Here is a 113,829-nt window from a genome sequence, read left to right on the forward strand (position 1 = left end):
AAGTCAAAGTCGCCTCGCGGTTTCCAGAAGTGCCAACGTATGGCGAATTTTGTGTGAAATCTACGTCAAATTACTGATTATCCTCATCCAACACTGGATCATGCTCACCGGATTGTGGGAAATACCCCAGCGCAGCCTCACCAAAGGTGTTCAAGCCATTCAGGAACAGGCTTCCCATCTTGCCGCCTGCATCGCTGAGCGACGCAGCTTGATAAAATGCCTCAAGCAACTGGCAAAACTCTTCGCTTCTTCAACCGCTTGCCGACAAAACAAACGGAGGAAAAAACCTAATAATTGGATGAGATTACAGCAAGTTAGGGAATGGAGGGCTTAAAGTTGATGCGTATAGGGAATAGCGGGAAGACCCCCCTCCCTAACCCTCCCCCCGCAAGGGGTGGAGGGGACAAAATCTTCTTTCTTGCTCCCTTCACCCCTTGCGGGGGAAGGGTCGGGGATGGGGGGTAATCTTTAGTGAATGAACTGACCGCCGTTAGCGGAGATGTTCGCACCGGTGATGAAGCCCGCTTTATCGGATGCCAAGAAAGAAACGATTGCCGCCATTTCTTCTGGTGTACCCAAACGGCCTACTGGGATTTGCGCGATGATTTTGTTACGCACGTCTTCTGCGATTGCCATGACCATTTCAGTCGCGATGTAACCCGGTGACAAGGTGTTGATGGTCACGCCCTTGCGTGCCACTTCTTGTGCCAGTGCCATGGTGAAACCGTGTACACCGGCTTTTGCTGCGCTGTAGTTGGTTTGACCAAACTGACCTTTCTGACCGTTGATGGAAGAAATGTTGATGACGCGCCCAAAGCCACGTTCAGCCATTTCGTTCACGAACTGGTGCGTGACATTGAATACGCTATCCAAGTTGGTTTTCATGACCGCAGCCCAATGCGCCGGGGTAATTTTCTTGAAGGTGGCGTCACGGGTAATGCCCGCACAGTTAACGATAATGTCAACCTGACCGAAATCCGCAAGCACGGATTCTTTCAGTTTCGCGCAATCGTCATAGCTGCTGACATCGCAAGGGTAGATGGCAACGTCATAATCTTGTTTAGCTTGCCATGCTTTGGCTTGCTCTTCCGGCTCGAAATAGGTGGTGACAACTTTGTAACCGTCAGCAGCGAACTGCTTGCAAATCGCGTTACCAATACCGCCAGTACCGCCTGTTACCAGTGCAACTTTACTCATAAATCTATACTCCTCAATGTAATGTATTCTGTCTCTTACTCCCTGCCCCCTTTACGGGGGAAGGGCTGGGGAAGGGGGTCTTTAAACCGCTTCAACTGCCATTGCCACACCCTGACCACCACCGATACACAGTGTTGCCAGACCTTTTTTCGCGCCAGTGCGCTTCATGCCGTGCAGCAATGTCACCAGCACGCGAGCGCCGGAAGCACCAATCGGATGACCCAGCGCAATCGCGCCGCCGCTGATGTTAACCTTGCTCAGATCAAAGCCGAGGCTTTCGTTAACCGACATCGCTTGGGCTGCGAAGGCTTCGTTGGCTTCAATCAGGTCGAGATCCGCCACGCTCCAGCCTGCTTTTTCCAAGCACTTGGTAGTAGCAGGGATTGGGCCAGTGCCCATGATTGCCGGATCAACGCCCGCGCTGGAGAAGCTCACAATGCGTGCCATAGGGGTTAAGCCCAGTTCAGCCGCTTTGGATGCTGTCATCACTATCACAGCCGCTGCACCGTCGTTAATACCGGAAGCATTACCCGCTGTGACTGAGCCGTCTTTCTTGAATGCAGGGCGCAATTTGCCAAGGGAAGCCGCTGTTGTGCCAGCGCGGGGGAATTCATCCTTGGCAAACACCAGAGGGTCGCCTTTGCGCTGTGGAATCACCACGGGGATGATTTCATTGTCAAACACGCCTGCGTTTTGTGCCGCTTCGGTTTTTTGCTGTGAACTGGCGGCGAATTCGTCTTGCGCTTCACGGCTGAAACCGTATTGCGCAGCGATGTTTTCCGCTGTGATCCCCATGTGGCAATCGTTAAAAGCGCACCACAAACCGTCTTTGATCATGGTGTCGACCATTTTCCAGTCGCCCATTTTCTGACCGTTGCGTGAATTAGGCAGGACGTGCGCAGAAGCACTCATGGTTTCCTGACCGCCCGCGATTACGATGTCAGCGTCGCCACAAGCAACCGCTTGATACGCCAGATGCACTGCTTTCAGACCGCTGCCGCAAACCTTGTTAATGGTCATGGCGGGAACTTCAACAGGCAAGCCAGCAGACAGCACGGTTTGACGTGCCGGATTTTGACCCACACCAGCGGTCAATACCTGACCCAGAATGACTTCGTTGATTTGCTCAGGTTTCAGGCCAGAACGTTCCAGCAAGCCTTTAATGACGGTTGCACCGAGTTCAGAAGCAGGAATGGCGGATAGTGAGCCACCAAAAGTACCAAGTGCAGTTCTGCCAGCGGCTACGATCACAATATCTTCGCGCATGAAACGTTCTCCTAGGGTATAAAATGTCACAAATTCTGTGGTATATCTGTAGGGTGTCAACAATAAGCCGACAGGTGTGGCTTTGGCAAGTCGTAAAAGTACCACACTGTCAACATTGTTGCGACGCACAAAATAGCATGGTAAGCTCTTGGAAGGCAATATTTTTATACGCGGAGGATGGGTACTGTAATGGCAGATTGGTCGGAAGAAATGATGAAAAACTGGTCTGATGCGCAGCAGCGTTATTGGAATGCGTGGTCGGATCTTTCCAAAATGGGTCAGCCACAAGCTGTGCCGAATTTTGGCGCTGGCTTTGGTTCGGGTTTCGGTGCTGCACCTGCTTGGACACAAGGGCTGGAGCAATGGTGGAAAGCCGTTAGCCCGCACACTGTTCCCGGCGCGTCTACCGATGCCTTCCAGCGTATGGTTGAAATGGGCAAGGTTTACATGAACCTTGCCGAAAATGCTTACAAGGTGCAGCAAACCGGCAGCAATGGCACCGATGCCATGAATGCGTGGATGGATGCCATGGAAACGGGTTTCCGCCAATGCTGTGGTCAGCTCGAAATGGGGAAGTTCACTGCCCATGGTTTTGGGGTAGGGCAAGCGGCTTTGGATAGCTGGCAACGGGTATTGGGCAGCATGGGGATGCAAGCTTTCCAACAAATGGGGGCAGGCGGTTTCCACATGCCGACGTCTGAGAACTGGAGTGAACAGCTCAATAAGGTGCTGGGGACGCCAGCCGTGGGTTATAACCGTGAATCGCAAGAACGTTTGCAAGCCTTGGCAAAATTGGGTGCAAACTACCAAGAAGCGATGGATGACTACTTAAAAGCGTTTGCCAAGCAGGGTATTGAGTCCGTGCAAGCGTTGCGTGAGCGTGTCAATACTTTGCGCAGTGAAGGCAAGAAAATCAATTCCTTGCGTGAACTTTACGATTTGTGGGTGGATGTCAACGAACAGGTTTACGCCAAGTTTGCCATGACAGATGAATACCAAGTGGTTTACGGCGATTTAGTGAATGCGCTGATGGCACTTAAACAAGGCATCAATGCGGAGTTGGACAGTGTGTATGAGTCGGCAAACTTGCCAACCCGTAAAGACTTGAATGCGGCGTTTGAAAAGCAGCAAGAAATGCGCCGCGAAAACCGCACCTTACGCAAGCAGTTACAAGAACTGTCCCGCAAAGTGGATGCGTTAGCTGCCGTACAGAACACCGCTCCGCCCGCCGCGCCTGCCGCACCGAAACCCAAGGCAGCCGCGAAACCCAAAACCCCTAGCGCCAGCACCAAGAACGCCTAACCTGCACTGGATATTCAAGGAGAACGAACATGCCGTTTCAAATGCGTCCAGACGAAATTCTGAACGAAGTAAAAACCTTCAATGAAAAACTCGCGCAGGGTATGACCAATCTGATGGAAGTCGGCGAGATTTCTTCAGGCGTTACCCCGTTTGAAGTCGTTTACACCGAAGACAAGCTCAAATTGCTGCATTACACCGGCACGACTGAGCCGACCAATAAAGTACCGATGCTGATTGTGTACGCGCTGGTAAACCGCCCTTACATGACCGATATTCAGGAAAACCGTTCCACCATCAAAGGTTTGCTGGATGCGGGTCAGGATGTGTATTTAATCGACTGGGGCTACCCGGATGCGTCTGACCGTTACCTGACCATCGACGATTACCTCAACGGTTATCTCGATAATTGTGTGGATGAAATCCGTGCGCGGCATAACGTTGATGCCGTTAACCTGTTAGGGATTTGCCAAGGCGGTGCATTTAGCCTGTGTTACAGCGCCATGCATCCTGAAAAGGTCAAAAATCTGGTCACAATGGTGACGCCAGTCGATTACCAAACGCCGGATAATATGCTGAGCCACTGGGTGCAAAACATCGACATTGACCAACTGGTCGATACCATCGGCAATATCCCCGGCGAAATGCTTAACTGGACATTCCTCAACCTCAAGCCTTACCAGCTAATGGGGCAGAAATACCTCGGCATGGTGGATGTGATGGGTGATAGCCAAACCCTGAAAAACTTCATGCGCATGGAAAAGTGGATTTTCGACAGCCCTGACCAGGCGGGCGAAACTTTCCGCCAATTCATCAAGGATTTCTTCCAGCAAAACAAATTGCTGAAAGGTGAAGTGCAGATCGGCAATTACACGATTGACCTGAAAAACGTAACAGCCCCCGTGCTGAATATCTTTGCTGAACAGGATCATCTGGTTCCGCCTGATGCATCACGCGCGTTGAAGGGTGCTACGGGCAGCAGCGATTACACCGAACTGTCTTTCAAAGGCGGTCATATCGGTATTTACGTCAGTGGCAAAGCGCAAAAAACCATTCCACCCGCGATTGGCGAGTGGTTGACAGCGCGTAGTTAAACGCAAGTTGTAGCGGCAGCGGGTAGGCTTAGGCTTGCCCCGCAGCCAATTCCTGCACGATCAGGTCGATAATGTGCCGCACCGGAATGATGTTTTCGGGGTTGTGCAACAATAAATCACGATTAATTTCCAGCGTGAACGGGTGTTTGCCCTTGAATTGTTCACAAGTGAAACGCCCCAGCGAGTTAATCCCTGAATACGGGTTGTTGCAGCGGATTACGTCACAAAAGTTGAAACCGACATCCAATTCGTGGAAATGGTCTTCAATAATGCTGGACATCAGCTCTAAGATCTTTTTACTCGCATAGCAATTATGGTGTGGCTTGCCGTGCAGGTCGCCACCGTTGCCAAACATGAACAGCGGGCGCAAATTGCCCCGGTCTTTGGAAACACTCGTGCCAATCCCCGGCATGGTGTGGCAGAACAGCACTTGTTTAATCTGTGGATTCGCCAGCAATTCCACCATTTTCCGTTGGTGTGGCATGACATAGCGTTCAATGACCGCTTGCCGCACGGTTTCCGGCATTCCACGTTCGGATTGGTAAATCTTCACGCCTTGGCTGGTATGCGTTTTGACCACACCATCCGCACTGAAATCGTCGTGGCGGCGGTTGGGGTCGGCATGGGCACGCCATAGCCGGAAGCGCAGTACGTGCGGGTTGCTGGGTAAATCAAGGTAGAGTGCGTCGGAAAATTCATCGGCATCTTCGCGGCGGTCGCCGGGCGTGAACTTGGGGTGCAAGTAAGGTTTGACCTCATCCGGGGTCAAGTGACCGCCATGCGGTAATTCCAGTAAAACAGGGCTTTCCCCCTCGATGTATTGGAAGGGTTGGTCAATTTCCATGTGTGCTGCGTCAATTATAAGTGAATCCCCGGCAGCAGCCCGCGCTGTGCCAACGTGTCACGCAGGCTGACATGGGCATCCACGTCATTTTCGGTCACTTGTGCCAAATAAACCCGCGTCTTCTGATCATAACGAGGGTCGTAATACAAACCAACCGGCATGAGGACTTTTTTCTCGATTTCGGGGAGGAATGCGTCCAAAAAGGCCAGCGGATTGCCGGGGTAGCAAAAATAGCCGGTTTCCAGATTGGGGCGCTGGAAATGCGTGAGGAAATGTTCGCGGATAAAGTGGAACGGGGTCGACCCGTTGAGGCGGAAATTGGGGTCGATGAAATACAGTTTGTCGTCGGCGGCTTTGATCACGTCCAGCCCGCACACCCCAAACCAGCCCAGGTTTGCGGCATTGCGGGCAATTTCAACCGCGATGGCTTCGAGTTCGGGGGAGGGATGCCAGCAAAGGTCAATGAAATTGCCTTCGTAGCGGGCGCTGGCGGAAATCCGCTGTTCCGAGCCGCCAATGAAACGGATCGTGCCGTCACGGTCAACGTGCAGATTGAGGTTGTAATTGGCTAAGTAACCGCCGATGAAATGTTCAACCTTGACCCGATGCCCGCCGAAACGTTCTTGCGCGGCTTGCACATCCGCTTCAGTCTGGCAAATCGCCACGCCATCGCCACCGCCGGATGGGGCTGCCAGCTTGATGACGAAGGGCAATTCCCAATGTTCCCGCCAAGTTTTGCCTGCAAAGGTAGCGGCATCATAGACCTCATAGGGGATGCAATGCGAGGAAATGTCTGCCATGCGCCCCTTGTCGTTGAGTTGCACGATCAGTTCCGGGTTTTCCAGATAGTAATGGTCGCTGGCAATCTGGTCGGCGGGGTAGGGGTGTGGCACGACCAGTTTTGATTGCGGGTGGTTGCCGAGGTATTCCAGATAGCTATGCCCGCCTGCGTAACGCACCACCTCGCCCATTTGCTTGCCGAAATGTTCCTGGAAAAAGCCGTGCCACCAAGGGGTCAAATCTTGGCTGAAATCCACCACGCCCTCTTTCACCAGGGTGGTGGCTTCGCCGCCAATGAGCAGGAAACGCGCTGTCTGGCAGGTCAGGTATTGCACCGAACGGCGGTAGTAGTAATGGCATTCGCCCGGCAAGTCATACGCGGCGTAGTAGGGGTAGCGCGGCATGTGGATGCCGTTACTGCCGGTGGCGTAAGCCTCGCTGACGGTGCAGCCTGTATAGCGTTCGAGCATGGTGGTTTACTCCGGGGGCGGCGGTAAACCTATTAATCTAGCAGGTGATTGTTGCTGGCGTATGACAATATTGTGTGGTTTGATGGGAAAATGATGTCATACCTTCTGCTTTTCTTATCGGCACTGTTGGCGGCTACGCTGATTCCCGCGCAATCGGAAGCCTTGCTGGTGAGTTTGATGCTTCAGGGGGAGGCAGTGCTGTGGCTGTTACTGGTGGTGGCGACGTTGGGCAATACGCTGGGATCGGTGATTAACTGGTGGTTGGGGCGTTATCTGGAACATTTTCAGAGTAAACGCTGGTTTCCGGTGAAAGCGGCAAGCTTGGCACGGGCGCAACAGTGGTTTCAGCGTTATGGGTGGGGGGTGTTGTTGTTGAGTTGGTTGCCGGTCATCGGTGATCCGCTGACGGTGGTGGCGGGGGTGATGCGAATGCGCTTGCTGCCGTTTGTGCTGGTGGTGGCAGTGGCGAAAGGAGGGCGGTACGGGGTGTTGGCATGGGCGTTTCTCTTATTCAGATAGCTCGATTGTAACATAGCTAGGTTTTACCACTTATGCTAAGTTACCCCGTTTTTACGATCGTCTACGTAGGAGCGCGGTAACGTGAAATTCAGCGAATATAACTGGAACGCCATGCCGGATAAAGCCGGGCATTTTGGCGTATACGGCGGGCGTTTCGTCGCAGAAACGCTAATGGAACCCATCTACGAACTCGAACAAGCCTACGAAAAGCTTAAAAACGACCCAGCCTTTCAAGCCGAATTCGACCGCGACCTTAAATACTATGTTGGTCGTCCCAGCCCATTGTATCTGGCAGAACGTTGGACACGCGAACTTGGCGGTGCAAAAATTTACCTCAAGCGCGAAGACCTGAACCACACCGGCGCACACAAGATCAACAACACCATCGGTCAAGCCTTGCTCGCCAAATTCATGGGCAAGACGCGCATTATCGCTGAAACTGGCGCGGGTCAGCACGGCGTAGCCTCTGCCACCATCGCCGCCCGCTTAGGTTTGGAATGCATCGTCTACATGGGTGCGGAAGACGTGCAACGCCAAGCCCCCAACGTGTTTCGCATGAAATTGCTGGGCGCAACCGTTGTCCCAGTCACCTCCGGCTCAAAAACCCTCAAAGACGCGCTCAACGAAGCGATGCGCGACTGGGTAACAAACGTCGATGACACCTTTTATATTATCGGCACAGTCGCAGGCCCCCACCCCTATCCCGCAATGGTGCGCGATTTCCAATCCGTGATCGGGCGCGAAGCGCGTGAGCAAATTCTGGAGCAGGAAGGGCGTTTGCCAGATGCGTTGGTGGCTTGTGTCGGCGGTGGTTCTAACGCTATTGGCTTGTTCCACCCCTTCCTCGCGGATGAATCCGTCGCCATTTACGGCGTAGAAGCAGGTGGCGATGGCCTTGCAACCGGCAAACACGCTGCCCCCTTGTGTGCAGGCAAACCGGGTGTATTGCACGGCAACCGCACTTATTTAATGGAAGACACCAACGGGCAAATCATCGAAACCCATTCGATTTCCGCCGGATTGGACTACCCCGGTGTCGGCCCCGAACACGCTTGGTTGAAGGACATCGGTCGTGCCAACTACGTATCAGTGACGGATGCGGAAGCCATGCAAGGTTTCCACGCCTTAACCCGCATAGAAGGCATTATCCCCGCGTTGGAAAGCAGCCACGCGCTGGCTTACGCGATGAAACTTGCGCCTACCATGTCTAAAGACCAAAGCATTATCGTCAACCTTTCCGGGCGTGGCGACAAAGACATCAACACCATTGCACGGCTGGAGGGCATTACGCTATGAGTCGCATCGCCGCTTGTTTCGCTGCCCTCAAAGCGCAGGGCAAAACCGCATTGATTCCTTACGTGACGGCGGGCGACCCGCATCCGTCGATCACCGTGCCGCTGATGCATCGCATGGTGGCAGCCGGTGCAAACATTATCGAACTTGGCGTGCCGTTTTCCGACCCGATGGCGGACGGCCCGACGATCCAGCAAGCGCACGAACGTGCTTTGCTGCACAACACCAGCTTGCACGACATCCTCGGCATGGTGGCAGAATTCCGCCAAACCGATACCACCACCCCAGTGGTGCTAATGGGCTATTTGAACCCGATTGAAATCATGGGTTACGCCGAATTTGCCAAAGCAGCACAAGCAGCAGGTGTGGACGGTGCACTGACAGTAGACTTGCCGCCAGAAGAGGGTATGGGTGTATTGCCTTTGTTCCGTGAACATGGCATTGATCCGATTTTCCTGTTGTCGCCGACCACGCCAGAACGCCGCATAGCGACTGTGGCGCAAGCAGGCGGCGGCTTCATTTACTACGTCTCGCTGAAAGGCGTGACGGGTGCAAGCACGCTGGATGTTGGGCAAGTTGCCGACCATATCGCCAAAATCCGTCAACACACTGACCTGCCATTGGGCGTAGGTTTCGGCATTAAAGATGCGGCAACCGCCGCCGCCGTCGCGAAAACAGCCGATGCCGTGGTAGTCGGTAGTGCCGTGATCAAACAGATCGAAGCGACACCTGACGACCATACTGCTATCATGAATAACATCAGTGACTTGCTGGCTTCCATGCGTACCGCGCTGGATGCTTGAACTTAGGGGTAAACAAAATACATGAGCTGGTTTGAAAAACTGCGTCTGCCATCACGCATCCGTACCGATGTTACTAACACCGAAAAGAAGTCCATTCCAGAAGGGCTGTGGCATCAATGCCCCGCCTGCCAAGCGGTGTTGTACCGGGCGGAATTGGAGCGCAATCTGGATGTTTGTCCTAAGTGCAACCATCACATGCGCCTGTCCGGGCGGCGGCGCTTGGAGGTGTTTCTCGACCCGCAAGGGCGTGAAGAAATTGGTGCGAATGTTGCTCCGACCGATATGTTGAAATTCCGCGATACCAAAAAATACAAGGATCGCTTGATTGCAGCCCAGAAAGAGACGGGTGAGAAAGACGCGCTGATCGTGATGAAAGGCACGGTGTTGGGTGTGCCGTTGGTGGCAGCAGCGTTCGATTTTCGTTTCATGGGCGGTTCGATGGGTTCGGTGGTTGGCGAGCGCTTTGTACGTGGTGCAGAAGCGGCGATGGCGAACAAGATTCCTTATATTTGCTTTGCGGCGAGTGGCGGGGCGCGGATGCAGGAAGCGCTGTTTTCCTTGATGCAAATGTCCAAAACCAGTGCGGTGTTGACGCGCTTGAGTGATAAAGGTGTGCCGTTTATTTCGGTGCTGACTGACCCCACGATGGGAGGTGTGTCGGCGAGTTTTGCGATGTTGGGCGATATTCACATTGGTGAGCCGAAAGCCTTGATCGGCTTTGCGGGGCCGCGTGTGATTGAACAAACGGTGCGTGAAAAACTGCCGGAAGGTTTCCAGCGCAGTGAGTTCCTGCAAGAAAAAGGTGCGATTGACATGATCGTGCATCGCCGGGATATGCGCGAAACGGTTGCTGATTTGGTATCCATTATGCAGCATAAACCTTGCCCGATTAACACCACGGTATTGGATGCTGCTTGAAGACGCTCGATGATTGGTTGCGTTGGCAAGAAACGCAATTCCTGACCGAAATCAAGCTGGGGTTGGAGCGGATTCGTTGCGTTGCCGGGCGTATGGGCTTGCTGCAATTACCCGTGCCACTGCTGACGGTGGGGGGGACGAATGGCAAAGGTTCCACTTGTGCGATGTTGACGCGGATTTTGCTGCTGCAAGGCTATAATGTTGGCACGTACACTTCCCCGCATTTATTGCGCTACAACGAACGCATTGCGTTGAATGGCGTGCCCGTGAGGAATGCGGATATTTGTGCAGCTTTCGCTGCCATTGATAAGGCGCGTGATGACATTGATCTGACCTACTTTGAATTCGGCACACTGGCGGCGGTGTGGTGTTTTTTGCAAGCTAAGGTTGACGTGATTGTGTTGGAAGTCGGGCTGGGCGGGCGTTTGGATGCGTGCAATCTGTGGGATGCCGATGTCGCGGTTATCACCAGCATTGGCATTGATCACGTGGAATGGCTGGGCAGTACCCGCGAAGCCATCGGTTACGAAAAATCCGGCATTATGCGGGCTGGTAAGCCGGTGGTTTGCGGCGACTCGCAGCCACCCGCCAGCATTGCGAGTGAAGCAGCGCGTATCGGGGCGAATTTGTTGCAATTCGGGCAGGATTTCAGCGCAGAGCATGTGCCACAGCCTGCACTGGTGGGGGATGTCCAGCGCCAAAATGCGGCGGTTGTCGTCACCGCCTTACAACAATTAGCGGATAAATTACCCGTTACCCCCGCTGCAATCGCTGAAGGTTTAGCCAGCGTGAGTCTCATGGGGCGGATGCAGCGTATTCTAGCCGAGCCAGTAGTCATTCTTGATGTGGCGCATAATCCCCATGCGGCCAATGAATTAGCGGCATGGTTGAAAAAAAATCCAGTAAACGGCAAAACATTTGCAATTTTTTCTATACTTGCAGATAAGGATATTGCCGGAGTGCTGAAAATCATGGCGGCGCAGGTGGATGAATGGCATGTGGTGGCATTACCGAGCCATCGGGCTATCAGCAATGATGCGTTAGTTGGGCTTATGCGTGCCAACCGTGTGGAGCAGCCTATTGTTACTCACGCTGATTTTCAGATTGCTTGGGATGCTGTACGTTTAAGTACAGAAAAACAAGACAGAGTAGTGGCCTTCGGCTCTTTTCTGGTAGTATCCGGTATGCTAGAAGTAGCCGTTTCCCCGACGGGGCTGGTGAAGCATTAATGGCTAACAATGCCAATCAATAGTTTTTGAGTGTCACAATGTAAAGGAGCAGTGGATTAAATGGATAACAAGGCTACAACCAAACGTATGATTGGCGCAGTCGTGCTGGTACTCGTTGCCGCATTGCTATTGGCATGGTTGCTGAAAGGCAAAAACCGTGACGGTCAGCAAGATCTTGCCATGAATCAATCGGCAGAAACGAAGCCTATTTTAGGGTTTCCTGGAGTGGGTGGTGATGAGCAAAAACCTACAATTGTTGGTGATGACCCCAATGCTGCTGCCCAGCAACAAGGTGCAGGTATTGATGTTACGCAACAACAAGGTACTGGCACGGCTCAACAAGCTGGTGGCACTACGTTGATTCCAGGGGTTGATGTCAAGTTGCCCGAAACTGCGCCGAATACCACGGGTTTTGAGGTGCGCCCAGGGACTGGTGGTGAGGTGCGTGATGTTGTTGATACGGACGGTAAAGTAAAAGACGGCACTGGCAGCATGGGTACTGGTGATGCGAAAGCCGCGACTACTCAGGCTCCGGCAGCTCCTGCCCAGCAAGCAGCAACTACTCCAGCACCTGCGACTGAAACCAAAGCCAGTTCTGCAACGGCTTCTGCTTCTCAGAAAGATAAGCCTGCTGCCAGTGCTGCTGCACCTGAAGTAAAAAAGCCAACGTCTAACGTTGTTCTGGTTAATGAAAAGCCAGTGCCTCGTGCGACTTCTGAAGCAAGTGCTGCTGCTAAGAAAGCTGCCGAAGAAAAAGCGGCTGCTATTAAGAAGGCTGCTGAGGAAAAAGCAGCGGCTATTAAGAAAGCTGCCGAGGAAAAAGCAGCGGCTGATAAGTCTTTAGCGTTGGCGAATGCGGGTGCTGCGACAACAGCGGGGAGTGGTGCTTTCTCTATTCAGGTCTTAGCCAGCTCAGATAAAGCGAAAGCGGATGCAACAGCGTCTCCTCTCAAAGCGGACGGTTACAAGGTATCCGTTTCTACTGCAAATGTGGGGGGTAAGGCTATTTACCGTGTGAATGTAACGGGTTTTGCTGATCGTGCCGCTGCTGAAGCTGCTCAAGCTAAGATGAAGTCTCGTTACAAGCAAAATTCAGCCATTCAAGGCAGTTTTGTGACTAGCAGCAAGTAATCAATCCATGACAGCAGATATTCTGGATATAAGCATTATTGTCTTGATTGTCCTATCGGCTATTATTGGTTTGATTAGGGGGTTTGTCAGGGAAGCTTTTTCCCTGATAACGTGGTTGGCTGCCGCTGCATTTGCCTTTTTTTACTATGAGAAATTGGCGGTGCATGTACCTTTTGAAGGGCAGGGTAAGCTCGGACAAGTCGTTATCGCTTTCGTTATTATTTTTCTCGGTGTGTTGATTGTCGGTTCTATTATTAACCACTTACTCAGCGCGGCGGTTTCTTCCGTCGGTTTGGGAGGAATTGATTATCTGTTGGGTGGTGCTTTCGGTATTGTACGGGGTGGTTTGATTGTTACCTTGTTAGTACTGTTGTTTAGTGCAGTGGGGCATTATTCCAAAGAAGCTTGGTGGGCAGATTCACGGTTGATGCCGTGGTTTGAGGATAGTGCCGAGGCTTTGAAGGAAATGATCCCTAATAAGCTCCCGGAAGAGCTGCCTGGTATTTTTCCGAGTAAGCCGTAGAGGGTTGTCTGAAAAATAGCGGGTGAATCATGCAGCCATGCGCTTAATCGTGCATGGCTGTTTTGTTTTGACGGGGTTAGAATATGACGTTTTCGTTTCACCGGAAGGCTTGTTATGTGCGGAATTATCGGGATTATCGGCCATGAACCTGTTAATCAGGCAATTTATGATGGCCTGACGGTTTTACAACACCGTGGACAGGATGCCGCAGGAATTGTGACCAGTGATGGCAGAAAATTGTATTTACGTCGTGATAACGGTTTGGTGAAAGACGTTTTCAATGAACGTCATATGGCGATGTTACAAGGTAATATGGGGATAGGGCATGTGCGTTACCCAACGGCGGGGTCATCGTCTTCTGCTGAAGCCCAGCCGTTTTATGTGAATAGCCCTTATGGTATTTCTTTGGCGCACAATGGCAATCTCACCAATGCCCATGTGCTGAAGAAAGAATTATACCGGCAAGATCGCCGTCAAATTAATACGGAGTCCGATTCTGAAATTCTGTTGAATGTCTTTGCGCAGGAGTTGCTGCGTCAAGATGCGTTGCATGTACGCCCTGAAGATATTTTTTCAGCAGTCGAAGGTGTGCATCGCCGTTGCAAGGGTGCGTATGCGGTTGTTGCTATGTTGACTCGTGATGGTTTGGTGGGTTTCCGCGACCCGAATGGTATTCGTCCGTTGGTTTACGGGGTACGTGAAACACCGCATGGTAAAGAATTCATGTTAGCCTCCGAAAGTGTGGCATTGGATGTGCAGGGCTACCGTTTAGTGCGCGATATTGAGCCGGGTGAGGCAATTTTCATCCGCCCCGATGGTCAGGTATTTACGCGCCAATGTGCCAAGAACCCGCGTTATAGCACCTGTATCTTTGAATACGTGTACTTTGCCCGCCCTGATTCGATTATCGACAATGTATTCGTGCACAAAGCACGGATGCGCATGGGGCGCAAAATGGCAGAAATGGTGATGCGTGACTGGCCGGATAATGACATTGATGTGGTAATCCCCATTCCTGACACTAGCCGTACCTCTGCGCTGGAAATGGCTTATACCTTGGGTGTGCCGTATCGCGAAGGCTTTATCAAGAACCGCTACATTGGGCGCACCTTTATTATGCCGGGGCAAGCCAAGCGCAAAAAATCGGTACGCCAGAAACTCAACCCCTTAGCCTTAGAATTCAAAGGCAAAAACGTGATGTTGGTGGATGATTCGATTGTGCGTGGTACAACTTCCGGCGAGATTGTGCAAATGGCACGCGACGCAGGGGCGCGAAAAGTGTATTTTGCTTCTGTGTCGCCGCCGATCAAGTTTCCCAATATTTACGGGATTGATATGCCCGCTGCCAAGGAACTTATTGCGCACGGGCGTACCGAAGAGGAAGTAGGGCAAGCGATTGGGGTTGATCGCTTGGTGTATTTACCACTGGAAGATTTGATTGCAGCAGTGAGTAAAGGCAACCCGCGCTTGAAAGATTTTGACTGTTCCGTTTTCACTGGGCATTACGCCACGGGTGAAAACGGTGACTATTTTGCTGAACTAGAGGCTTTACGTAATGACGCAGAACAAACAAAACGCGAAAAAAATATGGCTGCCATTGATATTTGCAACAGTGATTAACAGCGGTTTGGTGATGGCTGAACCCGATAGCTTACCGCTGAATATCCCCGCACCCAGCGCAGATACCGGTGGTAATCAGCGGTTTGCGCCGATTATTGCGGATGTTTCACAGCGTTTCCCGACCTATTCGGCAGCACGTGTGTTAGTTGTCGATGCGACAGCCCAGAAACTGTTTTTGATCGAAAACGGTCAGGCCGTCAGCGAGTGGGTGATTTCCACTGCCACCAATGGTGTGGGGAGTGCGAAGGGAAGCCAGCAAACTCCGTTAGGCGTACACCGTGTGGCACAAAAATTGGGTGATGGTGCGCCGTTAGGAACAATCTTCAAAGCCCGTCAAAACAGTGGGCGTATTGCGCAGATTCTTACCGGTGCGGATGAGCGCAGTACGGCTGATAATGTTACCACCCGCATTTTGTGGTTGGATGGCTTGGAGCCGGGTCTTAATAAAGGCGGTAATGTGGATTCGTATGAACGTTACATTTACATTCACGGCACGGACGAAGAAGGCAGGCTAGGCAACCCCGCCTCACACGGTTGCATTCGGATGCGCAATCAGGATGTGATTGATTTGTTTAACCGGGTGGATGAAGACACTTTGGTGGTGATTACCCAAAAACGCGAGGGATAGGCGTTGATTCAGAACGAATGGGACTTTGAAACGCTGGCAGTGCGTGCCGGTCATGTGCGTACCAACGAAGGTGAGCATTCGGAAGCAATCTTTCCGACTTCCAGCTTTGTGTTCAGCAGTGCAGCGGAAGCTGCTGCGCGTTTCGGTGGTACTGAACCTGGGAATATCTATGCACGTTTCACCAACCCAACGGTGCGCTATTTTCAGGAACGCCTCGCGGCGTTAGAGGGTGGTGAAAGCTGTGTGGCTACTTCGTCGGGCATGTCTGCGATTTTGGCGGTGATGTTGGGGTTGTTGAAGGCAGGAGATCATGTCGTGTGTTCTCGTGCTGTCTTCGGTACAACCACGTTATTGTTACAAAACATCATTGGCAAATTTGGTATCACTTTCAGTTTTGTTGATTTAACAGATATGGCAGCGTGGGAGGCAGCCTTGCAACCGAATACACGCTTGCTGTTTGTTGAAACTCCTGCTAATCCGCTAACGGAGATTGTTGATATTCGTGCCTTAGCGGATTTGGCGCATGGGAATGGTAGTCTGCTGGTGGTCGATAATTGTTTTTGCACACCTGCGTTGCAACGTCCGCTGGCGTTGGGAGCGGATATTGTGGTGCACTCTGCCACTAAGTATTTGGATGGGCAAGGGCGTGCTTTGGGGGGGGCTGTCGTTGGTGATAAGGAGCGCGTAGGTCGGGATATTTTTGGGGTCTTACGTAATGGTGGTGTGACGATGAGTCCCTTTAATGCATGGATATTCCTGAAAGGCATAGAAACACTGGCATTGCGTATGCGAGCACACTGTGATAATGCTATGCAGCTTGCACAATGGCTAGAAAATCACCCTGCTGTTGAACAAGTATATTACCCCGGTTTGGTATCGCACCCACAGCATGTATTGGCGCAGCAACAACAAAGTGGTTTCGGTGGAATTGTGTCATTTGTCGTGAAAGGCGGGCAAGAGGCGGCTTGGAAAGTGATTGACGCAACGCAAATGCTATCGATTACAGCGAATTTGGGAGATACCAAAACCACGATTACGCATCCTGCTACCACAACGCACGGTAGGTTGACGCCAGAGCAAAAAGCGCAAGCAGGTATTGCCGCAGGTTTGGTGCGTCTATCAGTAGGGTTGGAAAGTATCCATGATATTCAGCGTGACCTTAAGCGCGGGCTGGATTTAGCTTAATCGGGTAGGCGGAAGGTGGGGAGTTTAAATTCCCGCCTGACCTCGTTCAGTTCTAAAAAAGTCTCTAATTCTTCAGGAACCAAGCGGAAGCGATAGCCGTTATCACCGGGGTAAGGCTCGGTGTGGTCGCATTTGCCATCCATAATGGCTGCGGGTATTTCCACAAAGGCTTGGCATTCTCGGTCAGGGTCATCTTCCAGAAAATGCTGACAAAATACACAAACGGGGGGGAGTATACAGCTCATGGTTCAGCCTCTTCTTCAGCCGGATCGTCAGGTTTTGCCGTGGGGATACGGTATTTCTCTAACAAAGCATCATGTTCCTTTTCTGCCAGTTGACGATTAATGACTACCTGATAGCCGGTTTCATTTTCCAATACAATGGTTTTTTGTGAGCCATCTTTGACTAAAGATTGAAAATATGTCCAGCTACTGAAGGTTTCACCATTGACGGTACTAAGGGTCATGGGGGCGACATCATGAAAACCAATATTACTCGCCGCAGGAAGCACTTGCACGATTTGCACGGTGTCGGCTTCGATGGGTGGTGCGCCGGTTTCTTCTTCGGTGGCGGGCACACATTCGGGCAGTTTACGGCTGGCTAGGAAGACAAAACCACCAAAAATGAAGTAACGCGCTGAACTTTCCTTGAGGTTTTTTGCTAACGATTTTTTGTTCAATTCGAGGTTTTGGTTAATGCGTTTGCCGCTACGAATAATATCGAGACTCACAATATCATTCAATTGATGCAAGTCGATGTGGCTTTGAAAATTACTGTACTGCTTGCCATTGGTTTGAATAAAGTTGGTTTCGGTGATGGGTTTGCCGTCAATAGCAGTGATGACATCACCGGGCAAGAGTAAGAGGGCGGCATCGCTATTGGCGCAGAGCTGGTTAATCAGAATGCCGTTCTGGTCGGGCGTCAGGCGGTAGTATTGTTTGTGAGTGGGGTTGGTAATGAATTGGTAGTCTACCCATAATTCAGGGATGCCATCGAGTGTGCCGTCGCGAAGGTCTTCGAGTAACTGTTTGATGCGTGCCGTGGGGATCAGGTAGCCGATATTTTGGGTAGTGGTTTTGGCAATTTCCGGGGCAATTTCGGAGACGATACCGATGACTTTGCCAGCTACCAGTGCAGGGCTACCCAGACTGCCACTGTAAATATCGGCATCCACTTGTATCGCTTGAAAGGTGAGGCCGCTGTGGGTGTAGGTTTGGTATTCGATACGCGACACTATACCTGTCGTAATGCTGAGCTTGTTGCCACCTACCGGATAGCCATACAGGCTGACTTTATCTTCCGGCTTGGGTAAATCACCCAATGGTAACGGGGGGTGTTTGTCGAAAAAGGTTTCATCCTTAAGGGTCAACAGCGCAAGGTTTACTTCGTGCGAAATGCTGTCTACTTCAGCTTCAAACGTTTTAGGACTATCGTGGGGGCGAATGCTGATATAAACCGCATTGCCGACCAGTTGTGCGGTGGTGAGGATGCGTTTGCCTTCGACAATAAAGCCAGTGGCAATCCAGCTTTTCGAGGTTGTATTCCAGGGGGAAGCTGTATCGTATTGGCGGGTATGGACGGTGATTTCGACCACTGAGGCCGCAGGGTCTGGCGTGGCTATCGCATCAGCAGGGGAGGTTAGCGGATACACCATGCCGAAGAGGATGAGTAAGGTGTAAAAGAACGGGCGTTTTTTATTCCGTAGTATCTTAATGTTTAACATTTATTGCCCCGCCATTCGTCCTTGAATGGTTGTTATCATACCAGCATTCACGTGAACCTTAGTAGACTCCTGTGGACAGAAAGTGCATACAGGTGCTGATAGGCAACTCATGGGAGTGATCCTTAAAACGTGATGGCAGAACCGTTAATGGTGTAGTGCAAAACACTGGCCAAACCGCGCGGTTCTACGCCTGCGCGTTTGGTTGGCAGGTGATTTTTAGCCGGTAATAAGCTGCATACCTGATCACAGGCGGAACAAATGTATAGTTTCCCTTCAAGTTCTAAATAGTTACTGACCAATTCTTCGAGCGGGGGAAATCCGGGGGCATGGATGCCGTGCGTGTGACCTTCGTAAGCCCAAAAGCTGCCATCCCCAACCAGAAAAACGTGCGAATTCATATCCATGGCGATGGCCGAACAGGCGGCTGAAAATGCGAGGGTGGCGCGTTTGCCCGCATCTTCGTTACCGGTGGTGAGGATGACTACGCAGTGGCGCGGGGCAAGATAATTATCCATGGTGGTTTCTCGCGGTTAAATAAAATCTGGAATTGAATAACCTTAATGGTAGTGGGGTGGCAAGAATGGGCAATGCTACTTTCGTACTACTAAGGTGGCTGGGTCAGTCCAATAGGGTGGTTTATCAGATGCAAGTTTTTGTGTGTGTAGCCTGAATCTGTACTACTAGTGTTAAGAGTGAGCAATCATAGAGCGTTATGCAGTTGAATATGCCGGTGCACCATCCTGTAAAGTACGGGGTGATGGTGGAAGGCTATTATCTAGCAATGAATCAGATAAATTATGTGCCGACGTTTGCGTTGCTACCTTATCTCAAAATATGAAGAAAGGCAGGAAAGATGCACAACAAATTCAAGTGGTGATCTTCCCCTTCCCTCCCACTTCAAAAGTTGTGGCAACCCTTACTGTTGGGTTAACTGCCATGTGCCACCTCCTGTGGTTGCTTTGGTATAGCCCCATGTTCCCGTGAGGGTTTTTCCTTGTTGTTGGCTGGAGAGTTTGCCTTGCCCAAAATAATCATCCCCCCAGCGCCATGTGTATTCGAGATCATTACCCTGCACTTTACCTTCTAGGGTTACGGCACCTAGCCCTACGGTATACGTGCCGGTGACGGTATCACCGTTGCGGGTCAAAACCATTTTGGTATTCAAGCCCACCGCCTTTTCATCTATCCACTCACCTACAAATATGCCACTGAAAATAGCCGCTACTGCCGAATCTTCACCAGGCAACTTCGCTAACTCACCGACCCGGCGGGGTTGCAACATATCCACGCGGGTGGAAAGTCCGATTTTGCGCAGCGCGGCTTGCACCCCCTCATCACCCAGCAGGCAGCTCACGGTGTGTCTCTCTTTCGTTGATAGTGGCGGCGGGCAACTCATGTTGCCTAACTCATCACTGACGGTGGCCAATGCCGCCAAGGTTTGTTTGCGGTTAGTCGAACCTGCGGCAAAACGTGCCGCATTTTGCTTAATATTGCCCGCTATTGCCGCAATGCGCGGTGGGTTTAAGGGATGGGTGCGATTGGCTTGATGTTGGTTGAAATCGCTATCCCCAACAAAAGGCTCTAAATGCGCTAGCACAAAGAAATAGAAACTTGCCCCTGTTGGTGCTTCTCCCATTTGCTGCATGATGCCTAACGCAAAGGCATCGGCATCTTGTTCCAAACGTTTGGATTGGCTCAGTGATGTGGCATCATACCCAGGATGTTGGTGGTAGATATGCCCTAATTCATGCCCCAAAATGAAGACGATCATGCTGCCAAACAATGACTGAAAACGTTCTGCCACTGCCGTTTCATCTAAGGCATTGGCAGGAATACCAAGAGTCTCCAAGGGTGTATGAGCGGTGTTCTGTAACGAGTCAGGCCACTGGTATTTGATCAGGGCAAGGTAATCGCTAACGGGTTGGATGTCATAACCCTTAACGTTTAACCATGCATAAGCCACGGCAATATCCCGTAGAAACCTGATGCTCGAAACGGGCATGACAACCCGCTTACTCTTGGGATCGGAGAAAAAGTTAGCGATGTGTTCGGGGGATTCCAAAGGGAATTCAATGCTGACACCTGACAAACGGGTGCGTTGTTCGGCAGTCAGTATTTTGGGAATATCGTCCACCAATATAGCGCGAATATCGGGGGTGGAGCGTGCGGCAGTCTGTTCCAAGGTTGCCTTGCTATAGAATCCTTGCCAGCGATCTTCCGGTGTTTTCTTAGCCATGACTAACGGTACGATGATAGCGCACGCAGTGGCGGCGGCAACCCAGCTCAGCCATTTCATGATGTACCAGCGCCGTAGATTTCGGCAGGTTCAGTTAGCTCGTCTGGCGGTGGGAGTGTCGCCCCGTTATTGACCCATTGTTCAAACGTTGTGAACGATCCCCAGCGGTCTTGCCAAATGGCCCGCAATATTTTTTGCTTACTGTAATCATGAGCAAGATCCAGTATTTTACGGTCATCTGCATGTAAATCAGGACGCAGTGCTTTCACCCAGTCAACATTCAGGGTGTAAATTTGTGTACGTGCTTCGGTCATCATTCTCGCCTGCTCTGAAGCTGTTCCAGGCGTTCCAGACGCCATTCCACGTATCTCTTGGGTTTTGTTGAAAGCCGTTGTATTGCCAGCGGTATCTTGGGTGGTGCGGGATTCGTGTGATACTAGCTCAATTTTGCTGAGGAGCGATGCACCCACAATCATGGCACCAAATAGCGCGAAAAATACGCCGGGGCCGATACGGCTGAGGTAGATGCTCACGCCTCCCGGTAGGATGACTTTGCCCGAACTGTCTGTCTGTATAGGTAGTTCAATAAATAGACGATAGCCTAGATAAACGGCAAACCCACCAATCAATACACCCAGTATCCGTTCCGCTATCCGTAGGGCAAACTCTTCCATAACATACCTCAGTTAATTAATAAGCGGGGGCAGAAGGTGCATGATAGGAATAGGCTTTTTTGCCTGCACACCACCACACATAATTTTTTACATAACAGGATTCGATGACGCAACTTTCCCCATAATGGGCTTCGCATCCGGCTAAGGCATTGGCGGTGGCTTCGGCTTTGGTGCTGCCGGAATACCACGGACTCCATGTTGCCCATGCAGCGGTAGAAATGGATATGAACACGAGTAAAGTTAAGGTTTTCATGGTAATTCCTCGGTGGTTATTGATCAGGAATATTCACTGATTAGCTTCAATCTAGCCGACTAAGGTTGTTCGTCAATACGACTTTCGTATTACTACTGGAAACCGTCAATCATGGTTTAGCACGTGCTTATCGGGATGCTTGATGATTATGTCCAGTAACACCAAAAATTCAGCAAGGTTCTGCTATTTCCGGCTGCGAACCCTGACTATCAATAAACCCGCTCAATTCTTTTTCCGTCAATGCTTTTGCCTGTACCGTCAGCAATTTTCCCTGTGGGTCATAGAATAAGAATGTGGGTGTGCCGATAAAGTTTTTCTCGGCTGTGGCAAACAAGTATTGATCCATTTCCTGCTTGTCGCTTAGCAGGTTGGGGAATGTCAGGTGCTGTTCCCCAATAAAGGTTTGTGCATCGGCTTTGCCTTGCGTGCCATCCACAGAAATCCCGACAATATCCACCTCCGGGTGGGCGGTTTTGAAATTGACAATGTGTTGAATGCTCAGTTGGCACATGCGGCAATCGGATGCCCAGATTTCAACGACTGTCCATTTGCCCTTGCCAACCAATGTTTGGATATTGGTGGGTTTATCATTCATATCCGTCATGGCATAGGCTGATGCCATCAGGGGTATCAGGCATAGACACAGGACGCTAATCCATTGGTGTTTCATGTTATGCATGGGGGTAATCTCACGGTTTGGTATTCGCTCGTCTCCCTGATGTTAGCTAATGCGTAAAGCAGGGCAATGCTACTTTCGTATTATTCAGTTCGGTTAATAATCGCCTATAAACAGAATAAAGCCCGCCACACCACAGGATTCCGCCATGACAACCCAACCTAACCCTACTCTCCACCTCGAACAAGTCAAGCTGCTTTACCGCAATCTGAATGTGGTGATTCCCGGCAATGTGTTTGTGTTGGTTTGTATCATTTGGGTGGCTTGGTCGGAAGCTGGCACGCTGCAATGGGTGCTGTGGGGGGGCGCTATGCTGTTAATGCTGTTGCGTTACCTCGATGGTCGTCAGTTTCAACGGGCACAAAAGCAGCAGGCTACCGTCGACCCCCGTTATTGGGAAAAACGTTTCAGCATTGCGATGTTTTTAGCAGGGACATTGTGGGGACTGATTTTCCTCAGTTTATTTGTGATCGAAAAACCGGATGTCGCGTTGTTTGTGTTGTGTTTTTATGGCGGTTTGATTGCGTCTGCCAGTGCGACCAGTGCCCCGCGATTTCCCGCTTTTGTTGCTTATGTTTTACCAATGACGCTGTTGCTGATGTTTAGGATACTTCAGGTTGGGGAGTCGCTTTACAACGTGATGGCGTTTGCTTTTCTGATTTTTATTTTGGTGAGTAGCCTTATTTGCCTGACCTACAGCCGTATTATCCGTGAATCTATTTGCCTGCGTTTCGAGAATATGGCGTTGATTACCCATCTTGAAGCCGAAAAAGCCGTTGCCGAAAAAAATCAGCAAATTGCCGAGCAAGCGGTATTCGCCAAAGACAAATTCCTTGCCGCCGCCAGCCACGACCTGCGCCAACCATTGCACGCGCAAGGTTTGTATTTGGATGCGATTGAAACCTACGTCCACCCCAAAGGCGTGGCGCATTTGCAGGCATTGCGCCGCACCAATGATGCGCTTTCCAACCTGTTCAACAGCCTGCTGGATGTGTCGCGTTTGAATGCCGGAATTGTCGAAGTGCAGCTCAATCACACCCGCTTGCTTGAAATTGTGCAGCCTTTGCACGAAGAGTTCAAAACTCATGCGGCTGAAAAAGACCTCAGCCTGCTGTTAGACTGCCCGAATTTGACCGTTTTCACAGACCCCTTGCTGTTGGGGCGTATCTTGCGCAATTTGCTGGCAAACGCGGTGCGTTACACCCAGCGCGGTAGTATCACCCTGACGTGCCAAGCAACGGCTAACGATGCTGTTAGGATTGCGGTGCAGGATACGGGGATCGGCATTCCTGCCAACGAGCAGGCAAATATTTTTGATGAGTATTATCAACTTGATAACCCTGAGCGTGACCGTAGTAAAGGCTTGGGGCTGGGTTTGGCCATCGTCAAAAAACTCGCCGATTTATTGGGTTTAACCTTAACCTGCGAATCCCGCGTCGGCAGTGGTTCAACCTTTGCGCTGGACGTGCCGCAAGGGGATGTCAGCTTGCTGTATCAAATGCCGTCGGTTGCCAGTACGGTGCATGTTGCGGGCGTGCATGTATTGGTGATTGATGACGAACGTGAAATCCTCCACAGCATGGCTTTCTTGTTGAAAAGTTGGGGGTGTTTGACGATCACAGCCGAATCCGCCGCCGAAGCCTTGGAAAAGATTAACCAGACCGGGCTGCAACCGGATTTGATCATGGCGGATTACCGGTTGCGTGAAGGCAAAACCGGCGCGGAGGCGATTACGGCGGTGCGGCAATATTGCCAGCGTGCCATTCCCGCGATGCTGATTACCGGCGATACCAGCGAAGAGCGTTTGCGGGAAGCCAGGGCAAGCGGTTTGTATTTGCTGCACAAGCCGGTTGCGCCGAGTCGCTTGCGCACGGTCATGAATCAATTGTTGAAACAAGCGGCATTCGGCTGAAAACCTTGCACTCTGTCCAAATACTGCCCCCGTTGGTGTTAAGTGTACTAACATTGACAGCAGAGGGATCACTACAATAACACGACGGCAAAGTGGTAACAGCAGGGGTATGTATGCAAACAGCAGTAGTGGTGGAAGATATTGCCGAAACGGGTATCTGGCTCCGGGGTCTTTTGGGTGAAGCGTTTCCGGGGATTCGGGTAACAGTGTGTGGGGATTGCCGCACGGCACGGGCGTGTTTGGCGGAATTGCGCCCGGATTTGGCGTTGGTGGATATTAGCTTGCCTGATGGCAATGGCTTGAGTTTGATTCCGCTGATTTTGCAGGCATCGCCACAGGCTGCGGTGGTGGTGACGAGTATTTTGGATGATCAGGAACACATTCTAAGTGCGTTGCAGACGGGGGCGAGCGGTTATTTGCTCAAGGATTTGCCGGAAGATCAGTTCATCCATAAGTTGCAGGGTATTTTGCGCGGTGATCCGCCGTTGTCGCCGAAAGTGGCGCGGAAGGTGCTGCAATATTTTAACGGGGCAGGGAGTGCTGTGCCGGTTGCGGTTGAGCCGGTGTTGCCGATGGAGGGCTTGTCATCCCGCGAGGTTGAGGTGTTGGTGCTGATTGGCAAAGGCTTGAGCCGCCGTGAAGTGAGTGAATTGCTGCATGTGTCGGATAACACCATTGCGACGCATGTGCGTAATGTTTACCGCAAGCTCAATATCTCCAGTCGGGCAGAGGCGGCGTTGGAAGCCTGTCGGATGGGATTGATCAGCACGGAGTTGTGACATGGTAGTAGCAGATTGGCGGGAAAAACTGGCATTATCACCCGCCAGCGTCATGCTGCTAACGTTGTTATTCATCGTGCTGACCCAAGGTGCGGCGGTTTATACCCTGCTGCAACAGCCTTGGACGGGATTGCGCTTAGAGCCAGATACGGCGTCGGGGTTTGTGCGGGTCGTCGCGGTTGACCCCGGTTCACCGGCGGATGGCAATATTCCGGTCAGCGTAATCCTGACCAGTTTAACCGTGGCAGATGAGAAGATTCCACTGACCTCAAACTTGTTCATGTACGCTTTTCTCCAACAAAACTACCGCACGTATGAAATTTCTCTCAATCATCAAGTCAATATCAATCAGGGTTTGGTTTCAGGTAAGTTATTGACGCTGACTGATCAGAATAACCAGCAATACGTACTTATTCCCCAACGACAAACACCGCTTCATTCAATCCCAGTGTACTTCTGGGTTTTTCTCGCTACCTTTTCGATTATTCCATTATTGAGTGCGTTTGTTTGGAGTTATAAGCCTAATACGCGAGGCGTGGCTTTCTTGTTTTTTGCGGGAGTAGGGTGTTATGGGTTTCATTTTGTTGGAACACTCAATTTTGCCAAAGAGTTTTTCTTTGATAGGCAAATAACAGAATTTTTATTAATTGTAGAATTGGTTTTTCTGAATATTTATATACCGTCCATATTTACATTGATGTCATTGTATCCGCATAAGTTATTTCCTTATAAGTTTTTAGTGGTTTTTTTGGCATTGCATTCCTTTTATTCAGTGAACTTTTATTTTTCTTGGTTTGCATTGCCTGAGTATTATTTGGCTTTGCAGTCTGTTGTACCATTCGGTTTTGGTTTGATTGCAAGTCAAATACAAGTTAAGCGAAGTCTGCATGATCCAATTGAACGCACAGTTTCCAGAATCATACAGTTGTCGATGACTCTGCCCTTTGTCCCCATTATTTTGTTACACATACTGCCGATTGCCTTCGGACAAGAACCTTGGCTTAACAAAAATTTTGCTCAGATTTTAGGAGGAACATCCTTTATCGGACTGGCTATCGGGATTTTGCGGTTTCGTTTGTTTGAGGTGGAATATTGGTGGTTCAAGTCGTGGCTGTGGTTATTGGGCGGTTGCGTGGTGGTGTTGGTCGATCTGCTGCTGATTGGCTTGCTGAATACGCCGCAATTGTATGCGCTGGGCTTGTCGGTAGTGCTGACGGGGTTTTTGTATTTCCCGCTGCGCCAGTGGTTGCTTGGCAAGTGGATGCCGCTGGAAAACCAGAGCTTGCAAGACTTTTTGGCACTATTCAGCACGTCGTTGGCAGCGGCAGATTCGTCCGAAGCGTTTGAGCAGGGTTGGCAAGCATTGCTGCAAGCGCGGTTTGCCCCGCAACACCTGACACGGCAAGTAGCGACCTTGACCCAGCCGCAACTGGAGGGCAACGGTCTGAGCCTGCGCGTGCCTGCGCTCACCAGTGCTGCCGTTTACCAACTGAGTGGCAAGCAAATGGCTTCGCGTTTGTTCAACAAAGCCGACGTGAAAACGGTGACAGCCTTGCTGGACATTGCTCGCATGGCACGCAATGCCAGCGATGCCCGTGAACAAGCAGTACGCGAGGAGCGTGAACGTTTGTTGCACGATTTAAACGCCACAGTCGGTGCAAAGCTGCGGCGTTTGGCGGATGACTTGCCCGAAGCCGAACACCGTGAAGCCACCGAAGACGCCTTGCAAGCACTGGATGCCACCGTAAAACTGTCGCTGCAAGCCGACCCCTTTAGCCTGCAAGCACATTTGCAGGCATGGCAGGTAGAAATCGCACACCGCACCGCTGCCGCCGCCGTGCAACTCGATTGGCAGGTCGACGACGGTTTGCAGCAGGGTGAACTGTCCTCCAAGCAAGCGCTGGAGTTGACACAATTTTTGCGGGAAGCGGTGACGAATGCCCTCAAACACGCGCAACCTTCGCGCTTAACCGTGCGTTTTGCGCGTGAGGCAGGGAGCTTGCAAGTCAGTATCAGCAACGATGGTAAAATTCAGCCACCCGACACTTGGCAAGCCGGAACGGGGATGAGCGGCATGGCAGCGCGGATGCGTACTTTGCACGGCGAATGGCACATCCAACACCTTGCGCCACAAGGTTATGTGCGGCTGGATGCCTTGATACCCCTGCTGAGGTACGAATGATGCAACGCTTGCACCCTTGGCATGTCACGGTATTGACCCTGTTATTGGGAATGTTGGTGGAGGGCGCTGCACTCTTCCTGTTGCTGCATCAGCCTTGGTTGGGGATACGGGTTGCGCCGGATGTTGCTTCCGGTTTTGTGCAGGTCAAAGCGGCCGCGGCAGGTTCACCGGCAGCAGGCGTGGTATCAGCGGGGGTGGTGTTGACCACTATTCAACAGGGACAGGTGCAAGTGCCACTGACTCAAACCTTGTTTCTGCCTGCTTTTTTCAGCAAAACCCATGCGGATTATCAGGCGTATCTGGCGAATCAAACTACCATCCATCGCGTATTAAGCAACGGTAGTCCGGTGGTGTTGCGGGACAATCAGGGGCGTGATTATGCCGTGATGCCTGCACAAACCACGCCGTTATCGGCATTGCCCAGTGGCTTTTGGGTATTTTCGGGTATTTTTATGTTAGTGCCTCTGGTGGGCGCATTTGTGTGGGGATACCGCCGTGGGGAAGTGGCAACACGCGCCTTGTTAATGGGCAGTATCGGGCATTATATTTTCTTCATGCTGGGGACACTTCATCTCAGCAAAGAGCTGGCATTTTCAGGGGGTAGTGCGGAATGGCTGGCATTGCTGGAAGTCATGAGTTTGAATGTTTATATCCTAGCGTTTAATGTGTTATTTGCTAAATACCCGAATCCCGTCATTCAGAATAATCGGGTGTTTTATGTATTGGGGGCAATTTCACTCGTGTTGATCCTGAATTTTCAGTTTGCATGGGTTGATTTACCGATTCACAATTTTTTGTGGCAGTCGTTTCCACCGTTTATGATGGCACTGGTTTTCAGTTATCAGCAGGTGCGCAGTAGTCGGGCTGATCCCATTAACCGTACCATTGCGCGTATTACCCAGTTTTCGATTATTTTCCCCTTCTTGCCTATCATGTTTCTCTACGTGTTGCCGTTATTACTGAACATGCAGCCTTTGGTGAGTCAGGATATGTCACGGGTATTGGGGTCAGTGGTCTTTGTGGGTTTGGGCATTGCGACGTTGCGCTACCGTTTGTTTGAGGTGGAACAGTGGTGGTTCAAGGTGTGGCTGTGGTTGTTGGGCGGCATTTTGGTGGGTGTGATCGACATTGTATTGGTGGGGCTGTTGCACACGTCACACGTTTATTCTTTGGGGTTTGCGGTGATTGTGGCGGGCTTTGTGTATTTCCCGCTACGCCAATGGCTGCTGGGGAAACTGATGCCCTTGGACAGTCAATCAGTGCAGGATTTTTTGCCGACGTTCAGTGCCTTGATGGGCAGTGCAGTGTCGCGTGAGGCATTTGGGCAACGTTGGCAAATGGCGTTGAGTACCCGCTTTCAGCCCTTGCATATCACGCGGCAACCGCAGGCTTTAGCCGCAGCGACCTTGGCGGAAAACGGTCTGCATCTGGATGTGCCTAATTTGTACGGCGATGCGAGTTTGCGTTTGACGGGCAAGCAACAGGGGATGCGGCTGTTCGGTCGGGCTGACCTCAAAACGGTTGCGTCATTGCTGGCGATTGCCCGCATTGCCAGTAACGCCAGCGACACGCGCCAGCAAGCCGTGCTGATGGAGCGAACCCGCATTATGCGCGACCTGCATGACACAGTGGGGGCGAAATTGCTGACGCTTTCCCATACCCTGCCTACGCCGCGTCATCGGCAGGCGGCACAGGAATCCCTGCAAACCTTGCGTGACATTATCAATTTGACGTTGCATAAAGCGCCGTTTTTATTGGGTGAATACTTAGCGGATTGGCGGGCTGAAACGGTTGAGCGCACGGAAGCAGCAGGGGTGCAACTGCATTGGTGGGTAGACCCGGCCTTAGAAGGCTTGGAACTGCGGCCGGGGCAAATGGTGGAATTGTTGCTGTTTGTGCGCGATACCACTAGGCGCTTGCTGCAATCACCCGCTGTGGCCCAGCTTGATGTGCATTGCGAGCGGGTGGGCGACCAGTTAAACCTGAGTGTGAGGGCGGCGGATAACCCGCAGTTAACGGCGACATGTACACTGAATTTCACCTGAACGGGTGAGGTTGTGGCGTAGCGATAGAGCTACACTCGACTGATAAACAGAAGGACTTGCGAGAAAGATAACGGAGGGGGAAGGGAGCATGAAGATGAATATCCTAATCCTTGATGATCATCCTTTATTTGCCGAAGCGATGCGACAGGTGTTATTGCGGCTGGGCAACCATGTGTTTGTCCAGATGGCTGACAGTGTAGGGCGGGCATTGGCGTTTATTGACAGTGGCAAATGCTACGATTTGATTTTACTGGATTTAAAACTGCCGGGGCTGGATGGCTTTGCATTTATGCGGGTATTGCATGAGCGGTTGGTGACCGCACCGCTGATTGTGGTATCGGCCTCAGAAGATCGAGCTAAGGTGCAACAAGTGATGGCGGCAGGGGCGATGGGCTACATCCCAAAATCGTCAGACGCAAAAACGATGCTCAATGTGATCCATCAAGTGATGGCGGGCAACCCGTGTTTTCCGGCAACGTCGGCGGAAGTGATCCATTTTCCGGCACGCGCCACCACTGCACCTGCCAGTGTTGGTATCAGTCACCGCCAGTTTGATATTTTGCAGTTGATGGAAAAAGGTTTGTCCAACAAAGCGATGGCAGATACGTTGGACATTGCCGAATCCACCGTTAAGATTCACGTCTCCAAGCTGATTGCGGCATTAGCTGTCCACAATCGGCTGGCGTGTGTGATGGAGGCGCAGCGCTTGGGAATTCTGTGACTCAGGCAGTAGTGTGGTATTGCTTGCCCAGTTCATGCACGGCATCCACGAGTACGCCCACCTTTTCCGGGTCGATATGCTGGTGAATGCCATGCCCCAGATTGAACACATGCCCAGAACCTTGCCCGTAACCCGCCAATATATCTGCCACTTGCTGACGAATCACTTCCGGTGAGGCATACAATACGCAAGGATCCATATTGCCTTGCAGTGCAACTTTATCGCCCACACGAGCGCGTGCCTCGGCAATATTAATCGTCCAATCCAGCCCCAAACCATCGCAACCCGTCTCCGTCATTGGTTCGAGCCATTGCGCCCCGCCTTTGGTGAACAGGATAACGGGAACTTTGCGCCCGTCGTTTTCACGGGTCACACCATCAACGATTTTCTGCATGTAACGCAGTGAAAATTCGCGGTAAGTAGCGGGTGTCAACGAGCCGCCCCACGTATCAAAGATCATTGCCGCTTGTGCACCGGCTGCAATTTGCGCATTCAGGTACAGGATAATGCTATCCGCGAGCTTGTCCAGCAGCAAGTGCAGGGCTGTGGGGGTGTCATACAACATGCCTTTTATTTTGGCGAATTCCTTGCTGGAACAGCCTTCCACCATGTACGTGGCGAGCGTCCACGGACTGCCGGTGAAACCGATCAGGGGAACACGACCATCGAGTTCGCGGCGGATGGTGCGTACTGCATTCATCACGTACTGCAATTCACCTTCAGGGTCGGGGATGCCGATTTTTTCAATATCTGCCATGCTTTGCACGGGGTTGGTGAAACGCGGGCCTTCGCCTTCCGAGAAATACAAGCCTAAGCCCATTGCATCGGGAACGGTGAGGATGTCAGAAAACAGGATTGCTGCATCCAGCGCGTAACGCTCCAGCGGTTGTAGGGTGACTTCGCAGGCAAGGTCGGCATTTTTGCACAAATCCATGAAACTGCCAGCGCGAGCGCGGGTAGCACGGTATTCAGGCAAATAACGCCCGGCTTGACGCATGATCCAAATGGGCGTGGTATCAACCGGCTGTTTCAGGAGTGCGCGTAAAAAACGGTCGTTTTTGAGTTCGGTCATATCGACACCCCTGAACTAAATGCGTAGAAGATTGGCGGGTGTTAGCCGCCGAGGCGGGTCTTGATGAGTCCGCTCACTTGCCCCATGTCGGTACGGCCTTGCGCTTTGGGTTTCAGCCAAGTCATGACTTTGCCCATATCACGCACAGATGCTGCGCCAGTTTCAGTAACAGCTTGCTGAATGAGATCATCCAATTCGGCAGCACTGAGGGGTTGCGGAAGGTAGGTCTGGATAATGCCCAGTTCATATTCTTCCTGAGTGACCAAATCGGTGCGGCCTGCATCGCTGTATTGGCGGATGGATTCGCGGCGCTGTTTACACATTTTGTCCAACACCACCAACACGGCGGTATCGTCCATCTCAGTGCGCGTATCCACTTCTTGCTGCTTAATCGCAGCGAGAATCAGACGGATAACACCAAGCTGCGCCTTTTCATGCGCACGCATGGCGGTTTTCATGTCTTCGGTGATTTGTGCCTTGAGGCTCATATCAGAACAGACGCACGCGACGGTTTAGGTCACGGGAAATGCGCTTCAGGTTGCGCTTAACAGCCGCAGCACGCATACGCTTGCGTACAGAGGTAGGCTTTTCATAGAATTCACGGGCGCGGACATCAGCTACAACGCCAGCTTTTTCACAGGTGCGCTTGAAACGGCGCAGAGCAACTTCAAAAGGTTCGGTATCACGTACTTTTACACTAGGCATACAAATCTGTCTCAAATCCACAATTGAGTAAAGCGCGAGATTATACCCGCCTGCCAGCTAAATGCAAAACAATAAGTAGACGACGGGTAAAAGTAGTGGGGGCAACCTTGCCCCCACTGTATCGCCTTGTTAATGCTGCTGGTTAGCCAAACAAGTGTCTGGTTTCCTCGCAAGACTTGGAGGAAAGTGCCTGAAGTTGTTTCAAGCCTTCAGTCGTCCCTTCCAGCAGGTGTTTTTCCAAACGCTCTGGCTTCATTTCCAGCATGAGTTTTAGCCCGGCTTCTAAGCTCCCACCATTGGCGAACAAGGCGGCTGACGTCGCCCGGATAGCACCGCCCAATACCACTGCCTCGAACATCTCCGGCGGCGGGCAACTCAGGCAAGGGTCAGGTCGGGGCGGAATCGGGCGGTTAGGCATCGGCAGCAACAGGTAGCGCTCAATCAAGCGTTCCCGCAACTTCAGGTCTAACAGACCCAGCCAGTCGAATACGAATTGTGTGACCCAGCATGAGCCATACAATCCGATTAAGCGTTTGCGGAACACCAGCCCGGCATCCAGCAGATTGACTTTGGGGTGGAATTCTTCAATGCCGGGGTAAGAGTACAGGCTCTCCAGCGTATGGAAGAAGAAGCAATGGCGCGGAATCTCCGGTGGGGCTAACCAGACCGCCAGATTCAGGTAATAGCGCTTGATCTTTTCCCAGTTAGCACCGCCAGCCGCTTCGATTTGGGTGATATTGATATTCATCCAGTGATGCCAAGTGGAATCGGTCGCTACCCGCCCGACATTGGCACGATGACCGTCATACACATTGATCATGGCAAACCGCTTGGCAGGCGAATCCCCTTTTGCGTGCTGCAAGGGCGGGTCAGCTAAGGTTGTTCCGTGCGCAATGACCATCGGCAGGGGTTGTACCCCGCCTGCTGCCGGGTATTCTGCCCCCGTAACCCCAGCCCCGAAATTGTAGTTATTGCCCAAGGTGATAGCCGCTAACCCTACATCGGGTTGTGGCACATGGTCAAACACCACCCCTTCATGGGCATGGTCGGGCATCACATCAATCGGGCCTAAGGTCGGGTGGCACAATACCGGATGCGGGCGTTTACGGATATGCCAAGGGGAAGAAGAGAAGGATAACCACGCCTTCCATTGAATAGGTTGTGGTACTGCATCGCTTTGACGGTCGAATTCAATGGTTTCTGTACCTGCCATTTCTGCGGCATTGGCAGGGCGATTGGTATCAATCCGCAACGCTGTACCAATCGGTGGCACGCCTTGCGCATTCGTCCAGGCCCGCATAGTGCCGACACGCGGAATGCGGTGACACATGGAAGCCCCTAAGTAATCATGGTCGCCAGTGGCAAATACCCCGCCTTTACGGTTATTCATCCAGGTTGTCAACACGGCTAATTCGGCATTGCTGGCAGGTAACGCACCCGGTGCAGTGATATTTGCATCAGAACCGCCGAAATTGTCCGGTTTGAAGCCGAAACACCATACCTCATCATACGCATCAATTACCCGCCCACCGGCAGGTAGCGTGCTGTCAAAGCGGAACCCAAGGTATTTAGCCGCCGTGCCAACGGGACTGGCAACGACGCTAAAGGGTACATTGGAACGTACCCCAACATCGACCTGGAAGTGCATACAACCAACGGATGTGTCACGCAGCAAACGGATCACGCGCTCAATCCCGAAGGCATTTGCCCCCGGTGACAGGCTAATTTCGTTATCCACAACGATTAAAATATTTACCCGGCTACGCAGGTATTTCAGCAAATAATCAGACAATGCCGGGCGGGCAATGTCTATCACATGGTGTAAGTCCATTCGGAAAGCCCTCGCATTAGTGGTGAGAAAGGTGCAGGTTGACCTGCCCTTGCATTATCGGTTGCTTTAGCGAGGTAAAAAATAACGCAAATACGGGGTTTTTCAGGTGGCTTATCCCTAGGTTAAGGGAGGTGTTTGCTACGGCTGTCCCATAAAAAAACCGCCACACAGTTACCCATGTGGCGGTCAAGGTGCAGATTGTTGTATTCCCCAATACACGCTGTTCGTATGAGCAACAATAGCACCTGACTAGCAGAGCGCGAATCCCCCATCCTAGTGAAAGGCATGTCGAGAAAAATACCCAGTATGCGTGATAACCAACCGAGCTACCGAAGGCTTAAACTCAGCTAGACTTAGATGATCAGCCACTACCCAAACCTCACCGCTATGAACAAACCTATCAGCATCATTGTTGTGGAAGACGATCCGTTAGTCCTCAACCGTTTCATGACCCTGTTTACGACTGACCCTGCATTTCGTCTGATTGCGGCGTGTAGCAATGCCACCAGCGCCAGCAGTGTCATTCGCAGTGAACAGGCGGATGTGTTACTCACCGATCTTGGGTTGCCGGACGGTAATGGCTTGGATTTGATTCGTTTAAGCAGCCATTTATACCCGGATACCCACATTATGGTGATCAGCGTATTTGGCGATGAAAAACATGTCATTACCGCGATTGAAGCCGGTGCAACGGGTTATATCCTCAAAGATGATGATTCGATGGAAGTGGTACAGGCTATCCAGCAAATGTGCGCAGGCGGTGCGCCCATCAGCCCGGCGGTTGCCAGCCACCTGCTCAAACGTCTTCGCCCCGAAGCGGATGAAGTCAAACTGACGAAAGCGGAAATAGACATTCTCCGTTTCATTGCCAAGGGTTATACTGCACAGGAAGCCGCCGACCTCAAACACATTTCCTACCACACCGTCACGTCGCATATTAAAAGTATTTACCGCAAGTTACACATTACTACCCGTGCGGAGGCGGTGCACGAGGCGGTGAAGAGGCATTTGCTGTGAATAACTTGGTGCGGTTACGGATTTTCTGGTGGTTGCCGCTTTACCTGTTACTGCTGTATTGGCTTACCTTGCAATTGGATCATTTGGTATTTGCGCCTGATCCACGTTGGCACGCCGCTGTGCGTGTGGATGAGCCGGGAGCAGCACGTACCCAAGGAACTATCCGTATCCCGGATACTGTTCTTACGCTTGATGAGCCGATGTTACTGATCCTCAATGTGAGTCAGAATCTGGTGGTACGTTACCCCGATGGTGATATTGTCGGCACAGGTGGCAGCATGGAAACCCCCATTGCCCGCAATAAACACCGCCCACTCTTGTTTCGTCTGCACCAGCGAGCCATGCTTCCCGGTGATCATTTGCACGTTGAACTGGCAGCACCACGCGGTGCGGCTAGGATGGCTAATGCCTACATCGGCCCTGCTGCTGCCTTAGAAACCGCTTGGCAATACAATAACCTGATGCGTCAGGGGGTCGTCAAAACGGTGGTCATTGTGTTACTGATTACCGCTTTGTTGATTGGCAGCATCTGGCTGTTTTATCCACATCGGAAGGAATACCTGTGGTATGCGCTTGGCTCGGCGCTGTGGGCAGTACACAGTACCAATCACCTAGTTCGTGACATTCCCGTCAGTGATCGCTTATGGGCAGCCTTGATTCCTTTCACCATTGGCTTGAGCATTCTGTCGATCATGACCATGATCTATTACTACATGCCGTTGGGGGCAAAGGGGGAGCGTCAGCATAGCCGCTCACTGCGTTACTTATGGGCAGCTTCATTGCTACTGGCGTTGCCGTTGTTTTTATTGCCTTATGAAGCCGGTACCCAAGCACGCTACCATAGCGTGTGGTACGGCTTCTTGGTCATTCTGTTCGCTTTGGTGTTGGCGTATGTGGTGCAACTGTATTGGGAACAACAAACGACCAAGCGTTTGTTGTTTGTGCTGTGTGGCTTTGCGATGTTGGTCTTTGGTATTCATGATATTTGGGTGTTTGATAATGCAGAACTGACACGCCCGTATTTACTGCATATTGCGGCTTTGTTCACACTGCTGAGCCAGTATTTTTTGTTGGTGCGGCGTTTTGTGCTGAGTTTGCGTGAAACCCAGTATTACGCTCACCATCTGGAGGAATTGGTGGATGAGCGTGAGCAAGCCTTAGCGGCCAATTACCAGAAAATGCGGATGCTGGAGCAGGAAAAAGCGGTGGTGGACGAGCGCGAGCGTATTATGCGTGACATCCATGACGGTTTTGGTGGGCATCTGGTTTCCACCTTGGCGATGTTAGAACAGCCCAATGCGGCATTACCTGCGGTTAAGGAAAACATTCAGGATGCACTTAACGATTTGCGCTTGGTCATTGATTCACTGGATTTCGATTCACAAGACATTACCACGGCCTTGGGGATGTTCCGCAGTCGCAATCGGCGCAAGATCAAGCAGGCTGGGTTTGAATTGCACTGGGCGGTAGAAGATATTGACACCCCAACGGGGTTCGGGGCGGAAAAAACGTTGCAATTATTGCGTATTGTGCAAGAGGCGATTACCAACAGCATCAAACACAGCGGCGGGGATAAGATCACGGTGAGTACCGGGATGGAAGCTGACGGCAGTAGTTTCGTGCAAATTGCTGACAATGGTCGCGGTATTGCCGATACTAACCAACCCGGTAAAGGGTTGGCGAGTATGCGTAAACGCGCAGAGCGTATTGGTGCACAGCTTGTTATTAGTCCTAATCTGGCAGCCTCTGGAACCCGCGTGCGTATTAGCTTGCGGTAGTGACTATGCCGGATTCTCTTCTGCTAAAAACTCACCGTAGATAATCAAGGAATGGTCTTTGATGCGGAAGTTATGCAGCTTGGCGATTTCGCGTTGGCGTTGTTCGATAATTTCATCATAGAATTCTACGACTTTGCCGGTTTTCATGCAGACCATATGATCATGATGTTCTTCTGTGGCCAATTCAAATACGGCTTGCCCGCCCTCAAAGTGATGGCGATTAACAAGCCCAGCCGCTTCAAACTGTGTGAGTACGCGATAAACAGTAGCTAGCCCGATTTCTTCACCATTGCCTAACAGTGATTTATAAATATCTTCTGCACTCAGATGATGTTCTGGTGAGTTGCTTAATAAATCAAGAATTTTGACTCTCGGTTGAGTAATCTTTAATCCAGCACGTTTAATATCCTTTTCTTCCACCCTGCACTCTCCATCGTGAATAGTCTATTATGATGCCCATGTTTACTTTGGACAATGCAAGACTAACATGATAAAGCCTATCGTTTCACTTACCCTTACCAGCGTTTTGTTGTTGGGTGGTTGTAGTTCGTACAAAATGGAAATTCAGCAGGGTAATTATATCACCAGTGAGGAGCTGGCGCTGGTGCAGCCGGGTATGAGTGCTGCGCAAGTACAAGATACACTGGGGACGCCATTACTGGTGGATGATTTCCATAAAGACCGTTGGGATTATGTGTTTTACCTAAAATCACCCGATGGAACTGTACAGCGTAGTAGCTTAACAGTGTTTTTCCAAAATGGTGTGGTGCGTGACATTCGTAATGAGGTGGTACCTGCTCAGGTAAAACCTAAATAAACGCTGGTGTTATAGCCACTGCCGCAAGTAAAAAATGTATTGTCCTTCAGAAGATTTAGAGGGACCTTGCACCATGGCGGCAAAACGTTTGTCATCATGACAGGCTGCGTCAACGGCTTCCTGCGCGGTTGCATACAAGGTAATGCAACTGGCTGGAAATCGGTTGCGGCTGGCTTTGAATTTGGGCATGTAAACCGTGGCGTAGGCCGTTTGTGAAACGCCTTCACCCGAAGGATCAGGGGGAACCATGCCGTGCATTAGCTTTCGCCTTTTTTCATGACTTTACCTTCGGCGGCACGCTGTTTGCGTACTGTTTTAGGGTCAGCAATCAAGGGGCGATAGATTTCGATGCGATCACGTTCACGCAAGATTGTATCCAATTTTGCTAGTTTGCCGAAAATACCTGCTTCCAGTGTTTCAAGATTGAGCTCTGGGTAATGCTGCAAAATACCGGAGGCTTGAATACCCTCACGGATACTGCTGCCTTCTGGCACTTGTGCTTTCATGAGTAATTGCTCATGAGGCAGTGGGTAAACCACTTCAATATGAAGGGTATTAGGCGTTTCCATAAACTTTCTTCGCTCTTTCGACAAAAGAATCCACCAATGTGTTGGCGACTTGGTTGAATATCGGGCCAACGACGAGGCTAATAATCTTGTTGGAAAACTCAAAGTCGAGATCCAGTGAAACTTTACACGCGCCTGCTTTCAACTCATCAAAACGCCAGAAACCGTGTAAGTGTTGAAAAGGTCCGTCAACCAGACGCATTTCAATGGTTTTGTTTTTTTGCAGGCGATTGAGGGTGGTGAACTGCTTGTTCACTGCTCCCTTGGCAATTTCAATACTGGCTTTTACTTGATCGGCATCGCGTTGGTGTTCAACCGCTGTCCTGCACCATGGCAGGAACTGCGGGTAAAGCTTAATGCCATCAACCAGTTGGTACATTTGCGCCGAGCTATACGGTACTAATGCACTACGACTAATGTGTGCCATGTGTAGACTTATTGTGCTGTGGTTGCCGGAGCTGGTGCAGGGGCAGTTGTCGGTGCTGGTGCAGCCGCTGCTGGTGGCGGTGGAGCATCAGCAGGTTCAAAGATGCTGAAACCAGTGGGGACGCTGAAATCAGCATCTACCAGTGCTTCTTTGGATAAATTGCTAAGTTCACTACGCGGCCCTTCGGGAAGTGCCTGAATCCGTAAAGCTAGACCTTCACGGTGTAGGCTGGCAGAACCTTCGGAGGGTGGGGTCATTCCTTGTGCTTTAGCAGATTCAACCGCAATGCCATCCATGTATTCAAACATGGTGACGAGCATTTTGTGATCGGCGGGATCCATACTGCCAGCGCCTGCAATACAGACATCACGTACTGGTTTATCATCCATTTTGACAGTAGAAATAGTGCATTCCATGCCCTGAATAGTTTCTTTGCGCTCGGTTTTTTCTAACTTAATCGCAGGAGCAGGGGCTTTCATGGCTGCTTCGCTTTGCTGGATACGTTCTTCTAAGGCTTTGCGCTGATCTTCTGGCATAGAAGCCATTTGCTTTTTCATTTCTTCTTTGAACTGATTTTGCATTTCGACCACTTTGGTCATGCGTTCGCGGATTTTGTCGGGCGTGGTTTCAATGAATTGTTTGGTTTTGGTGTTGACGGTGTACAGGGTTTTTTTGCTGTCGTCATACAAAGAATAAATGTCGTTACCCACTTCCCCCATACGGACTTTATCGCCGTGAATCTGGATGACTGTTTGGCGTTCTTGGGGGGCAAACCCTGTATCGGTATAGGTTAATTTGGTATCGGCGTGAGCGGTGCCGATGAGGCTAATGGAAAGGGCTGTCATCAGGCAAACTGACAAAGGATTAAGGTGCATTTTCAACTCCATGTTTTTCTGAGCAATCAAGCAGTGCTTGAATCCTCGCTAACGGTAAACTTTCACTGAAACGAACTGTTACATAAGGTTCATTATCCTGCAATGGTTTGTAATGAGTTAATTGCTGCTGCAATACAGCAATATCGGCATCGGAGGCATCATTGCCTGCTTGTTGGCGGCGCGTAATGTTTGCTGCCAGTTGGGCGGGTGTGCCACTAAAATGCAGAATCAGAAATGCCACGTGTTGTTGTGCGGCTAATGTCCGAAAGCGCTGACGTTGCTCGATAGACAGAAAAGTGGCATCAATGACCACTGAGTAGCCGCTTTGCAGGGCAAGCGTTGCCAGTTCCGCTAGGTGTTCATAGGTGCGGATGCTCATGTCATCGCTGTAAAGACCTTGGTTCAACCCTGCGCTAGAATGCTCGGTGGCTTGCATGGCAGCGAGGCGTTTGCGCTCCACATCCGAACGTAATTGGATGTAGCCTAGTTGTTCCACTAAGGGACGGCAGCCCCACGATTTGCCAGAACCGCTTAAGCCATGTGTAATCAACAACGCGGGATGACTTGCTTGAGTATAGGATGCAGCCAAATTCAGGTAGTTAACACAATGTTGTAAGCAATCGGCACGTGCAGCGGTATCTTCAACTTGAGTGAGGCGCAACGCATGGACTTTGGCACGTACCATGGCGCGATAGACCTTGTAAAAACGCAGAATGGATAAAGCTGCATAATCCCCGGTTTCCGTAAGCCAGATATTAAGCAGGCGGTGTGCCCATGCGGGCTTGCCCTTGTCTTCTAAATCCATCAACAAGAATGCGCAGTCACTGGCGGTATCGATCCAGCGTAACGCCTCGCTAAATTCAATACCGTCGAAAAAAGTGATTTCACCGTCAATCAGGGCTATATTCCCCAGATGTAAATCACCGTGACAGGCGCGGATATGGCCTTTTTGTTGACGCTGGGATAAGTGAGCATGGCAACGGGAATATTCCTGTTGTGTCCAATCTTCCAGTAGACTCAAGCATCTTAGAAGTGCGGGGTCAGATAATTGTTGACGCAACAGCGTGAAGTTTTGTTGCATGGGTGTGAGAATATTAGCGGGTTTTCCCCACGGGCTTTCTGCTGGTGCGACCTCTGCTTGCTGATGAAATTGGGCGAGTCGGGTGGCGATGTTGTCCACTTGTTCTACAGCCAACAAACCAGCGGACAGCAAGCGATCCAGTTGTTGAGTGGGATCAAACTGCCGCATTTTGACAGCATATTCGACCACAGTGCCACCGGCATTCAGTGTTGCTGAACCCAATTGGTAAGTGTTGCCTATCTGTACAATGGGGACAACTTCTAGGTAAAGTTGTGGTGCAAGACGGCGGTTAAGGCGTATTTCTTCTTCACAAAAATGTTGCCTGGCTGCCAGTTGCGTAAAGTCTAGAAAACCGAAGTTGACTGGCTTTTTTATCTTGTAGGCGAACTCGCCGGTCAGGAAAATGGTCGAGATGTGGGTGTGAATTACTTGTATATTGTGTGTTGTATGGGGGTAGAATGCGGGGTTACGCATCGCCGCCCACAGAGTGTCGGATGTATGTGAGGACATGCCTTGTCTCTATATATGACCCGAAAATATAAGCATAGCAGGAAAATAGTTTGAGTCAGGAAGTAAAACAGGAATCGGCATTGCGGCGTTTCTTCAGTGGGTTATGGTTTACTATGACACTGTTTGGGCGGGTGTTTCGTATCCTGCTATTGGTCGCCTTGGTGCTCGGTTTGTTATTGGGGATTGTCTACGCCTTGGAGCTGGACGAAAAAGTTCGAGAGCAGTTTGAAGGACGGCGTTGGGAGTTACCGGCGCGGGTGTTTGCGCGGCCTTTAGATCTTTATGAGGGGCAGCAATTATTTGCCGATCACTTAGAGCAAGAACTGAAGCTACTTAATTACCGTTCCGTTGATAAACCTGTTGAAACCGGGCAATACCAGCGGCAAGGCAGTAAGTTTGTGATCAATACCCGTGGTTTCCAGTTTGCGGATGACAAGGAACCTGCGCGTAGTATCAATGTGAGTGTTGCTGACGGCAAGATTTCAACGCTCGCTTATGCTGATGGTAAAAGCCCGCTGGATCTTATGCGCTTGGAGCCGGTATTGATCGGCAATTTCTACCCACGTCAAAATGAAGACCGGGTATTGGTGCGCCAACAAGATGTTCCGCCGCTGTTGCTGAGTGGTTTGGTGGCTGTTGAAGACAAAAAGTTTTACGAGCATCAAGGTGTTAACCCGATGGCGATTGCCCGCGCCTTGGTCGCTAATCTCAAGGCAGGTCACACTGTGCAGGGGGGCAGTACCCTGACCCAGCAGTTGGTAAAAAACTTTTATCTGACCAACGAACGTAGCTGGCATCGTAAGCTCAAGGAGGCCACCATGGCTTTCCTGCTGGAAATGCGCTACACCAAGCAAGATATTATGGAAGCCTACCTGAACGAAATTCATTTGGGGCAAGATGGCGACCGTGCGATCCACGGTTTCGGTTTGGCAGCACAGTTTTACTTCAATCGCCCGGTTTGGGAATTGAAACCTGACCAAATTGCCTTGTTGATTGGTTTGGCGAAGGGGGCGGGCTACTACGACCCCCGTTTGCACCCTGATCGGGCATTGGCGCGGCGTAATCTGGTATTGCAGGTTATGTTCAATGAAAAAGTGATTACCCCCGCCGTGTATCAGGATGCTCTGGCTCAACCGTTGGGTGTCAATGAGAAAAAACCTTCTGGCAATAGCCCATTCCCAGCTTATCTGGATTTGGTGCGTCAACAGTTGCAGCGTGATTACAAGGAAGAGGATGTCCGTAGCCAAGGCTTGATGATCTTTACTGCAATGGAGCCTATTGTGCAGTTAACGGCTGAAACCATCTTGCAAAATCGGGTGCAGCGTTTGGAACGTGCTGAGCGTATTCCGAAGGGTAAACTCAATGGGGCGCTTATTATTAGCAGTGTCCAAGGCGGTGAAGTCATTGCCTTGGTGGGCAGCAGGGATGTCCGTTATGCGGGGTATAATCGTGCTTTAACGGCGCAACGTCAGATTGGTTCCTTGGTCAAGCCCGCCATTTACTTAGCGGCATTGCAGAACGCCAAAAAATACAACCTTGCGACACGTATCAGTGATGGGCCAGTGACGGTGAAACTGGGTTCCAAGAAATTCTGGCAACCGCAAAACTACGACCGCTCCAACATGGGAGCCGTCACCTTGCTTAAAGCCATTACACTGTCACGTAATACCCCGGCAGTAAGGGTTGGGGTGGGGGTTGGTTTGGATAATATTGTGCAAATGCTGCATGATTTGGGGATTGCGAAGGAAATACCGGCTTATCCTTCCATTTTGCTCGGTGCATTGGAAATGGCACCAATTGATGTGCAGCAAATGTACCAAACCTTGGCGTCGGGTGGTTCCTATTCGCCACTGAAAGCGATTCGCAGTGTGATGAATCCGCGTGGTCAGGTGTTGACCCGTTACCCGTTGACTGTCAAGCAAGTAGCCAGCCCGGAAGCCGCCGATTTATTGGCTTATGCCTTACACCGTGTGACCGTTGAAGGAACAGCGAAAGAACTGGCTTCTACGTTGCCTGCTTGGAAAAAAGTGGCAGGTAAAACGGGTACAACCAATGATAAAAAAGATAGCTGGTTTGCAGGCTTTTCGGGTCAGCATGTCGTTACCGTATGGGTGGGGCGTGACGATAACAAGCCTACGAATATGACTGGTGGTACAGGGGCGTTGAAAGTCTGGTCAGACTTGTTCAAGGTCTTGCCGACTAAACCGCTGCAAGTCGCCAGTTCCTCACGTCTGGTCTGGGTTGATGTTGATCAATCTACTGGGTTGCGGTTTAATCCAGCGTGTGGCAAGTCGGTGCGTACCCCCTTTATCAAAGGCACGCAACCCCAGGAAACCAATTATTGTGCACCGCCGCGACCTGTGGAGCCGGTTGTGCCTAGTACGCCTGCGTCGCCTGCTGCTGCACCAGTGCCCGCACCACCTACAGGACGGCCTGACCCCTCCGGTTGGATCGATAATTTGATGCGATGAGAGTAAATATGACCCTGAATCCCCGTTATTCCTTAGCATTTGCGGCTTTGTTAACCATGCTGTTATCTGCTTGTTCACCTAACCCAACTGTGTTGCAAGATCGTGTTTACGGTAGCCGCTCTGTGGTGATTCCGCCTAAGGTGGTGAAGCAGGCTCCTGTTAATGTTCCTGCACCCAGTAAACCTAAGCCTTCTGCATCACCGGTGATTACGCAATCTGCACCGGTGAGCAAACCCGTGATAAGCCATCCACCAACGCCTGTCGTTAAGCCTGAGGATACAAGTGCTGCTGCACCTGAGGTTGTGGAGGTATTAACCCCTAAGGTTTACCCGTCTTCACCTGCGGTCAAAGCCTTAATGAAAGCGGCTGATTCTGAGGTGGCTAAGGGTAATCTCGATAAAGCAGCAGATACCCTTGAGCGTGCTTTGCGCATTGAAGCTGACAATCCAGATTTATGGATGAAATTGGCAACAATCAATGAACGCCAAGGTAATCATGACCAAGCCGTCAATATGCTCAGTAAAGCAAAAGCCTACCAGGAGCAACTCAATTAGTTCGTCAAACACGCTGCCAACGGGACTGGATTTGCCGGATTTATTGGGTGAATCCGGGCCGTTTGCACAACTGATTGATGGTTTTCAAGCCAGACCACAACAGCAGGCGATGCTGCAAGCGGTGCAAACCGTGATGCAAACGCAAGGCACTGCGGTGATTGAAGCCGGTACTGGGGTGGGAAAAACGTTTGCTTACCTTGCGCCTGCGTTATTGTGTGATGAGCGCGTGATCATTTCCACTGGCAGTAAAACCCTGCAAGATCAGCTTTACCACAAAGATTTGCCATTGGTACGCAAGGCGTTGAAAAGTGCGGTCAAGACGGCTTTGCTGAAAGGTCGGGCGAATTATCTGTGCTTACACCGCCTGAAAGCGACCTTGGACGAAGGGCGTTTGCCGGATCGTAAAAGCGTAACGTGGTTGCACCGCATCCGTGATTGGTCGGAATTGACCAGCAAGGGCGATATTGCCGAACTGTCGGCAGTGCCACACGATGCGGAAATCTGGGGGCGTGTTACCTCGAATACCGAGAATTGTTTGGGGGCGGATTGCGGCGATTACCAAGAATGTTATGTGGTGAAGGCGAGGCGGGCGGCGCAAGAAGCGGATATTGTGGTGGTCAATCATCATCTGTTTTTTGCGGATATGGCGCTTAAGGAAGAGGGTTTCGGGGAGTTATTGCCGCTTGCCAATGTCGTGGTATTGGATGAGGCACACCAATTGCCGGAAATCGCTTCAACATTTTTCAGTGATACGTTTAGCAGCCGCCAGTTGCATGACTGGAAGCGTGATACCTTGGTAGAGGTGTTGGCAGATGCTTCGGATATGCCGCAAATCCGCGATCATTTGGATCGTTTGGAAAAGGCAGTGCTGGATTTGCGGCTGGCAATGGATATACCGGGGCAGCGTGCACCGTGGGTACGCATCAGCCAAAAGCCTGCTATCGTCCAGCATCTGCAAGCGCTTCAGGATTGCTTGGTTGATTTGGCGGCATTGCTGGAACATGCGGCGGAACGGAGCAAAGGCTTGCAGTCGTGTTACGAGCGTTTGCTGGAACAACAGGCACGATTGGGGCGCTTGCATAACCCGCCGCCAGATACCGTGCAGTGGTTTGAAACCTTTACCCGTGGCTTTGCGATTACCACGACCCCGTTGGATGTGGCTGTGCCGTTCAAAAAGTGCATGGATGAATTGCCGTGTAGCTGGGTGATGACCTCGGCAACGCTGGCAGTGGGGCAATCGTTTGAGCATTTCAACCAGCGTATGGGGCTGGATACGGCGACGACCTTGCAACTGGATAGCCCGTTTGATTATTGGCATAACTCGCTGCTGTATTTACCGGCAGGCTTGCCTGAACCGCAGGATGCGGGGTTTGTTTCCGCGTTGGTGGAGGCTGCGATTCCGGTGATCAAAGCCTGTGGAGGGCGCACGTTTATGCTATTTACCAGCTATCGGGCGCTGAATGAAGCGGCAGAATTGTTGCAAGACCGTTTTGAATATCCGTTGCTGATCCAGGGCGAGTCGCCGCAACGTGACATGATTGAGCGGTTTCGTGAACTGGGTAATGCGGTCTTACTGGGTACGGCGAGTTTCTGGGAAGGCGTGGATGTGCGCGGTGAAGCCTTGAGTTGCGTGATTATCGACAAGCTGCCGTTTGCTGCCCCCAACGATCCGGTGATGGAGGCGCGGCTGGATAGCATCCGCAAGCGTGGCGGTAATCCGTTTGGTGAATACCAGATTCCGCAGGCGGTGATTACCTTGAAGCAGGGCGTGGGGAGGCTGATTCGTGACCAGCAGGATCGCGGGGTGTTGATGATTTGCGACATTCGCTTACGCACGCGCAGTTACGGAAAGACGTTTTTGGATAGTTTGCCGCGTATGCCGCGTACCCAGAAGCTGGACATCGTGGAACGTTTTTTTGCTGGAAATTTGAATGAAACTACTAGCCCTTGATACTTCAACCGAAGCCTGTTCTGCCGCTGTGTATACCGATGGGTTGACCTTCAGTGAATTTGAATTGACCCCCAAAGCACATACCCAACTGATTTTGCCGATGGTAGAAAAAGTGTTGGCTGCGGCTGGGCTACGTTTGGCGGAATTGGATGCACTTGCGGTCGGGTGTGGGCCAGGGGCATTTACCGGCATCCGTATTGGGGTGGGGGTGGCGCAAGGCTTGGCAATGGCGGCGGAGAAGCCAGTGATTGCGTTGTCTACCTTGGCTGCATTGGCGCAGCAGGCGTATGTGCAACACGGTGCAACGCAAGTATTGGTGGCTTTGGATGCGCGGATGAGCGAGGTGTATTGGGGGCAGTATGTGTTGCAAGATGGTTTGATGCAGTTGCAGGGTGAGGAACGGGTGTGCGCTCCAGTGGATGCGCCATTGCCCGAAACAACAGGTTGGTTTGCGATTGGTCATGGCTGGTCAGCCTATGCAGAGGTGTTGCAAGCACGGTTTGGCAACAAGTTGAGTGGGATAGATGCGGTATCGTTACCTGCTGCGGAATTCATGTTGCCATTGGCTGTGGCTGGTTGGCAAGCGGGCATGGCCGCTGCGCCGGAAGAGGCGCAGCCGGTTTATTTACGTAATAAGATTGCGCTGACTACACAGGAGCGCTTGGTAGCAAAGCCTTAACGGTTTTGTGAGAGTGTTTTGACCCATAATGCTGTGCCACCCGCAACACCCACAGGCATGGCAAAGAAATTTACCACCGGAATCGCGGTCATCAGAGACAGCAGCCAACCAAACCCCAGTGCTTCCCCGCGATTTTTCAGTAATGCGGTCACTTCTTCTTTGAAAAACAGATTGTGGTTGCCCATCGGGTAGTCGGCATATTCAATTGCCAGCATCCATGCACCAAACAGTGTCCATGCAATGGGTGCGACGATATTTACCCCCGGAATCACGGTAATAATTAGCAGTAGCATGAACCATTTACCCATGTACCACAACTTCCCAAGTTCGCTGCGGAAGGTACGCACGATTAGCGCGGGCAGACTTTTGTAGCCCTCGAATTCAGGGACGGGGTGCCCGTTAAGACGTGCTTCTACGCGTTCCGCCAGTACCGAGTTGAACGGTGCGGCAAGAATATTGGCGATGATGGAAAACACGTAAAACACCACAAAGAAAATCAGCACGACGAAGATAGGCCATAGCAACCATTCCAACCAGGTTAACCAACTTGGCAGTAGGCGTGTCATCCAGTAATCCAGTTGTGATGTTGCCAGCCAAATACCGCCGGAAAACAACATGATATTGATTAGTAGTGGCACGACCACAAACGGGCGAATGCCTTGTTGCGTGATGAGTGCTAGCCCGCTGAATACGTAGCCAAAGCCTTTAAATAATCCCGTTATCATTATCTCTCAACCTTATGTGATGCTGTGGTTATACTGTAGCGCATTTACTCAAGCGTTTTAAGTTAAGGAGTTTTAACATGCAGCCATTCATGCAAGCGATGAATTTCCGTCATGCCTGTAAGAAGTTTGACCCGAGTCGCCAGATTCCGGCGGATGAGTTCCAGCAGATTCTGGAGTTCGGACGTTTGTCTCCATCCTCTTTCGGCATGGAACACTGGCATTTCGTGGTGGTGCAAACCCCAAGGTTACGCGAAAAATTGCGCGAAGCTTGTTGGGGGCAGCCGCAAATCACTGAGAGCAGCCATGTGGTGGTAATTTTGGCGAAAACCGCAGCGGTCGAACCGTACAGTGATTATGTGCAGCATTTGTTCGGGCGGCGGGGTTTGCCAACTGAGGCGGAGCAAGCGTATTTGGCGAAATATGCTGCGCATAATGAAAGCGAAATTAAGCCGTATTTGAATACCTTCGCATGGAGTTCTAAGCAGTGCTATATCGCGCTGGCGAATATGATGACGGGGGCGGCGAGCATGGGAATTGATTCTTGCCCGATTGAAGGCTTTTCAAAAGCGGGCGTGGAAGCGTTGTTGGCGGTGGATACCCGTCAGTACGGTGTAGCAGTGGTGGTGGCATTTGGTTATCGTGCAGGTGAGCAGCCAGCGAAGTTGCGCCAGCCATTGGCGGATTTGGTGGAATACCGTTAATCAGTGTTACTCACCGTAAATCGTGACGGTGAGTTTGCGCTGAAAACGCCCGGTACGGTGTTCGTAGAGGTACAAGCCTTGCCAGGTGCCGAGTGCAGATTGCCCACGGGTGATGGGGATGGTGACATCGGTGTTGGTCAACATACAACGGATGTGGGCAGACATATCATCATCGCCTTCGTCGCTGTGACGGTAGGCGGGGTCGCCATCGGGGGCGAGGCGTTTGAGGACGGTTTCGAGGTCGCGGCGCACGTCGGGGTCGGCATTTTCGGTGATGATCAGCGATGCGCTGGTGTGGTGGATGAAGACGTGGCATAGGCCGGTTTTGATACTGCTTTGGCGGATTAGCATGTCGATTTGCGCGGTGATGTTGTATGTGCCGCGTCCGTTGGTGGGTATGGTGAGGGATTGTTGATGGATGGTCACGGGGTATTTACGTCCTTGGAGGTGCTGACGCTCTTTAGGTTATCATGCTGGGCGATTTTTAGGTGATTGGGTTGTGTATCGCCTTTGTCGTAACGATAACCATACAAATCATGGAATATTATCCATAATCATCGAACACCGTCACTTACCATCTGAAAGAAATCTTCGCCAGCGGTGAGCTTGACGAAAATTCAACTACTCAAAAAATTCGAGCAGTTCAACAAGAAGGCTAGCGGCAGGTTGCCCGTACACTCGATTTCTACAATCTGGATGCCATTATCGCCGTCGGCTACCACGTCAATTCCGCCGAAGCCACCCAATTCCGCATTTCTGCGAGTCTGACTTTGACCGGATGGCGAAACAACTGGAAAGCAAGCAGGATGATTGAAATGAGGCAACACGCTATGCAGCGACAAGAGCAAGCCGTTCTGAATCTTGTATAATATCTTTCCATTCATGGGGTAACAATAGAGGCGAAAGTGATGCTGGAAAAGTATTGGATGTGGATCTTCCTGTTTTTGGTGGCTGGTTGCCAAAGTCCTACCGATGTAAAACCTGATGAGGATGCGAATCCCAAAGGCTTCAAAATTGTCAGCCGGGGTTGCGAGGCAGCCGAAGCACAGCAATCTTCTGGTTCGGATTTATCGCTCAAGGCATCGGTTGACCGCAGTGCTTACCGGATTGGCGATACCCTGACGCTTTCGGTGAAACCACAACAGGATGTTTACATTTCCGTGATTGATCAAGGGTCTGGAGCATCACAGGAAACTGGGCAGGTATTGTTTGCTGATGAGCGGGTTACAGGTGGCACAACGCTGGTGTTTCCACCGGAAGGCAAGTCCCTCAAAGTGGAAGGCCCGGTGGGTTCCAATATTTTCCAGATTGTGGCTTCCCGCGAGAAGGGCAAAGTGCGTGAAGGGGCGAATGGTAAAGGGGTTGTCCTGATGTCTACCCCGAAGATTGCAGATGATGACACGGTGACTTGTACCATCCGCTTTGCCATTAGCGGTTAGGGGCGAAAATCGGCACATCAAGTTGTGTCGTTATCAAGTCGCCATCCGCTTCCAGTTTTTTCAGGGCGGCAGTGAAGGCGGCTTCGCTGTTGTATTGGTTGTGGCTGAGATGATCGGGCTTGCCTTCGGGTGTCCAGAGCAGGATGAATTTGTCTGTACCGTTACCAGAGGTGGCTTGCAATTCGAGTGTTTCGCCATTGTATTGCGGGGTGAAGTGCAGCGTGACAGCGCCTTTTTCTGGGAGCAGTTTGGTGACAGTGCCGCTGGCATCCTGATTCCATAGGGTGGCGTAGCCTTGGTGAGAACCGCTAAAGGTCAGGTATAAAGTATCACCGGAATGGATGTTGTCTTTGGGTTCGTAGTCGAGCAGTAGGGCTGGTTTGCTAAAGTCTGACCAGATTTGTTTGAGGTCGTTGTAGCCTCCGGCAGCGGTGAAAATCAGCCCAATAGTGGTAAACAACGCTGCGGTGATCCACTTCCAGCGGTGAATAACGCCCTCGCTACTTATTCTCTCATCCGGTAGGGGATCGACCTCTGCTGCTGGCGATTCTTCTGGCGCATTTTGTTCAGTTTCAGTTGTTCTTGGGCAATATTGTGCAATCGCTCTCAGCAATGTCTGAAAACGTGGGTCGTTGGGGGTGCCTTGCCAGTCTTGCAAATCAGCAGTGTGGATACGTCCGAATGGCATAGGCAGAGTCACGGGTTGGTACAGCACGGGGATGAGAACGTTGCGTTGCAAGGCATAGCTACTTTCTTCCCTGACCCAGAGGGAATCGACCGAGGCAGTTGACCAGACGGTGACGACACAGCGGGCGTTGTCCAATACGTGCTTGATAGCATTCTCGAAGTTTTGACCGGGCAAGAGTTCGGCATCCCACCAGACGGCATAGCCTTGCGCAGTGAGCGCGGCGGCGAGGGTGTCTACCCACGGTTTGTCTTGGCGGCTATAGCTGATGAAAATGTCGTGCATGGTGTGGTTTACAACGTCGTGATTTTAATCACGGTAATAATAAACTAATCTATGCTCTAATTGGTCTGTTAATCAGTACAATGTGGACTGGGTTTGCGCAGGGCAAGCAAATAAAACAGGAGTAATGGGCATGGCGGGGCTGAGACTGGGTTTGGGAATTATCATGGTGCTGCTGGCTGGCATGGTGTGCGCTGATGAGAAGAATGTGCGGCTGGTGGAAGCGCAACAATTGCACAGGGCAACAAGGTTGCGGTGATTGTCGGGGTGAATACCTATGATCAGGAAAGTGGTTTGCGTCCGTTGAAGTATGCGGATGCCGATGCTAATGCGCTGACGACGGTGTTGCAAAAGCATGGTTACGCAGCCAGAACACTGACCAATCAGAAAGCCACCAAATCCTACATCCTCAATGCGATCAAGCAGGCAGGCGAAACGCTGAACCCGCAACAGGGTACGCTGGTCTTCGCTTTTTCCGGGCATGGTTTCGCCCAAGGTGGCAACAACTATCTGGCTTCTTATGGTACGGTGGGTGGCAACCTGTCAGAGTCGGCTTTGTCCATGCAGGAACTGGAACAGGCAGTCCGCGCCACTAAAGCCCGTCGTGCAGTGCTGTTCATTGATGCCTGCCGCGACAATCCGGGGCTGGAAGGCAGCAAGAGTATCGGGCAACCCAGCTTCATCCAGCAGCAAAGCGAAGGCATACAGGTATTGTACGCCACCAAGTTTGGGGAAATCAGTTGGGAACATGACAGCCTTAAACACGGCGTATTCAGCTACTTCCTGCAAAAAGCCCTGAACGGCGAAGCTGCGGACAACCAAGGCGCAATCAGCTTCGACAACCTGAAAAGCTACGTCCAGCAACAAGTTGCCAACTGGACATTTACCAATCTGGCACGAACTCAAAAACCATTCAGCATGGGCGAAAACTACGGAATTTTCATGCTGGCAAGTGGCAGTAACCTGACAACTGCACCGACTCCCACACCAAAACCCGAACCTGTGGCTGTACCCTCGCAGCCAGTCACACGCCCAGAACCTGTACTAGAACAAACGGCAGCAACCAACCTCATTTCAGGGCGCTACATCGACAATGGCGATGGCACAATCACTGACACCAAAACCAAACTGATGTGGAAAAAGTGCAGCGAAGGACAAACGGGCGACAATTGCAGCGGTGAACCAGCAAGCTACAACTGGGATGACGCAATGGCAAAATTCGGCAAAGGCGAATGGCGATTGCCAACTCACGAAGAACTGCGCACACTGGTATATTGCAGTAACGGCACACCGCAGGAAGTCGCTTGGGATGAATCCTGTGATGGTAAGGATAATAACGCAGGGAAATACCAACGCCCGACCATTGATTTACAGGCATTTCCGAATACAGCGAAACGGAATACAGCGAGTGAATATAATAAATCGAAATACTGGTCATCTACCAGACAAGGTAATTATAAATTTTCGCATTGGTATATTGGTTTTGATGAAGGGCGCAAGGGTTTTGTTCCTCCCGTTGGCGGTTGTTCTGTTCGGTTAGTCCGTTTCGGTCAGTGATTATTCGTTATCAGTTGGTAAGGTGTATTGCTTGTGCGGCGGTCATGATTGTTATGTCGCCAATCTGTTTCAGCACCAGCAAGTCAGCATCGCCCGTTATCAGACAGTCTGCTTTGCCCGCTAACGCCACATCCAGAAACGGGTTGTCTTTTTTGTCACGGCACAGCTCCACGGTTTCCCCAATTTCATAGAACAATCCCACCCGGCGCATGTTGCTGAGGAAATTCTGCCGCTTTTCGGTTGAAAAATAGCGGTCAAACTTTTCCCGCCAGATGACCTCCTCCAACTCGGCAAACGTGGTTGACGAGAACAGGAAAAATCCGTTCAGGGTAATATGGTCAACAATTTTTGCGGGCGGGCTGGAGCGGGAAATTAAGCTGCTGATCAAGACATTGGTGTCGCAAACACAGCGTTCAAGGCTTGTCATTCAAGATCGCTTCCAGCACGGATTCCGTCAGACCGCTTTGTTCCGCGTCAGTGCGCAAAGCGTCCAATGAAGCCAACAACTGCTGACGCTCCTGCTGCATGGCTTCTGCCCGCCTGCGAAGTAGAAAAGCTTCACCACCCAGCATTTCAAAATCCCGCATGGACAGGATAACGGCAGTGTCGCGTTTGTTGCGGGTGATTTTGAACGGTTCACCCTGCCAGACTTTATCAAGCACCGTACCGAGTTGGTTACTGGCCTGACGTGCGCCGATGGATTGCATGGTTATTTCTCACTGAGTTGTATTGATAGTAGCTATTGTAGCTACAATAGGGCTTTCGGGCAAATTTGCCAGAGGACGCACCCCGCCACAGTTGGCACGGCAATCGCCTACAATCCCGCCCCACTTTCCGCTATCATACCCTCCTTGATGAACTGCCCATTGGTTTACCCCCATGCTGATCTTCCCCGGTAGCGTTGCCCTCTCCGATTTTCGCCGCAACAAGCTGTTGAGCGCCTTGCAAGCCATTGTCCCCGCGATCACCGCTGTGCAAGCCGAATACGTCCATTTCGTGCGCAATAGCCGCGAACTGCACCCCGACGAACACGCCCAGTTGCAAGCGTTGCTGACCTACGAAGAAGTGCAAGGCAGCCACGCTTTCAGCGGCACATTGCTGCTCGTCACCCCGCGCAAAGGCACGATTTCGCCCTGGTCAAGCAAAGCCAGCGACATCGCCCACAACTGCGGCTTGACGATGGTGGAACGCATCGAACGCGGCATTGCTTACGACATCCAAACCACTGCCGCGCTGTCTGAAGCCGAACGCCTCGCCATAGCCGCACTGTTGCACGACCGCATGACCGAAATGGTGCTGACCGACCTGCAAGATGCCGTCATCCTGTTCAGCGAAGCCGAACCCGCCGCCTTGCGCCACGTCGACATCAGTACCGACCCCCGCGCTGCACTCGCCAAAGCCAACACCGACTGGGGCTTGGCACTCTCTGCGGATGAAATCGACTACCTTGCGGAAAATTACGCCGAACTCCAGCGCAACCCCACCGATGTCGAATTGATGATGTTCGCGCAAGCCAATTCCGAGCATTGCCGCCATAAAATTTTCAACGCCGACTGGATTATCGACGGCAAGGAACAGCCAAAATCGCTGTTTGCCATGATCCGCAACACCCACGCGCACGCGCCCGAAGGCATCCTGTCCGCCTACCATGACAACGCCTCGGTCATCGAAGGCCCGTTAGCAACGCGCTTTTTGACCGACGTAAAAACCGGCGAATACCACTACACCAACGAACCCGTCCACATCCTGATGAAGGTGGAAACCCACAACCACCCCACCGCGATTTCCCCATTTGCGGGTGCTGCCACCGGTTCGGGCGGCGAAATCCGCGACGAAGGTGCAACCGGCAACGGCTCGAAACCCAAGGCTGGCTTGAGCGGCTTCTCGGTATCCAACCTGCGCATTCCCGGCTACGCCCAACCGTGGGAACACGATTTCGGCAAACCCGACCGCATCGTTTCCGCCCTCGACATTATGCTCGAAGGCCCTATCGGTGCTGCCGCGTTCAACAACGAATTCGGTCGCCCCAATATCACCGGCTATTTCCGCACCTTTGAAATGCAAGCCCCCGGAGCGAAGGGTATGGAACTGCGCGGCTACCACAAGCCGATCATGATTGCAGGCGGCATGGGCAATATCCGCGAAAACAATATCAACAAAAACCCGCTGCCCGAAGGTACGCCGATCATCGTTCTCGGTGGCCCTGCGATGCTGATCGGCTTGGGCGGCGGTGCAGCCTCCTCAATGGCAAGCGGCACGAGTGCGGAAAACCTCGACTTTGCCTCCGTCCAACGTGGCAACCCCGAAATGCAACGCCGTTGCCAAGAAGTCATCGACCGCTGCGTGGCCTTGGGCGCAGAAAACCCGATCCTCTCCATCCACGACGTGGGTGCTGGCGGCATTTCCAACGCCATCCCCGAAATCGTCAACGATGCCGGGCGCGGCGGACGCTTTGAACTCCGCGCCGTCCCCAACGCCGAACTTGGCATGGCACCAATGGAAATCTGGAGCAACGAAGCGCAAGAACGCTACGTCCTCGCCATTGCCGAAGACCGCCTCGACACCTTCCGCGCCCTGTGCGAACGTGAACGCGCTGTCTACGCCGTGGTCGGTAACGCCACCGTTGAACAACAATTGCTGGTCGGCGATTCGCTGTTTGACAACAATCCGGTGAATTTGCCGATGAACGTGCTGCTCGGCAAACCGCCAAAAATGCTGCGCGACGTGCATCACCAAACCTTCCACAAGCCAGAAATCGACCTGAGCGGTATTGAGTTGCCGGAAGCAATTGAGCGCGTATTGCGCTTGCCAAGCGTTGCCTCCAAGTCCTTTCTGATCACCATCGGCGACCGCACCGTAACGGGCATGGTGACACGCGATCAAATGGTGGGCGCATGGCAAGTGCCGGTGGCGGATGTGGCGGTCACGTCCAGCGATTACACTACCAACTTCGGCGAAGCGATGGCGATGGGCGAACGCACCCCGATTGCGCTGGTGAATCCGGCAGCGTCTGGGCGCATGGCGATTGGCGAAGCGCTTACCAATATTGCGGCGGCGGACATTGCCAACATTCGCAATATTCGCCTGTCAGCAAACTGGATGGCTGCGGCGGGTTATCACGGCGAAGATGCTGCATTGTTTGATACCGTGAAAGCGGTCGGTGAAGAGCTTTGCCCGCGTTTAGGTTTGGCGATTCCGGTCGGCAAAGATTCCCTGTCGATGAAAACGGTGTGGCAACAAGATGGTGAAAACCGCGAAATGATTGCGCCGCTGTCCTTGATTGTCACCGCGTTTTCACCCGTGCAGGACATCCGCAAAACGCTGACTCCGGCATTGCGCACCGATGTGGGTGACACCGACCTGATTTTGGTGGATCTCGGCAAAGGGCGTAACCGCTTGGCAGCTTCCGCTTTAGCGCAAGTTTACGGGCAAGTCGGGCATCATGCGCCGGACGTGGATAACCCTGACGCGCTCAAAGCGTTTTTCGACACCGTGCAAGATTTGCGCGGCGAAAACCTGATTCTGGCGTATCACGACCGTGCCGATGGCGGCTTGCTGGCAACGCTGGCAGAAATGAGCTTTGCGGGGCATGTGGGCGTGACGGCTTGCATCGGGCAAATCAGTGGTCAGTTACTGCCTGCGTTGTTTAGTGAAGAACTCGGCGCAGTGCTGCAAATTCGCCATTGCGATACTGATGCAGTGTTGGAAGCGTTCCGCGAAGCTGGGCTGGCGCATTGCACCCACGTTATTGGCGAATTGAACGACAGCGACGAACTGGTACTGACCTTTGCGAATAAGGAAGTGTACCGTGCGCCGCGTGCCACGTTGCAGAAAATATGGGCAGAAACCAGCTACCAGATGCAGGCGTTGCGTGACAATGCTGATTGCGCTGCGCAAGAGTTCGAGCGCTTGGATGATGTGCAAGACCCCGGTTTGCCGTTTGTGCCAACCTTTGAGTTGGATGAAGACGTGGCTGCGCCGTATATCCGTACCGGAGTACGTCCAGCGGTTGCGGTATTGCGTGAGCAAGGCGTGAACGGGCAGGTGGAAATGGCTGCGGCGTTTGACCGTGCCGGTTTCAAAGCGGTTGACGTACACATGACCGACATTATCAGTGGTCGGGTGAAGTTGAAAGATTTCAAAGGCTTGGTGGCGTGCGGCGGTTTCTCCTACGGTGACGTGTTGGGGGCAGGTGGCGGCTGGGCGAAAACCATTTTGATGAACCCGCGTGCCAGTGATGAATTTGCAGCGTTTTTTGCGCGGCAAGATTCTTTCGGGCTGGGCGTGTGCAATGGTTGCCAGATGTTCTCGCAATTGCGTGACATGATCCCCGGTGCAGCGCATTGGCCACGTTTCTACCGCAACCGTTCCGAACAGTTCGAGGCGCGTTATTCGGCAGTGGAAGTGTTGGAATCGCCATCATTGTTCCTGCAAGGCATGGCTGGCTCGAAGCTGCCGATTGCAGTGGCGCATGGCGAAGGGCGTGCGGTATTCGACACGGCGACGGCTGAAGGTATGTTGGAGGAAGGGCTGGTCGGCTTGCGTTACGTGGATAATCGCGGCAATGCCACCGAACATTACCCCGAAAACCCGAACGGTTCACCGTTGGGGATTACGGGTGTGACTACGGCGGATGGGCGTTTTACCATCATGATGCCGCACCCCGAACGCTTGTTCCGTGCGGTGCAGCATTCGTGGAAGCCCGATGACATGGGTGAAGATGGTGCGTGGTTGCGGATGTTCCGCAATGCTCGGGTTTGGGTAGGCTAAACGTTAGCCCTATGCAACACCAACGTATTCCCATGACTGTCGATGAATACCACCTGATGGAGCAGCCGTTCGGTTACAAGGTGGAATATTGGGATGATCATGCGGTTATTACGCCGCGTGAAAATCATGTTGTTACCCAGTTAAGGGTGGTGGCACGGGTAGTGTCGCCTGCTTGCCGTTTGGTTGCGCTTGACACTAGCCGACAGCAAGAAATGGCTGAAACTTTCTTTGCCGCTTTCCACGATACGGTTGAGTTTTGTGACTGGAATGAGAGCCATATTCGGGAGTTCGCCGACCGTAGTATTAGCGGTTATTTTGCAGGGAAGCGCGGTGTACCACATCCTGCTTCTGTGATGGCATTGGCTCAGGATGGCAGCATTATTGGGCTGGCGTTATTGCTGACAGACGAGGCGGGCGATGTGTGCTTGGATTTGTTGTGTGTTGTGCCTGCCTACCAACGTCAGAAAATTGCGACCAGCATGGTTGCGACTGCGGTCAATCAATTGTCTGTGTTGGGTGTCGAGACATTGAGCAGTGTTTACCACATTTGCAATGAAAGTAGTCGTGATTGGCATCATCGGTTTGGTTTTGTGGATGTTTACGACCAGATGTATATCCGCTTGAAATATGCTTGGTATCGGAATGAAGTTTGGCGGCGTGACAAGCTGGGGTTGTTCGATGGCTTGGATGCGCTGAAAGCGGAACGGGATTTCTGGTTGGCGCAACTGGATGAGTCATCCAGTTTTGGCTAAAAATTGGGATATATCCACGATTATTAGCCAATTCTTCCTGTATTTACACGCCCAACGCATCCAGTTCATCCAGCAGTTGCAATGCACGCTTGGGATTGCCGCGTAACTTTGCAGCCATGAAGCGTTGTTTGGCTTCTTCTTCAGCCAATACTTGTACCGATAATTCAAACATGAGCTTGTTCAGGCTGATGTCGCGGAATTTGGCGATGCGCTTGAGCTTTTCCGCCATGTCTTCGGGTAAACGGATGGATAACGTTGTCATGCTCTTAATAACCTCAGTATCTGTTCCGGTGTGATGACTTCATAGCCCAAATGCTTGAGTTCAGCGCGGGCAAAGTCGTTCACGTTATTGGTAATAATGTAGGTAGCTCCGGCAGCAATTGCCAATTCCACTACATGGTTGTCGGCTTCATCGGTTAAATTGGGTCGCCACAGGTAGCGTGCATCAACAGGTGTGCAGACTTGGGCAAAGCCATCTAGGAATTCCATCAGAGTCACCGAGGTTTGCTTACAAAGTGCCTGAATATTCTCCCGATTCAGCAAGTCCTGATACTCCATGTAGAGTGCATTGCCAACGCACGGCTGCAATTCACCTTCTAGGCAACGGCGGAGAATCTCCCGGTTTGGCCCTTTACCGCCGATTAATCCGGCAACTAGCACGTTGGTATCGACTACGACTTTGATTGCCATCCAGAATTGCCATCATATATGCACACAGATGCTATTGTGTCATAGAATCGCGCTGGCTTGAAGCACATTTTTTAGGTTGAAGGGGGGCTTGAAAAATTGGAGAATCACCCTGATTTAAGTGCTAATATTAGGTCTGAATTTATCATTAAATTTAGGTGGTTTTTAAATGCCTACGCGAATCCTTGCTGGGACGGTTGCCAGTATTTCCGAGTTCAAGGCTAACCCGATGAAGGTGATGTCTTTCAGCTCAGGTAATGCCGTCGCTGTTTTGAATCATAACGAGCCTGCCTTTTACTGCATTCCGCCAGCCATGTATGAAGCCCTGATGGAGCGTCTGGATGATCTAGAATTGCTTGCCAAAGTCCGCGAACGTGAACACGAACCCAGCATCAATGTGACGTTAAATGAGCTATGAGCTGAGGAATCGCATGTGCCTTCAGCCAGATTGAGTGGTGCGCAGAACATTTACAAGATCAAATTGCGGCAGTTGGGTTATCGCCTTGTTTACCAAGTGGACGATAATATTGTGACCATTACGGTGATTGCTGTGGGCAAGCGAGAGCGGAATGGGGTATATCAAGCTGCGTTGCAACGATTGGATGAATAGGGAAATCGGAGACGACCCCCGATTTCCTTTGATGCCATCAACTAAAATGCATTGTACTGAATATTTGCACACTCTGTGTTAAGCATACTACCATCATAGGTGTTTTTCAGAGTAACGCTTTGGCTGGCTTTATCTATACCGATGATGACATATTCATGTGTTAAACCTATCATTTTAGCGAATCCCCCTGCACTCCCAGTTTTGACAACTTTATTAACATATAGTCCTGAGCATCCTTTGGCGTATGCGGCTGCCATTTTTTGCTGTTTAGCTTGTGCTTCTTTTGCATCTCTGACTTTGGATTCGGCTTCTCGTCTTGCTTCCTGTGCTTTTTCTTCAGCTTGCACTCTGGTATAGCGTGTTTTTAAGCCCCACGGATCTCCAGCTTGCTCATTCATGGATTTTTCTCTGGAATCGTAGGTTTTGCTACAACCTTCGCTTTTTATGCTGACGTTACTGTCCTCAACTTCAGCCGCTCCATTTACGAGTTTACTGGTAACACTGTACTGTTTTGCTGGAGTGCAGCTTTCGACATATTGGATAGTGAGTGATGTGTCATTATTTCCAGTAGACCAAAGATAGGTATGTCCCGGTTTGAGTTCCACTGTCTTAGTTGCCTGTTGTGTGGCGGTTTCTTCCGCTTTAGCGACGCTTTGGCTGTGCAGGCTCAGAATTCCTCCTAGCAGGAGCAGTCCACCCACCACAGCGGCGGCTTGCCCATCTGACATTTCACTTTCACTGGATGATGAACCCGTGCCAGTAATAGTTTTGTCTGCGAAAACGTATGAACTGTTGGCAATAAGCGAGATTGCCAAGCATGTGCTGAGGATATGCTTTTGCATAGGATGATGCTCCTGATGATTATTAAGGAAGTAAATGCCCGGTACATCATCAATTCTACGAATTACGTAGAGAATGCTCAAGTAAAATTTACGAATATCGTAGGATGTCAAAGCATCCTCAATCATTATTCGGTTCTCGTTTGCGTACAGCGCGAATACTTGCGGGTTTACCGCAGGATCGTTTGGGTGTGTTGATTGGGTTGGATGAGGGGTGCAGCAGCGCCCGAATCAGTCGTTACGAAACGGGGACGCATGAACCGCCTTTCGAGACGGCTAAAAGTTTGGCAGCAGCATTGGGTATTCCGGCAGCATATTTCTATTGCGTATCAGACGAACTGGCGGACATCATTCTGGAGAGTCACGACTTGTCCGTTGATGAATTAATCAATGTTCTGGAATGGCTGCGTCATCTGAAGCAAGCAAGACAAGTCGGTAAAACCTGACCTACATCAAACTTATCCACAACCCCACCTTGAATTCCCTCACTTCCCACCCCAGATTTGTCCCATCCGACGCACTCGCGTCCAACCCAAATAATATAGGTAGCCCACATGAGAATGGACAAACTCACCAGCAAGTTCCAACTCGCCCTGCAAGACGCGCAATCGCTCGCGTTAGGGCGCGATCATCAATTCATCGAACCCGCCCACTTAATGATCGCGCTGCTCGATCAGGAAGGCGGTTCCACACGCGGTTTGCTCACCAAAGCCGATGTCAACGCCAACCAATTGCGCTCCAAACTGGGCGAAGCCCTCGACCGGATGCCTACTGTCTCCGGCGGCGATGCAGGCAGCGTCCACGTTTCCAACGACCTCAGCAAACTGCTGAACGTCACCGACAAAATCGCCCAGCAACGCAAAGACCAGTACATTTCTTCAGAACTCTTCATTCTCGCCGGACTGGAAGACAAAGGCACGCTCGGCAATCTTCTGCGTGAATGCGGTGCTACCAAAGGCGCGGTAGAAAAAGCCATCGAAGGGATGCGCGGCGGGCAAACGGTCAACGACCCCAACGCCGAAGACCAACGCCAAGCCCTCGACAAATACACCATCGACCTCACCGAACGCGCCGAACAGGGCAAGATCGACCCCATCATCGGACGTGACGAAGAAATCCGCCGCATGGTGCAAATCCTGCAACGCCGCACTAAAAACAACCCCGTGCTGATCGGCGAACCCGGCGTGGGCAAAACCGCGCTGGTCGAAGGCTTGGCACAACGCATCGTCAACGGCGAAGTCTCCGAAGGCATGAAAGGCAAACGCTTGCTCTCGCTCGACCTCGGCGCATTGCTCGCAGGCAGCAAATACCGTGGCGACTTTGAAGAACGCCTCAAAGCCGTCCTCAACGACATCGCCAAAGCCGAAGGCAATATCATCCTGTTCATCGACGAATTGCACACGATGGTCGGCGCAGGCAAAGCCGACGGCGCAATGGACGCAGGCAATATGCTTAAGCCTGCCCTCGCACGCGGTGAATTGCATTGCTTGGGCGCTACCACGCTCGACGAATACCGCCAATACATCGAAAAAGATGCCGCGCTCGAACGCCGCTTCCAGAAAGTGCTGGTCGATGAACCAACCGTGGAAGACACCATCGCCATCCTGCGCGGCTTGCAGGAAAAGTATGAAGTGCATCACGGCGTGGAAATCACCGACCCTGCGTTGGTCGCTGCCGCCACGCTGTCACACCGCTACATCACCGACCGCCAGTTGCCTGACAAAGCCATCGACCTGATCGACGAAGCTGCGTCGCGCATCCGGGTCGAAATCGACTCCAAACCGGAGGTGATCGACAAGCTCGACCGCCGCCTGATCCAGCTCAAGATCGAACGCGAAGCCTTGAAAAAGGAAAGCGACGACGCCTCCAAAAAGCGCCTCGCCGACTTGCAGGCTGAAATCGACCGTCTGGAAAAAGAATCCGCTGATCTGGAAGAAATCTGGAAAAGCGAAAAAGCCGACGTGCAAGGTACATCCCACATCAAGGAAGCCCTCGACCAAGCGCGGCTCGAATTTGAAACCGCCCGACGTGCGGGCAATTTGCAACGCATGGCGGAACTGCAATACGGGCGCATTCCCGAACTCGAACAGCAGCTTGCCAAAGCGGATGCCAGCGTGGACAGCCATGAGGCCAAAGCCCCCAAGTTACTGAAAACCAGAGTGACGGAAGACGAAATTGCTGACATCGTGTCACGCTGGACAGGTATTCCTGTCAGCAAAATGCTCGAAGGCGAAAAAGACAAGCTGCTGAAAATGGAAGAGGTGCTTGCCAAGCGCGTGATCGGGCAAACCGAAGCGGTAGTCGCGGTTTCCAATGCCATCCGCCGTGCGCGGGCGGGGCTTTCTGACCCGAATCGCCCCAGCGGTTCGTTTCTGTTCTTGGGGCCTACGGGCGTGGGCAAAACGGAACTCACCAAGGCATTGGCGACTTTCCTGTTTGACACCGACGATGCGATGGTGCGGATTGATATGTCCGAATTCATGGAAAAGCATTCCGTTGCCCGCCTGATCGGTGCACCTCCGGGCTATGTCGGCTATGAAGAAGGCGGTTATTTGACCGAAGCGGTGCGCCGCCGCCCGTACTCCGTAATCCTGCTGGACGAGGTGGAAAAAGCCCACCCCGACGTATTCAACGTGCTGCTGCAAGTGCTGGACGATGGGCGTTTGACCGACGGGCAGGGGCGCACCGTGGATTTCCGCAATACCGTCATCATCATGACCTCGAATCTCGGTTCGCACCTCATCCAAGAGATGGCGGGTGAAGCCAACTACGAGCGCATGAAAGCAGCGGTGATGGAAGTCGTCGGTACGCATTTCCGCCCTGAATTCATCAACCGCATTGACGAAACAGTGGTCTTCCATCCGCTGGATCAGTCAGAGATTCGCCAGATTGCCGATATTCAGCTCAACAACTTGCGTAAGCGGTTGGCAGCGCGGGATTTGGGGATTCAGATTACCGATGCAGCATTGGATTTGTTGGCGGAAGCAGGATTTGACCCTGTGTACGGCGCACGTCCGTTGAAGCGGGCGATTCAGCAACAGGTCGAGAATCCGTTGGCACAGCAGATTCTTGGCGGCAAGTTTATGCCGGGGGATACGATTGCGGTGGGGGTGGAAGATGGGCGGCTGACGTTTACAGCGTTGGTTGAAGCGCAGGAAGTGTAACTCTCTTTTGTGCTGAACGGGAAACGCCGTCTTTTGGGACGGCGTTTCTGCTTATCAAGGTTGTGAGCTACAGCTTGCAGGTTCATCGGTATACTGCCAAGACTTTCGTATAATCAATGGTAACCTTCTGCATACAGGTACAATTGATGTGATCATTGCTTGTCCTACGGATTTTTGTGGGTCTAGTGCGTGTTGAAAATCGTGAAGATCTAAGTTCACAAGTTGACGAGATGAATCTGACTTCTTGACCTTTTCAATCCTATCACATTGAAACCAAATAGTTTCCTCACCATGATCACAAGGTGATGAGTCGTGGGTGTCAGTAGTTGCAAAGGGGTTATTATTTCCATGTTTAAATGCAATTACTCGGAGGCGGTACTCCACCCGCTTTGCTAACGGTAAGTATTTGTTATCACACCATCCATCTCTGATGCCTTCGTCGGTTTTTCTCTGTGAGTAATAAATATAAAGCCAGAAAGGTTGTTGGTCATTATGGTTATTCTCGTTATCAATCAACGCATGAGGAGTGAATTTGCAGAATGAAAATGCAAAAAATGGCTTCCCGCTAGTTTGCCATGCTTCAATTACTTTGATTTGAAACCAATCGTTGCAGGGGTGGGCGGGGTAAAGATATTCGCGCATGGGTATTCCTTGAGCAGATTACAGGTGTTGCCATTATGCTGTGAAAATAATCTATTTGTACAGTTTATGATAAGAAAAATTATGCTGGCATTTGTGTTACTGAGCCAATGCTTGATGTCTGGCAACTGGGGACTCACCATCCGCGCCATTGTGATACACGCTATGCCATTTTTCAGGCAAAAACCGATGGCGAAACGGTTACGCTGACACATCTCTACGTGGTTAGTGGACGAGATTTTTTTACCCGCTTCCGTCAGTTTTCCGGCAAGGTGCAAAACCAGAAAATCCAGATTCCGTTACCGCGTGATTTTTTCGGGGACTAAACCAAATACCTCCCACACTTTAGCATCCAGTTCCACCATCAGCTTCTCGGCCTTGGAAGATGGCAAGGTGGCGTAAATGTCTTTGGCAAGTTGGATGAGCATTTTGGACTCTGCCTTATCTGGATTCGGCAGCGGGAATTTCTCGACATATTGAGTGATGAAGCGTCTACGTCCCGCATACAATTTATTATTGAAACGGTGGTCATAGAATGACTCGATAAATGTCGAATTAGCGACTGCCAAAGCAAGCCAGAGCAAATCCGCATCCGCCGGATTTTTGCATTGAAGCCAGTAGCATTCGCCACTAACAATGCCGCCGTCCGTATCCAGCCAGAAAGTGGGTTTTTCGGCAATATCGGGAAATACCAGTTTGGGAGCAGACCATGCCGCGGGGTCTTGAGGAACCCATATTTCATACCATTGCCGTCCCGCTTCGATGACATAGGTACGGGCACTCAAAACGGCTTTATTTGCTTCAAGGTATTGTTGGGCTTTTGGGTATTTTTTAATATCCACCGCTTGGCGTTTACCTTGCCTGATTTCGTGTGGGTAAAGGATTTGTTTGATGTGGTTAGCTTTAACAGGTTTGACCGATTTGAAGGGTTGACCCCAATGACGGGTGATTAGTGGGCATAGTAACTCCGGTACGCCGCTAGGCAGTTGCGCCCAATCATGGCGGATGAATACCTTGTCAGCCGTGGTTTTGACCCCAACCCGAATTTTGCCAATATCCCCAAACGTTCCCCAAGTATGGGACGTTACGGTATCCAACCATGCGTCGGTTGACTGCGATGCAACACGCCAAACCCCTTCCGGGCTGTCGCCATTATCGAGAGTGCCGTGTTTGATGTGAAAACAGCCGCCATTAGGCAGGGATACGATGCTGTTATTAGGGTTTGCGAGTGCTGACAATGCGTCTTCAGCATAGGTTGATGCAGGTTCTGTTGTCGCATAAATGGATGAAAAAGGGATGCTTTTATTATCAGATGCCGACTGTTGCATGGTATTAACCACCAATACCGCTGGCAGAACGGCGGCATCGAACAGTTTCGTATCACCCAAATCCCAAACATGTGTAATATCGAAACAAGACAGCAATGCTTGTCGGACAGACTGCCCAGATTTGGTCGTCATGAAGCGGTTGGAGGTGATAATTCCCGCTGTTCCTTGGGGGGCAAGTACCCTGGAAATGCCTAATAGAAAGGGGTAGTAAAGATCAACACGCCCCGTTAGACCAAACTGGTTTGCTAACAGTTGCGCCTGATCTGCGCCGATGATTTGTGTACGTACGTAAGGGGGATTGGCAATGATTAGATCAAAAGGTTGCAGCGGCATTTTTGTCGAAAATAGGTCTTGTTGCCGTCCCCAGTCAGTAACCAATGCCAAGAAATCACGTTTTTCCAGATTTAATTTAATATCAGGGTATTTGTGTTCCAGCCGCTGGCGGGTTTGGTGCAAGGCTGGCTGATGGGTGTCGAATGCAAATACTTCCACCCGTTGGCGCGTGGTTTCTGGCAATGTGTCTAACATGGCTTCTAGCAAGATGCCGTTGCCAACAGCGGGGTCAAGCAAGCGGATTTTGCCTTGATGAGAGGGAAGGTTAGCCGCTTGCAGTATCTGGGTTGCAACAAAATGGGCGAGCGTGGAGGGTGTGTAGGTCGCCCCTTCCGCTTTTTCAGCAGTAACGCTTGTATAGCGTGGAGCAGAAGCGGGTGTTTTAAAACTAAGCATTACAATTCTACCGAAAAATTAAGGAGTCACTCGAGAGGCATTACAGTCTAATCTACTCTATGAGGCTACCAATAGCTGGATATATGTATTGTTCCTTGGATTAGATGGTAGAGGATGGTTTCTCACCCACTCTCAAAATAATCTGTATCCACTTTCTTCACCTCGTAATACTCGACCACCGATACACCCACATTGTATTCCACCATCAACGCCGCGAGCTTCTCGCCATCAATCAGGATAATGCGTGAGTCAATCGAGCGGGCATATTCCTTAGCCTCACGGGAAAAGTTGGAGGTGGTCATGAAAATCCCTTTCTTCGCCCGCTGCCCCTGCAACGCACCAGCAAATTTCTGGATTTCCGGGCGACCCACCGTCGCTTCCCAACGTTTTGCCTGTATATACAGCACATCCACGCCCAAACGGTCTTCGTTGATAATGCCATCAATGCCACCGTCACCGCTTTTGCCAATGGCGCGACCCGCATCCTGACGGTTGCCGCCGTAGCCCATCTTGATTAGCAAATCGACCACCAGTTTTTCAAAGAAGGTCGGCGAGGCTTCTTTAACCGTTTCCAACACTTCTTGTTCAAGATTGCGGCATAACAAACGGTGTGCAGAGGCGAGGATGTCTTCGGGGGTATCGTCGAAAATGATGTCCGAATCCATGTCCAGCGTTTGTTCGCTCTCGGTTTTAGTGGGGTGACGGCGATTTTTAAATGCTTGGAATTCGGGGAATGCTGCCAGTGTGGCAATACGGATACTGTGCGGATTAGCATCAAGTAATTGCCGTCCACGTTGGGTAATCACAAAACAGCCACGGCGTGGTGAGTACAACGCCCCCGCTTGTTTGAGGTAGGAACGCGCCCACCCCACGCGATTGCCGAACACCGACTGCGTACCACTGGGCAAAATAGCGGTGCGTTCGGCTTCGCTCAGTTTGAATTGTTCGGCAAGAGTGAGCGTCGCATCGCGCAATTTGTGTTCTTGCCCATTGGCAGCCAGTTGCAACAAAGGGCGCATCAAGGTTTGATAATCGGGTATCGGCATGGGTGGCACCAACAAAAACGCCGCTCTGAAATAAGCGGCGTTCGAGTATGACAAAACGTGTCGGGAAAGGCTATGCGCGTTTCACTAAACCAATCACAAACAACAGGATAACCGCACCAATTACTGCCCAAATCAAGGTTCCCAACAATGGGCCAACACCCAGATTAACGGATAACATGCCGCCAATGAATGTGCCGATAACCGAGCCAACTATCCCGACAATGATGTTACCGATTAAGCCAAAACCTGCACCTTTCATAATGATGCCAGCTAACCAGCCTGCGACCGCGCCAATACCCAACATAATCAGAATTTGAGTAATTTCCGCACCCATAAGTAGACTCCTTTTTAAACCGTGGTAAATTTATTTTTTGGCAATTGCCAAAAACAGTATAGGCACTAATTTAAAAATGGGTTATCTAATTGTATTTATTAGGACTATTAACGGTAGTGTTCACAGGATGAATGATAAGTTTACAGCGTGTGATGAGGTCATTAAGATGCCGCGTGCATTCATTTGCCGGTAAAGAAAGAGGTGTTGGCATGAGGCGTTTTGGATTGATGTTATGGCTGGCGGTGCAGGCAATGTTGGTGTCTGTCAGCGTGGATGCGGCTCCCGTCTTGGATGTACAAAATAGTTTGGTACTTCCCCCGCACACGGTGAACGGGGTCAAAATCAGTGAACTGTCTGGGTTGGCTTGGGATCAGGATGAGCAATTGCTCTATGCCATTTCTGACAAAGGCGCGGTTTTTCATTTTCGTCTTGATTTGCAAGGTAATCGCCTACAAGCAGCTAATGCGGTGTATGCAGCAAACCTTGTGGATAAGGAGGGTGAGCGTATCAAAAAAGGTCGCGGCGATTCCGAAGGCTTAACCCTGATGAATGCCAATAATGGCAAACGCGGTGATTCGCAATTGGTGATTGCGTTTGAGGGTGTACCACGCCTGATTCGGTTTACCCCGCAAGGCCGAGCCATCAATAACATCACCTTACCGGCGGTTCTGGACGATAGGCGTAACTATCGACACGGCAATCACGCGCTGGAGTCTGTTACGTTTCATCCGCGCTATGGCTTTATCACTGCCCCCGAAATGCCGCTTAGAGGTGAACCGCGCAATTTACATACGCTGTATTCTACCAAGGGGCAACAATGGTCATTTACGGCGTATCCTGCCAAAAACAGTGCGATCAGTGGGCTAGAAGTCTTGCCTGATGGTAATTTATTGGTAATGGAACGGGCATGGTCAGGATTTTTGAACCCCTTGGTCGTTAGTTTACGTTATCTGGACTTCAAGCAGTGCGCTAAAGATCCGGTATGTACACTGCAAGACTTGAAGGTTTTTTCCAACCATCTGCTGGTTGATAATTACGAAGGGCTAACCCATATTCAGGGCAATCAATATCTGATGGTCGGTGATGACGGCAATGAAGATTTTCTGCCGACGACGCTGACCTTGTTTACCCTTGATCTGGGGAAATAAGTAAATGAACAAAAGTCGTTCGCTGATGGTGTTTCTGTGGCTGTTGTTGGCAGTACTGTTGTTATGGGTGGCACAACCGGTGTGGATTCCCTGGTTGCAGGAGCCTTCGGGAGTAGTTCCCCGCCCGGTAATGGCACGTGGTGATTTGGCTGAAAATGAGCAAGCTACGATTGAGATTTTCGAGCGTAACAGCCCTTCGGTGGTTTATATCACGACAGTGGAGCGTGTGCTGAATGTGTGGAGTCGCAATGTGCGTGAAATTCCCCAAGGTACAGGAACCGGGTTTGTATGGGATAACACCGGACATATTGTAACCAATTACCATGTGGTGGAAGGTCATGATTCAGCCAAAATCCGCTTTGCTGATCAGCGGGTGTTTGAAGCGGCTGTGGTGGGGGTTAGCCCAGAGCATGATTTAGCCGTGTTGCGTTTGCAGGATATGGCAGATGCGCCACCACCGGTGCAAATTGGCAGTAGCAGTGACTTGCGGGTCGGGCAACACGTATTGGCGATTGGCAACCCATTTGGTCTCGACCATACCCTGACTGCTGGAATTATTTCAGCGTTACGTCGTTCTATTGATGGCGAGGAAGGGGGCAGTATGGATGGCTTGATTCAAACCGATGCTGCCATTAATCCCGGCAATTCGGGGGGGCCGTTGCTGGATAGTGCTGGGCGCTTGATTGGGGTGAATGTGGCGATTTATAGTCCATCCGGTGCGTCGGCTGGGATCGGTTTTGCGATTCCGGTGGATGTGGTGAATCGTGTGGTTCCCCGCTTGGTGAAAGAGGGGCGTTATACCCGACCCGTCTTGGGCGTGGCGTTGGATGACAGCATCAGTGAACGGATTAATGCTAAGTTGAATACAACTGGCGTTTTGGTGTTACAGGTGCAACCGAATACACCAGCGGCACAGGCGGGTATTCGAGGTACGCAATTGACTGTGCAAGATGAGCTAATTTTGGGGGATATTATTCAAGCTATTGATGGTAAAGCCATCGGTAATATCAATGAATTAAATAGCCTGCTGGATAACTATTCCCACAACAGCAAAGTACGGATTAGCTTACTGCGCCAAGGGCAGCAGCTTGAGGTGGATGTGGTGTTGTCATTGTTTCGTTAATGTTGGGGGGGCAAAGGCTGCGTAGAGCGCAGCCTTTGACATTTCAGGTAATATCAAGCTTCGTGATACAGCTTTCCGCCCATTTTTACGAATTCCACCGCTTTTTCCTGCATACCTTTTTGCTGTGCGGCGTAATCACGTACATCCTGCGTAATTTTCATTGAGCAGAAATGCGGGCCGCACATCGAACAGAAATGCGCCACTTTTGCAGAATCCTTCGGTAAGGTTTCATCGTGGTATTCACGCGCCCGATCCGGGTCTAGCCCCAGATTGAATTGGTCTTCCCAACGAAACTCAAAACGCGCTTTCGACATGGCGTTATCACGGACTTGTGCGCCCGGCCAACCTTTCGCCAGATCCGCCGCGTGCGCCGCAATTTTGTAGGTAATAATGCCGACGCGCACATCTTCCTTGTTCGGTAAACCCAAATGCTCTTTCGGGGTGACGTAGCACAACATTGCGCAACCGTACCAGCCGATATTTGCTGCACCAATTCCTGAGGTGATGTGGTCGTAACCAGGTGCGATGTCTGTAACCAGCGGCCCTAAGGTATAAAACGGTGCTTCAAAGCAATCCCGCAATTCCTTATCCATATTTTCTTTGACCATGTGCAACGGCACGTGACCGGGGCCTTCAATCATCACTTGTACATCGTGTTGCCACGCGATTTTGGTCAATTCGCCCAAGGTTTCGAGTTCAGCAAATTGCGCCGCGTCATTAGCATCCGCCGCAGAACCGGGGCGCAAGCCGTCACCCAGCGAGAAGCTCACGTCATAAGCTTTCATGATCTCGCAAATGTCTTCAAAATGGGTGTATAGGAAGTTTTCCTTGTGATGTGCCAAGCACCATTTCGCCATGATTGAACCACCGCGTGACACAATGCCAGTGAGGCGTTCCGCCGTCATTGGCACATACGCCAAACGCACACCTGCGTGGATGGTGAAATAATCCACGCCTTGTTCGGCTTGTTCAATGAGGGTGTCGCGGAAAATTTCCCATGTCAGCTCTTCAGCTTTGCCATTCACTTTTTCGAGTGCTTGGTAAATAGGAACTGTGCCGATAGGCATCGGCGCATTGCGCAGAATCCATTCACGGGTTTCGTGGATGTTTTTACCAGTGGATAAATCCATTAGGGTGTCGCCGCCCCAGCGTGCTGACCATGCCATTTTTTCGACTTCTTCTTCGATGGAGGAGGAAACTGCTGAGTTGCCGATATTGGTGTTGATTTTGACGCGGAAATTGCGCCCAATAATCATCGGTTCGAGTTCGGGGTGGTTGATATTGGCGGGGATAATCGCCCGGCCTTCCGCCACTTCTTTGCGCACGAATTCGGGGGTGACTTCCGCAGGCAAGTTTGCACCCCATGCTTGTCCACCGTGCTGGCGTAGCAATTTGCGGTAACGCGGGTCGGCTCGCAGTTCTTGTAAGCGCAGGTTTTCGCGGATGGCGACGTATTCCATCTCCGGTGTGATAATGCCTTGGCGGGCATAATGCATTTGCGAGACGTTTTTGCCTGCTTTAGCACGACGTGGGGCGCGAATGTGTGCAAAGCGCAGGTGTGCGAGTTTCGGGTCGTTTTGGCGAGTTAAACCGTATTCGGAAGTGGGGCCATTGAGTTGTTCGGTGTCATCGCGTTCCAAAATCCAGTTCAGGCGCACATCGGGGATGCCTTCCATTAGGTTGATGGTGACAGCCGGGTCGGTGAACGGGCCTGAGGTGTCGTAGACTGGAATCGGCGGATTTTCTTCCGCACCAAAGCTGGCGGCGGTTGAGTCTTGGTCAATTTCACGCATTCCCACGCGGATGTCGGCGCGTGAACCCTGCACGTAAACTTTACGGGAATTGGGGAAGGGTTTTGTCACTTCGCTGGATAGTTCAGCGGTTTTTTTTAGGAAAGCTGCGGGTATTGCGCTCATCATTCTTTGCTCCATGAAGGTTCGGGTAAAAACTCCACGGCAAGCGCTGGAGCCTCCCTACACCGGTATGATCCGTATCAGGTTCCAAGGGTATAATCTCAGCCTGTCAAGGCACCCCCGGCTCATCAGGCTGCACTGTAACAGATTCGTGGCTAATCAGGTATAACCCGACAAATTGTCGCAGGAATAACACACTTGATCGGTACTTTGCGTTTTCTAAATTTGTATTTTAGCAAAGTCTTATATTATGCTGCGACTTTTAGAGTGTTATGTAGGAGCTTATGCATGAACGATTTAGTAGCACGCACTTATTGTGCAGTGCCATCGGAAGTGCTCAAGGCGCTATTGTTTACGGGGATCGCAGGGGTTATTTTCCTGAGCATCGCGCGGCTGATGGGAGTGGAAATACCGTCTGCTTTGATTGTTGGACTGATTGGTTTTTTCTTTGTGGGGGCTATTTTAGCATCACATGGCTTGTCTATTTTACGTAAACCAGGACTCGTCTTGTTAGTGGGAACCGTGTCTATTGTCGCTGCTGTCCAGTTACAAGATGCTATATTGAATATTATCTGAGCACGCCTTATGCCTCGGCAATCCATTATTGTTGCCGAGGAACAGATGGGCTATGCCACATGATCACGCATGACCAATACATCACACTGTGTTGCTTTGACAACGGCATTAGCGGTTGAACCTAGAAACCCTAAAAATCCTTTCTTACCACTGTGAGCAATAACAATTAAGTCAATGTTTTTGTGTTGGGCAAACTCAAGAATGGTATCAGTCGCAAAGCCTTCTTTGATGGCTGGCTCAACACTCAACGGCAAGTTCAGTTGCTGAATGAGTGATTGCATTTGTTTTTCAGCATTTTCCCGTTGTTGATTGCGTAGTTCTTCATTCAACATCAGGCTGGTAGACTCACCAAAAGGTTCTATACCTAGCGGCACATCTTCGAGAACATGCAGCAGTGTCAATCGAGCATCGTACATTTCAGCTAACTCCCGTGCGCGTTGAACCACGTTGATACTGGAGTTTGAAAAATCAATGGGAGCAAGTAGGTGTTGATAGCGGTACATACTGAAACTCTCCTTTTTTGCTTCTATGCCTATTTATGATTTTAGTCTAGTTGAGAGCATATAGTGAGAGTTTGAGCTATACCTGTATTCTCTGATTTAGGTGTTGAAGGAGTATCTGTGTCCAAGTGGTTCGTGAATTGTGTGACTGATCTTCTCATCGCCTTTATTTTGGCAACGTTGTTGCTGTTTTATACTGCGGTGACTCACCCTGAGTTTTTCCCGCAACGTTTTTTCCACTATTGGGCGGTTGCGAAGCCTGAGTCGGTATCTACGGTTCCTGCACAGATTTCTGTGGTCACACAGGTGCAACCTTAATGCTTATCTGTTATGTTGCGCCCCAGAGCTGATCGGGCAATCGCTGTTTCCTGTGCAAGCAGGGGGTGGAGGAAAGTCCGGGCTCCATAGGGTAGAACGCCAGGTAACGCCTGGGCAGCGTGAGCTGACGGAAAGTGCAACAGAAAGTAAACCGCCTTTGAGTCCGCTTAAAGGTAAGGGTGAAAGGGTGCGGTAAGAGCGCACCGCATCGCTGGCAACAGTCGATGGCACGGCAAACCCCGTTCGGAGCAAGACCAAATAGGGATGCATTGGTGTGACCCGCACTGCATCCGGGTAGGTTGCTAGAGGTGTACGGCGACGTACATCCCAGATGAATGATTGTCCATGACAGAACCCGGCTTACAGATCAGCTCTATCTTTCTTTTTATTACGGCTATTTGATTCAAACATTAAAATAAAATAATGGCTCGTCATGCCTTAATTTATCACATTAGGGACCCAGTGTAATTTATTAAAAATAAATGGGTTTTCTCATTAGTGCCTTTGGCATTTGTTTTGTTTTTACCCCTCATTATCTTATTTAAAGTGATTTTTACGTGATTTTATTGACAGGGCTGTGATGTCTGCCTATATTCCTTCGTAAGTGGAAGAAAGTGGGGTAAAGTGGATTAATTTCCCATTTTGAGTGGAATCAGACAGCATGTTTCGTGGCATTTCTAGTATATCGATTGATCCAAAAGGCAGGTTCGCTATGCCTGCTAAGTATCGTGAAGATATTGTAGAAAATGCGGGTGGTCAGATCGTTATTACAGTTGATCACACGGATAAGTGCTTACTGGTTTACCCTATGGATCAGTGGCTTAAAGTAGAGAAAACCCTGATGTCATTACCCAATATGAATCGGCGGGTACGCAATATGCAACGCCTGATTTTAGGACACGCGGCTGAATTAGACCTTGATGCACAAGGGCGAGTGTTATTGCCGATTCCCTTGCGTGAGTATGCAGCTCTCGACAAGAGAGCTGTATTGGTTGGTCAGGCTAATAAACTTGAACTGTGGGATGCTGATATTTGGGATGCGGCTCGTGAGTCTTGGTTGCAGGAAGCGCAAGAAGATAGCGAAGCGAGTGAAATCCTGAATCAGGTTTCTATGTAATATCGACAAAAGGTGGTTGATTCTGTGTTGAAACACGACACGGTGCTATTGCAGGAAGCCGTAATGGCATTAAATGTCCAGGAATCAGGCTGTTATGTCGATGGTACGTATGGTCGAGGCGGTCATTCTGCCTTGATTTTGGAGAGTTTGGGTGCAAACGGACGTTTGATCGTCATTGATAAGGATCCTGTCGCGGTTGAGTACGCACATCAGCGTCATGCGAATGACCCTCGTGTATTTGTCTGGCATGGTTCTTTTCGTGATTTTCCTCAAGCGTTACACGTTGCTGGTGTTACTGAAAAAATTCAGGGTGTTTTATTGGATTTGGGGGTGTCTTCCCCGCAATTGGATGATGCAGAACGTGGTTTCAGTTTTATGCGAGAAGGGCAACTGGATATGCGGATGGATACTTCCAGAGGTGAAAGTGCTGCTCAGTGGTTAAATCATGCGGATGAATCGGAAATAGCGGATGTATTATGGCGTTACGGTGAGGAGCGTTTTTCTCGCCAAATTGCCAAGGAAATTGTCCGTGTCCGTGTACACAGTCCAATAGAAACCACTATACAGCTGGCTGACTTAATTGCCAATGTAGTACGTAAGCGTGAGCCAGGTAAAAACCCTGCGACCCGCAGTTTTCAAGCGATACGCATTAAAGTCAATCAGGAATTGGATGATGTTGAGGCATGTTTACAACAAGCTGTTGAGTGGCTCGCTCCCGCTGGACGTTTGGTTGTCATCAGTTTTCATTCGTTGGAAGATCGTATTGTCAAACATTTTCTGCGTGATGTTTGTTCTGTACCTAGCTTGCCGAAGGGGTTACCCGTAATACCAGTCTTTATCCAACCGCCGATGAGAATGATTGGTAAGGCACAGCGTCCATCAGATACAGAAGTGCAGGGGAATGTACGTTCCCGTAGTGCAATTATGCGGGTGGGAGAGCGTGTGGCATGAATCGAGGGGGCCTGCTGAGCGTGGCACTGTTATATGTGCTGGTCATCGCGATGGCGTTATTGATCGTTGTTAATCGTCATCACTCGCGCCAATTATTTGCTGAGTTACAAAAGCTGGAAAAAGAACGCGACGAACTGAGTGCTGATTGGAGTCGTTTAAAGTTAGAGCAAAGCACCTTGTTGAATCAAGTACATGTGGAAACCCGTTCTAAACAGGTATTGAATATGCAGAAACCCTCCGCTGACAACATCAAGGTTATACGCGAGTGAAGCGCAAAGTATTGAAGTCACCTGTGTTTCAGGGAAGACGTTTGTTCTTGATGTTAACCTTGTTAGTGGTAATCGGTATTTTAATGTTGCGGGCAGCATGGTTGGAAATATTCCAACAGGAATGGCTGCAACAGCAAGCAGACAAGCGTCAAATGCGCGTGGTTACGGTTCCTGCTTATCGGGGGATGATTACGGATCGTAATGGTGATCCTATGGCAATTAGTTCGCCCGTTTCCTCGCTGTGGTGCAATCCACAAGAATTATTGCAAGCAAGGGAAGCCTTGCGCAACGAATATGAGTTATCCCGTCAAGTGTCGGAGGCAACTGCTGGGGATACTGCTGCTGAGGAGAGTGAGGCTCAGGCATTGGCTTCGACTCGCTTTGCCCGCTTGGAGTCTGGTTTCCGTCAAATTGAAAAAGAACTGGGCATGGAAGAGGGTAGTTTGCCCGCCAAGTTAAAGGAAGCTAGTAGTAAGCAATTCTTCTATCTCGGTCGACAATTACCGTTAGAGGTGGCAGATGCCATCCTGGATCTGGATTTGCCGGGTGTTGCCGCGACGCGAGAATATCGCCGTTATTATCCATTAGCAGAAACGGCGGGTCATGTGGTGGGTATGACCAATGTGGACGGTAATGGCATTGAGGGTATTGAAAAAGCGCAAAATGACATTTTAGCAGGTAAAAATGGTCAGACGCGGGTAGTGCGTGACGCTAAAGGCAAGCTGGTTGAGAGCGTTATTAGTATGGAGGAAATGCAGCCTGGGCAGAATGTGCAATTGAGTATTGACCGCCGTATTCAATACCTTGCCTATAAAGAATTGAAAACCCAGGTGTCGCTATTGAATGCCAAAGCAGGTTCATTGATCGTGCTGGATGCGCATACCGGTGAAATTTTGGCGATGGCTAATGTGCCTTCCTTTAACCCGAACAACCGCAAAGAGTTGGAGCCGTATCTGTATCGTAACCGTGCGGTTACGGATAAATCCGAACCTGGTTCAACTATTAAGCCTTTAACGATTGCTGCGGCCTTAGAGGCACGAGTTTTGGGGGCTGATGTTGAAATTAATACGTCACCCGGGCAAATCAACTTTGGTAAATACAGCGTCAAGGATCCGAAAGATTATGGTTCTATCACGTTGTCAACGTTATTAGCTAAATCCAGTAACGTGGGTGCTAGTCGGGTGGCGTTGCTGATGGCTGCGCGTGATCAGTGGATGTTCCTCAATCGCGTGGGGTTTGGGCGTGTGCCGAATGCTGGTTTTTCAGGTGAAACAGCGGGGCAACTAACGGATTATACCAAGTGGGGTAAAGTTGATCGTGCTTCACATGGTTATGGATATGGCTTGTCTGCCAGTTTGTTGCAAACTACCCACGCTTATGCGCCATTTGCGGCTAATGGCGTGTTTATGCCAGCTTCCATTTATAAGCTCGATAAGCCCGGCTTAGGTCAACAGGTGATGAGTCCTGATACTGCCAGTGCCGTGTTGCGCATGATGGAAGCGGTGGTGCAAAAAGGCGGAACAGGTGAGAAAGCTATGGTAGATGGCTACCGTATTGCTGGTAAAACAGGTACCGCTTATAAATATATCGACGGCAAATACCAAAATGACCGCTATTTGACCAGTTTTATTGGGGTTGCACCGGCTAGCCGTCCACGTTTAGTGGTCGCTGTTCAGATTGATGAACCTCAGATTGATGATAGTGGCGGCCGTGCTGCAGCACCCGTTTTTTCCAAAGTCATGGCAGAATCACTACGCTTGCTTGATGTGCCTCCAGATAACCTGCCTAGTGAGCATCCGCCGATGCCGCAACCTGTAGCACCAGCCAATGTGGGAGGTGCTACATGAGCCATTCTGTATCCCTCCGCGCTTTATTAACCGGTTTGGTTGAATCCGTACCGGATATCGAGATTACGGGATTGACTTTGGATAATCGCCAAGTTCAACCCGGCATGGCGTTTGTGGCTTTGCGTGGCACGCGCCAACATGGTTTGGATTATGCTGAAGCGGCTGTCCGTGCTGGGGCGAGTGTCGTGCTTTACGAGCCGGAAATAGGTTTACAGCCACCAGTTTTGTCGGTTGACGCGGTGTCTGTCCCTGCTTTGAGGGAACATTTAGGGACACTCGCCGACCGTTTTAATGCGAATCCCAGTGCCGGGTTGTTCATGGTGGGGGTGACTGGTACTGATGGTAAAACGTCAGTAAGCCATTTCGTTGCCGAAGCATTGAATACTGACCCTGTGCAGCCAACAGCAGTTATTGGAACGTTAGGCATTGGTGTGCCGGGAGCTTTACAGCCTGCAACACATACCACGCCTGATGCGCTCACGGTTCACCACTTGTTACGCCGTTTGCATGACGATGGTTTTACTGCTGTTGCGATGGAAGTGTCTTCGCACGCGCTGGATCAGGGGCGGGTCAATGGTATCCGCTTTAATGTGGCGGTTTTGACCAACTTGACCCGCGATCATCTGGATTATCACGGCACTGTGGAAGCTTATGCTGAAGCTAAGCGTAAATTGTTTCATTGGCCGGATTTGCAAGCGGTCGTGTTGAATCTGGATGATGCTTTTGGGCAACGCTTAGCAGCCGAGTTATCCGAAAAACAGGTGCGTGTCATCGGTTATGGCGTGGGCAATGCGGCTGATTATCCGACGGGAACCTTGGTTGCAACAGAACCTGTATTTGATCACAGCGGGATCCGTGCCAAGGTGTCGAACGGGCAGGAAGCGGGGGTATTGCAAGCACCGGTGTTAGGGCAATTCAACTTGCATAACGTGCTGGCAGCTTTGGGGGTCTTGTTGGCAAAAGGCTTAGCATTGTCGGATGCTTTGCAACGCTTGCAACACGTACAGGTTGTGCCGGGGCGCATGGAGCGGGTCGGTGCAGATGCAGGCAGACTGGTGGTGGTGGACTACGCACATACACCCGGCGCATTGCAGCAGGTATTAACGGCGGTGCGGGTGCATACCCGTGGGCGTTTGCTGTGTGTGTTTGGCTGTGGCGGCGACCGTGATCGCGGAAAACGACCATTAATGGCAAAAATAGCCGAATCTGATGCTGACGTGGTGATCGTAACCGACGATAATCCGCGCTCTGAAAATCCGCAGCAGATATTTGAGGACATTATGCAAGGCTTCCACAATAAAACGGGCGTGACCTTTGAGCACGACCGTACTAAAGCGATTCGCCTCGCCATTGGGCAAGCACAGCCCGGCGATACCGTATTGATTGCAGGCAAAGGCCATGAAACCGTACAGATTTTAGCGCATGGCACGGTGCCATTTGATGACCGCATTCAAGCAGCACTGGCGTTGCAGGAGTGTGGCGCATGACGTGGTTGAGTCTTGCTGAGATTGCTGAACTGACGGGTGGAACGCTGCATGGTCAGAATGTGGCGATTGAGCGTGTGGAGCGCGACTCACGGCAAGTGCAAAGCGGTGATTTATTCCTTGCTCTGAGGGGGGAGCGGTTTGATGCCCACGACTTTGTGCCACAGGTGGCAGGCAAAGTCAGTGGTGCATTGGTTTCCCGCTTAATCGACGCTGCTATTCCTCAGGTAGTAGTGGACGATGTGCGCTTGGCATTGGGAAGCTTAGCGGCGGCATGGCGACAAACGTTTACTCTGCCTTTGATCGGGTTGACCGGTAGCAATGGCAAAACCACCGTAAAAGAAATGCTGACAGCTATCTTGTCATTACAGGGTGACACTTTAGCGACGGCGGGTAATCTCAATAATGATATTGGAATGCCGCTGACGTTATTGGGTTTGCGCCAGCAACACGCGTTTGCTGTGATTGAAATGGGCATGAGCCATTTTGGTGAAATTGATTATTTGGCTCGTATCGCCCGCCCGGATGTTGCCATTATTAACAATGCCGGTGCTGCCCATTTGGAGGGTGTCGGTGATCTTGCCGGTGTGGCACGCGCTAAAGGTGAAATTTTCAATGGTTTGTCAGCAAACGGTGTTGCCATTCTGAATGCCGATGATGCGTATGTGGATTATTGGCTCGGTCTGAATACCGGTAGGCGGATAATGACCTTTGGTCTGAATAACCCAGCGGATGTGCAGGGCAGTGTCGCTGGCAATCAGTTGCACATTACCGCTAACGGGAAAGCGGTCGCCGTTAGTTTGCCGTTATTGGGGCGGCATAATCAGATGAATGCATTGGCAGCGGCGACTGCGGCACTGGCGTTGGGCGTGTCATTGGATACCGTGCAGCGTGGTTTGGAATCCTTGCAAGCGGTCAAGGGGCGCTTATGCCCGAAAGCGGGTGCGCATGGCGGTTTGGTGATTGACGATACGTACAATGCCAATCCGAGTTCTACAGCGGCGGCAGTGGCGGTATTGGCAGGAATGCAGGGCAGAAGGGTGTTGGTCTTGGGGGATATGGGCGAATTGGGCGCGAATGGAGTGGCATTACATGCCGGTATTGGTCAGCAGGCGGCGCAAGCCGGAATTGATGCTTTGTATACTTTAGGCACGTTGAGTGCGCACGCGAGTGCAGCGTTTGGTAAGGCAGGCTATGCTTTTAGTGAACTGGATGCGTTACTGGATGCGTTACAGGCGGCATTGCAGCCGGATACAACGCTGTTGGTGAAAGGTTCGCGTTCGGCACGGATGGAACGGGTGGTGGATGCATTGACAGTCGCGGCTGTCCAGGAGGTCGCGTAATGTTGGTTTGGTTGTTTGATTTCCTGAGTGATTTTTACCGTGGTTTTAATGTATTTCAATATTTAACCTTGCGGGCTATTTTGGGTTTATTGACGGCGTTGTTCATTGCATTGTGGACAGGGCCGCGCATGATTCGGGCGCTGACTCGCTTAAAAATTGGGCAATATATTCGTGAAGATGGCCCCCAGCACCAAATGAAGGCGGGTACGCCCACCATGGGCGGGGTGATGATTATTCTGGCTATTGGCGTTGCCACCTTGTTGTGGGCGGATTTGAGCAATCATTATGTGTGGGTGGTATTGCTGGTAACGCTGGGGTTTGGTTTGGTAGGTGGTTTGGATGATTACATCAAACTCAAGCAGCGTCGTAATTTGGGCTTGACCGCTAAGCAAAAATACGTGGGCTTGAGCTTGATTGGGTTTGCCGCCGCCTTTTATTTGTTTTTCACCGCAGCGACTCCGGTGGAAACGACGTTTTTCTTGCCGGTATTCAAAGATGCACATTGGCAGATGGGCTGGTTATTCATTCCTTGGGTGTATTTGGTGGTGGTGGGTTCGAGTAATGCGGTGAACCTGACTGATGGTTTGGATGGCTTGGCGATTATGCCGACCATTATGGTGGCTGGTGGTTTGGCAATTTTTGCTTATGTGAGCGGACATGCCACGATTTCACAGTATTTGGGAGTGCCACGGATTCCCGGTGCAGGTGAGTTAGTGGTGTTCTGTGCGGCAATATTCGGTGCTGGTTTGGGTTTCTTGTGGTTTAACACGTACCCCGCGCAAGTGTTCATGGGCGATGTCGGCGCATTGGCACTGGGGGCGGCACTTGGCATCGTCGCGGTGGTGGTGCGTCAGGAAATCGTTTTGGCAATTATGGGCGGAATTTTTGTGTTAGAAACCCTCTCGGTTATTATGCAAGTAGGCTATTTTAAAGCGACGAGTGGCAAGCGGATTTTCCGCATGGCTCCTTTGCACCACCATTATGAGAAAAAAGGTTGGCCCGAACCACGGGTCATTGTCCGTTTTTGGATTGTTACCGTAATTCTAGTGATGATCGGTTTGGCAACCTTGAAGATTCGTTAAGGCAATGAGTGACGCTGGTATGACAATGCAAATGCACAATTGGGATACGCTGGTGGTTGGCTTAGGCCAGACCGGGTTATCGGTTGCGCGGCATTTGCAGGCGCGTGGGGTGGCGTTTGCGGTGGTGGATAGCCGTGCTAATCCGCCGGGTAAGGCTGAGTTGCTGGCAGAGTTTCCACAAACGCCTTACCACTTTGGGGCATTTGCTGAGGCCGCTGCTTGGTTTGCCAGTGCAACTACCTTGGTGGTCAGCCCCGGTATTGCGATTGCGACCCCGGAAATCCATGCCGCTGGTGAACGCGGTGCGGCAATCATTGGTGACATTGAGTTGTTTGTGCGCGAAGCCCCAGCTCCCGTGATTGCGATTACCGGCTCTAACGGCAAAAGCAGTGTTACCACGCTGGTGGATTTAATGGCGCAAAAAGCCGGAATGAAGTCTTACGCAGGCGGCAATCTGGGCTACGCTGCGCTGGATTTGCTGGCACAGCCGACGCCGGATTTGTATGTGATGGAACTTTCCAGCTTTCAATTGGAAACCACCCAGTCGCTACGCGCCGTTTCAGCCGTGGTATTAAATGTCAGCGAAGATCACATGGACAGATACCCCAGCTTTGCTGATTATGCCGCCGCCAAGCAAGTTGCGTACCAACATTGTGGATGTGCGGTAGTAAATCGTGACGATGCGGTGGTAATGGCGATGCTGGCAGACTTGACGGACGCTGAGCGCAGTCGAAGCGTCAGTTTTGGCTTGGATATTCCGACAGACGGTCAATACGGTCTGCGTGAACACGCGGGTAAACGCTGGTTAGCCAAGGGTGAAACCCTGTTGCTGGTGGTGGATGAATTGAAATTGCCGGGTGAGCACAATTACGCGAATGCACTGGCAGCGTTGGCGTTGGGCGAGGCAGCCGGTATTCCGCTAGACGGTATGTTGGCGGCTTTGCGTGAGTTCAGCGGCTTGGCACATCGCACCCAGTGGGTTCGCGAACGCGCTGGGGTGAATTGGTATAACGATTCCAAAGGCACGAATGTTGGCGCGACGCTGGCGGCCTTAGCAGGTTTGCCCGGCAAAACCGTGTTGATTGCGGGTGGGCAGGGCAAAGGGGCAGATTTTTCGCCCTTGCGTGCGGTGGCAATGGCAAAAGCACGGGCGCTGGTGTTGATTGGTGAGGATCGCAATAAAATTGCTGATGTGGTGGAAGGTTACGCCCCGTATGTGTTTGCGCATGATATGGCGGATGCTGTGGCTATTGCAGCAGCGTTGGCGCAAGCGGGGGATAACGTGCTGCTGTCACCGGCTTGTGCGAGTTTTGATATGTTCAAAAGCTATGTGCATCGCGGTGACGTGTTTACTGCGGAAGTCAGGAGCTTGCCATGATTAAACTGCCTAGCTTGATGCTGGATACCCCGACCGACAATTTTTGGTCACGTTATGTGGATCGTGATTTGCTGATTGCGTTGCTGGCTATCATCGGTATCGGGATTGTAATGTTGGCATCGGCGTCGTTATGGGTGGCAGAAAAACAGTACAACGACCCGTATTTTTACCTGCAACGCCAAGCGTTCTATCTGGCGATTGGGGTGGTGTTGGCGCTGGGGATGTATCAAATTCGGGTGGATTTCTGGCAGCAATTAGGGGTGCGTCTATTGCCGCTGGTGCTAGTGTTGTTGGTGTTGGTGCTGATCCCCGGTATTGGCAAGGAAGTGAATGGTAGTCGGCGTTGGCTAAATCTGGGTTTCATGGCGATACAGGTGTCGGAGCTGGCGAAACTGATTATGTTGCTGTACCTGTCAGGTTACTTGATTCGCCACGGGAAAAGCTTGGCAACGTCGCCGTCTTATCAGCCCTTATTGATTCCTTTGGTGGTGTTGGGGGTCACGGGTGGTTTGTTATTGCTGGAGCCGGATTTTGGGTCGACGATTGTTATTTTCGTCACGGGTTTGTCGTTGCTGTTTTTGGGGGGGGTGCCGCTGCAACGGCTGGGTATCCTGATTGGTGGCGCGATTTTGGTAATGATTCCGGTGTCGATGATGGGCTATCGCGGTGCGCGTTGGGATGCCTTGATGAACCCGTGGGCGCACGAAGCCGACAAGGGGTATCAGACGGTTCATGCGCTGATGGCGATTGGTGACGGAGGTTGGTTTGGCAACGGCTTGGGTGGCGGTATCCAGAAGTTGTTTTACCTGCCGGAAGCGCACAACGATTTTATTTTCTCAATATTGGCGGAAGAGTTCGGCTTTATCGGCATGTTGGTGGTGCTGAGTTTGTACGGTTGGCTGGTGTTACGTGCGTTTGTGATCGGCTTTCAGGCAGATAAAGCGGGTAAGCATTTTGGTGCGTATGTGGCTTATGGGATCGGGTTTTGGATGGGGTTTCAGGTCATCCTGCATATTGGGGTGAATTTGGCGGTATTGCCCCCTAAAGGTTTGACCTTGCCGTTGATGAGTTATGGCGGGAGCAGTTTATTGGTCACGTTGATGGCAATGGCTTTATTGATGCGGGTGCATCGTGAAACCCAGTTGGTGCAGTTTGGTTTACCAGAAGTGCGTGCGCCCAAACCACCCAAAGCGCGAGCGATTCGGAGGACTACCCGTGGCGAGTAAACAGCAGCGTCCGATTATGATTACCGCAGGTGGCACGGGTGGGCATGTTTACCCCGGTCTGGCGGTGGCGCGTGCCTTGATCGCCCAAGGGATTCCCGTGGTGTGGATGGGAACACGCAAAGGATTGGAAGCACGCGTGATTCCCGAAGCCGGTATCGAGATGGCGTGGTTGGATGTCAGTGCCTTGCGTGGCAAAGGCTTGCGGGCATTGTTGTTAGCGCCAGTGAATCTGGTGCGGGCGTTGTGGCAGGCGCTGCAAATCGTGCGCAAACATCAGCCCGCTGCGGTATTAGGCATGGGCGGATTTGTGGCAGGTCCCGGTGGCTTGATGGCGGCGTTGCTGGGCAAGCCGGTAGTGATTCATGAGCAGAATGCCGTCGCAGGTTTAACCAATAAGCTGTTATCCCGCGTTAGTCGGCGGGTGTTGGAAGGTTTCCCTGGCACGTTTACTGCGAGCCAAAAGGTGATGGCAACCGGCAATCCGGTGCGTTTGGACATTGCCAGTTTGCCCGTCCCGCTGGAGCGCTTGGTTGATCGTGACGATGAGCCGGTACACGTATTAGTGGTCGGTGGCAGTCTGGGGGCGCAAGCGCTGAACCAGATGATTCCACAAGCGTTGGCGCAATTGGATGCGGCAATTCGCCCGGTAGTACGTCACCAAGCTGGCGTGAAAAACATTGACGATGCTCGCCACCAATACGCTGCCGCCGGTGTTGAAGCAGACGTGATGCCGTTCATTGAGGACATGGCGGAAGCGTATGCATGGGCGGATTTGGTGATTTGCCGTGCCGGTGCGCTCACCATTGCCGAATTGGCAGCGGCAGGTGTGGCGGCAGTGTTAGTGCCTTACCCACACGCGGTGGATGATCACCAGACCGCGAACGGCAATTACTTGGCGGAAAACGGCGCGGCATTATTGATTCAGCAGCGCGATTTAACCCCAGAAAAACTCGCGGGCGTATTAAAAGAGTTGTGTACGGATCGCGCCCGTTTACGGCAAATGAGCATCGCGTCGCGCACCTTGGCGAAGCCTCATGCAACGGCACAAGTGGCGGCGATTTGTGCCGCTTACGCCGGTTATGATTTCGATAATTCAGCAGGAAAACAACAATGAAAATAGGCAATGACGATCTGGCTCGCAAACGCATTAATCGGCTGCATTTCATCGGTATCGGTGGTGCGGGGATGGGCGGTATTGCTGAGGTGGTCGCCAATTTGGGCTATCAGGTATCCGGTTCGGATGTGGCAGAGGGCGCGATGACCCGCCGCCTGCAATCGTTGGGGATTACGGTTTACAAAGGTCATGCAGCGGAAAACGTTGCGGGTGCGGACGTAATCGTGGTATCGACCGCGATCGATGCGGCTAACCCTGAAATCGTGGCGGCGCGTGAAAAACGTTTGCCGATTGTGCGCCGTGCGGAAATGTTGGCGGAACTGATGCGTTTCCGGCAGGGCATTGCGGTGGCAGGTACGCACGGTAAAACCACGACGACCAGTCTGACCACGAGTTTGCTGGTGGAAGGTGGGATGGATCCGACCTACGTGATCGGTGGCAAGCTGAACAGTTCCGCGAGTAATTCCAAACTCGGCACGGGTGAATATCTGGTGGCGGAGGCGGATGAAAGCGATGCGTCATTCCTGCATCTGCAACCGATGATTGCGGTGGTCACGAATATCGACGAAGACCACATGTCGACGTATGGCAACGATTTCAATAAGTTGAAGCAAACGTTTGTGGAGTTTTTGCACCACTTGCCGTTCTACGGGCTGGCGGTGTTGTGTGTGGATGATGAATACGTGCGTGAAATCATGCCGGACGTTAGGCGACCGATTGTCACCTACGGCATTGATCAGGAAGCGGATGTGCGGGCGACGAATCTGCGCTTTGAGGGTACACAAAGCTATTTCACGGTGCATTGCGTCAAAGGTAATCGCACCTTGGACATCGTGCTGAATTTGCCGGGGCGTCATAACGTCTTGAATGCACTGGCGGCGATTGCGATTGCGGCGGAATTGGATGTGTCGGATCAAGCCATTATGGATGGTTTGCGCAAATTTGACGGGGTGGGGCGGCGTTTCCAGCAATACGGTGACATTACTTTCGCGCCGGGTAAGCAGGCAACCTTGGTCGATGATTACGGGCATCACCCGCGTGAAATGAAAGCGACACTGGAGGCAGTGCGCAATGCCTGGCCGACGCGGCGTTTGGTGCAGGTGTTTCAACCGCACCGTTACACCCGTACCCGCGATTTGTTTGAAGATTTTGCGCAAGTGTTGTCGGAAACCGATGTGCTGGTGTTGATGGATGTGTACCCCGCCAGCGAACAGCCGATTCCGGGTGCGGATGGGCGGGCGTTGGCACGGGCGATTCGTATCCGTGGCAAGGTTGACCCGATTTTTGTGACTGACGTGGAAGATGTACCGGGCGTGTTAAAGCATGTATTGCAGGATGGCGATGTGATTCTGACCCAAGGCGCGGGTAGCGTGGGCGCATTAGCCGCGAGCTTGCCCGAAAAACTGATGCTGAAGCCGGAGGGTGGTGCATGAGTCAGAACCTAGCCGCTAAATTCGGCAAAGTCGCGGTGTTATACGGTGGTTGGGCAGCCGAACGCCCGATTTCGCTGAAAAGTGGTGCGGCAGTGCTGGCAGGCTTGCAAGCCAGTGGCGTGGATGCGCACGGTATTGATGTTGACCGTAACATTATTAAGACGCTTCAAGACGGTGGCTTTGATCGGGTATTTAATATTCTGCACGGCGCGGGCGGCGAAGATGGCGTGTTGCAAGGTGCGCTGGAAATTTTGGGTCTGCCTTACACCGGTTGTGGGGTAATGGCTGCGGCGATCAGCATGGATAAGCTCATGACCAAGCGGGTGTGGGCAGGTGCGGGGTTGCCGACGCCAGCGTATCGGGTGCTGACGGCGGCTACCGATTTTGAGGCAGTGGTTGCCGAGCTAGGCTTGCCCTTGATGGTGAAACCGGCGACGGAAGGTTCCAGCATTGGGATGAGCAAAGTGAAAGCGGCGGCGGATTTGGCGGGTGCTTATCACAAAGCCGCTGAATGCAGCGCGGTGGTGATTGCTGAGCAGTGGATAACCGGTGCGGAATATACCGCCGGAATCGTTGCTGGCGAATCATTGCCGCTGATTCGCTTGGAAGTGCCGGGTGAGTTTTACGATTACGAGGCGAAATATGTCTCGGATGATACCCATTATTTTTGCCCCTGTGGTTTAGATGCCGCAGAAGAAAGCGCCATGCAAGTGCTGGCACAGCAAGCCTTTGCAGCGGTTGGCGGGCGTGGCTGGGGTCGGGTTGACCTGATGCGGGATGCCCAAGGCAAAGCATGGCTGATCGAAGTCAATACAAACCCCGGTATGACGGATCACAGTTTGGTGCCAATGGGCGCTCGCGCGATTGGAATGGATTTTAACGCGCTGGTTGTGCGCATTTTGGAGACGACATTGTAATGGCAACACCACGCCGCAACACGGTTAAACGGACTCGCACAAGTTTCAGTTTCACTGAGATTTCACCGGGTCTGTTGAGGTTAGTGGCGGTGTTGGTGTTAGGGCTAATGCTGTTAGCGGGAGTGCTGGGAGTAAGAGCCATGCTCAATAACCCAGAAAACCTGCCCATTAGTCGGATTGATCTACAAGGCGAGAGGAAGTTCATCAAAGATGCAGAGTTACAGGCGGTTATTGGAAAATACCAACAGACCAACCTATACCTGCTTGATGTGAATGCATTAGAGACTGATTTGAAAACACTACCTTGGGTACGGGCTGTTACCTTGCGTAAAGCGTGGCCTGATCAGTTGATTGTGGGGATTGAGGAACAGCATCCTGTCGCCTTGTGGGGGCGTGAGCGCTTAATGAATAAGTACGGTGAATTATTTGCCGCTGATTTGTCTTCTATACGTGGCTTGTTGCCGACCTTGTACAGTCCTGAAGATAAAGGGCGTGAAATCGCTGAACGTTATTTGCAGGTCAAGGAATGGCTGAAAGATTTGCCATTGGAAATTTCGGAGTTGACCGAAGATGAAAGCGGTTCATGGCGCTTAAAGATTAAAGATGGCCCAGAAATTATGATTGGTAGCGAAGATCAAGAACGCCGGATACAACGGTTCAGGGTTGGTTTCCAGCAAGAGTTAGCCAAAAAACTAGCGAATGTACGGCGAGTAGATTTGCGTTATACCAATGGTTTTGCAGTGGAATGGAAAAAATCCCCAGTCGGCTCGCGGGATTCAACGAACGGAGTCGCAGGAGTGAGTGATGTCAAAAAAAGATCATAACGTGATTGTAGCGCTGGATCTGGGAACCTCGAAAGTGGTTGCTTTGGTTGGTGAAATCAATGACGCTGGACGTTTGGAGATTATTGGTATCGGTTCATACCCATCACGGGGGATGAAAAAAGGTGTGGTGGTCAATATTGAATCCACCATTCAGTCGATTCAGCGTGCAGTGGAAGAAGCCGAATTGATGGCGGGTATCCAAATCCGCTCCGTATATGTGGGTATTGCCGGTAGTCATGTTCGTAGCCTGAACTCCCATGGCATTGTGGCTATTAAGGATAAAGAAGTCACCGTAAGCGATGTTGAGCGGGTGATGGATGCGGCGCGTGCAGTGGCTGTCCCTGCTGACCAACGGATTTTGCATGTGTTGCCGCAGGAATATGTGATCGACCAGCAAGAAGGTATTCGTGAACCGATTGGTATGTCCGGGGTGCGTTTGGAGGCACGGGTGCATCTGGTGACGGCAGCGCATAGTGCGGCACAGAATTTAGTCAAATGTGTGGAGCGTTGCGGTTTACACGTTGAAGACATCATTCTGGAACAAGTTGCCTCCAGCTATGCGGTGTTGGAAGAAGATGAAAAAGAACTGGGTGTATGCCTCGTTGACATCGGTGGCGGGACTAGCGACATTGCGGTGTTCATGAATGGTTCAATTCATCACACTGCCGTCATTCCTATTGCGGGTGATCAAGTCACCAATGACATTGCGGTAGCGGTCAGAACCCCGACGCAACACGCAGAAGAGATTAAGATTAAACACGGTCGGGCTTTACGCCAGCTTGTCGATGAGGATGAGTTGATTGAAGTGCCGGGCGTTGGGGAACGTGAGCCACGTAGTCTGTCAGTGCAGGCATTGGCGTCCGTGATCGAACCCCGTTATGAAGAATTGTTTTCACTCGTGCTTCAGGAATTGCGTCGTAGCGGTTATGAAGAACGAATTGGTGCAGGTATCGTGCTGACAGGCGGCTCTTCCAAAATGCGGGGAGTACGCGAGTTAGCTGAAGAAGTGTTCCATATGCCGGTTAGGATTGGAATGCCTCGGAATATCGGTGGCTTGCGTGGTGAAGTCGAAAATCCTATCCATTCCACTGGGGTAGGGCTACTGCTGTACGGGATGGCACAGCAGGCATATGGCACCAAGCGCACTTATCCTACTCCCGGCGTTATGTCGACGGAAGATGGCTGGTGGGATCGCTTGAAAAGCTGGTTTAACGGTAATTTTTAACAGTCGGAGAGTACGGGCATGTTTGAATTAATGGATAGTGCAGCCAAAGGTGCTGCAATCAAAGTAATTGGTGTCGGCGGCGGCGGTGGCAATGCGGTCAAGCACATGCTGGCATCCGGTATCGAAGGTGTTGAATACATTTGTGCGAATACTGATTCCCAAGCATTAGCTGGGATTGGCGTCAAAAGTGTCCTGCAATTGGGTACTTCCTTGACCAAAGGTCTGGGTGCGGGCGCAAACCCTGAAATTGGGCGCGAAGCTGCCATCGAAGACCGTGAACGCATCAAAGAATTGGTGAGCGGTACGGATATGTTGTTCATCACTGCTGGTATGGGTGGTGGTACAGGGACAGGTGCTGCGCCAGTCATTGCTGAAATTGCACGTGACATGGGAATTTTGACCGTTGCGGTGGTGACCCGTCCCTTCTTGATGGAAGGTTCACGTCGCAAGAAGTCTGCGGATGCAGGTATTACCGAGTTGCACAAGCATGTTGACTCCCTGATTACCATTCCTAACCAGAAATTGCTGACTTCATTGGGTAAGAACGTCTCTTTGCTATCCGCTTTTGAAGCAGCGAATGATGTGTTGCTGAAAGCAGTACAAGGTATTGCGGAACTCATCACTAATCCGGGGTTGATCAACGTTGACTTTGCTGACGTGCGTGCAGTCATGATGAACGGCGGTGTTACCATGATGGGGTCAGGCGAAGCACAAGGTGAAGACCGTGCTTCCAAAGCGGCGCAAATGGCAATTTCCAGCCCACTGTTGGAAGACATCCGTTTGGATGGCTCTCACGGTATTCTGGTTAGCATTAGTGGTGGTTTGGATATGACCATGCACGAGTTTGAAGAAGTGGGGTCTGTCGTGGGGCAGTTTGCCGCAGATGATGCCAATGTGATCATAGGTACAACATTGAATCCGGAGTTGGGCGACAAGATTCGTGTCACGATCGTTGCAACGGGGTTGGAAGAAGGCGGTTTGACAGCAGCACGCCCGGCCTTGTCAGTGGTTGGTCAACAACCTGCAAGAGGTGTAGACCGTCATGCTCAACAGCAGGCAGCGGTAAACGAGCAGCGCAATCGTGTGCGTGAGCTACCGCCTGTGGTACTAGCGCAGGATGTGCCTGGCGTCCGTGGTTCTTATGGTGCGGTTCGCGATACCCCAACATATATCCGTAATGGCAGCGAAAGTAGCTTAGACATTCCTGCTTTTCTGCGTAAGCAAGCTGATTAATAATTATACTGTTTCGTTGGACAGTCGACATGCCCGTCGATGCATTGGAGCAAATGCTCCAATGCCAATGGGGGTGTCAATGGTTTGTTATTTGAGAAGATAATGTTTACGTAAGTCGATTTTGGGCAATTTCGTGTATTTGAGGAAACTTGTTCAGACTCTAATAAGTCAAATCGACTAGAATTCGCGGATTCTAAAAAATAACACGCCAACAACGAAAGGGAGTATACCTTGTTAAGGCAACGGACATTGAAAGCAACGGTATCGACTATCGGTATCGGCTTACACTCTGGTAAAAAAGTCTCCATGACTTTACGCCCAGCATCTTCCAATACTGGCATTGTGTTTCGCCGGGTTGATATGAATCCGCCCGCGCTGATTGAGCTTCACCCTGAGCGGGTGGGTGAGACCATGCTTTGCACCGCTTTGATTGCTGACGATGCAAAAGTCGCTACGGTCGAGCATTTGTTATCCGCATTGGCAGGTTTAGGAATAGATAATCTCTATGTGGATTTAGATGCCGCAGAAATTCCTATCATGGATGGCAGTGCGGCTCCTTTTCTATACCTACTGTTGTCTACAGGTATTGAAGAACTCAAAGCGCCTAAGCGTTTTATCCGTATCAAAAAGCCGCTTGAAGCTAGCCGAAGTAATGCTTGGGCGAAATTACTACCGTATGCTGGTTTTAAAGCCAGCTTTGAAATTGAATTTGATCACCCTGCTGTTAGTTCTACCGCGCAAGCTTTGGAAATCGACTTTTCTCGGCAAGCTTATGCGAGTGAGATTGCCCGTGCCCGTACCTTTGGGTTTATGCGTGACGTAGAAATGCTGCGTTCCCGTAATCTGGGTTTAGGTGGTAGTCTGGAAAACGCCATTGTACTGGATGAGTTTCGTGTACTGAATCAGGATGGCCTGCGTTATCGCGATGAGTTTATCCGTCACAAAATCCTTGATGCGATTGGTGACTTGTATACATTAGGGCATGGCATCATTGGTTATTATCAGGGGCATAAATCAGGTCATGCTATCAATAACTTACTGGTACGTGAGTTACTTCAGCAGCAGGATGCTTGGGAAATGGTTACGCTGGACGAAAAACAAAGAGAACAAGCCATTTTTGCGGATAACTATGCCTTCGGCGGGATTTGAACTATCAAGGTCGTGAGTGGCTAGCTGTTTGTGCAAGTTGCTGGACGGCGGCTCGAAGTTCTTTATCATCAATACCTTGGGCGATGCTTTGCATGATAATTGAAGCATTGTTTGAGAGTCTAAAATTGCCTGTCTTTTGCTCAACACTTGCAAGATGTAAGCCGATCACCTTAATATCAATGCCGCGAATGTTAGTGTTTAAGCATTTGCTTAAATGTTTGCTGAGTAAGTGCTGCTGAAAGCGGGCTTGCGTAGCAAAATGAGGGTCGTCGGTTAGGAGTGTTATACGTTGGTTTTTTAACAAAGGCCAAAAGTGGTTTTCTACAGGAACAGAAAAGAAGCACGCAATTTCTGCCGTGAGTTGGTCAAGCTGATACAATTTCTCATCAAACCCCTTGCTAATCAGTTGATTAATTTTTTTCATCATGGTTGTGCTCCCCGAAATCCACAATCTTCTACTATAAACGCTATAGTCGCATTTTTTTAGCTAGTGAGGAATCCAAGAGATTTACTATCATGCAGGTAATCTGTCTTAGTGATGACGGCACACGCCGTAGATCGTTTATGTTACACCCCTGGAAACACCTGATTATCCCCGCAGGCATCGTTGCTTTGCTGGTGGTAGGGCTTTCCGTTAACCAAATGCTGGGTCTTTACCAACTCGATGCTACGCCGCCGAATGCTGAAGTGTCTGAAAATGATGCGAGCAAACTGTTATCTGCTCTGGAGCAGCAAATTTCTACGGTTGACCAGATTAAGAAAGCCTACGCTAACTATACTGTCGATGTGGATACATTATCGGTGCGTTTAGGTACATTGGAAGCAGAAATCGCACGTTTGAATGCTTTGGCAAAACGTGTTGCGAATAAAGCCAAACTTGATCCCCAGGAATTCTCGCTGGATACCAAACCTGCGCGAGGCGGTCTCGCTAGTGAAGAGCCTGAGGTTGTTATTCCCAAATTATCATCCAATGAATTTTTAGCCTCGTTTGAGCTGGTTGAAAATAATCTGGATCGCCAAAAAGGTATGTTGGCGACCTTAGACCAGATTCTTGAGGGTATTAATGTGCAAGCAGAGGTCTCTCCTAGTGGTAGGCCAGTACGCAGTGGTTACATCTCTTCTGAGTTTGGTTTCCGGCGCGACCCTTTTAATGGTCGCCAGAAAATGCACAAAGGGGTTGATTATGCAGGGCCACACGGTACAGAAATTTATGCTGTAGGTGGGGGGGTGGTTTCTTTCTCCGGGAATCGCAATGACGGTTATGGCAATGTTGTCGAAGTTGACCATGGTGATGGCTTAATTAGCCGCTATGCCCATTTGAGTACCACTAAGGTTGCCGAAGGCGAAGTGGTAAAAAAAGGTGATAATGTGGCATGGATGGGGAGCACGGGGCGTTCCACGGGTTCCCACTTGCATCTGGAGGTTTTAAAGAATGGTGAGCAGGTTAACCCGCGTGAATACCTTGGACACGAAGAATAATTCACCGTACAGCCAGTTAAACCGTATATAATGTGATACAAACCGTCCGGTGTAATGCTGTGTCTGCATGGCGTTCACCGGACTTTCTGTTTGGAAAGGATACAAGAGAGTAAACGTATGCTGGGTTCTGTAGCCAAAAAGATTTTTGGCAGCCGCAATGACCGTCTGGTCAAGTCTTATTCCAAAGCCGTCAAGAAAATCAATGCGTTGGAAGAACAGTACAAAGCGTTGTCTGATGCCCAATTAGCGGCAAAAACCACTGAATTCCGCAACCGTTTGCAACAGGATGAAGCTCTCGCTAGTTTATTGCCTGAAGCATTTGCTGTTGTCCGCGAAGCCAGCCAACGGGTGTTGGGGATGCGTCATTATGACGTGCAGATGATCGGTGGTATGGTTTTGAATGACGGCAAAATTGCTGAAATGAAAACCGGTGAAGGTAAAACCTTGGTGGCAACGTTAGCTGCTTACCTGAATGCTTTGCCGGGTAATGGGATGCATGTCATCACTGTCAATGATTACCTTGCACAGCGTGATGCCGTACAAATGTCGCGTTTGTACGGTTTCTTAGGGCTGACGACCGGGGTTATTATCAATGGTTTGAGTTCTGAGCAACGTCGTGAGGCGTATGCTGCTGATATTACTTACGGCACTAACAACGAATTTGGTTTTGACTACTTACGCGATAACATGGCCTTCCGTAAGGAAGACCGAGTGCAGCGTGATCTGTATTACGCGATTGTGGATGAGGTCGACTCCATCCTGATTGATGAGGCGCGTACCCCGCTGATTATTTCCGGGCCTAGCCATGATGCGTCCCAACTGTATATGGCAATCGACCAGCTCATCCCGATGTTGGAAAAGCAACAGGAAGAAAATGGCCCCGGCGATTATTCCGTCGATGAAAAAGCCCGCCAGGTCTATATGACGGAAGTAGGTCAAGAACGCGCGGAACAATTGCTATGGCAAGCAGGGGTATTACCTGAGGGTCAAGGTTTGTATGACACAGTAAGCATCAGTGTGTTGCATCACCTGAATGCCGCTTTGCGTGCTCATGCCTTGTTCCAGCGTAATGTTGATTACATTGTGCGCGATGGCAAAATCGTCATTGTCGATGAGTTTACCGGTCGTACAATGCCGGGACGTCGCTGGTCGGAAGGGTTGCATCAAGCGATTGAGGCCAAAGAAAAAGTCGAGATTCAGGCTGAAAACCAAACACTGGCGTCGATTACGTTCCAGAATTATTTCCGTTTGTATGAAAAGCTCTCTGGTATGACGGGGACGGCTGATACGGAAGCGTTCGAGTTGCAACAGATCTATGGTTTGGAAGTTGTGGTTATCCCGACGCATCGTCCCATGCAGCGAATTGATTCCAACGATTTGATTTACCTGACGGCGGAAGAGAAATACGAAGCCATCATCAAGGAAATCGAAACCGAAGTTGCTAAAGGCAGACCAGTTTTGGTGGGTACAGCGTCGATTGAGACGTCGGAGTTAGTGTCCAACAAGCTGAAAGAATTGCGAATTCCGCATGAAGTCCTCAATGCTAAGCAGCATGAACGTGAAGCCCATATTATTGCTAATGCGGGTCGCCCCGGTGCGGTGACGATTGCCACTAACATGGCAGGTCGTGGTACAGATATTGTCCTCGGCGGTAGCATGGATGAAGAACTCAAACAGTTGGGTGAAAATCCCAATCCTGAAGCCGTTGGTAAAATCAAAGCCTTGTGGCAGAAGCGTCATGATGCGGTAGTGGCCTCCGGTGGTTTGCATATCCTCGGTACTGAACGCCATGAATCTCGCCGTATTGATAACCAGTTGCGTGGTCGTGCCGGTCGTCAAGGTGACCCCGGTTCTTCACGCTTCTTCCTGTCGTTGGAAGATAACCTGATGCGTATTTTTGCCTCCGAGCGGGTGAAAAGCATGATGCAGCGTTTGGGGATGGAGAAAGGGCAGGCGATTGAAGCAGGTCTGGTATCCAAATCCATCGAAAATGCCCAACGTAAGGTAGAAGCTCACAACTACGACATTCGTAAACATTTGTTGGAGTACGATGACGTTGCCAATGATCAGCGTAAGGTAGTGTATTCCCAACGCAATGATTTGCTGGAAGTGGATGATATTAAGGATACTATTGATGCTATCCGTGAAGATGTCGTCGATGCAATGTTTGCGACACATATTCCACCCGGCAGTATTGATGAGCAATGGGATGTTGATGGTCTTTACAAGCAGCTTTATACCGATTTCGGGGTGGATTTGCCGCTCAAGCAATGGCTAGCCACAGAGAAAAACTTGCATGAAGAAAGTCTGCGTGACCGTGTTCAGGAGCAGGTTGCTGCCGTGCTTCAGCAGAAGGAAACCATGATTGGTGCGCCCAATATGCGTCGTTTGGAACGTGATGTGATGCTGCATGTCCTAGATGGTGAGTGGAAAGAGCATCTGGCAGCCATGGATTATTTGCGTCAAAGTGTGGGCTTGCGTGGTTATGCGCAGAAAAACCCTAAGCAGGAATACAAGCGTGAAGCGTTTGAAATGTTTGAGCAATTGCTGGAACGTATCAAGCACGATGTGGTGGCTTTCCTCATGCGTATCCAGTTACAAGAGCCGCAGCAAGCAATGGCTGAGCTAGAAACGCATGAACCTCAGCCGATGGCATTTTCTCACCCTGATGCAGGTAATGCTTTCGAGGATGAGGAGGTGGTGGATGCCGTAGTGGGTAGTAACACGGGTAATCCCTATGAGCGTGATGGCCTGAAAGTAGGGCGTAATGACCCTTGTCCGTGTGGTTCTGGTAAGAAATACAAAAATTGTCACGGTCAATTGGTTTGATTTTATCCCGGAGTAGGTAACATGGCAGTCAACTTACATGCACCTGATACTTTATTGCCCATTGCTGGTGTGCGTTTAGCATCGGTTAATGCCGGTATTCGCTACAAAAATCGTAACGATGTGTTATTGATTGAGTTGGAACCAGGTAGCCATACAGCGGCAGTGTTCACACGTAATGCGTTTTGTGCAGCACCTGTGCATGTTTGCCGCCATAACTTACAGCATTCTAATCCACGCTATTTGTTGATTAATGCGGGCAATGCGAATGCAGGTACGGGTGAGCTGGGTATGCAGGCTGCCCGTGAAAGTTGTGAGCAAGTGGCACAGCAGGGTGCATGTTGGGCGGAGCAAGTTCTGCCTTTCTCAACTGGTGTGATTGGTCAGCAATTGCCAGTGGATAAAATAACCACTGCTTTGCCAGAAGCCTTTGCTAAATTGGATGCAGGCGGTTGGATGGAAGCCTCGCGTACTATTATGACTACGGATACGGTAGCGAAAGCGCTAAGCCGCCAAGTGGAAATCTTTGGTGAAACCGTGACAATCACGGGGATTGCGAAAGGTGCGGGGATGATTCACCCCAATATGGCAACCATGTTGGCGTATGTTGCTACCGATGCCTTGGTTGAAAAAGACATTCTACAAAATCTGTTGAATGATGTAGTGGAAGAAACTTTCAACTGCATCACTGTTGATGGCGATACTTCAACTAATGATTCTTTGATTGTCATGGCAACTGGCAGTTCAGGTATTTATGTAGGGGGTGATGGTTTGCCTGCATTCCGTCAAGCCCTATTGGAGGTTTGTCTGTATTTAGCCCAAGCGATTGTGCGTGATGGTGAAGGTGCAACCAAGTTCATCAGCATTGATGTGCAAGGTGCTGCAACGCGTGCCGAAGCCCGTGTCGTTGGCAATACCGTGGCATTATCCCCATTGGTGAAAACCGCATTGTTTGCCAGTGACCCGAACTGGGGGCGTATTCTTGCCGCAGTAGGACGTAGTTATGTTGATGCGTTGGATGTAAGCCGTATTAGCATTTGGTTAGGTAAAACCCTGTTGATCGAAAACGGTGAGCCAGCCGCTACCTACCGTGAAGAATTGGGCGCAGCAGAAACCAAGCGCGATGAAATCGATATTCGTATCCATTTAGGGCGTGGCGAAGCCACTGCGACGACGTGGACATGTGATTTTTCTTACGATTACGTCAAAATCAATGCCGAATACCGCAGTTGACTATTTGCATGTTGTCGCAGCGGTTATCCGTGATGCAACGGGCAATATCTTATTAGCACAACGCCCTGCCAATAAACATCAGGGCGGTAAGTGGGAGTTTCCCGGTGGCAAAGTCGAATCCGGTGAAACGCCACAGCAAGCACTAAGCCGTGAAGTGCACGAAGAACTCGGCATTAGCGTGGAGGATGCAGCGCCCTTGATCAAGGTTCGTTATGTTTATCCTGAACGTGCAGTATTACTGGATGTGTGGGAGGTAACGGCTTTTAGTGGCGAGGCGCATGGGCGAGAAGGGCAGCCTGTCGCATGGTTTCACGTTGATCAATTGTCAGCACTTGAATTTCCTCCCGCTAATGCACCGATTGTTAACGCGGCACGTTTGCCTGCTCATTGTCTGATTACGCCAGAGCCACAAGATTCCACTAAGTTTTTGCAACAGTTAGTGCAACGTTTACAGGCTGGTGTGCGTCTGATTGTTTTTCGTGCGAAAACATTGGATGCAGCAGGCTACGTGGCCTTAGCTCATGAAGTGATTCGTTTGGGGCATTCGTTTGGTGCAACGATTATGCTGAACTCCCCCCCTGAGATGCTGGTGCAGGCAGATGGTTTACATCTGACGAGCCGTCAGCTCTTTACTGAGAGCGCAGCGAGTATCAGGGATACCTTATTGCCGGGGCAATGGTTATCAGCTTCTTGCCATAGCGTAGCGGAGTTGCAACAGGTAGCCATGCTTGGTGCGGACTTTGCTTTCCTCTCGCCCGTCTTACCAACGTTATCGCATCCGGGAGAAGAGCATTTAGGTTGGGAGGTATTCGCTGCTATGGTGGATCAGGTGAATATTCCTGTATACGCTCTTGGTGGTATGGATGCTCATCATGTGTCAACAGCACGGCATTACGGAGGACAGGGTATTGCTGCCATCCGTCGTTTGTGGGATGTGTAGTCTAAGTGTTTCAAGCATTGAGGTCTGGAATTAACTGACTATTGATGCGTGAAATCATATCTTTTAACAGTAGCTTGCGTTTTTTTAAACGTGAAATCCTGATTTGGTCACTGTGAGGTTCTTGCAATAATGTTGCAATAACCTCATCCAGTTCCCGGTGTTCTTGGGTGAGTTCCGCGAGTTTCCGGTGAAGTGCTTCCGTGTCTTGCAGCATAATGGTTCTACTTAGTCAAAATACGGCGTTTTTCCTTGTAACGGATAACGACTTGTTTGTCAGTTTTGGGTTTGTCGCTCTGTTGTGCGTAATCGGGTTTTTCCCAACTACCAATTTCATAAGAACCCCCTTGATCACGGCGGGGTGCAGGGGTACCCCCGGTGTAGCCACCTTCGCGTTTACGTTGTGCACCACCGTTTAAGCGACCATAAGGACCTTTGCGTTGCTGGCGATCAGCAGCGTTGGCTGAGGCTGGTTCTTGAGCTGGTGTAGGGCGGTTGTCTCGGCGACTACTTTGTTGCTGGTTTGGGTTACGTCCGCTACCTTGAGCTTGATGTGAGGAGCGGTTTTGGTTTGATCCAGAACGGCCTTGTTGTTGGCGTCCGCGTTCGCCTTGGTTACCATTAGTGCTATTATGTTGGCGTTGCCCATTACTGTTGCTGCGATTACTTCTGGGGACTCGCACTGAGGGGGTAAAGCCTGATGTATGTTCCAGCGGGGCAAGACCAGGCAGGGTGCATTGTTCGATAGAGTCGCCGAGGAATGTTTCAATTAACTTCAGATTCTCGCGTTCGCGAGGTAATACCACAGCAATAACCGCTTCTTCCCGTTCTGGGCTGAGACCTTGTAGCCGAGCCTCATAATCTTCGACTTTGTGAGGTAACTCAAAGTTGATGATGTGTTCCCCCCCTTGGAAGTGTGGGTGGAGGCCATCTTGGTCAGCGTAAATCAGAATGGGTGCTGAGACGCCATTGCGTTCTTCTGCGGGTAAATCGGAGGCGACCTCGGCAGTATGTCCGTGATTTGCAAGGCTTTCTGCTAAGGCTTTCGCTACTTTTGTGGTCATTGTAAAAATACAGGTGGGTTCACCTGAAAACTCATCCAATAAATGATCCATCAGCGCAATTTTGTGCGTGTAATCATCCGCTAAATGGACAACTTGTGGAATTTGTAGCAATGGGTTACGGTCATCATCCACTTCAAGTTCTTCGGCTCCAGCCAGTACAGCACGAGCATAGCCAGCAATATCATTTTCTGGGCGTACAAAGGCAATAACGGGGCAGGCGGTGGTACGTTCCGAGAGAATCTTATTAACGAGGCCATGCAAACCTTTGTGATAAATGGCGCTAAGGTCGTCAATCACTAACATCTCTAATTTGGAAAAGTCTGCTTTGTTGTTATCAACCAGATCATTCAGACGACCGGGGGTGGCAATCATTAAGTCAAGTGGTCGGCGTAACAAGCGCATTTGCGGCTGATACGGACGTCCACTAACAATGAAGCCTGAGCGAATCTGTTGCTCATCCCCCATCAAGCGTTTGATGGTGTAGTTAATCTGATTGACCCTATCCCGTCGCGAGGTAAGGATCAAAACACGGGTATGCCGTTGATCTTCAATCGGGTTGGTCAACACGTAGTTGATGGCTGGGATCAGGAATGCTCCGGTTTTACCGGAGGCCGATTGCGTCCAAACAATGACACTTTTGTTTTGTGCCACAAGGGGAATCAACTGTTTTTGTAGTTCAGTCGGATTCTCGTAACCGGCAGCTTCGATTTTTGCTGCAAATTCTGGATGTAAGCCTAATTCTGAAAAAGACAAGATAGATACTCCCCGTCTGTGGATGTGGGTGAGAGTAATAAATAAGTAAATATTATCAAACTGGAGAGAAATATTAGCAATATAATGCTTTCAGCGACTGCCCGTACCTTTATTTGTAACGTTTGCATGGCCCGAACCGAATAATAAATTATTATATCTGTTGTTGGGAGTCAACAAATTATGCACGTTATTGTTGCGAATTTACATCACAATGTCTATCGCTTTCTCCAATCTGGCAATAGCGACCACTTTCATCCCCTCAATAGGGTGACGTGGCTTATTTCCTTTCGCTACGATGGCCTGTTTAAAACCGTGTTTAGCAGCCTCACGCAAACGCTCCTCACCGTTTGGAACTGGGCGAATCTCGCCAGCCAGCCCAACTTCTCCAAAAACTACCAGATCAGCAGGCAGAGGACGGTTGCGAAAACTTGAGAGAGCCGCCAACAACAATGATAAATCAGCAGCGGTTTCTGAAATCTTAACACCACCGACAACATTTATGAATACGTCTTGGTCAAACATTGAAATTCCGGCGTGGCGATGTAGCACGGCAAGTAGCATGGCAAGGCGGTTTTGTTCTAAGCCCAAGGTGACACGGCGGGGCACAGCACCGTGACTTTGGTCAACCAGTGCCTGCACTTCCACCATCAGTGGACGTGTACCTTCGCGAGTCACCATGATGACACTGCCGGATACGGGTTCTTCGTGGCGTGAAAGAAAAATGGCGGAAGGGTTGCTGACGCCTTTCAAGCCTTGTTCTGTCATGGCAAATACGCCAAGTTCGTTGACTGCGCCAAAACGGTTTTTGACGGCGCGAATAATGCGGTAGCGTCCGCCTGGGTCGCCTTCAAAATAGAGTACGGTGTCAACCATGTGTTCGAGAACCCGCGGCCCTGCGAGTGTGCCCTCCTTTGTGACGTGACCGACGAGAAACATAGCGGTATTCGTTTGTTTGGCAAAACGCACCAGTTTGGCGGCAGATTCACGAATTTGGCTGACTGAACCGGGAGCTGCTTGCAAACTATCGGTGAACACAGTTTGAATGGAGTCGATAACCATCAGATGTGGTTTTTCTTGCGATACGAGGCTTAGGATGTTTTCTACACAGGTTTCTGTCAGTAAACGCAGGTGGTCGCTGGGTAGACCTAAACGGCGGGCGCGCAGCCCCACTTGTTGCAAGGATTCTTCGCCAGTGACGTATAGACTTTTTAGTTCAGGCAAGGTTGCAAGCGTTTGCAGCAGGATCGTGGACTTACCAATGCCGGGATCACCACCGATCAGGACAACTGAGCCTGTCATTAAACCGCCACCCAGTACGCGATCCAGTTCGGGTTGATGTGTAAGAATGCGTGGTGCTTCACTTAAACTGACTTCGTTTAAGGAGCGAATGACTGCTTGTTCCCCTGCATATCCGCCTGCACGGTTGTTTTGTGTGTTTTTACTAGCAGGAAAACTTAGCATTTCTTCTAACGTGTTCCACGCGCCACAGTCGCTGCATTGTCCGCTCCATTTGTTGTGTAGGCCGCCGCAAGCCGTACAATGGTATTGAAGTTTGGCCTTACTCATCGCTGTCTGCTGTTTTACGTTGAATTTTAGGGTGAATGATCAAGGTTTTGACTGCATTGTTCCGAGTTTTGCGAATTTCCAAGGGGTAATCGTCGATTAGCATAGTCATCCCCGGTACGGGAATAGATTCAAGGTATTCCAAAATGAGGCCGTTAATGGTGTTGGCTTCTTCTGAGGTGAAGTTGCTACCTAACTCGCGGTTAATGTCGCGGATAGGGATGCTGCCATCCACCCAGTAACAGCCATCTTCCATGCGTCGAATTTCACGGGATTGACTACTTGGTACGGTTGAGAATTCACCGACAATTTCTTCCAGAATGTCCTCTAGGGCGACTAAGCCACGAATTTCACCATATTCGTCGACCACTAGTGCAATGCGACGGTTTTCTGTTTTGAAGTTCAGTAATTGCTGCGTCAGCGCTGTGCTTTCAGGGATGTAGTAGGCGGGGCGAATACTGGCTTCGAAGCGTTCCCTATCCAAATGCCCGTCACGGAATAGCGGCAAGAGTTTGCGCAAGTGTACGAAGCCGATGACATTATCAAGGCTTTCACGGTAAACCAACAAGCGCGTGAAATTGCTGTTGATAATCTGCTCTTCTAGTTCATTCCAATCGTCGTCCAGATCCAATCCGACCAGTTGGCTGCGGGGAATCATGATGTCCTCCACCGTGGTACTTTCCATATCCATGACCCGCAACAGCATATCAAGGTGTGTTTGGGGGATGTGAGTTCCGGCTGAACTGACTACTGTGCGTAACTCCTCATGGCTGAGCGCGACACGACTGGTTTCATCGCTGGTTGCCCCGAATAGTTTTAATAAGCTGTTAGTAATGAGATTCAGTAGAAAAATGAAAGGCCACATGATTTTCATCATGGCTGAGTAAATACGTGATGCAATAAATGCAATTGGCTCTGGGTGCATCGCAGCAAGAGTTTTCGGGGTGATTTCACCGAAAATCAGCAGGAGGAAGGTCAAAATGCCGGTTGCAATGGCCAGCCCGGCATCACCAAATAAACGCAAGCCTAGCAAGGTCGCCAATTGGGTAATCAGAATATTGACGAAGTTATTACCGAGCAAAATCAAGCTAATTAAGCGGTCAGGGCGATTCAACAGCTTTTGAGCTAAAACTGCTCCAGTATGCCCTTTTTCAGCTTGATGCTTGAGTTTGTAACGATTAAGGGACATTAATGCTGTTTCAGAGCCAGAGAAGAAGGCAGACAGTAGAAACAGAATAAATAGAGCGAAGAACAGAATGCCTAATGGTATCTCATTAATATTCATGGTTATTTTACTAGGAACTCCAGCACGAATTTGCTACCAAAAAAAGCCAGCATTAAAATGAAAAAGCCACTGAGTGTCCAGCGAATAGCGATACGCCCCCGCCAGCCGTATTGCCAATGTCCAATGAGTAGCGTGGTGAAGATTATCCAAGCCACCATAGACAAAATGGTTTTGTGAGCCAAGTGTTGTGCAAACAGGTTATCGACATACAAAGCACCGCTCAATAAACCAAATGACAGCAAAATGACGCCCAGCACTATCAGTTTGAACAATAGTGCTTCCATATCCAGCAAGGGAGGCAGAGTACGCACCAAGCCACCCGGTTGGTGATTGTGCAGGTGGCGATTTTGCAGAGCAAGCAGTAGCGCCTGTAAAGCAGCTAAAGTCAAGATGCTATAAGCCAATAAGGAAGTAAAAATGTGCACCCCTAAACCATTGTTCAAGTTAATCACTGCTGTTTGAGTGGGATTCAATAATGGCAGCAACATCGCGCTTAAGGTAAATGGCACCACTAAAATTCCTAATGTTTCCAATGGACGTTTTAGCATGGTGAAAAACAGTAGTAAATTACACAACCACATGACGATAGAACTAGCAGAGGCAAAGCTAATCGATACCCCATCTGCTTGCCCAATGTGATGTAATATGCTTCCGCCATGCAATAGTAACGCAATGACCCACAGCACAACCAATACACCGCGATGTTTAGGTGAGCGGGTTTGCAAGCGATCCCTCAAGCGTACCCCTATCAGTAGCCAAGTCGTCACCCATGCTAGAGTCGCGAACAGGTTAAGTATTATTGTCATTACTCAAATAGATTTCGTATGTTAAGTCATCAATTTTCAGGAATACGTTCTTGTTTCGGGAACGCATTCACTGTTGCTTTAATGCTATGATAGCAACTTGTGCCTGAATGGGACTAGCAAGAAGTCAAAATCATGTTCGAGAATTTAAGTGAACGTCTTTCGCAGACGGTAAAAAAACTACGCGGTCAAGCTCGTTTGACCGATGAAAATATTAAAGATGCCCTGCGTGATGTGCGAATGGCACTGTTGGAAGCGGATGTGGCGCTGCCGGTGGTGCGTGAATTCACCAATCGGGTGCGTGAACGGGCGATTGGGCAAGAGGTATTGGAAAGTCTTAGCCCCGGTCAAGCCTTGATTAAAGTGGTCAACGACGAGTTAGTTGATCTCATGGGCAAGGCGAATGAAAGCTTGTCTTTGAACGCTCAGCCCCCCGCAGTCATTTTGATGGCAGGTCTACAGGGTGCTGGTAAAACCACGACAGTTGGTAAATTAACGCGTTTCTTGAAAGAGCGTCAGAATAAGTCCGTGATGGTGGCGAGTTGCGATGTTTACCGTCCTGCTGCGATTAAACAGCTTGAAACCATCGCAGGGCAAACGGGCGGGGTTTTCTTTCCCAGTGAGGTAGCGCAAAAGCCAGTTGAGATTGCTAAAGCCGCAATAGCACAAGCGAAGCTTAAGTATATGGATGTGCTGATCATTGACACCGCAGGGCGCTTGCACGTTGATGCGGATATGATGGCAGAAATCCAAGCGATTCATGCGGCTGTGAACCCGGTTGAAACTCTGTTCGTCGTGGATAGTATGACGGGGCAGGATGCCGCTAATACTGCCAAAGCATTTGGTGATGCCTTGCCGTTGACGGGGGTGGTGTTAACGAAGGCGGATGGGGATGCACGGGGTGGTGCGGCCTTATCGGTGCGGTACATCACGGGCAAACCGATTAAGTTCATCGGGATGGGCGAAAAGCTGGATGCTTTGGAGCCTTTCCATCCAGAACGTATGGCCTCGCGTATTTTGGGTATGGGCGATGTGCTAAGTTTGATCGAAGAAGCCCAGCGTCAGGTTGACCATAAGAAAGCGGCACAATTGGCCAAAAAGCTTAACAAAGGTAAATCTTTCGATTTTGAAGATTTGCGTGACCAAATGTTACAAATGCAAAAAATGGGTGGTATGGCTGGCTTGATGGATAAATTGCCGGGCATGGGGAATTTACCCGCTAACGTTAAAGATCAGGCTAATGATAAAGAAGTGCGTCGTATGATCGCGATCATTAATTCGATGACGTTGGAGGAGCGGCGCAACCCTGATATCATCAAGGCTTCGCGCAAACGTAGAATCGCAGCTGGTTGTGGGTTACAGGTGCAAGATGTTAACCGTTTGCTTAAGCAGCACTTGCAGATGAGTAAAATGATGAAGCAGTTTTCAAAAGGTGGTTTGCGCAAGCTGATGGGGGGTATGAAAGGAAAGTTACCGATGGGAGGGGGGGGATTTCCTCCTATGGGAGGCTTTCCAGGGTAGCTATATTAGGTTTTTTTGATATTTCTGACGACCATTAGGAAAATTTACGCTAAGATGGGTTTGCCTAGTGAATTGTCTGGTTGTATGATGCGCAGCATCCAGAAAATTCATGGCCTGGATTAAGACCTATGTTAGCATCAACTCTGGTGTTGCAAGGTTTCCCTTTCCGAATCAACTGTTTAGAGAGTTTTATATTATGAAAATCAAATCTCAAGTGGCTATCGCTGGTCTGTTGTTCGCTGGTTTGCTGACAACAGGTTGCCAACAAATGGGTCAACAAACTTCTCAGCAGGCAGCTCCTGAAGCACCTGCTGTTGTTGCTCCTGCTGCACCTGTTGCTCCTGTGCGTCAAGCTCCAGCTCCAGTAGTTCCTAAAGTTAAAGCTAAAGGCAACTATAAAGGTCCAGTTGTTATGGATCCTGCTTCTCAAGGTGCAATGCAGCAATATCAGAAGTAATCTGGCATTTAGCATAAAAGCGCTATTCCTTTTGTTAGGCTAGCATCGGAAAAGCCTCTTGTATTTTCAAGAGGCTTTTTTTTATTGGCAAATAACATAATATCTTATTCTTTAATAAAATATTTTTTGTTTGAACCTTTCTGATGTTTGATGCAACCTACCAAGAGGGCTTAAAAATTAGCCCTAATGAATTAACACTTGTGGGAATCTAATAGTTCTGACAGTTTTTTGTGGTAATTCATGCTAAATTCATCCATGTGTGTGGTAAAGAAACCCCTTGAGTTTTACTGCACAGTATGTGCTTTCCTTAAACAATCTAAAGAGACCAAGACGATGAAAATCAAATCTCAACTGACACTTGCAGCTATGTTTGCTGCTGCTATGTTTGCAACTGGTTGCCAACAAATGAGCCAACAGACTGCACAGCAAGCAGCCCCTGCTACAACTGAAACGCCAGCCGCAACTACTACGCCAGCCGCTGGTGAACACTGCCATGACGAAGCGCCTTCTTGCGCTAACAAGTGCCACAGCCATCCCGGTGCTACCCCTGGCCACAAGCACGTTTATGGTTGTGTTGCTGGTCAAGGCCAGCGTCCTGTGGTTCCTAAAGTAAAGGCTAAAGGTAACTATAAAGGCGCAGTTTCCATGGATCAATCTTCCAAAGCTGTCATGCAGCAATACCAGAAGTAATCCATGATTGTAGCTGATGCAGGACATCAGTAATTGGTATGATGTGAAACTGCCTGATTACAGTGTGATCAGGCAGTTTTTTATTGAAATTCTTGATAAGTCGAACTACTCTAGTATCCTTCGGGAACTTATGGGCACATTTCCTATCCTAACTATGCATGGGGATAGCCTGTCGGGCGTCTGTTTATTTAGTGTTCTTCTTATGAACCATATCAAGTTGTAAACTTCATGAAAAAAGCGTTGATTCTGGCATGGTTGCTAGCAGTGGTTTCATTTGTACCTTCGTTTGCTGTCGCAGCAGTATGGCCTAGTGAAAATGTGTGGGATGATGTTTGGGAGGAGCGTTATCACCAGTGGGTACGCACAGCGTGGAAAGATGATATTTTCATGGATCCTGCGAAACCAATTTATTATAAATTTGAAAATGATTGTGCTGATGCGGTGTACGCTATGCGTCTCATCTTCGCGTTCGAGCACCGTTTACCTTTTGTCGTGGGCAACCGTGACAAGGCTGGACGCACGATTAGTAACGATCTGTCTACGTGGGATAATTTGTCGCCTGATCAACGTGTCCGCCGGTTTATGGATTATGTCGCTGACATGACCAGTACCGTGTCATTGCGTAATGATACTTACCCAATTGCTTTACATGATATTAAGCCCGGCGATATTTACGTGGCACCCGGTGTGCATTCTTATCAAATTGTGGATGTGACTGACGCAGGTATCGCTGAAGTTATGGCTTCTACCACACCTAAACAAGCACGTTATTTACTGCGTACCCCATCTTTTCCGTTTTATGTGCCGGAAGATAAGCAGTTCGGCGATGGCTATCGTCGCTTTAAGCAACCACAAAATATTATGAAATCAGCTATGCAACAGCCGGGCTATAGTGAAGAGCAGTTCCATCTGGCTGCCGAAGTTGCTTATGATTACGTAAAATATACCGATGTTATCGCAGGCAAACTGGCAAAACGCCCGGAAACGTCTGATGAAAAAACGCAGCGTTTACTATTAGCGTTATGTATGTATGCGAATGATCGTGCAGTTTATGTCTATGATGCATTGTGGTACTTGCAAAAAATTCGGGGTGAGGGGAGGCGTTGTATGAATGCCCGTGAGTATGATGATCATTCAACACCGGGGCGTGATAAGCGTCTAGTCTTATTCTTTAGTTCCATCCGCCATCATTTAGATCGTGTTGGTCGTTTTGACCCGCGTTCTCAACCTGCACGCTGGGCAAAAGCGGTTTTCGCTAATGATCAGCCGCCACCGCAAGAATTAAAAAGCCTCAATGATTTTTGCATGGTACAGATGACATTGGGAGAAGAGTATTACATGACACTGCGTGAGTTGCGTCAAAATGTGGAAGCTGGAAGCTTGGTTTCTGATCCACATGCACCTTTGCCTTTCCGTTGGGGAGTAGTAAAAGAGCCTTACCGTGCAGATTGCCCTACTTATTAAGGTTAGGTGTTCTTTTATCGGGCTAAACTGGCGTTCTATTTGGTATTGTTATAAAAATTATTAGAATTATTGATTGTTTCGGTGGGTCTGTTTATTGGGGATATCAGGATCAGGAGTGGGGTAAATGAGTAGTGTTTTTGATATGCCGAGCTTGTCAAAATGGGGAGTGCCTGTCATTTTGACAGGTGTACTGATGCTGGCTGGGTGCTCAGTACAGCAAGCATCCCCTGATGTGAAGCGTTCTGCCTCGGCTCGGAGCAATGTGGCAACACCAGAGCGCTTGTCGTATGCTGCGCTGGATCGCTTGCGGCATCGTGTTGTTTATGATGGACGTTATATTCCGATTAGTTACCCGAATGGCGATGTCCCTGCTAATGTGGGGGTATGTACCGATACGGTTATTCGCTCTTATCGCAAGTTAGGTGTTGATCTTCAGCGTTTAGTGCATGAGGATATGGCTCGTAATTTTTACGCTTATCCTAATTTGCCAAAGTGGGGTTTGAGTCGGCCTGATCCTAATATTGATCATCGTCGGGTTCATAATCTGAAGGCTTTTTTCCAGCGCCACGGGGCAAATGTGCCAGTGACCGGCAGTCCGGCAGACTATCGTCCTGGTGATTTGGTTACGTGGAGTTTGGGCGGTGATCAAGAGCATATTGGAATTGTGGTCAACCGCAAGTCACCTACTGACCCACGACGCCATTTAGTTGTGCACAATATTGCTGAAGGCGAAAAAATTGAAGATGTACTGTTTACTATGCCAATCACGGGGCATTACCGTTATTTTCCCGGTAATACAGGGTTAAAATACGTTTCTACTCAGTAGATGTCATTGATAGAATAGTACCTTACACTGAAGCCCCCTATTGCTTGGGGGCTTTTTTGTGGGTAAGTAGTTAATCAATACTTCACTTTTTCTGAAATTAACGTAGAATTGCGCGTTTACTTCGGGCAGCACCGGTTGCTTCGTATTAACTGAATTTTGTAAGGTCTTCAAATGGTCAATATTCGTCTGGCTAGAGGTGGTGCGAAAAAGCATCCATTTTACCATATTGTTGTGAGCGACAAGCGTAAGCCGCGTGACAGTGGTTACATTGAACGTATCGGCTACTTCAACCCTGTTGCTCGTGGTCAAGAGATTCGTCTGCACATTGAACAAGATCGTGTAGCTTACTGGGTAGCATGTGGCGCACAGCCTACTGAGCGTGTTGCCAAGCTTCTGAAAGAAGCTACAGAAACGGTGGCGGCGTAAATCATTATGTCCCAACCGGACATTGTGACACTTGGTAAGATTTCTGCTGCGTTTGGCATTAAAGGTTGGGTCAAAGTATTTTCACACACACACCACTTGGATGGGATTCTAGGCTATAAACCTTGGTTCTTGAAAGTGGCTGGTGAGTGGCAGCCTTGCAAATTGCTCAATGGGCAAATTCAGGGTAAAGGTATTGTTGCCCAACTTGATGGTGTTGTTGATCGTACCCAAGCTGAAAAGTTAATAGGTTGTGAGATTGGTGTGCCGCGTAGCTGCTTACATCCGTTAGATACCGGTGAATACTACTGGGCTGATTTAATTGGCATGGAAGTTGTAACTATTGATGGTGTGTTATTAGGTACGGTTGATCATTTGTTTGAAACGGGTGCTAATGATGTTTTAGTGGTACAAGGTGAGCGGGAACGTTTACTTCCTTGGGTGCTGGATACATTTATTAAGTCGGTTTCACTGAATGAAAAGCGTATTGTGGTAGACTGGGATCCTGATTTTTAATGCCCATGCGGTTTGACGTTATCACCTTGTTTCCTGAGCTGGTTGAAGCGGTTATTAATAGCGGCGTTACTGGTCGAGCAGCATCGCGGGGAATTATTTCCCTGAAGCAATGGAATCCGCGTAATTATGCAACGGATGTACACCGCACGGTAGATGATCGTCCTTACGGCGGTGGGCCGGGTATGGTGATGAAGGGTGATTGTCTGTTGCGAGCAATCCGTGATGCCCGTCAAAGCAATTCGGGTAAAGTGATTTATTTAAGTCCGCAAGGCGTTACACTTAACCAAAGATTAGTCAATGAGTTAGCAGTGGAGCCGGGATTAATTTTGCTCTGTGGTCGCTATGAAGGGATAGATGAGCGGGTCATTACCTTAGAAGTGGATATGGAATGCTCAATTGGTGACTATGTTCTCAGTGGTGGCGAGTTGGGTGCAATGGTCTTGATTGATGCAGTGACTCGCTTATTGCCAGGTAGCTTGGGGCATAATGAGTCAGCCGCTCAGGACTCCTTTTTTGATGGATTGTTGGACTGCCCTCACTATACCCGACCAGAAGAACTGGAAGGGATGGCGTTACCCGCAGTACTTAAAAGTGGCAATCACGCCTTGATTGCCCGTTGGCGCAAGAAGCAAGCGCTGGGAAAAACATGGCGACGCAGGCCGGAATTGTTAGAAGCACGACAGTTAACCGACAGTGAGCGTGTGTTGCTGAACGAGTATATAAATGAGTTTGAAAAGCAGTAAAGAACTGCATTAGAGGATTATCATGAACACGATTATTCAACAACTTGAACAAGAGCAAATGACCAAGGTAATCCCGGATTTTAACCCCGGTGATACCGTTATTGTTAATGTGCGCGTCAAAGAAGGCGATAAAGAACGCCAACAGGCTTATGAAGGTGTGGTGATTGCGAAGAAAAATCGTGGTCTGAACTCCGCGTTCACTGTTCGCAAAATGTCTTATGGTGAAGGTGTTGAACGTGTTTTTCAAACATACAGCAGCAGCATTGCCAGCATCGTAGTGAAGCGTAGCGGTGATGTTCGCCGTGCTAAATTGTACTATCTGCGTGGCCTTACTGGTAAGTCAGCTCGTATCAAAGAAAAACTCTGAGTTGCTTTTGCATCTCGTTTGCAGAGCCGACAGACTCCATCAGTACTGTCGGCTTTGTTGCGTCTATCGTATTTATCGTTTGATTTGTCAACAGGTCGTTTCGTCGCTGAATACTGTACATCGTTACTGTCTGCACCTACTATCGACATTGGATAATAGTTTATAAAATAAATACGCTATAGTAGGTGGGGGCTTTTGTGGCCAATTTCGTTGATTTTTCGTCTAACATTGCCCTTTTAGGAGCGTTACTTGCCATTGGTGTGGTAGCGGTTTTGGTATGGTGGTGGTTATCTGCTCGCCGTCAGTTTGACCGACAATTGCGTTTGGCACAGCAAAATATGTTGGTGTCCTCCCTGTCTGATGTTCAGGAATCGGCGGTTTTGGTTGATAGCAATGGCTTGGTTGATTTTGTCAATCCTGCGGCTGAAAAAATCCTGAATTACAAACTTCGTAGTGCACGAGGCAAGCACTACGGTGAGTTATTTACTTTAATTGACCCTTTAACACGTAACCCTGTCAGTTGGTTGGATATCGCTAAGCGCAATGACCGTCCCTTATTGCGTTATGCATTGCTGAATACAGCAGGGTTGAACGATGTGCAAGTGACTTATACGGTGCAGCCCGTATTATTTGAGGATACTGATAAGCCTTGTTATTTGCTATTAGTACGTGATCAGACCGAATTACATGCGATGCAACTGCGTTTGGATCACGTTGAAATGCATGATCAGCAAACGTTGCTGTTGAATCGTAAAAGCTTTGAATTACGTTTAAAAGTAGCGATTGATCAGGTGCGTCAACACGGTGTTAAACATTCGTTTTGTTTGATTTCGATGGATCAATTCAAACTGGTGAACGATGCGATGGGGCATAATGCCGGGGATGTGTTGATTGAGCGCATTTCACGGATGTTGAAAGAGGAGATTGACGCTCGCCGAGATATTTTGGCGCGTTTAGGCGGTGATGAATTTGGGATTTTGTTTCAAGAAATTGAGCCATCGGTTGCCATTCGAGCGGCTGAGCAAATTCGCATAAAACTTGAACAATATGCCTTTGATTGGAACAAGATGCGCCAAAAAGTGACGGCGAGTATTGCATTTGTGCCACTTTATAAAGGTCTGAAAACGCCGAATCGTATCTTGGCGGAAGCGGATGCAGCGTGTAGGGTTGCCAAGGCTAAAGGTGGTAATCGCATCCATATTTACAAGCCAAATGATCAGGAAGTAACCAAGCATCGAGGTAATATGGTCTGGCTTGGTCGGTTGAAAAAAGCCATTGATGCCAGTAATTTTCGCTTGGTTGCACAGCCTATCCACCCCCTGAATCCGGGAGAATTCAAGAAACCATTTTGTCACTATGAAGTGTTGATACGCTTGTATGATGAAAGCAACCAACCGGTGTCACCGGATGAGTTTATTCCTGCTGCCGAATATTATTCGATGATGCCGCGTTTGGATCGTTGGGTGGTGCGTAAACTGTTACAAACGTTACGTGAAATTACTCAGCAAGTGCCTCGCCCCATTTTTGCGGTGAATTTATCAGGGCAGAGTTTAGATGAGCAGGATTTCCTGAGATTTGTACTGGATGAAATTCAAGAAGCTGGGATTAGCCCCGCTATGTTGTGTTTTGAGATTACTGAGCGGGTCGCTATTCATAATCTTGAGTTAGCACAACATTTTATTCAAACCCTGAAGGGCTTGGGGTGCAGTTTCTCTCTCGATGATTTTGGTACAGGGGTCAGTTCCTTTGGTTATCTGAAGTCGTTGCCGGTAGATTATCTGAAAATTGATGGCAGTTTTATCAAGGATATTATTAACGATGACGTGGCACACGCGATGGTGCATTCGGTCAATCAAGTCGGGCATTTGATGGGGTTGAAAGTGATTGCGGAGTATGTCGAAAACGATCGGGTCATACAGATTCTACGAGAGATTGGTGTAGACTACGGGCAAGGTTATGGCATTTCTAAACCGATTCCGATCGAAGAAGCTGTGCGCAATCACATGAGTTAAGGTTTATACACACGCATGAAAATTCATATTTTGGGTATCTGTGGCACGTTCATGGGCGGTATTGCCCTGTTGGCACGGGAACAGGGGCATGAAGTCACCGGTTCCGATACTAACATCTACCCGCCGATGAGCACGATGTTGGCGGAGCAGGGTGTGGCGATTATCCAAGGTTTCCAGCCACACGATTTACCTGCTGATGCGGATACGCTGGTAGTGGGCAATGTTATGCGCCGTGGTTTGGATATTGTTGAGCATATGTTGGATCACAACCTGCCGTACACGTCTGGTCCTCAGTGGTTAGGTGAACAAATTCTGCGGGAACGTTGGGTGTTGGCGGTGGCAGGCACTCACGGCAAAACCACGACCGCGAGTATGTTGGCGTGGATTTTGGAATATGCTGGTTTGAATCCGGGGTTTCTGATTGGTGGTGTGCCGCAAAATTTTGGCGTATCTGCGCGTTTGGGCGATTCACCGTTTTTTGTGGTGGAAGCCGACGAATACGATACCGCTTTTTTTGATAAGCGTTCTAAGTTTGTGCACTACCATCCGCGTACTGTGGTTCTGAATAATCTGGAATACGATCACGCCGACATTTTTCCCGATGTACAGGCGATTAAAACCCAGTTTCACCATTTGATGCGTACTGTGCCGGGTAGTGGTTTGGCGGTGGTAAATGGGCAAGATGCTAACCTGAAAAATACCTTGGCAATGGGGTGCTGGACACCGGTAGAAACCTTTGCCGATGGTGATTGGCAAGCGGAGTATTTACAAGCGGATGGCAGTGAGTTTCGTGTCCTCTACCACGGTGTGGAACAGGGTATGGTGCATTGGACGTTATTGGGCGAACACAATGTTAACAATGCGTTAGCGGCGATTGCAGCGGCGCGTCATGCCGGTGTTCCGGCAGAACATGCGATTGCGGGCTTGGCGGAGTTCCAAGGGGTGAAACGGCGGATGCAAGTGCGGGGTACGGTGCGTGATGTCACCGTATACGATGACTTTGCGCATCACCCGACGGCGATTACCACCACACTGGCAGGTTTGCGGGCAAAAGTGGGTAAGGCACGCATTATTGCGTTGCTGGAGCCCCGCTCTAATACCATGAGATTGGGGATACACAAAGTGCAATTGGCTAAATCCTTGCAAGCTGCTGATGCTGTGTTTCTCTACCAGCCTCAAGGTTTAGGGTGGGATCTGGCGGATGTCGTGGCAGACATCGGTGCAAAAGCGCAGTTATTTCAGGGTATTGATGCGCTGGCAGCTACTGTGGCGGATAGTGCGCAAGCGGGAGACCATGTTCTGGTTATGAGTAATGGCGGTTTCGGTGGGATTCATGACAAGCTGTTAGCACGATTGGCGAATTGAGATGGTCGGTACTTGAAAACCATTACTTTGATTATGACCGGCGCATCCGGTGCGCAATACGGTTTGCGTTTGTTGGAATTTCTGTTGCAACACGGTTATCGGGTATTTCTGCTCTTGTCTCGCCCTGCACAAGTGGTGGTCAATATGGAAACAGAACACCGTTTACCAGGGCGTGCAGGCGACATTCAAACCTATTTCACGAATTTGTATGGCGCACCGCCGGGGCAACTACAAGTATTCGAGCGTGAACAATGGGCTGCACCGATTGCCAGCGGCAGCGGTGTGGCGGATGCGACGGTAGTTTGCCCCTGTACCACTGGTACACTTTCTGCGATTGCTTGCGGAAGTAGCCGTAATTTGATCGAACGCGCCGCTGATGTGTGTTTGAAAGAACGCAAAAAACTGATTTTAGTGGTGCGCGAAACCCCGTTTTCTGAGATTCATCTGGAAAACATGCTGAAACTGGCGCGGATGGGGGTTATTATCATGCCCGCCAATCCGGGCTTTTACCAACGCCCGACATCCGTGCAGGAACTGGTTGATTTCATGGTGGCGCGGGTACTGGATCACTTAGGCATTCCTCATCAGTTATTGCCCCGCTGGGGTGAAACGCCGTTGGAATAGTCCACTTTTTACTTTTATACACAGGAGCTATGCCATGGCAACCATGGAAATGACCGCACAAGATTTTGAAGAGACTATCACCACCAA

Annotated in this window: 115 protein-coding genes, 1 other RNA gene and 1 riboswitch (1 of these 117 only partly in view); of the genes, 73 read left to right on the plus strand and 43 right to left on the minus strand. The window is 50.4% G+C overall.

Annotated features, from left to right (window positions below; genetic code table 11):
• Positions 1-70: 70 nt before the first annotated feature.
• The 3 genes from BLV87_RS19360 to BLV87_RS10290 all read right to left on the minus strand — a co-directional run bounded on the left by BLV87_RS19360 (position 71) and on the right by BLV87_RS10290 (position 2,463).
• Positions 71-229, minus strand: a complete 159-nt coding sequence (locus tag BLV87_RS19360) for a hypothetical protein (RefSeq protein ID WP_175517813.1) — start codon at positions 227-229, stop codon at positions 71-73.
• A 239-nt stretch (positions 230-468) separates the two neighbouring features.
• On the minus strand, positions 469-1,197 hold the full coding sequence (phbB, locus tag BLV87_RS10285) for an acetoacetyl-CoA reductase (protein ID WP_093068364.1): 729 nt from the start codon (positions 1,195-1,197) through the stop codon (positions 469-471).
• Positions 1,198-1,278: 81 nt separating this feature from the next.
• Complete coding sequence (locus tag BLV87_RS10290) at positions 1,279-2,463, minus strand: acetyl-CoA C-acetyltransferase (protein WP_093068367.1); 1,185 nt, start codon at positions 2,461-2,463, stop codon at positions 1,279-1,281.
• Between the two features lie 189 nt (positions 2,464-2,652).
• Between BLV87_RS10290 and phaE the strand changes: the two genes are divergently transcribed.
• Both phaE and BLV87_RS10300 read left to right on the plus strand, forming a co-directional pair.
• A complete protein-coding gene (phaE, locus tag BLV87_RS10295; RefSeq protein ID WP_175517908.1) occupies positions 2,653-3,765 on the plus strand; it encodes a class III poly(R)-hydroxyalkanoic acid synthase subunit PhaE in 1,113 nt (370 codons plus the stop codon).
• Between the two features lie 29 nt (positions 3,766-3,794).
• Entirely contained in the window at positions 3,795-4,856 is a 1,062-nt protein-coding gene (locus tag BLV87_RS10300; RefSeq protein ID WP_093068373.1) for a class III poly(R)-hydroxyalkanoic acid synthase subunit PhaC, read from the plus strand.
• 28 nt (positions 4,857-4,884) lie between these two features.
• Here BLV87_RS10300 and BLV87_RS10305 read toward each other — a convergent pair whose 3' ends face one another.
• Positions 4,885-5,700 carry an N-formylglutamate amidohydrolase gene (locus tag BLV87_RS10305; protein ID WP_093068375.1) on the minus strand — a complete coding sequence of 272 codons (816 nt, stop codon included), beginning with the start codon at positions 5,698-5,700 and terminating at the stop codon, positions 4,885-4,887.
• Positions 5,701-5,714: 14 nt separating this feature from the next.
• Entirely contained in the window at positions 5,715-6,950 is a 1,236-nt protein-coding gene (locus BLV87_RS10310; RefSeq protein ID WP_093068378.1) for an ATP-grasp domain-containing protein, read from the minus strand.
• 93 nt (positions 6,951-7,043) lie between these two features.
• Here BLV87_RS10310 and BLV87_RS10315 point away from each other — a divergent pair, with 93 nt between their 5' ends.
• The 10 genes from BLV87_RS10315 to BLV87_RS10360 all read left to right on the plus strand — a co-directional run bounded on the left by BLV87_RS10315 (position 7,044) and on the right by BLV87_RS10360 (position 16,799).
• Positions 7,044-7,469, plus strand: a complete 426-nt coding sequence (locus BLV87_RS10315; RefSeq protein WP_093068681.1) for a YqaA family protein — start codon at positions 7,044-7,046, stop codon at positions 7,467-7,469.
• Positions 7,470-7,580: 111 nt separating this feature from the next.
• Entirely contained in the window at positions 7,581-8,765 is a 1,185-nt protein-coding gene (trpB, locus tag BLV87_RS10320; protein WP_175517910.1) for a tryptophan synthase subunit beta, read from the plus strand.
• The gene (trpA, locus tag BLV87_RS10325; RefSeq protein ID WP_093068385.1) at positions 8,762-9,565 is read left to right on the plus strand and encodes a tryptophan synthase subunit alpha; all 804 of its coding nucleotides are present in this window, start codon (positions 8,762-8,764) and stop codon (positions 9,563-9,565) included. Before trpB ends, trpA begins: the two co-directional genes overlap by 4 nt.
• A 21-nt stretch (positions 9,566-9,586) precedes the next feature.
• Positions 9,587-10,483: an acetyl-CoA carboxylase, carboxyltransferase subunit beta gene (accD, locus tag BLV87_RS10330; protein ID WP_093068388.1), complete on the plus strand. Its 897-nt coding sequence runs from the start codon at positions 9,587-9,589 to the stop codon at positions 10,481-10,483.
• Positions 10,480-11,712, plus strand: coding sequence for a bifunctional tetrahydrofolate synthase/dihydrofolate synthase (folC, locus tag BLV87_RS10335; protein ID WP_093068390.1), 1,233 nt, complete (start codon positions 10,480-10,482; stop codon positions 11,710-11,712). The genes accD and folC overlap by 4 nt, the downstream gene beginning before the upstream one ends.
• Before the next feature lie 60 nt (positions 11,713-11,772).
• The gene (locus BLV87_RS10340) at positions 11,773-12,843 is read left to right on the plus strand and encodes an SPOR domain-containing protein (RefSeq protein WP_093068393.1); all 1,071 of its coding nucleotides are present in this window, start codon (positions 11,773-11,775) and stop codon (positions 12,841-12,843) included.
• A gap of 7 nt (positions 12,844-12,850) precedes the next feature.
• A complete protein-coding gene (locus BLV87_RS10345; RefSeq protein WP_093068396.1) occupies positions 12,851-13,366 on the plus strand; it encodes a CvpA family protein in 516 nt (171 codons plus the stop codon).
• A gap of 114 nt (positions 13,367-13,480) precedes the next feature.
• Complete coding sequence (purF, locus tag BLV87_RS10350; RefSeq protein ID WP_093068398.1) at positions 13,481-14,986, plus strand: amidophosphoribosyltransferase; 1,506 nt, start codon at positions 13,481-13,483, stop codon at positions 14,984-14,986.
• A gap of 13 nt (positions 14,987-14,999) precedes the next feature.
• Positions 15,000-15,614, plus strand: coding sequence for a L,D-transpeptidase (locus tag BLV87_RS10355; RefSeq protein ID WP_093068683.1), 615 nt, complete (start codon positions 15,000-15,002; stop codon positions 15,612-15,614).
• A gap of 6 nt (positions 15,615-15,620) precedes the next feature.
• Positions 15,621-16,799: an O-succinylhomoserine sulfhydrylase gene (locus tag BLV87_RS10360; RefSeq protein WP_217629981.1), complete on the plus strand. Its 1,179-nt coding sequence runs from the start codon at positions 15,621-15,623 to the stop codon at positions 16,797-16,799.
• Here the strand turns inward: BLV87_RS10360 and BLV87_RS10365 are convergent.
• The 7 genes from BLV87_RS10365 to BLV87_RS10395 form a co-directional block, all read right to left on the minus strand.
• Positions 16,796-17,044 (minus strand): hypothetical protein, encoded by a 249-nt coding sequence (locus BLV87_RS10365; protein WP_093068403.1) that lies wholly within the window; start codon positions 17,042-17,044, stop codon positions 16,796-16,798. The two genes, BLV87_RS10360 and BLV87_RS10365, sit on opposite strands and share 4 nt — an antisense overlap.
• The gene (locus tag BLV87_RS10370) at positions 17,041-18,522 is read right to left on the minus strand and encodes a S1C family serine protease (protein ID WP_093068406.1); all 1,482 of its coding nucleotides are present in this window, start codon (positions 18,520-18,522) and stop codon (positions 17,041-17,043) included. The genes BLV87_RS10365 and BLV87_RS10370 overlap by 4 nt, the downstream gene beginning before the upstream one ends.
• A 122-nt stretch (positions 18,523-18,644) precedes the next feature.
• Positions 18,645-19,037: a DsrE family protein gene (locus tag BLV87_RS10375; RefSeq protein ID WP_093068409.1), complete on the minus strand. Its 393-nt coding sequence runs from the start codon at positions 19,035-19,037 to the stop codon at positions 18,645-18,647.
• 401 nt (positions 19,038-19,438) lie between these two features.
• Positions 19,439-20,818, minus strand: a complete 1,380-nt coding sequence (locus BLV87_RS10380; RefSeq protein WP_093068412.1) for a M48 family metalloprotease — start codon at positions 20,816-20,818, stop codon at positions 19,439-19,441.
• Entirely contained in the window at positions 20,815-21,432 is a 618-nt protein-coding gene (locus tag BLV87_RS10385; RefSeq protein WP_093068415.1) for a hypothetical protein, read from the minus strand. Before BLV87_RS10385 ends, BLV87_RS10380 begins: the two co-directional genes overlap by 4 nt.
• A gap of 16 nt (positions 21,433-21,448) precedes the next feature.
• A complete protein-coding gene (locus tag BLV87_RS10390) occupies positions 21,449-21,685 on the minus strand; it encodes a hypothetical protein (RefSeq protein ID WP_093068418.1) in 237 nt (78 codons plus the stop codon).
• Between the two features lie 169 nt (positions 21,686-21,854).
• The gene (locus BLV87_RS10395) at positions 21,855-22,307 is read right to left on the minus strand and encodes a TlpA family protein disulfide reductase (protein ID WP_245706991.1); all 453 of its coding nucleotides are present in this window, start codon (positions 22,305-22,307) and stop codon (positions 21,855-21,857) included.
• A gap of 202 nt (positions 22,308-22,509) precedes the next feature.
• Here BLV87_RS10395 and BLV87_RS10400 point away from each other — a divergent pair, with 202 nt between their 5' ends.
• The 5 genes from BLV87_RS10400 (at position 22,510) to BLV87_RS10420 (ending at position 30,000) form a co-directional block, all read left to right on the plus strand.
• Entirely contained in the window at positions 22,510-24,273 is a 1,764-nt protein-coding gene (locus BLV87_RS10400; protein ID WP_093068424.1) for an ATP-binding response regulator, read from the plus strand.
• A 113-nt stretch (positions 24,274-24,386) separates the two neighbouring features.
• The gene (locus BLV87_RS10405; RefSeq protein ID WP_093068426.1) at positions 24,387-25,052 is read left to right on the plus strand and encodes a response regulator transcription factor; all 666 of its coding nucleotides are present in this window, start codon (positions 24,387-24,389) and stop codon (positions 25,050-25,052) included.
• Position 25,053: 1 nt separating this feature from the next.
• Entirely contained in the window at positions 25,054-27,234 is a 2,181-nt protein-coding gene (locus tag BLV87_RS10410) for a sensor histidine kinase (RefSeq protein ID WP_093068429.1), read from the plus strand.
• The gene (locus BLV87_RS10415; protein ID WP_139282158.1) at positions 27,231-29,279 is read left to right on the plus strand and encodes a sensor histidine kinase; all 2,049 of its coding nucleotides are present in this window, start codon (positions 27,231-27,233) and stop codon (positions 29,277-29,279) included. The genes BLV87_RS10410 and BLV87_RS10415 overlap by 4 nt, the downstream gene beginning before the upstream one ends.
• Before the next feature lie 94 nt (positions 29,280-29,373).
• On the plus strand, positions 29,374-30,000 hold the full coding sequence (locus tag BLV87_RS10420; RefSeq protein WP_093068435.1) for a response regulator: 627 nt from the start codon (positions 29,374-29,376) through the stop codon (positions 29,998-30,000).
• Between the two features lies 1 nt (position 30,001).
• On the opposite strand, the gene hemE is transcribed toward BLV87_RS10420, so the two are convergent.
• The 4 genes from hemE to BLV87_RS10440 form a co-directional block, all read right to left on the minus strand.
• Positions 30,002-31,072, minus strand: a complete 1,071-nt coding sequence (hemE, locus tag BLV87_RS10425) for a uroporphyrinogen decarboxylase (protein ID WP_093068438.1) — start codon at positions 31,070-31,072, stop codon at positions 30,002-30,004.
• Positions 31,073-31,113: 41 nt separating this feature from the next.
• Positions 31,114-31,560: a GatB/YqeY domain-containing protein gene (locus tag BLV87_RS10430; RefSeq protein WP_093068441.1), complete on the minus strand. Its 447-nt coding sequence runs from the start codon at positions 31,558-31,560 to the stop codon at positions 31,114-31,116.
• 1 nt (position 31,561) lies between these two features.
• The gene (gene rpsU / locus BLV87_RS10435) at positions 31,562-31,777 is read right to left on the minus strand and encodes a 30S ribosomal protein S21 (protein WP_093068446.1); all 216 of its coding nucleotides are present in this window, start codon (positions 31,775-31,777) and stop codon (positions 31,562-31,564) included.
• A gap of 142 nt (positions 31,778-31,919) precedes the next feature.
• On the minus strand, positions 31,920-33,608 hold the full coding sequence (locus BLV87_RS10440; RefSeq protein ID WP_093068449.1) for a hypothetical protein: 1,689 nt from the start codon (positions 33,606-33,608) through the stop codon (positions 31,920-31,922).
• A 357-nt stretch (positions 33,609-33,965) separates the two neighbouring features.
• Between BLV87_RS10440 and BLV87_RS10445 the strand changes: the two genes are divergently transcribed.
• Both BLV87_RS10445 and BLV87_RS10450 read left to right on the plus strand, forming a co-directional pair.
• The gene (locus BLV87_RS10445) at positions 33,966-34,625 is read left to right on the plus strand and encodes a response regulator (RefSeq protein WP_093068452.1); all 660 of its coding nucleotides are present in this window, start codon (positions 33,966-33,968) and stop codon (positions 34,623-34,625) included.
• The gene (locus BLV87_RS10450) at positions 34,622-36,403 is read left to right on the plus strand and encodes a sensor histidine kinase (protein WP_093068455.1); all 1,782 of its coding nucleotides are present in this window, start codon (positions 34,622-34,624) and stop codon (positions 36,401-36,403) included. Before BLV87_RS10445 ends, BLV87_RS10450 begins: the two co-directional genes overlap by 4 nt.
• Positions 36,404-36,406: 3 nt before the next feature.
• Here the strand turns inward: BLV87_RS10450 and fur are convergent, their stop codons facing one another.
• Positions 36,407-36,823: a ferric iron uptake transcriptional regulator gene (gene fur, locus BLV87_RS10455; RefSeq protein ID WP_093068458.1), complete on the minus strand. Its 417-nt coding sequence runs from the start codon at positions 36,821-36,823 to the stop codon at positions 36,407-36,409.
• A 67-nt stretch (positions 36,824-36,890) separates the two neighbouring features.
• Here fur and BLV87_RS10460 point away from each other — a divergent pair, with 67 nt between their 5' ends.
• On the plus strand, positions 36,891-37,220 hold the full coding sequence (locus BLV87_RS10460; RefSeq protein ID WP_093068461.1) for an outer membrane protein assembly factor BamE: 330 nt from the start codon (positions 36,891-36,893) through the stop codon (positions 37,218-37,220).
• Between the two features lie 9 nt (positions 37,221-37,229).
• Here BLV87_RS10460 and BLV87_RS10465 read toward each other — a convergent pair whose 3' ends face one another.
• Genes BLV87_RS10465 through BLV87_RS10485 form a run of 5 tightly spaced genes read right to left on the minus strand, consistent with a single transcriptional unit; the run spans position 37,230 to position 40,679 of the window.
• The gene (locus BLV87_RS10465) at positions 37,230-37,478 is read right to left on the minus strand and encodes a hypothetical protein (protein ID WP_093068464.1); all 249 of its coding nucleotides are present in this window, start codon (positions 37,476-37,478) and stop codon (positions 37,230-37,232) included.
• On the minus strand, positions 37,478-37,789 hold the full coding sequence (locus BLV87_RS10470) for an RnfH family protein (protein WP_093068466.1): 312 nt from the start codon (positions 37,787-37,789) through the stop codon (positions 37,478-37,480). The genes BLV87_RS10465 and BLV87_RS10470 overlap by 1 nt, the downstream gene beginning before the upstream one ends.
• Complete coding sequence (locus tag BLV87_RS10475; protein WP_093068469.1) at positions 37,776-38,213, minus strand: type II toxin-antitoxin system RatA family toxin; 438 nt, start codon at positions 38,211-38,213, stop codon at positions 37,776-37,778. Before BLV87_RS10475 ends, BLV87_RS10470 begins: the two co-directional genes overlap by 14 nt.
• An 8-nt stretch (positions 38,214-38,221) precedes the next feature.
• Positions 38,222-39,088: a hypothetical protein gene (locus BLV87_RS10480; RefSeq protein ID WP_093068472.1), complete on the minus strand. Its 867-nt coding sequence runs from the start codon at positions 39,086-39,088 to the stop codon at positions 38,222-38,224.
• Positions 39,078-40,679, minus strand: coding sequence for a bifunctional aminoglycoside phosphotransferase/ATP-binding protein (locus BLV87_RS10485; protein ID WP_093068474.1), 1,602 nt, complete (start codon positions 40,677-40,679; stop codon positions 39,078-39,080). The genes BLV87_RS10480 and BLV87_RS10485 overlap by 11 nt, the downstream gene beginning before the upstream one ends.
• A 50-nt stretch (positions 40,680-40,729) precedes the next feature.
• Here BLV87_RS10485 and mrcB point away from each other — a divergent pair, with 50 nt between their 5' ends.
• Genes mrcB through tsaB form a run of 4 tightly spaced genes read left to right on the plus strand, consistent with a single transcriptional unit; the run spans position 40,730 to position 46,334 of the window.
• A complete protein-coding gene (gene mrcB / locus BLV87_RS10490) occupies positions 40,730-43,150 on the plus strand; it encodes a penicillin-binding protein 1B (protein WP_093068477.1) in 2,421 nt (806 codons plus the stop codon).
• 8 nt (positions 43,151-43,158) lie between these two features.
• Positions 43,159-43,704 carry a tetratricopeptide repeat protein gene (locus BLV87_RS10495; RefSeq protein WP_175517909.1) on the plus strand — a complete coding sequence of 182 codons (546 nt, stop codon included), beginning with the start codon at positions 43,159-43,161 and terminating at the stop codon, positions 43,702-43,704.
• A 31-nt stretch (positions 43,705-43,735) separates the two neighbouring features.
• A complete protein-coding gene (yoaA, locus tag BLV87_RS10500; protein ID WP_217629978.1) occupies positions 43,736-45,655 on the plus strand; it encodes a DNA repair helicase YoaA in 1,920 nt (639 codons plus the stop codon).
• Entirely contained in the window at positions 45,636-46,334 is a 699-nt protein-coding gene (gene tsaB, locus BLV87_RS10505; protein ID WP_093068485.1) for a tRNA (adenosine(37)-N6)-threonylcarbamoyltransferase complex dimerization subunit type 1 TsaB, read from the plus strand. Before yoaA ends, tsaB begins: the two co-directional genes overlap by 20 nt.
• Here tsaB and cysZ read toward each other — a convergent pair.
• Positions 46,331-47,059 carry a sulfate transporter CysZ gene (gene cysZ / locus BLV87_RS10510; protein ID WP_093068488.1) on the minus strand — a complete coding sequence of 243 codons (729 nt, stop codon included), beginning with the start codon at positions 47,057-47,059 and terminating at the stop codon, positions 46,331-46,333. The two genes, tsaB and cysZ, sit on opposite strands and share 4 nt — an antisense overlap.
• Positions 47,060-47,136: 77 nt before the next feature.
• Here cysZ and BLV87_RS10515 point away from each other — a divergent pair, with 77 nt between their 5' ends.
• Entirely contained in the window at positions 47,137-47,760 is a 624-nt protein-coding gene (locus BLV87_RS10515; RefSeq protein WP_093068490.1) for an NAD(P)H-dependent oxidoreductase, read from the plus strand.
• Positions 47,761-47,766: 6 nt separating this feature from the next.
• Here BLV87_RS10515 and BLV87_RS10520 read toward each other — a convergent pair whose 3' ends face one another.
• Together BLV87_RS10520 and BLV87_RS20035 are read right to left on the minus strand one after the other, a co-directional pair.
• Positions 47,767-48,186, minus strand: a complete 420-nt coding sequence (locus BLV87_RS10520; protein ID WP_093068493.1) for a secondary thiamine-phosphate synthase enzyme YjbQ — start codon at positions 48,184-48,186, stop codon at positions 47,767-47,769.
• A gap of 191 nt (positions 48,187-48,377) precedes the next feature.
• A complete protein-coding gene (locus BLV87_RS20035; RefSeq protein WP_342719460.1) occupies positions 48,378-48,644 on the minus strand; it encodes a hypothetical protein in 267 nt (88 codons plus the stop codon).
• Between the two features lie 24 nt (positions 48,645-48,668).
• Here BLV87_RS20035 and BLV87_RS10530 point away from each other — a divergent pair, with 24 nt between their 5' ends.
• Positions 48,669-49,199 (plus strand): DUF4384 domain-containing protein, encoded by a 531-nt coding sequence (locus BLV87_RS10530; RefSeq protein ID WP_093068496.1) that lies wholly within the window; start codon positions 48,669-48,671, stop codon positions 49,197-49,199.
• On the opposite strand, the gene BLV87_RS10535 is transcribed toward BLV87_RS10530, so the two are convergent.
• The gene (locus BLV87_RS10535) at positions 49,189-50,169 is read right to left on the minus strand and encodes a TIR domain-containing protein (protein ID WP_093068499.1); all 981 of its coding nucleotides are present in this window, start codon (positions 50,167-50,169) and stop codon (positions 49,189-49,191) included. The two genes, BLV87_RS10530 and BLV87_RS10535, sit on opposite strands and share 11 nt — an antisense overlap.
• A 130-nt stretch (positions 50,170-50,299) precedes the next feature.
• Between BLV87_RS10535 and BLV87_RS19975 the strand changes: the two genes are divergently transcribed.
• Both BLV87_RS19975 and BLV87_RS10540 read left to right on the plus strand, forming a co-directional pair.
• The gene (locus BLV87_RS19975) at positions 50,300-50,425 is read left to right on the plus strand and encodes a hypothetical protein (RefSeq protein WP_281241318.1); all 126 of its coding nucleotides are present in this window, start codon (positions 50,300-50,302) and stop codon (positions 50,423-50,425) included.
• 8 nt (positions 50,426-50,433) lie between these two features.
• Positions 50,434-51,723, plus strand: a complete 1,290-nt coding sequence (locus tag BLV87_RS10540; protein WP_139282159.1) for an Lcl domain-containing protein — start codon at positions 50,434-50,436, stop codon at positions 51,721-51,723.
• Between the two features lie 10 nt (positions 51,724-51,733).
• Here BLV87_RS10540 and BLV87_RS10545 read toward each other — a convergent pair whose 3' ends face one another.
• Positions 51,734-52,150, minus strand: a complete 417-nt coding sequence (locus BLV87_RS10545; RefSeq protein ID WP_093068504.1) for a putative toxin-antitoxin system toxin component, PIN family — start codon at positions 52,148-52,150, stop codon at positions 51,734-51,736.
• On the minus strand, positions 52,137-52,430 hold the full coding sequence (locus BLV87_RS10550; protein WP_093068507.1) for a type II toxin-antitoxin system Phd/YefM family antitoxin: 294 nt from the start codon (positions 52,428-52,430) through the stop codon (positions 52,137-52,139). The genes BLV87_RS10545 and BLV87_RS10550 overlap by 14 nt, the downstream gene beginning before the upstream one ends.
• Before the next feature lie 172 nt (positions 52,431-52,602).
• On the opposite strand from BLV87_RS10550, the gene purL reads away from it, so the two are divergent.
• Together purL and BLV87_RS10560 are read left to right on the plus strand one after the other, a co-directional pair.
• Entirely contained in the window at positions 52,603-56,493 is a 3,891-nt protein-coding gene (gene purL / locus BLV87_RS10555; protein ID WP_093068511.1) for a phosphoribosylformylglycinamidine synthase, read from the plus strand.
• 11 nt (positions 56,494-56,504) lie between these two features.
• Positions 56,505-57,245, plus strand: coding sequence for a GNAT family N-acetyltransferase (locus tag BLV87_RS10560; protein ID WP_093068514.1), 741 nt, complete (start codon positions 56,505-56,507; stop codon positions 57,243-57,245).
• A 43-nt stretch (positions 57,246-57,288) separates the two neighbouring features.
• Here the strand turns inward: BLV87_RS10560 and BLV87_RS10565 are convergent, their stop codons facing one another.
• Together BLV87_RS10565 and BLV87_RS10570 are read right to left on the minus strand one after the other, a co-directional pair.
• Positions 57,289-57,507 (minus strand): ribbon-helix-helix domain-containing protein, encoded by a 219-nt coding sequence (locus BLV87_RS10565; RefSeq protein WP_093068517.1) that lies wholly within the window; start codon positions 57,505-57,507, stop codon positions 57,289-57,291.
• Complete coding sequence (locus BLV87_RS10570) at positions 57,504-57,935, minus strand: putative toxin-antitoxin system toxin component, PIN family (RefSeq protein ID WP_093068519.1); 432 nt, start codon at positions 57,933-57,935, stop codon at positions 57,504-57,506. The genes BLV87_RS10565 and BLV87_RS10570 overlap by 4 nt, the downstream gene beginning before the upstream one ends.
• Before the next feature lie 166 nt (positions 57,936-58,101).
• Between BLV87_RS10570 and BLV87_RS10575 the strand changes: the two genes are divergently transcribed.
• The gene (locus BLV87_RS10575) at positions 58,102-58,350 is read left to right on the plus strand and encodes a type II toxin-antitoxin system Phd/YefM family antitoxin (RefSeq protein ID WP_093068522.1); all 249 of its coding nucleotides are present in this window, start codon (positions 58,102-58,104) and stop codon (positions 58,348-58,350) included.
• A gap of 15 nt (positions 58,351-58,365) precedes the next feature.
• Positions 58,366-58,542: a type II toxin-antitoxin system RelE family toxin gene (locus BLV87_RS10580; protein ID WP_093068525.1), complete on the plus strand. Its 177-nt coding sequence runs from the start codon at positions 58,366-58,368 to the stop codon at positions 58,540-58,542.
• 41 nt (positions 58,543-58,583) lie between these two features.
• Here the strand turns inward: BLV87_RS10580 and BLV87_RS10585 are convergent, their stop codons facing one another.
• A complete protein-coding gene (locus tag BLV87_RS10585) occupies positions 58,584-59,510 on the minus strand; it encodes a hypothetical protein (protein ID WP_139282160.1) in 927 nt (308 codons plus the stop codon).
• 14 nt (positions 59,511-59,524) lie between these two features.
• Here BLV87_RS10585 and BLV87_RS10590 point away from each other — a divergent pair, with 14 nt between their 5' ends.
• Together BLV87_RS10590 and clpB are read left to right on the plus strand one after the other, a co-directional pair.
• Positions 59,525-59,827: a helix-turn-helix domain-containing protein gene (locus tag BLV87_RS10590; protein ID WP_217629979.1), complete on the plus strand. Its 303-nt coding sequence runs from the start codon at positions 59,525-59,527 to the stop codon at positions 59,825-59,827.
• A gap of 108 nt (positions 59,828-59,935) precedes the next feature.
• The gene (clpB, locus tag BLV87_RS10595; RefSeq protein ID WP_093068532.1) at positions 59,936-62,545 is read left to right on the plus strand and encodes an ATP-dependent chaperone ClpB; all 2,610 of its coding nucleotides are present in this window, start codon (positions 59,936-59,938) and stop codon (positions 62,543-62,545) included.
• 54 nt (positions 62,546-62,599) lie between these two features.
• Here clpB and BLV87_RS10600 read toward each other — a convergent pair whose 3' ends face one another.
• Entirely contained in the window at positions 62,600-63,187 is a 588-nt protein-coding gene (locus BLV87_RS10600) for a hypothetical protein (protein WP_093068535.1), read from the minus strand.
• A gap of 107 nt (positions 63,188-63,294) precedes the next feature.
• Between BLV87_RS10600 and BLV87_RS10605 the strand changes: the two genes are divergently transcribed.
• Complete coding sequence (locus BLV87_RS10605) at positions 63,295-63,510, plus strand: hypothetical protein (protein ID WP_093068538.1); 216 nt, start codon at positions 63,295-63,297, stop codon at positions 63,508-63,510.
• On the opposite strand, the gene BLV87_RS10610 is transcribed toward BLV87_RS10605, so the two are convergent.
• The 3 genes from BLV87_RS10610 to BLV87_RS10620 form a co-directional block, all read right to left on the minus strand.
• Complete coding sequence (locus BLV87_RS10610; RefSeq protein WP_093068541.1) at positions 63,484-65,241, minus strand: Eco57I restriction-modification methylase domain-containing protein; 1,758 nt, start codon at positions 65,239-65,241, stop codon at positions 63,484-63,486. The two genes, BLV87_RS10605 and BLV87_RS10610, sit on opposite strands and share 27 nt — an antisense overlap.
• Before the next feature lie 122 nt (positions 65,242-65,363).
• Complete coding sequence (locus tag BLV87_RS10615; RefSeq protein WP_093068544.1) at positions 65,364-66,287, minus strand: restriction endonuclease; 924 nt, start codon at positions 66,285-66,287, stop codon at positions 65,364-65,366.
• A 70-nt stretch (positions 66,288-66,357) separates the two neighbouring features.
• Positions 66,358-66,621: a GlsB/YeaQ/YmgE family stress response membrane protein gene (locus BLV87_RS10620; RefSeq protein ID WP_093068546.1), complete on the minus strand. Its 264-nt coding sequence runs from the start codon at positions 66,619-66,621 to the stop codon at positions 66,358-66,360.
• 209 nt (positions 66,622-66,830) lie between these two features.
• Here BLV87_RS10620 and BLV87_RS10625 point away from each other — a divergent pair, with 209 nt between their 5' ends.
• Together BLV87_RS10625 and BLV87_RS10630 are read left to right on the plus strand one after the other, a co-directional pair.
• Complete coding sequence (locus BLV87_RS10625; RefSeq protein ID WP_245706992.1) at positions 66,831-67,769, plus strand: esterase-like activity of phytase family protein; 939 nt, start codon at positions 66,831-66,833, stop codon at positions 67,767-67,769.
• A 4-nt stretch (positions 67,770-67,773) separates the two neighbouring features.
• Positions 67,774-68,892 (plus strand): S1C family serine protease, encoded by a 1,119-nt coding sequence (locus tag BLV87_RS10630; RefSeq protein ID WP_093068549.1) that lies wholly within the window; start codon positions 67,774-67,776, stop codon positions 68,890-68,892.
• Positions 68,893-68,945: 53 nt separating this feature from the next.
• Here the strand turns inward: BLV87_RS10630 and thiC are convergent, their stop codons facing one another.
• The gene (gene thiC / locus BLV87_RS10635) at positions 68,946-70,808 is read right to left on the minus strand and encodes a phosphomethylpyrimidine synthase ThiC (protein WP_093068686.1); all 1,863 of its coding nucleotides are present in this window, start codon (positions 70,806-70,808) and stop codon (positions 68,946-68,948) included.
• Positions 70,809-70,845: 37 nt separating this feature from the next.
• Positions 70,846-70,937, minus strand: a riboswitch (TPP riboswitch).
• A 156-nt stretch (positions 70,938-71,093) separates the two neighbouring features.
• Between thiC and BLV87_RS10640 the strand changes: the two genes are divergently transcribed.
• On the plus strand, positions 71,094-71,381 hold the full coding sequence (locus tag BLV87_RS10640; RefSeq protein WP_093068552.1) for a hypothetical protein: 288 nt from the start codon (positions 71,094-71,096) through the stop codon (positions 71,379-71,381).
• A 50-nt stretch (positions 71,382-71,431) separates the two neighbouring features.
• On the opposite strand, the gene BLV87_RS10645 is transcribed toward BLV87_RS10640, so the two are convergent.
• Positions 71,432-71,884: a universal stress protein gene (locus BLV87_RS10645; RefSeq protein ID WP_093068555.1), complete on the minus strand. Its 453-nt coding sequence runs from the start codon at positions 71,882-71,884 to the stop codon at positions 71,432-71,434.
• A gap of 117 nt (positions 71,885-72,001) precedes the next feature.
• Between BLV87_RS10645 and BLV87_RS10650 the strand changes: the two genes are divergently transcribed.
• The 18 genes from BLV87_RS10650 (at position 72,002) to lpxC (ending at position 90,791) form a co-directional block, all read left to right on the plus strand.
• The gene (locus BLV87_RS10650) at positions 72,002-72,199 is read left to right on the plus strand and encodes a hypothetical protein (protein ID WP_093068557.1); all 198 of its coding nucleotides are present in this window, start codon (positions 72,002-72,004) and stop codon (positions 72,197-72,199) included.
• Positions 72,200-72,223: 24 nt separating this feature from the next.
• Positions 72,224-72,578, plus strand: an RNA gene (gene rnpB, locus BLV87_RS10655) — RNase P RNA component class A.
• A 282-nt stretch (positions 72,579-72,860) separates the two neighbouring features.
• Positions 72,861-73,316, plus strand: coding sequence for a division/cell wall cluster transcriptional repressor MraZ (mraZ, locus tag BLV87_RS10660; protein ID WP_093068559.1), 456 nt, complete (start codon positions 72,861-72,863; stop codon positions 73,314-73,316).
• Positions 73,317-73,340: 24 nt separating this feature from the next.
• The gene (rsmH, locus tag BLV87_RS10665) at positions 73,341-74,267 is read left to right on the plus strand and encodes a 16S rRNA (cytosine(1402)-N(4))-methyltransferase RsmH (protein WP_425441552.1); all 927 of its coding nucleotides are present in this window, start codon (positions 73,341-73,343) and stop codon (positions 74,265-74,267) included.
• On the plus strand, positions 74,264-74,536 hold the full coding sequence (gene ftsL / locus BLV87_RS10670) for a cell division protein FtsL (RefSeq protein WP_093068565.1): 273 nt from the start codon (positions 74,264-74,266) through the stop codon (positions 74,534-74,536). The genes rsmH and ftsL overlap by 4 nt, the downstream gene beginning before the upstream one ends.
• Positions 74,537-74,586: 50 nt before the next feature.
• Positions 74,587-76,383 (plus strand): peptidoglycan D,D-transpeptidase FtsI family protein, encoded by a 1,797-nt coding sequence (locus BLV87_RS10675; protein WP_093068688.1) that lies wholly within the window; start codon positions 74,587-74,589, stop codon positions 76,381-76,383.
• Positions 76,380-77,870 carry a UDP-N-acetylmuramoyl-L-alanyl-D-glutamate--2,6-diaminopimelate ligase gene (locus tag BLV87_RS10680; RefSeq protein WP_093068567.1) on the plus strand — a complete coding sequence of 497 codons (1,491 nt, stop codon included), beginning with the start codon at positions 76,380-76,382 and terminating at the stop codon, positions 77,868-77,870. Before BLV87_RS10675 ends, BLV87_RS10680 begins: the two co-directional genes overlap by 4 nt.
• A complete protein-coding gene (locus BLV87_RS10685) occupies positions 77,867-79,210 on the plus strand; it encodes a UDP-N-acetylmuramoyl-tripeptide--D-alanyl-D-alanine ligase (protein ID WP_093068569.1) in 1,344 nt (447 codons plus the stop codon). The genes BLV87_RS10680 and BLV87_RS10685 overlap by 4 nt, the downstream gene beginning before the upstream one ends.
• Entirely contained in the window at positions 79,210-80,292 is a 1,083-nt protein-coding gene (gene mraY / locus BLV87_RS10690; protein ID WP_093068571.1) for a phospho-N-acetylmuramoyl-pentapeptide-transferase, read from the plus strand. The genes BLV87_RS10685 and mraY overlap by 1 nt, the downstream gene beginning before the upstream one ends.
• 25 nt (positions 80,293-80,317) lie before the next feature.
• Positions 80,318-81,670, plus strand: coding sequence for a UDP-N-acetylmuramoyl-L-alanine--D-glutamate ligase (gene murD / locus BLV87_RS10695; protein WP_425441553.1), 1,353 nt, complete (start codon positions 80,318-80,320; stop codon positions 81,668-81,670).
• The gene (ftsW, locus tag BLV87_RS10700) at positions 81,667-82,896 is read left to right on the plus strand and encodes a putative lipid II flippase FtsW (RefSeq protein ID WP_093068574.1); all 1,230 of its coding nucleotides are present in this window, start codon (positions 81,667-81,669) and stop codon (positions 82,894-82,896) included. Before murD ends, ftsW begins: the two co-directional genes overlap by 4 nt.
• Positions 82,886-84,010, plus strand: a complete 1,125-nt coding sequence (murG, locus tag BLV87_RS10705) for an undecaprenyldiphospho-muramoylpentapeptide beta-N-acetylglucosaminyltransferase (RefSeq protein ID WP_093068576.1) — start codon at positions 82,886-82,888, stop codon at positions 84,008-84,010. The genes ftsW and murG overlap by 11 nt, the downstream gene beginning before the upstream one ends.
• A complete protein-coding gene (gene murC / locus BLV87_RS10710) occupies positions 84,007-85,443 on the plus strand; it encodes a UDP-N-acetylmuramate--L-alanine ligase (protein WP_093068578.1) in 1,437 nt (478 codons plus the stop codon). The genes murG and murC overlap by 4 nt, the downstream gene beginning before the upstream one ends.
• Positions 85,440-86,360, plus strand: coding sequence for a D-alanine--D-alanine ligase (locus BLV87_RS10715; RefSeq protein ID WP_093068580.1), 921 nt, complete (start codon positions 85,440-85,442; stop codon positions 86,358-86,360). Before murC ends, BLV87_RS10715 begins: the two co-directional genes overlap by 4 nt.
• Positions 86,360-87,184 carry a cell division protein FtsQ/DivIB gene (locus BLV87_RS10720; RefSeq protein WP_093068582.1) on the plus strand — a complete coding sequence of 275 codons (825 nt, stop codon included), beginning with the start codon at positions 86,360-86,362 and terminating at the stop codon, positions 87,182-87,184. The genes BLV87_RS10715 and BLV87_RS10720 overlap by 1 nt, the downstream gene beginning before the upstream one ends.
• Positions 87,165-88,409, plus strand: a complete 1,245-nt coding sequence (ftsA, locus tag BLV87_RS10725; RefSeq protein WP_093068584.1) for a cell division protein FtsA — start codon at positions 87,165-87,167, stop codon at positions 88,407-88,409. Before BLV87_RS10720 ends, ftsA begins: the two co-directional genes overlap by 20 nt.
• Positions 88,410-88,427: 18 nt before the next feature.
• Positions 88,428-89,642 (plus strand): cell division protein FtsZ, encoded by a 1,215-nt coding sequence (ftsZ, locus tag BLV87_RS10730; protein WP_093068586.1) that lies wholly within the window; start codon positions 88,428-88,430, stop codon positions 89,640-89,642.
• A 231-nt stretch (positions 89,643-89,873) separates the two neighbouring features.
• The gene (gene lpxC, locus BLV87_RS10735) at positions 89,874-90,791 is read left to right on the plus strand and encodes a UDP-3-O-acyl-N-acetylglucosamine deacetylase (protein ID WP_093068588.1); all 918 of its coding nucleotides are present in this window, start codon (positions 89,874-89,876) and stop codon (positions 90,789-90,791) included.
• A 4-nt stretch (positions 90,792-90,795) separates the two neighbouring features.
• On the opposite strand, the gene BLV87_RS10740 is transcribed toward lpxC, so the two are convergent.
• Entirely contained in the window at positions 90,796-91,218 is a 423-nt protein-coding gene (locus BLV87_RS10740; RefSeq protein ID WP_093068589.1) for a hypothetical protein, read from the minus strand.
• An 89-nt stretch (positions 91,219-91,307) separates the two neighbouring features.
• Between BLV87_RS10740 and BLV87_RS10745 the strand changes: the two genes are divergently transcribed.
• The 4 genes from BLV87_RS10745 (at position 91,308) to BLV87_RS10760 (ending at position 97,269) form a co-directional block, all read left to right on the plus strand.
• The gene (locus BLV87_RS10745) at positions 91,308-92,270 is read left to right on the plus strand and encodes a peptidoglycan DD-metalloendopeptidase family protein (protein WP_093068591.1); all 963 of its coding nucleotides are present in this window, start codon (positions 91,308-91,310) and stop codon (positions 92,268-92,270) included.
• A 117-nt stretch (positions 92,271-92,387) separates the two neighbouring features.
• On the plus strand, positions 92,388-95,099 hold the full coding sequence (gene secA / locus BLV87_RS10750; RefSeq protein WP_093068593.1) for a preprotein translocase subunit SecA: 2,712 nt from the start codon (positions 92,388-92,390) through the stop codon (positions 95,097-95,099).
• A 21-nt stretch (positions 95,100-95,120) separates the two neighbouring features.
• Positions 95,121-96,329: a bifunctional glutamate N-acetyltransferase/amino-acid acetyltransferase ArgJ gene (gene argJ / locus BLV87_RS10755; RefSeq protein ID WP_093068594.1), complete on the plus strand. Its 1,209-nt coding sequence runs from the start codon at positions 95,121-95,123 to the stop codon at positions 96,327-96,329.
• The gene (locus tag BLV87_RS10760; protein WP_093068596.1) at positions 96,310-97,269 is read left to right on the plus strand and encodes a Nudix family hydrolase; all 960 of its coding nucleotides are present in this window, start codon (positions 96,310-96,312) and stop codon (positions 97,267-97,269) included. Before argJ ends, BLV87_RS10760 begins: the two co-directional genes overlap by 20 nt.
• Positions 97,270-97,279: 10 nt before the next feature.
• Here the strand turns inward: BLV87_RS10760 and BLV87_RS10765 are convergent, their stop codons facing one another.
• The 5 genes from BLV87_RS10765 to BLV87_RS10785 form a co-directional block, all read right to left on the minus strand.
• A complete protein-coding gene (locus BLV87_RS10765; protein WP_093068598.1) occupies positions 97,280-97,483 on the minus strand; it encodes a YdcH family protein in 204 nt (67 codons plus the stop codon).
• 7 nt (positions 97,484-97,490) lie between these two features.
• Complete coding sequence (locus BLV87_RS10770; protein ID WP_093068599.1) at positions 97,491-99,083, minus strand: DEAD/DEAH box helicase; 1,593 nt, start codon at positions 99,081-99,083, stop codon at positions 97,491-97,493.
• 201 nt (positions 99,084-99,284) lie between these two features.
• On the minus strand, positions 99,285-100,649 hold the full coding sequence (gene radA, locus BLV87_RS10775; RefSeq protein WP_093068601.1) for a DNA repair protein RadA: 1,365 nt from the start codon (positions 100,647-100,649) through the stop codon (positions 99,285-99,287).
• A complete protein-coding gene (locus tag BLV87_RS10780) occupies positions 100,642-101,931 on the minus strand; it encodes an HlyC/CorC family transporter (protein ID WP_093068602.1) in 1,290 nt (429 codons plus the stop codon). The genes radA and BLV87_RS10780 overlap by 8 nt, the downstream gene beginning before the upstream one ends.
• Positions 101,932-101,933: 2 nt before the next feature.
• On the minus strand, positions 101,934-102,737 hold the full coding sequence (locus BLV87_RS10785; protein WP_093068604.1) for a cytochrome C assembly family protein: 804 nt from the start codon (positions 102,735-102,737) through the stop codon (positions 101,934-101,936).
• Between the two features lie 132 nt (positions 102,738-102,869).
• Between BLV87_RS10785 and ffh the strand changes: the two genes are divergently transcribed.
• From ffh to trxA, 13 genes are all read left to right on the plus strand, one after another.
• Positions 102,870-104,255, plus strand: coding sequence for a signal recognition particle protein (gene ffh, locus BLV87_RS10790; RefSeq protein WP_093068605.1), 1,386 nt, complete (start codon positions 102,870-102,872; stop codon positions 104,253-104,255).
• A gap of 109 nt (positions 104,256-104,364) precedes the next feature.
• Positions 104,365-104,712, plus strand: a complete 348-nt coding sequence (locus BLV87_RS19365) for a hypothetical protein (RefSeq protein ID WP_093068607.1) — start codon at positions 104,365-104,367, stop codon at positions 104,710-104,712.
• A 333-nt stretch (positions 104,713-105,045) separates the two neighbouring features.
• A complete protein-coding gene (locus BLV87_RS10800) occupies positions 105,046-105,402 on the plus strand; it encodes a hypothetical protein (protein ID WP_093068609.1) in 357 nt (118 codons plus the stop codon).
• A gap of 228 nt (positions 105,403-105,630) precedes the next feature.
• Positions 105,631-106,866 (plus strand): hypothetical protein, encoded by a 1,236-nt coding sequence (locus BLV87_RS10810; RefSeq protein WP_093068612.1) that lies wholly within the window; start codon positions 105,631-105,633, stop codon positions 106,864-106,866.
• Positions 106,867-106,990: 124 nt separating this feature from the next.
• The gene (locus BLV87_RS10815; protein ID WP_217629980.1) at positions 106,991-107,692 is read left to right on the plus strand and encodes a DUF1287 domain-containing protein; all 702 of its coding nucleotides are present in this window, start codon (positions 106,991-106,993) and stop codon (positions 107,690-107,692) included.
• Positions 107,693-107,863: 171 nt separating this feature from the next.
• Positions 107,864-108,118 (plus strand): 30S ribosomal protein S16, encoded by a 255-nt coding sequence (rpsP, locus tag BLV87_RS10820; protein WP_093068613.1) that lies wholly within the window; start codon positions 107,864-107,866, stop codon positions 108,116-108,118.
• A gap of 6 nt (positions 108,119-108,124) precedes the next feature.
• On the plus strand, positions 108,125-108,631 hold the full coding sequence (gene rimM / locus BLV87_RS10825) for a ribosome maturation factor RimM (protein ID WP_093068615.1): 507 nt from the start codon (positions 108,125-108,127) through the stop codon (positions 108,629-108,631).
• A 5-nt stretch (positions 108,632-108,636) separates the two neighbouring features.
• A complete protein-coding gene (gene trmD, locus BLV87_RS10830; protein ID WP_093068691.1) occupies positions 108,637-109,374 on the plus strand; it encodes a tRNA (guanosine(37)-N1)-methyltransferase TrmD in 738 nt (245 codons plus the stop codon).
• Between the two features lie 22 nt (positions 109,375-109,396).
• Complete coding sequence (rplS, locus tag BLV87_RS10835) at positions 109,397-109,741, plus strand: 50S ribosomal protein L19 (protein ID WP_093068617.1); 345 nt, start codon at positions 109,397-109,399, stop codon at positions 109,739-109,741.
• Positions 109,742-109,938: 197 nt separating this feature from the next.
• A complete protein-coding gene (locus BLV87_RS10840) occupies positions 109,939-111,753 on the plus strand; it encodes a putative bifunctional diguanylate cyclase/phosphodiesterase (RefSeq protein WP_245706994.1) in 1,815 nt (604 codons plus the stop codon).
• Between the two features lie 15 nt (positions 111,754-111,768).
• Positions 111,769-113,118 (plus strand): UDP-N-acetylmuramate:L-alanyl-gamma-D-glutamyl-meso-diaminopimelate ligase, encoded by a 1,350-nt coding sequence (gene mpl / locus BLV87_RS10845; RefSeq protein ID WP_093068620.1) that lies wholly within the window; start codon positions 111,769-111,771, stop codon positions 113,116-113,118.
• 12 nt (positions 113,119-113,130) lie between these two features.
• Positions 113,131-113,742: a UbiX family flavin prenyltransferase gene (locus BLV87_RS10850; protein ID WP_093068622.1), complete on the plus strand. Its 612-nt coding sequence runs from the start codon at positions 113,131-113,133 to the stop codon at positions 113,740-113,742.
• 34 nt (positions 113,743-113,776) lie between these two features.
• A protein-coding gene (trxA, locus tag BLV87_RS10855) for a thioredoxin (RefSeq protein WP_093068624.1) crosses the window boundary here: on the plus strand, positions 113,777-113,829 show its beginning. 310 nt of this gene lie beyond the right edge of the window; 53 of the gene's 363 nt are visible here — the first part of the coding sequence; it begins with the start codon at positions 113,777-113,779; its stop codon lies off the right edge, out of view.

This window comes from Thiothrix caldifontis, assembly GCF_900107695.1.
GTDB lineage: Bacteria > Pseudomonadota > Gammaproteobacteria > Thiotrichales > Thiotrichaceae > Thiothrix > Thiothrix caldifontis.

Excerpts from the sequence above, each read along its gene's own strand:
- phbB (WP_093068364.1), bottom strand. The coding sequence starts at position 1,197 with ATGAGTAAAGTTGCACTGGTAACAGGCGGTACTGGCGGTATTGGTAAC.
- BLV87_RS10290 (WP_093068367.1), bottom strand. The coding sequence starts at position 2,463 with ATGCGCGAAGATATTGTGATCGTAGCCGCTGGCAGAACTGCACTTGGT.
- phaE (WP_175517908.1), top strand. The coding sequence starts at position 2,653 with ATGGCAGATTGGTCGGAAGAAATGATGAAAAACTGGTCTGATGCGCAG.
- BLV87_RS10300 (WP_093068373.1), top strand. The coding sequence starts at position 3,795 with ATGCCGTTTCAAATGCGTCCAGACGAAATTCTGAACGAAGTAAAAACC.
- BLV87_RS10305 (WP_093068375.1), bottom strand. The coding sequence starts at position 5,700 with ATGGAAATTGACCAACCCTTCCAATACATCGAGGGGGAAAGCCCTGTT.
- BLV87_RS10310 (WP_093068378.1), bottom strand. The coding sequence starts at position 6,950 with ATGCTCGAACGCTATACAGGCTGCACCGTCAGCGAGGCTTACGCCACC.
- BLV87_RS10315 (WP_093068681.1), top strand. The coding sequence starts at position 7,044 with ATGTCATACCTTCTGCTTTTCTTATCGGCACTGTTGGCGGCTACGCTG.
- trpB (WP_175517910.1), top strand. The coding sequence starts at position 7,581 with ATGCCGGATAAAGCCGGGCATTTTGGCGTATACGGCGGGCGTTTCGTC.
- trpA (WP_093068385.1), top strand. The coding sequence starts at position 8,762 with ATGAGTCGCATCGCCGCTTGTTTCGCTGCCCTCAAAGCGCAGGGCAAA.
- accD (WP_093068388.1), top strand. The coding sequence starts at position 9,587 with ATGAGCTGGTTTGAAAAACTGCGTCTGCCATCACGCATCCGTACCGAT.
- BLV87_RS10340 (WP_093068393.1), top strand. The coding sequence starts at position 11,773 with ATGGATAACAAGGCTACAACCAAACGTATGATTGGCGCAGTCGTGCTG.
- BLV87_RS10345 (WP_093068396.1), top strand. The coding sequence starts at position 12,851 with ATGACAGCAGATATTCTGGATATAAGCATTATTGTCTTGATTGTCCTA.
- purF (WP_093068398.1), top strand. The coding sequence starts at position 13,481 with ATGTGCGGAATTATCGGGATTATCGGCCATGAACCTGTTAATCAGGCA.
- BLV87_RS10355 (WP_093068683.1), top strand. The coding sequence starts at position 15,000 with ATGGCTGAACCCGATAGCTTACCGCTGAATATCCCCGCACCCAGCGCA.
- BLV87_RS10365 (WP_093068403.1), bottom strand. The coding sequence starts at position 17,044 with ATGAGCTGTATACTCCCCCCCGTTTGTGTATTTTGTCAGCATTTTCTG.
- BLV87_RS10370 (WP_093068406.1), bottom strand. The coding sequence starts at position 18,522 with ATGTTAAACATTAAGATACTACGGAATAAAAAACGCCCGTTCTTTTAC.
- BLV87_RS10375 (WP_093068409.1), bottom strand. The coding sequence starts at position 19,037 with ATGGATAATTATCTTGCCCCGCGCCACTGCGTAGTCATCCTCACCACC.
- BLV87_RS10380 (WP_093068412.1), bottom strand. The coding sequence starts at position 20,818 with ATGAAATGGCTGAGCTGGGTTGCCGCCGCCACTGCGTGCGCTATCATC.
- BLV87_RS10385 (WP_093068415.1), bottom strand. The coding sequence starts at position 21,432 with ATGGAAGAGTTTGCCCTACGGATAGCGGAACGGATACTGGGTGTATTG.
- BLV87_RS10390 (WP_093068418.1), bottom strand. The coding sequence starts at position 21,685 with ATGAAAACCTTAACTTTACTCGTGTTCATATCCATTTCTACCGCTGCA.
- BLV87_RS10395 (WP_245706991.1), bottom strand. The coding sequence starts at position 22,307 with ATGGCATCAGCCTATGCCATGACGGATATGAATGATAAACCCACCAAT.
- BLV87_RS10400 (WP_093068424.1), top strand. The coding sequence starts at position 22,510 with ATGACAACCCAACCTAACCCTACTCTCCACCTCGAACAAGTCAAGCTG.
- BLV87_RS10405 (WP_093068426.1), top strand. The coding sequence starts at position 24,387 with ATGCAAACAGCAGTAGTGGTGGAAGATATTGCCGAAACGGGTATCTGG.
- BLV87_RS10410 (WP_093068429.1), top strand. The coding sequence starts at position 25,054 with ATGGTAGTAGCAGATTGGCGGGAAAAACTGGCATTATCACCCGCCAGC.
- BLV87_RS10415 (WP_139282158.1), top strand. The coding sequence starts at position 27,231 with ATGATGCAACGCTTGCACCCTTGGCATGTCACGGTATTGACCCTGTTA.
- BLV87_RS10420 (WP_093068435.1), top strand. The coding sequence starts at position 29,374 with ATGAATATCCTAATCCTTGATGATCATCCTTTATTTGCCGAAGCGATG.
- hemE (WP_093068438.1), bottom strand. The coding sequence starts at position 31,072 with ATGACCGAACTCAAAAACGACCGTTTTTTACGCGCACTCCTGAAACAG.
- BLV87_RS10430 (WP_093068441.1), bottom strand. The coding sequence starts at position 31,560 with ATGAGCCTCAAGGCACAAATCACCGAAGACATGAAAACCGCCATGCGT.
- rpsU (WP_093068446.1), bottom strand. The coding sequence starts at position 31,777 with ATGCCTAGTGTAAAAGTACGTGATACCGAACCTTTTGAAGTTGCTCTG.
- BLV87_RS10440 (WP_093068449.1), bottom strand. The coding sequence starts at position 33,608 with ATGGACTTACACCATGTGATAGACATTGCCCGCCCGGCATTGTCTGAT.
- BLV87_RS10445 (WP_093068452.1), top strand. The coding sequence starts at position 33,966 with ATGATCAGCCACTACCCAAACCTCACCGCTATGAACAAACCTATCAGC.
- BLV87_RS10460 (WP_093068461.1), top strand. The coding sequence starts at position 36,891 with ATGATAAAGCCTATCGTTTCACTTACCCTTACCAGCGTTTTGTTGTTG.
- BLV87_RS10465 (WP_093068464.1), bottom strand. The coding sequence starts at position 37,478 with ATGCACGGCATGGTTCCCCCTGATCCTTCGGGTGAAGGCGTTTCACAA.
- BLV87_RS10470 (WP_093068466.1), bottom strand. The coding sequence starts at position 37,789 with ATGGAAACGCCTAATACCCTTCATATTGAAGTGGTTTACCCACTGCCT.
- BLV87_RS10475 (WP_093068469.1), bottom strand. The coding sequence starts at position 38,213 with ATGGCACACATTAGTCGTAGTGCATTAGTACCGTATAGCTCGGCGCAA.
- BLV87_RS10480 (WP_093068472.1), bottom strand. The coding sequence starts at position 39,088 with ATGCACCTTAATCCTTTGTCAGTTTGCCTGATGACAGCCCTTTCCATT.
- BLV87_RS10485 (WP_093068474.1), bottom strand. The coding sequence starts at position 40,679 with ATGTCCTCACATACATCCGACACTCTGTGGGCGGCGATGCGTAACCCC.
- BLV87_RS10495 (WP_175517909.1), top strand. The coding sequence starts at position 43,159 with ATGACCCTGAATCCCCGTTATTCCTTAGCATTTGCGGCTTTGTTAACC.
- tsaB (WP_093068485.1), top strand. The coding sequence starts at position 45,636 with ATGAAACTACTAGCCCTTGATACTTCAACCGAAGCCTGTTCTGCCGCT.
- cysZ (WP_093068488.1), bottom strand. The coding sequence starts at position 47,059 with ATGATAACGGGATTATTTAAAGGCTTTGGCTACGTATTCAGCGGGCTA.
- BLV87_RS10515 (WP_093068490.1), top strand. The coding sequence starts at position 47,137 with ATGCAGCCATTCATGCAAGCGATGAATTTCCGTCATGCCTGTAAGAAG.
- BLV87_RS20035 (WP_342719460.1), bottom strand. The coding sequence starts at position 48,644 with ATGAATGGAAAGATATTATACAAGATTCAGAACGGCTTGCTCTTGTCG.
- BLV87_RS10530 (WP_093068496.1), top strand. The coding sequence starts at position 48,669 with ATGCTGGAAAAGTATTGGATGTGGATCTTCCTGTTTTTGGTGGCTGGT.
- BLV87_RS10535 (WP_093068499.1), bottom strand. The coding sequence starts at position 50,169 with ATGCACGACATTTTCATCAGCTATAGCCGCCAAGACAAACCGTGGGTA.
- BLV87_RS19975 (WP_281241318.1), top strand. The coding sequence starts at position 50,300 with ATGGCGGGGCTGAGACTGGGTTTGGGAATTATCATGGTGCTGCTGGCT.
- BLV87_RS10545 (WP_093068504.1), bottom strand. The coding sequence starts at position 52,150 with ATGACAAGCCTTGAACGCTGTGTTTGCGACACCAATGTCTTGATCAGC.
- BLV87_RS10550 (WP_093068507.1), bottom strand. The coding sequence starts at position 52,430 with ATGCAATCCATCGGCGCACGTCAGGCCAGTAACCAACTCGGTACGGTG.
- purL (WP_093068511.1), top strand. The coding sequence starts at position 52,603 with ATGCTGATCTTCCCCGGTAGCGTTGCCCTCTCCGATTTTCGCCGCAAC.
- BLV87_RS10560 (WP_093068514.1), top strand. The coding sequence starts at position 56,505 with ATGCAACACCAACGTATTCCCATGACTGTCGATGAATACCACCTGATG.
- BLV87_RS10565 (WP_093068517.1), bottom strand. The coding sequence starts at position 57,507 with ATGACAACGTTATCCATCCGTTTACCCGAAGACATGGCGGAAAAGCTC.
- BLV87_RS10570 (WP_093068519.1), bottom strand. The coding sequence starts at position 57,935 with ATGGCAATCAAAGTCGTAGTCGATACCAACGTGCTAGTTGCCGGATTA.
- BLV87_RS10575 (WP_093068522.1), top strand. The coding sequence starts at position 58,102 with ATGCCTACGCGAATCCTTGCTGGGACGGTTGCCAGTATTTCCGAGTTC.
- BLV87_RS10585 (WP_139282160.1), bottom strand. The coding sequence starts at position 59,510 with ATGATTGAGGATGCTTTGACATCCTACGATATTCGTAAATTTTACTTG.
- clpB (WP_093068532.1), top strand. The coding sequence starts at position 59,936 with ATGAGAATGGACAAACTCACCAGCAAGTTCCAACTCGCCCTGCAAGAC.
- BLV87_RS10600 (WP_093068535.1), bottom strand. The coding sequence starts at position 63,187 with ATGCGCGAATATCTTTACCCCGCCCACCCCTGCAACGATTGGTTTCAA.
- BLV87_RS10605 (WP_093068538.1), top strand. The coding sequence starts at position 63,295 with ATGCTTGATGTCTGGCAACTGGGGACTCACCATCCGCGCCATTGTGAT.
- BLV87_RS10610 (WP_093068541.1), bottom strand. The coding sequence starts at position 65,241 with ATGCTTAGTTTTAAAACACCCGCTTCTGCTCCACGCTATACAAGCGTT.
- BLV87_RS10615 (WP_093068544.1), bottom strand. The coding sequence starts at position 66,287 with ATGCCGATACCCGATTATCAAACCTTGATGCGCCCTTTGTTGCAACTG.
- BLV87_RS10620 (WP_093068546.1), bottom strand. The coding sequence starts at position 66,621 with ATGGGTGCGGAAATTACTCAAATTCTGATTATGTTGGGTATTGGCGCG.
- BLV87_RS10625 (WP_245706992.1), top strand. The coding sequence starts at position 66,831 with ATGAGGCGTTTTGGATTGATGTTATGGCTGGCGGTGCAGGCAATGTTG.
- BLV87_RS10630 (WP_093068549.1), top strand. The coding sequence starts at position 67,774 with ATGAACAAAAGTCGTTCGCTGATGGTGTTTCTGTGGCTGTTGTTGGCA.
- thiC (WP_093068686.1), bottom strand. The coding sequence starts at position 70,808 with ATGAGCGCAATACCCGCAGCTTTCCTAAAAAAAACCGCTGAACTATCC.
- BLV87_RS10640 (WP_093068552.1), top strand. The coding sequence starts at position 71,094 with ATGAACGATTTAGTAGCACGCACTTATTGTGCAGTGCCATCGGAAGTG.
- BLV87_RS10645 (WP_093068555.1), bottom strand. The coding sequence starts at position 71,884 with ATGTACCGCTATCAACACCTACTTGCTCCCATTGATTTTTCAAACTCC.
- mraZ (WP_093068559.1), top strand. The coding sequence starts at position 72,861 with ATGTTTCGTGGCATTTCTAGTATATCGATTGATCCAAAAGGCAGGTTC.
- ftsL (WP_093068565.1), top strand. The coding sequence starts at position 74,264 with ATGAATCGAGGGGGCCTGCTGAGCGTGGCACTGTTATATGTGCTGGTC.
- BLV87_RS10675 (WP_093068688.1), top strand. The coding sequence starts at position 74,587 with ATGTTAACCTTGTTAGTGGTAATCGGTATTTTAATGTTGCGGGCAGCA.
- BLV87_RS10680 (WP_093068567.1), top strand. The coding sequence starts at position 76,380 with ATGAGCCATTCTGTATCCCTCCGCGCTTTATTAACCGGTTTGGTTGAA.
- BLV87_RS10685 (WP_093068569.1), top strand. The coding sequence starts at position 77,867 with ATGACGTGGTTGAGTCTTGCTGAGATTGCTGAACTGACGGGTGGAACG.
- mraY (WP_093068571.1), top strand. The coding sequence starts at position 79,210 with ATGTTGGTTTGGTTGTTTGATTTCCTGAGTGATTTTTACCGTGGTTTT.
- murD (WP_425441553.1), top strand. The coding sequence starts at position 80,318 with ATGCAAATGCACAATTGGGATACGCTGGTGGTTGGCTTAGGCCAGACC.
- ftsW (WP_093068574.1), top strand. The coding sequence starts at position 81,667 with ATGATTAAACTGCCTAGCTTGATGCTGGATACCCCGACCGACAATTTT.
- murC (WP_093068578.1), top strand. The coding sequence starts at position 84,007 with ATGAAAATAGGCAATGACGATCTGGCTCGCAAACGCATTAATCGGCTG.
- BLV87_RS10715 (WP_093068580.1), top strand. The coding sequence starts at position 85,440 with ATGAGTCAGAACCTAGCCGCTAAATTCGGCAAAGTCGCGGTGTTATAC.
- BLV87_RS10720 (WP_093068582.1), top strand. The coding sequence starts at position 86,360 with ATGGCAACACCACGCCGCAACACGGTTAAACGGACTCGCACAAGTTTC.
- ftsA (WP_093068584.1), top strand. The coding sequence starts at position 87,165 with ATGTCAAAAAAAGATCATAACGTGATTGTAGCGCTGGATCTGGGAACC.
- ftsZ (WP_093068586.1), top strand. The coding sequence starts at position 88,428 with ATGTTTGAATTAATGGATAGTGCAGCCAAAGGTGCTGCAATCAAAGTA.
- BLV87_RS10740 (WP_093068589.1), bottom strand. The coding sequence starts at position 91,218 with ATGATGAAAAAAATTAATCAACTGATTAGCAAGGGGTTTGATGAGAAA.
- BLV87_RS10745 (WP_093068591.1), top strand. The coding sequence starts at position 91,308 with ATGCAGGTAATCTGTCTTAGTGATGACGGCACACGCCGTAGATCGTTT.
- secA (WP_093068593.1), top strand. The coding sequence starts at position 92,388 with ATGCTGGGTTCTGTAGCCAAAAAGATTTTTGGCAGCCGCAATGACCGT.
- argJ (WP_093068594.1), top strand. The coding sequence starts at position 95,121 with ATGGCAGTCAACTTACATGCACCTGATACTTTATTGCCCATTGCTGGT.
- BLV87_RS10760 (WP_093068596.1), top strand. The coding sequence starts at position 96,310 with ATGCCGAATACCGCAGTTGACTATTTGCATGTTGTCGCAGCGGTTATC.
- BLV87_RS10765 (WP_093068598.1), bottom strand. The coding sequence starts at position 97,483 with ATGCTGCAAGACACGGAAGCACTTCACCGGAAACTCGCGGAACTCACC.
- radA (WP_093068601.1), bottom strand. The coding sequence starts at position 100,649 with ATGAGTAAGGCCAAACTTCAATACCATTGTACGGCTTGCGGCGGCCTA.
- BLV87_RS10780 (WP_093068602.1), bottom strand. The coding sequence starts at position 101,931 with ATGAATATTAATGAGATACCATTAGGCATTCTGTTCTTCGCTCTATTT.
- BLV87_RS10785 (WP_093068604.1), bottom strand. The coding sequence starts at position 102,737 with ATGACAATAATACTTAACCTGTTCGCGACTCTAGCATGGGTGACGACT.
- ffh (WP_093068605.1), top strand. The coding sequence starts at position 102,870 with ATGTTCGAGAATTTAAGTGAACGTCTTTCGCAGACGGTAAAAAAACTA.
- BLV87_RS19365 (WP_093068607.1), top strand. The coding sequence starts at position 104,365 with ATGGCCTGGATTAAGACCTATGTTAGCATCAACTCTGGTGTTGCAAGG.
- BLV87_RS10800 (WP_093068609.1), top strand. The coding sequence starts at position 105,046 with ATGAAAATCAAATCTCAACTGACACTTGCAGCTATGTTTGCTGCTGCT.
- BLV87_RS10810 (WP_093068612.1), top strand. The coding sequence starts at position 105,631 with ATGAAAAAAGCGTTGATTCTGGCATGGTTGCTAGCAGTGGTTTCATTT.
- BLV87_RS10815 (WP_217629980.1), top strand. The coding sequence starts at position 106,991 with ATGAGTAGTGTTTTTGATATGCCGAGCTTGTCAAAATGGGGAGTGCCT.
- rpsP (WP_093068613.1), top strand. The coding sequence starts at position 107,864 with ATGGTCAATATTCGTCTGGCTAGAGGTGGTGCGAAAAAGCATCCATTT.
- rimM (WP_093068615.1), top strand. The coding sequence starts at position 108,125 with ATGTCCCAACCGGACATTGTGACACTTGGTAAGATTTCTGCTGCGTTT.
- trmD (WP_093068691.1), top strand. The coding sequence starts at position 108,637 with ATGCGGTTTGACGTTATCACCTTGTTTCCTGAGCTGGTTGAAGCGGTT.
- rplS (WP_093068617.1), top strand. The coding sequence starts at position 109,397 with ATGAACACGATTATTCAACAACTTGAACAAGAGCAAATGACCAAGGTA.
- mpl (WP_093068620.1), top strand. The coding sequence starts at position 111,769 with ATGAAAATTCATATTTTGGGTATCTGTGGCACGTTCATGGGCGGTATT.